The 113452-nt window shown below is 66.6% G+C and carries 109 protein-coding genes and 2 tRNA genes (1 of these 111 cut by a window edge); 61 read left to right on the top strand and 50 right to left on the bottom strand.

All coding sequences use genetic code 11. The features are described from left to right. The first annotated feature begins 275 nt into the window (after positions 1-275). Positions 276-1478, top strand: a complete 1203-nt coding sequence (locus JT720_RS02805) for a serine hydrolase domain-containing protein (protein WP_205479211.1) — start codon at positions 276-278, stop codon at positions 1476-1478. Here JT720_RS02805 and JT720_RS02800 read toward each other — a convergent pair. Then, entirely contained in the window at positions 1475-3130 is a 1656-nt protein-coding gene (locus JT720_RS02800; protein WP_205479210.1) for an MFS transporter, read from the bottom strand. The two genes, JT720_RS02805 and JT720_RS02800, sit on opposite strands and share 4 nt — an antisense overlap. 431 nt (positions 3131-3561) lie before the next feature. Between JT720_RS02800 and JT720_RS02795 the strand changes: the two genes are divergently transcribed. The 5 genes from JT720_RS02795 to JT720_RS02775 are packed head-to-tail and all read left to right on the top strand — an operon-like array spanning position 3562 to position 7288. Further along, the gene (locus tag JT720_RS02795; RefSeq protein ID WP_205479209.1) at positions 3562-5433 is read left to right on the top strand and encodes a ribonucleoside-diphosphate reductase subunit alpha; all 1872 of its coding nucleotides are present in this window, start codon (positions 3562-3564) and stop codon (positions 5431-5433) included. Further along, entirely contained in the window at positions 5433-5825 is a 393-nt protein-coding gene (locus JT720_RS02790; protein WP_205479207.1) for a PepSY domain-containing protein, read from the top strand. Before JT720_RS02795 ends, JT720_RS02790 begins: the two co-directional genes overlap by 1 nt. Then, positions 5822-6004, top strand: coding sequence for a hypothetical protein (locus JT720_RS02785; protein ID WP_205479205.1), 183 nt, complete (start codon positions 5822-5824; stop codon positions 6002-6004). The genes JT720_RS02790 and JT720_RS02785 overlap by 4 nt, the downstream gene beginning before the upstream one ends. Before the next feature lies 1 nt (position 6005). Continuing rightward, a complete protein-coding gene (locus JT720_RS02780; protein ID WP_205479203.1) occupies positions 6006-6230 on the top strand; it encodes a hypothetical protein in 225 nt (74 codons plus the stop codon). Then, positions 6230-7288 carry a ribonucleotide-diphosphate reductase subunit beta gene (locus JT720_RS02775; protein ID WP_205479202.1) on the top strand — a complete coding sequence of 353 codons (1059 nt, stop codon included), beginning with the start codon at positions 6230-6232 and terminating at the stop codon, positions 7286-7288. Before JT720_RS02780 ends, JT720_RS02775 begins: the two co-directional genes overlap by 1 nt. Before the next feature lie 93 nt (positions 7289-7381). Here the strand turns inward: JT720_RS02775 and JT720_RS02770 are convergent. Continuing rightward, positions 7382-7455, bottom strand: a tRNA-Gln gene (locus JT720_RS02770). A gap of 169 nt (positions 7456-7624) precedes the next feature. Here JT720_RS02770 and JT720_RS02765 point away from each other — a divergent pair. Genes JT720_RS02765 through JT720_RS02755 form a run of 3 tightly spaced genes read left to right on the top strand, consistent with a single transcriptional unit; the run spans position 7625 to position 10149 of the window. Next, positions 7625-8674, top strand: a complete 1050-nt coding sequence (locus JT720_RS02765) for a Ppx/GppA phosphatase family protein (protein WP_205479201.1) — start codon at positions 7625-7627, stop codon at positions 8672-8674. Beyond that, complete coding sequence (locus JT720_RS02760; RefSeq protein ID WP_205479200.1) at positions 8671-9333, top strand: SAM-dependent methyltransferase; 663 nt, start codon at positions 8671-8673, stop codon at positions 9331-9333. Before JT720_RS02765 ends, JT720_RS02760 begins: the two co-directional genes overlap by 4 nt. 18 nt (positions 9334-9351) lie before the next feature. After that, positions 9352-10149, top strand: coding sequence for an aspartyl/asparaginyl beta-hydroxylase domain-containing protein (locus JT720_RS02755; protein WP_205479199.1), 798 nt, complete (start codon positions 9352-9354; stop codon positions 10147-10149). Between the two features lie 18 nt (positions 10150-10167). Here the strand turns inward: JT720_RS02755 and JT720_RS02750 are convergent, their stop codons facing one another. Next, on the bottom strand, positions 10168-10314 hold the full coding sequence (locus JT720_RS02750) for a hypothetical protein (protein WP_205479198.1): 147 nt from the start codon (positions 10312-10314) through the stop codon (positions 10168-10170). A gap of 338 nt (positions 10315-10652) precedes the next feature. Here JT720_RS02750 and creD point away from each other — a divergent pair, with 338 nt between their 5' ends. Together creD and JT720_RS02740 are read left to right on the top strand one after the other, a co-directional pair. Next, positions 10653-12029: a cell envelope integrity protein CreD gene (gene creD / locus JT720_RS02745; RefSeq protein ID WP_205479197.1), complete on the top strand. Its 1377-nt coding sequence runs from the start codon at positions 10653-10655 to the stop codon at positions 12027-12029. Between the two features lie 34 nt (positions 12030-12063). After that, positions 12064-12945, top strand: coding sequence for an LOG family protein (locus JT720_RS02740; RefSeq protein ID WP_205479196.1), 882 nt, complete (start codon positions 12064-12066; stop codon positions 12943-12945). Between the two features lie 12 nt (positions 12946-12957). Here the strand turns inward: JT720_RS02740 and JT720_RS02735 are convergent, their stop codons facing one another. The 4 genes from JT720_RS02735 to JT720_RS02720 form a co-directional block, all read right to left on the bottom strand. Continuing rightward, positions 12958-13401 carry a DUF1801 domain-containing protein gene (locus JT720_RS02735; protein WP_205479195.1) on the bottom strand — a complete coding sequence of 148 codons (444 nt, stop codon included), beginning with the start codon at positions 13399-13401 and terminating at the stop codon, positions 12958-12960. A 7-nt stretch (positions 13402-13408) separates the two neighbouring features. Then, complete coding sequence (locus JT720_RS02730) at positions 13409-14128, bottom strand: c-type cytochrome (RefSeq protein WP_205479193.1); 720 nt, start codon at positions 14126-14128, stop codon at positions 13409-13411. 61 nt (positions 14129-14189) lie between these two features. Further along, positions 14190-15038 (bottom strand): NAD(+) diphosphatase, encoded by an 849-nt coding sequence (gene nudC, locus JT720_RS02725; protein WP_237219621.1) that lies wholly within the window; start codon positions 15036-15038, stop codon positions 14190-14192. Then, the gene (locus JT720_RS02720) at positions 15028-16017 is read right to left on the bottom strand and encodes an A/G-specific adenine glycosylase (protein ID WP_205479190.1); all 990 of its coding nucleotides are present in this window, start codon (positions 16015-16017) and stop codon (positions 15028-15030) included. The genes nudC and JT720_RS02720 overlap by 11 nt, the downstream gene beginning before the upstream one ends. A 27-nt stretch (positions 16018-16044) precedes the next feature. Here JT720_RS02720 and JT720_RS02715 point away from each other — a divergent pair, with 27 nt between their 5' ends. From JT720_RS02715 to JT720_RS02700, 4 genes are all read left to right on the top strand, one after another. Next, complete coding sequence (locus JT720_RS02715; RefSeq protein WP_205479189.1) at positions 16045-16593, top strand: DUF721 domain-containing protein; 549 nt, start codon at positions 16045-16047, stop codon at positions 16591-16593. A 4-nt stretch (positions 16594-16597) separates the two neighbouring features. Continuing rightward, positions 16598-17341: a thioredoxin domain-containing protein gene (locus JT720_RS02710; protein WP_205479188.1), complete on the top strand. Its 744-nt coding sequence runs from the start codon at positions 16598-16600 to the stop codon at positions 17339-17341. Between the two features lie 25 nt (positions 17342-17366). After that, entirely contained in the window at positions 17367-20777 is a 3411-nt protein-coding gene (gene smc, locus JT720_RS02705) for a chromosome segregation protein SMC (protein WP_205479187.1), read from the top strand. Between the two features lie 121 nt (positions 20778-20898). Next, entirely contained in the window at positions 20899-23058 is a 2160-nt protein-coding gene (locus JT720_RS02700; protein WP_336511927.1) for a TonB-dependent receptor, read from the top strand. A gap of 3 nt (positions 23059-23061) precedes the next feature. Here the strand turns inward: JT720_RS02700 and JT720_RS02695 are convergent, their stop codons facing one another. The 4 genes from JT720_RS02695 to JT720_RS02680 form a co-directional block, all read right to left on the bottom strand. Further along, positions 23062-24516 carry a UdgX family uracil-DNA binding protein gene (locus tag JT720_RS02695; RefSeq protein ID WP_205479186.1) on the bottom strand — a complete coding sequence of 485 codons (1455 nt, stop codon included), beginning with the start codon at positions 24514-24516 and terminating at the stop codon, positions 23062-23064. 37 nt (positions 24517-24553) lie between these two features. Then, positions 24554-25207 (bottom strand): OmpW/AlkL family protein, encoded by a 654-nt coding sequence (locus JT720_RS02690; protein WP_205479185.1) that lies wholly within the window; start codon positions 25205-25207, stop codon positions 24554-24556. 87 nt (positions 25208-25294) lie between these two features. Further along, positions 25295-26539 carry a putative DNA modification/repair radical SAM protein gene (locus tag JT720_RS02685; RefSeq protein ID WP_205479184.1) on the bottom strand — a complete coding sequence of 415 codons (1245 nt, stop codon included), beginning with the start codon at positions 26537-26539 and terminating at the stop codon, positions 25295-25297. Positions 26540-26601: 62 nt separating this feature from the next. Continuing rightward, on the bottom strand, positions 26602-27402 hold the full coding sequence (locus JT720_RS02680) for a DUF1206 domain-containing protein (RefSeq protein WP_205479183.1): 801 nt from the start codon (positions 27400-27402) through the stop codon (positions 26602-26604). 113 nt (positions 27403-27515) lie between these two features. Here JT720_RS02680 and JT720_RS02675 point away from each other — a divergent pair, with 113 nt between their 5' ends. Continuing rightward, positions 27516-28373, top strand: a complete 858-nt coding sequence (locus tag JT720_RS02675; protein ID WP_205479181.1) for an MBL fold metallo-hydrolase — start codon at positions 27516-27518, stop codon at positions 28371-28373. 76 nt (positions 28374-28449) lie between these two features. Beyond that, complete coding sequence (locus JT720_RS02670) at positions 28450-30201, top strand: DUF885 domain-containing protein (protein WP_205479180.1); 1752 nt, start codon at positions 28450-28452, stop codon at positions 30199-30201. A 56-nt stretch (positions 30202-30257) separates the two neighbouring features. On the opposite strand, the gene JT720_RS02665 is transcribed toward JT720_RS02670, so the two are convergent. From JT720_RS02665 to JT720_RS02630, 8 genes are read right to left on the bottom strand one after another with little or no spacing between them, the layout of a single operon-like run. Next, positions 30258-30668, bottom strand: a complete 411-nt coding sequence (locus JT720_RS02665; protein WP_205479179.1) for a hypothetical protein — start codon at positions 30666-30668, stop codon at positions 30258-30260. Positions 30669-30719: 51 nt separating this feature from the next. Next, a complete protein-coding gene (locus JT720_RS02660; protein WP_205479178.1) occupies positions 30720-31283 on the bottom strand; it encodes a demethoxyubiquinone hydroxylase family protein in 564 nt (187 codons plus the stop codon). Then, positions 31259-31750, bottom strand: coding sequence for a disulfide bond formation protein B (locus tag JT720_RS02655; RefSeq protein WP_205479177.1), 492 nt, complete (start codon positions 31748-31750; stop codon positions 31259-31261). The genes JT720_RS02660 and JT720_RS02655 overlap by 25 nt, the downstream gene beginning before the upstream one ends. 4 nt (positions 31751-31754) lie before the next feature. After that, positions 31755-33092: a S41 family peptidase gene (locus JT720_RS02650; protein WP_205479176.1), complete on the bottom strand. Its 1338-nt coding sequence runs from the start codon at positions 33090-33092 to the stop codon at positions 31755-31757. A gap of 30 nt (positions 33093-33122) precedes the next feature. After that, the gene (locus tag JT720_RS02645; protein WP_205479175.1) at positions 33123-34268 is read right to left on the bottom strand and encodes a murein hydrolase activator EnvC family protein; all 1146 of its coding nucleotides are present in this window, start codon (positions 34266-34268) and stop codon (positions 33123-33125) included. Positions 34269-34272: 4 nt separating this feature from the next. Next, positions 34273-34695: a 23S rRNA (pseudouridine(1915)-N(3))-methyltransferase RlmH gene (locus tag JT720_RS02640; protein WP_205479174.1), complete on the bottom strand. Its 423-nt coding sequence runs from the start codon at positions 34693-34695 to the stop codon at positions 34273-34275. 1 nt (position 34696) lies between these two features. Next, a complete protein-coding gene (rsfS, locus tag JT720_RS02635) occupies positions 34697-35098 on the bottom strand; it encodes a ribosome silencing factor (RefSeq protein ID WP_237219620.1) in 402 nt (133 codons plus the stop codon). Next, a complete protein-coding gene (locus tag JT720_RS02630; protein WP_205479173.1) occupies positions 35082-35735 on the bottom strand; it encodes a nicotinate-nucleotide adenylyltransferase in 654 nt (217 codons plus the stop codon). Before JT720_RS02630 ends, rsfS begins: the two co-directional genes overlap by 17 nt. Before the next feature lie 58 nt (positions 35736-35793). Here JT720_RS02630 and JT720_RS02625 point away from each other — a divergent pair, with 58 nt between their 5' ends. After that, a complete protein-coding gene (locus tag JT720_RS02625) occupies positions 35794-36846 on the top strand; it encodes a DUF3667 domain-containing protein (protein WP_205479171.1) in 1053 nt (350 codons plus the stop codon). A gap of 1 nt (position 36847) precedes the next feature. Here JT720_RS02625 and JT720_RS02620 read toward each other — a convergent pair whose 3' ends face one another. The 3 genes from JT720_RS02620 to ftsH form a co-directional block, all read right to left on the bottom strand. After that, the gene (locus JT720_RS02620; protein ID WP_205479170.1) at positions 36848-37228 is read right to left on the bottom strand and encodes a hypothetical protein; all 381 of its coding nucleotides are present in this window, start codon (positions 37226-37228) and stop codon (positions 36848-36850) included. A 65-nt stretch (positions 37229-37293) separates the two neighbouring features. Then, entirely contained in the window at positions 37294-37674 is a 381-nt protein-coding gene (locus JT720_RS02615) for a hypothetical protein (RefSeq protein ID WP_205479168.1), read from the bottom strand. A 1-nt stretch (position 37675) separates the two neighbouring features. Further along, positions 37676-39634: an ATP-dependent zinc metalloprotease FtsH gene (gene ftsH / locus JT720_RS02610; protein WP_205479166.1), complete on the bottom strand. Its 1959-nt coding sequence runs from the start codon at positions 39632-39634 to the stop codon at positions 37676-37678. A 258-nt stretch (positions 39635-39892) separates the two neighbouring features. Here ftsH and JT720_RS02605 point away from each other — a divergent pair, with 258 nt between their 5' ends. After that, positions 39893-40741 (top strand): serine hydrolase, encoded by an 849-nt coding sequence (locus tag JT720_RS02605; RefSeq protein ID WP_237219619.1) that lies wholly within the window; start codon positions 39893-39895, stop codon positions 40739-40741. On the opposite strand, the gene tilS is transcribed toward JT720_RS02605, so the two are convergent. From tilS to ptsP, 4 genes are all read right to left on the bottom strand, one after another. Next, entirely contained in the window at positions 40738-41676 is a 939-nt protein-coding gene (gene tilS, locus JT720_RS02600) for a tRNA lysidine(34) synthetase TilS (RefSeq protein WP_205479165.1), read from the bottom strand. The two genes, JT720_RS02605 and tilS, sit on opposite strands and share 4 nt — an antisense overlap. 50 nt (positions 41677-41726) lie before the next feature. Further along, positions 41727-42641 (bottom strand): tetratricopeptide repeat protein, encoded by a 915-nt coding sequence (locus JT720_RS02595; protein ID WP_205479164.1) that lies wholly within the window; start codon positions 42639-42641, stop codon positions 41727-41729. A gap of 62 nt (positions 42642-42703) precedes the next feature. Then, positions 42704-43507, bottom strand: a complete 804-nt coding sequence (locus JT720_RS02590; protein ID WP_205479163.1) for a helix-turn-helix domain-containing protein — start codon at positions 43505-43507, stop codon at positions 42704-42706. 88 nt (positions 43508-43595) lie between these two features. After that, on the bottom strand, positions 43596-45866 hold the full coding sequence (ptsP, locus tag JT720_RS02585) for a phosphoenolpyruvate--protein phosphotransferase (protein WP_205479162.1): 2271 nt from the start codon (positions 45864-45866) through the stop codon (positions 43596-43598). Between the two features lie 140 nt (positions 45867-46006). Between ptsP and JT720_RS02580 the strand changes: the two genes are divergently transcribed. Beyond that, positions 46007-47161 (top strand): glycosyltransferase family 61 protein, encoded by a 1155-nt coding sequence (locus JT720_RS02580; RefSeq protein WP_205479161.1) that lies wholly within the window; start codon positions 46007-46009, stop codon positions 47159-47161. Here JT720_RS02580 and JT720_RS02575 read toward each other — a convergent pair. From JT720_RS02575 to JT720_RS02565, 3 genes are read right to left on the bottom strand one after another with little or no spacing between them, the layout of a single operon-like run. After that, entirely contained in the window at positions 47053-47442 is a 390-nt protein-coding gene (locus JT720_RS02575; protein ID WP_205479160.1) for a VOC family protein, read from the bottom strand. The two genes, JT720_RS02580 and JT720_RS02575, sit on opposite strands and share 109 nt — an antisense overlap. A 43-nt stretch (positions 47443-47485) precedes the next feature. Then, a complete protein-coding gene (locus tag JT720_RS02570) occupies positions 47486-48469 on the bottom strand; it encodes an NAD(P)H-dependent flavin oxidoreductase (protein ID WP_205480130.1) in 984 nt (327 codons plus the stop codon). A 59-nt stretch (positions 48470-48528) separates the two neighbouring features. Continuing rightward, complete coding sequence (locus tag JT720_RS02565; protein WP_205479158.1) at positions 48529-49764, bottom strand: aspartate kinase; 1236 nt, start codon at positions 49762-49764, stop codon at positions 48529-48531. 198 nt (positions 49765-49962) lie between these two features. Between JT720_RS02565 and ubiG the strand changes: the two genes are divergently transcribed. Then, a complete protein-coding gene (gene ubiG / locus JT720_RS02560) occupies positions 49963-50682 on the top strand; it encodes a bifunctional 2-polyprenyl-6-hydroxyphenol methylase/3-demethylubiquinol 3-O-methyltransferase UbiG (RefSeq protein WP_205479157.1) in 720 nt (239 codons plus the stop codon). Here ubiG and JT720_RS02555 read toward each other — a convergent pair. The 7 genes from JT720_RS02555 to JT720_RS02525 form a co-directional block, all read right to left on the bottom strand. Further along, complete coding sequence (locus JT720_RS02555; protein ID WP_237219618.1) at positions 50679-51401, bottom strand: hypothetical protein; 723 nt, start codon at positions 51399-51401, stop codon at positions 50679-50681. The genes ubiG and JT720_RS02555 overlap by 4 nt on opposite strands. Positions 51402-51724: 323 nt before the next feature. Continuing rightward, positions 51725-52069, bottom strand: a complete 345-nt coding sequence (locus tag JT720_RS02550) for a hypothetical protein (RefSeq protein ID WP_205479156.1) — start codon at positions 52067-52069, stop codon at positions 51725-51727. A gap of 192 nt (positions 52070-52261) precedes the next feature. Then, positions 52262-52798: a hypothetical protein gene (locus tag JT720_RS02545; protein WP_205479155.1), complete on the bottom strand. Its 537-nt coding sequence runs from the start codon at positions 52796-52798 to the stop codon at positions 52262-52264. 562 nt (positions 52799-53360) lie between these two features. Further along, entirely contained in the window at positions 53361-54032 is a 672-nt protein-coding gene (locus JT720_RS02540) for a glutathione S-transferase family protein (protein ID WP_205479154.1), read from the bottom strand. 139 nt (positions 54033-54171) lie between these two features. Then, a complete protein-coding gene (locus tag JT720_RS02535) occupies positions 54172-54588 on the bottom strand; it encodes a hypothetical protein (protein WP_205479153.1) in 417 nt (138 codons plus the stop codon). Positions 54589-54659: 71 nt separating this feature from the next. Beyond that, positions 54660-55460, bottom strand: coding sequence for an undecaprenyl-diphosphate phosphatase (locus JT720_RS02530; RefSeq protein WP_205479152.1), 801 nt, complete (start codon positions 55458-55460; stop codon positions 54660-54662). Between the two features lie 6 nt (positions 55461-55466). After that, positions 55467-56432 carry a complex I NDUFA9 subunit family protein gene (locus JT720_RS02525; RefSeq protein WP_205479150.1) on the bottom strand — a complete coding sequence of 322 codons (966 nt, stop codon included), beginning with the start codon at positions 56430-56432 and terminating at the stop codon, positions 55467-55469. A 127-nt stretch (positions 56433-56559) separates the two neighbouring features. On the opposite strand from JT720_RS02525, the gene JT720_RS02520 reads away from it, so the two are divergent. Continuing rightward, a tRNA-Leu gene (locus JT720_RS02520) sits at positions 56560-56646 on the top strand. Between the two features lie 109 nt (positions 56647-56755). On the opposite strand, the gene JT720_RS02515 is transcribed toward JT720_RS02520, so the two are convergent. Beyond that, positions 56756-57670, bottom strand: a complete 915-nt coding sequence (locus JT720_RS02515) for an AAA family ATPase (protein ID WP_205479148.1) — start codon at positions 57668-57670, stop codon at positions 56756-56758. A 34-nt stretch (positions 57671-57704) separates the two neighbouring features. Next, positions 57705-57971, bottom strand: coding sequence for a hypothetical protein (locus JT720_RS02510; protein ID WP_205479147.1), 267 nt, complete (start codon positions 57969-57971; stop codon positions 57705-57707). Here JT720_RS02510 and JT720_RS02505 point away from each other — a divergent pair. Beyond that, entirely contained in the window at positions 57958-58095 is a 138-nt protein-coding gene (locus tag JT720_RS02505; RefSeq protein WP_205479146.1) for a hypothetical protein, read from the top strand. The genes JT720_RS02510 and JT720_RS02505 overlap by 14 nt on opposite strands. Before the next feature lie 121 nt (positions 58096-58216). On the opposite strand, the gene JT720_RS02500 is transcribed toward JT720_RS02505, so the two are convergent. After that, complete coding sequence (locus tag JT720_RS02500) at positions 58217-59485, bottom strand: cation:proton antiporter domain-containing protein (RefSeq protein ID WP_205479145.1); 1269 nt, start codon at positions 59483-59485, stop codon at positions 58217-58219. 297 nt (positions 59486-59782) lie between these two features. Beyond that, the gene (locus JT720_RS02495) at positions 59783-60181 is read right to left on the bottom strand and encodes a JAB domain-containing protein (protein WP_205479144.1); all 399 of its coding nucleotides are present in this window, start codon (positions 60179-60181) and stop codon (positions 59783-59785) included. Positions 60182-60307: 126 nt separating this feature from the next. On the opposite strand from JT720_RS02495, the gene JT720_RS02490 reads away from it, so the two are divergent. From JT720_RS02490 to JT720_RS02480, 3 genes are all read left to right on the top strand, one after another. Then, a complete protein-coding gene (locus JT720_RS02490; protein WP_205479143.1) occupies positions 60308-61102 on the top strand; it encodes a thymidylate synthase in 795 nt (264 codons plus the stop codon). 95 nt (positions 61103-61197) lie between these two features. Beyond that, entirely contained in the window at positions 61198-61326 is a 129-nt protein-coding gene (locus tag JT720_RS02485; protein ID WP_205479142.1) for an entericidin EcnA/B family protein, read from the top strand. 61 nt (positions 61327-61387) lie between these two features. Next, positions 61388-61528, top strand: coding sequence for an entericidin EcnA/B family protein (locus JT720_RS02480; protein ID WP_192585613.1), 141 nt, complete (start codon positions 61388-61390; stop codon positions 61526-61528). 126 nt (positions 61529-61654) lie between these two features. On the opposite strand, the gene rpoC is transcribed toward JT720_RS02480, so the two are convergent. After that, positions 61655-65920, bottom strand: a complete 4266-nt coding sequence (gene rpoC / locus JT720_RS02475; protein WP_205479141.1) for a DNA-directed RNA polymerase subunit beta' — start codon at positions 65918-65920, stop codon at positions 61655-61657. Positions 65921-66011: 91 nt separating this feature from the next. Then, the gene (gene rpoB / locus JT720_RS02470; protein WP_205479140.1) at positions 66012-70184 is read right to left on the bottom strand and encodes a DNA-directed RNA polymerase subunit beta; all 4173 of its coding nucleotides are present in this window, start codon (positions 70182-70184) and stop codon (positions 66012-66014) included. A 276-nt stretch (positions 70185-70460) separates the two neighbouring features. Between rpoB and JT720_RS02465 the strand changes: the two genes are divergently transcribed. Next, positions 70461-70862: a hypothetical protein gene (locus JT720_RS02465; protein ID WP_205479139.1), complete on the top strand. Its 402-nt coding sequence runs from the start codon at positions 70461-70463 to the stop codon at positions 70860-70862. A gap of 67 nt (positions 70863-70929) precedes the next feature. Here the strand turns inward: JT720_RS02465 and rplL are convergent, their stop codons facing one another. Then, on the bottom strand, positions 70930-71301 hold the full coding sequence (gene rplL / locus JT720_RS02460; RefSeq protein WP_205479138.1) for a 50S ribosomal protein L7/L12: 372 nt from the start codon (positions 71299-71301) through the stop codon (positions 70930-70932). 57 nt (positions 71302-71358) lie between these two features. After that, positions 71359-71871: a 50S ribosomal protein L10 gene (gene rplJ / locus JT720_RS02455; RefSeq protein ID WP_205479135.1), complete on the bottom strand. Its 513-nt coding sequence runs from the start codon at positions 71869-71871 to the stop codon at positions 71359-71361. A gap of 405 nt (positions 71872-72276) precedes the next feature. On the opposite strand from rplJ, the gene JT720_RS02450 reads away from it, so the two are divergent. Further along, the gene (locus JT720_RS02450) at positions 72277-73068 is read left to right on the top strand and encodes a hypothetical protein (protein ID WP_205479132.1); all 792 of its coding nucleotides are present in this window, start codon (positions 72277-72279) and stop codon (positions 73066-73068) included. A gap of 221 nt (positions 73069-73289) precedes the next feature. Continuing rightward, a complete protein-coding gene (locus tag JT720_RS02445) occupies positions 73290-73946 on the top strand; it encodes an Npun_F0296 family exosortase-dependent surface protein (protein WP_205479130.1) in 657 nt (218 codons plus the stop codon). An 84-nt stretch (positions 73947-74030) separates the two neighbouring features. Here JT720_RS02445 and JT720_RS02440 read toward each other — a convergent pair whose 3' ends face one another. Continuing rightward, a complete protein-coding gene (locus tag JT720_RS02440) occupies positions 74031-74312 on the bottom strand; it encodes a protein usg (protein WP_205479128.1) in 282 nt (93 codons plus the stop codon). Between the two features lie 110 nt (positions 74313-74422). Between JT720_RS02440 and JT720_RS02435 the strand changes: the two genes are divergently transcribed. The 6 genes from JT720_RS02435 (at position 74423) to JT720_RS02410 (ending at position 79824) form a co-directional block, all read left to right on the top strand. Then, on the top strand, positions 74423-74860 hold the full coding sequence (locus JT720_RS02435) for a hypothetical protein (protein ID WP_205479127.1): 438 nt from the start codon (positions 74423-74425) through the stop codon (positions 74858-74860). Positions 74861-74885: 25 nt separating this feature from the next. Continuing rightward, the gene (panB, locus tag JT720_RS02430) at positions 74886-75755 is read left to right on the top strand and encodes a 3-methyl-2-oxobutanoate hydroxymethyltransferase (RefSeq protein ID WP_205479125.1); all 870 of its coding nucleotides are present in this window, start codon (positions 74886-74888) and stop codon (positions 75753-75755) included. 132 nt (positions 75756-75887) lie between these two features. Continuing rightward, positions 75888-76592, top strand: a complete 705-nt coding sequence (locus tag JT720_RS02425; RefSeq protein WP_205479124.1) for a tetratricopeptide repeat protein — start codon at positions 75888-75890, stop codon at positions 76590-76592. Between the two features lie 22 nt (positions 76593-76614). Further along, positions 76615-77934 (top strand): outer membrane protein assembly factor BamB family protein, encoded by a 1320-nt coding sequence (locus JT720_RS02420; protein ID WP_205479122.1) that lies wholly within the window; start codon positions 76615-76617, stop codon positions 77932-77934. A gap of 42 nt (positions 77935-77976) precedes the next feature. Beyond that, positions 77977-79329: a ribosome biogenesis GTPase Der gene (gene der / locus JT720_RS02415; protein WP_205479120.1), complete on the top strand. Its 1353-nt coding sequence runs from the start codon at positions 77977-77979 to the stop codon at positions 79327-79329. 54 nt (positions 79330-79383) lie between these two features. Continuing rightward, complete coding sequence (locus JT720_RS02410; protein WP_419555379.1) at positions 79384-79824, top strand: Hpt domain-containing protein; 441 nt, start codon at positions 79384-79386, stop codon at positions 79822-79824. Here JT720_RS02410 and JT720_RS13995 read toward each other — a convergent pair. From JT720_RS13995 to JT720_RS02385, 5 genes are all read right to left on the bottom strand, one after another. Continuing rightward, positions 79821-81086 (bottom strand): DUF418 domain-containing protein, encoded by a 1266-nt coding sequence (locus JT720_RS13995; RefSeq protein WP_272873153.1) that lies wholly within the window; start codon positions 81084-81086, stop codon positions 79821-79823. The two genes, JT720_RS02410 and JT720_RS13995, sit on opposite strands and share 4 nt — an antisense overlap. Positions 81087-81113: 27 nt before the next feature. Continuing rightward, a complete protein-coding gene (gene bfr, locus JT720_RS02400; RefSeq protein WP_205479119.1) occupies positions 81114-81593 on the bottom strand; it encodes a bacterioferritin in 480 nt (159 codons plus the stop codon). An 80-nt stretch (positions 81594-81673) separates the two neighbouring features. Then, a complete protein-coding gene (locus JT720_RS02395) occupies positions 81674-81868 on the bottom strand; it encodes a (2Fe-2S)-binding protein (protein ID WP_205479117.1) in 195 nt (64 codons plus the stop codon). Positions 81869-82043: 175 nt separating this feature from the next. Then, positions 82044-84299 carry a phosphoribosylformylglycinamidine synthase subunit PurL gene (purL, locus tag JT720_RS02390; RefSeq protein ID WP_205479116.1) on the bottom strand — a complete coding sequence of 752 codons (2256 nt, stop codon included), beginning with the start codon at positions 84297-84299 and terminating at the stop codon, positions 82044-82046. A 79-nt stretch (positions 84300-84378) separates the two neighbouring features. Beyond that, the gene (locus JT720_RS02385) at positions 84379-84777 is read right to left on the bottom strand and encodes a hypothetical protein (protein ID WP_205479115.1); all 399 of its coding nucleotides are present in this window, start codon (positions 84775-84777) and stop codon (positions 84379-84381) included. 124 nt (positions 84778-84901) lie between these two features. On the opposite strand from JT720_RS02385, the gene JT720_RS02380 reads away from it, so the two are divergent. From JT720_RS02380 to JT720_RS02255, 26 genes are all read left to right on the top strand, one after another. Further along, positions 84902-85108, top strand: coding sequence for a hypothetical protein (locus tag JT720_RS02380; protein ID WP_205479114.1), 207 nt, complete (start codon positions 84902-84904; stop codon positions 85106-85108). Beyond that, positions 85105-85812, top strand: a complete 708-nt coding sequence (locus JT720_RS02375; RefSeq protein WP_205479113.1) for a Gldg family protein — start codon at positions 85105-85107, stop codon at positions 85810-85812. The genes JT720_RS02380 and JT720_RS02375 overlap by 4 nt, the downstream gene beginning before the upstream one ends. Before the next feature lie 402 nt (positions 85813-86214). Then, positions 86215-86640 (top strand): division/cell wall cluster transcriptional repressor MraZ, encoded by a 426-nt coding sequence (locus JT720_RS02370; RefSeq protein ID WP_205479112.1) that lies wholly within the window; start codon positions 86215-86217, stop codon positions 86638-86640. After that, positions 86637-87614: a 16S rRNA (cytosine(1402)-N(4))-methyltransferase RsmH gene (rsmH, locus tag JT720_RS02365; protein WP_205479111.1), complete on the top strand. Its 978-nt coding sequence runs from the start codon at positions 86637-86639 to the stop codon at positions 87612-87614. Before JT720_RS02370 ends, rsmH begins: the two co-directional genes overlap by 4 nt. Continuing rightward, the gene (locus JT720_RS02360; protein WP_205479110.1) at positions 87611-88414 is read left to right on the top strand and encodes a hypothetical protein; all 804 of its coding nucleotides are present in this window, start codon (positions 87611-87613) and stop codon (positions 88412-88414) included. The genes rsmH and JT720_RS02360 overlap by 4 nt, the downstream gene beginning before the upstream one ends. Continuing rightward, positions 88411-90114, top strand: a complete 1704-nt coding sequence (locus JT720_RS02355; RefSeq protein ID WP_205479109.1) for a peptidoglycan D,D-transpeptidase FtsI family protein — start codon at positions 88411-88413, stop codon at positions 90112-90114. Before JT720_RS02360 ends, JT720_RS02355 begins: the two co-directional genes overlap by 4 nt. Before the next feature lie 4 nt (positions 90115-90118). Beyond that, complete coding sequence (locus tag JT720_RS02350) at positions 90119-91537, top strand: UDP-N-acetylmuramoyl-L-alanyl-D-glutamate--2,6-diaminopimelate ligase (protein WP_205479107.1); 1419 nt, start codon at positions 90119-90121, stop codon at positions 91535-91537. Next, entirely contained in the window at positions 91534-92925 is a 1392-nt protein-coding gene (locus JT720_RS02345) for a UDP-N-acetylmuramoyl-tripeptide--D-alanyl-D-alanine ligase (RefSeq protein WP_205479105.1), read from the top strand. The genes JT720_RS02350 and JT720_RS02345 overlap by 4 nt, the downstream gene beginning before the upstream one ends. Further along, positions 92913-93983 (top strand): phospho-N-acetylmuramoyl-pentapeptide-transferase, encoded by a 1071-nt coding sequence (mraY, locus tag JT720_RS02340; protein ID WP_205479103.1) that lies wholly within the window; start codon positions 92913-92915, stop codon positions 93981-93983. The genes JT720_RS02345 and mraY overlap by 13 nt, the downstream gene beginning before the upstream one ends. Further along, positions 93980-95284 (top strand): UDP-N-acetylmuramoyl-L-alanine--D-glutamate ligase, encoded by a 1305-nt coding sequence (gene murD / locus JT720_RS02335; RefSeq protein WP_205479101.1) that lies wholly within the window; start codon positions 93980-93982, stop codon positions 95282-95284. The genes mraY and murD overlap by 4 nt, the downstream gene beginning before the upstream one ends. Then, the gene (locus JT720_RS02330; RefSeq protein ID WP_205479099.1) at positions 95281-96501 is read left to right on the top strand and encodes an FtsW/RodA/SpoVE family cell cycle protein; all 1221 of its coding nucleotides are present in this window, start codon (positions 95281-95283) and stop codon (positions 96499-96501) included. Before murD ends, JT720_RS02330 begins: the two co-directional genes overlap by 4 nt. Further along, positions 96498-97664 carry an undecaprenyldiphospho-muramoylpentapeptide beta-N-acetylglucosaminyltransferase gene (murG, locus tag JT720_RS02325; RefSeq protein WP_205479097.1) on the top strand — a complete coding sequence of 389 codons (1167 nt, stop codon included), beginning with the start codon at positions 96498-96500 and terminating at the stop codon, positions 97662-97664. The genes JT720_RS02330 and murG overlap by 4 nt, the downstream gene beginning before the upstream one ends. Continuing rightward, positions 97661-99073, top strand: a complete 1413-nt coding sequence (gene murC, locus JT720_RS02320) for a UDP-N-acetylmuramate--L-alanine ligase (protein WP_205479096.1) — start codon at positions 97661-97663, stop codon at positions 99071-99073. The genes murG and murC overlap by 4 nt, the downstream gene beginning before the upstream one ends. After that, positions 99070-99966, top strand: a complete 897-nt coding sequence (gene murB / locus JT720_RS02315; protein WP_205479094.1) for a UDP-N-acetylmuramate dehydrogenase — start codon at positions 99070-99072, stop codon at positions 99964-99966. The genes murC and murB overlap by 4 nt, the downstream gene beginning before the upstream one ends. A gap of 103 nt (positions 99967-100069) precedes the next feature. Then, a complete protein-coding gene (locus tag JT720_RS02310) occupies positions 100070-101008 on the top strand; it encodes a D-alanine--D-alanine ligase (RefSeq protein WP_205479093.1) in 939 nt (312 codons plus the stop codon). Further along, the gene (locus JT720_RS02305) at positions 101005-101919 is read left to right on the top strand and encodes a cell division protein FtsQ/DivIB (RefSeq protein WP_205479092.1); all 915 of its coding nucleotides are present in this window, start codon (positions 101005-101007) and stop codon (positions 101917-101919) included. The genes JT720_RS02310 and JT720_RS02305 overlap by 4 nt, the downstream gene beginning before the upstream one ends. Further along, the gene (gene ftsA, locus JT720_RS02300) at positions 101919-103187 is read left to right on the top strand and encodes a cell division protein FtsA (RefSeq protein WP_205479091.1); all 1269 of its coding nucleotides are present in this window, start codon (positions 101919-101921) and stop codon (positions 103185-103187) included. The genes JT720_RS02305 and ftsA overlap by 1 nt, the downstream gene beginning before the upstream one ends. Positions 103188-103372: 185 nt before the next feature. Then, positions 103373-104770, top strand: a complete 1398-nt coding sequence (gene ftsZ / locus JT720_RS02295) for a cell division protein FtsZ (protein WP_205479090.1) — start codon at positions 103373-103375, stop codon at positions 104768-104770. A 160-nt stretch (positions 104771-104930) separates the two neighbouring features. Next, complete coding sequence (locus JT720_RS02290; protein ID WP_205479089.1) at positions 104931-106175, top strand: tetratricopeptide repeat protein; 1245 nt, start codon at positions 104931-104933, stop codon at positions 106173-106175. 2 nt (positions 106176-106177) lie between these two features. Next, positions 106178-107341 carry a deoxyguanosinetriphosphate triphosphohydrolase gene (locus JT720_RS02285; RefSeq protein WP_205479088.1) on the top strand — a complete coding sequence of 388 codons (1164 nt, stop codon included), beginning with the start codon at positions 106178-106180 and terminating at the stop codon, positions 107339-107341. 323 nt (positions 107342-107664) lie between these two features. Then, positions 107665-108666 (top strand): sugar-transfer associated ATP-grasp domain-containing protein, encoded by a 1002-nt coding sequence (locus JT720_RS02280; protein WP_336511926.1) that lies wholly within the window; start codon positions 107665-107667, stop codon positions 108664-108666. A gap of 18 nt (positions 108667-108684) precedes the next feature. Continuing rightward, on the top strand, positions 108685-109515 hold the full coding sequence (locus JT720_RS02275; protein ID WP_205479086.1) for a putative 2OG-Fe(II) oxygenase: 831 nt from the start codon (positions 108685-108687) through the stop codon (positions 109513-109515). A gap of 56 nt (positions 109516-109571) precedes the next feature. Then, positions 109572-111305, top strand: coding sequence for an arginine--tRNA ligase (gene argS / locus JT720_RS02270; RefSeq protein WP_205479085.1), 1734 nt, complete (start codon positions 109572-109574; stop codon positions 111303-111305). Between the two features lie 114 nt (positions 111306-111419). After that, on the top strand, positions 111420-112127 hold the full coding sequence (locus JT720_RS02265) for an SPOR domain-containing protein (RefSeq protein WP_205479083.1): 708 nt from the start codon (positions 111420-111422) through the stop codon (positions 112125-112127). Further along, positions 112127-113134 (top strand): beta-N-acetylhexosaminidase, encoded by a 1008-nt coding sequence (nagZ, locus tag JT720_RS02260; protein WP_205479081.1) that lies wholly within the window; start codon positions 112127-112129, stop codon positions 113132-113134. Before JT720_RS02265 ends, nagZ begins: the two co-directional genes overlap by 1 nt. Before the next feature lie 40 nt (positions 113135-113174). Next, positions 113175-113452: the start of a segregation/condensation protein A gene (locus tag JT720_RS02255; protein WP_205479079.1), read on the top strand. Its footprint extends 466 nt past the window's final position; 278 of the gene's 744 nt are visible here — the first part of the coding sequence; the start codon lies at positions 113175-113177; its stop codon lies off the right edge, out of view.

Raw genomic sequence — 113452 nt, 5'->3', positions numbered from 1 at the left:
TCCTCTTCATGACCATTGCGATCAATCGGAGGTTCCACGCTGTGCAGTGCCAGGAAGGCGGGTAAGCCGGGCCACGCGCACATCGGAAACTTCCGATGCGGTCCGACATCACGCAAGCGCCTGAAAAGCTCAGTGCGCCCGCGTCAGAGGGGCCCGGTCCGCCCACTCTGAATAAGACGGATGCGGTCCGACTTCAAGAGGCGGCAGATACGGACGTTCGGACGTGACCGGGCGAGGCTTGCCAGCGGCGAGCCTCGAGCGGATGCTGCGGGCCGATGTCTCGCTTGTTTCTCGCATCCGCGCTGCTCGCGCTCACCTCCTGCGCCACTGTTGCCGGGACCCAGGATGATACTGGTGCCGAGGTCGGCGTGGCGTTCGACCGAGCGGGAGATCAAGGTTTCTATGCCGAGGGGCTGGCCGACCCTGCTGCGCGGCGCGGTGTGTCCCCCGACGATCCGGTTCGGGTCGCCTCCGTCAGCAAGCTGGTGGTCGCCATCGGCGTCATGAAGCTGGTGGAGCAGGGCCGGCTGTCCCTCGACGAGGACGTTTCCCGTCATCTGGGCTGGTCGCTCCGCAACCCGGCTTTTCCGCAGCGCCCTGTGAGCCTGCGCATGCTGCTGTCGCATACGTCCAGCATCCGCGACCACGACGACCAATATGCCATTCCACTCGGCGGATCGGTGCGGGAGGTGATGGCGGACCCACGCAGCTGGGACAGTCGTCACGGTCCCGGCGAGGGCTGGTTCACCTATTCGAACATGAACTTCCCAGTCGTGGGCTCCGTCGTCGAACGGGTCACCGGGGAGCGGTTCGATCGCTGGATGCGGCGCGAATTGCTCGAACCGATGCGCATCGATGGCTGCTTCAATTGGCCCACCTGCAGCGACGAAGCCCTTGCCCGGGCCGTCGTGCTGACCCAGGGTGGCGAGCCGGTCCGTGACGACCTCGGCGGCAAGCGACCCTCCTGTCCGGTGTTCGTGCGGGAAGGCCAGCCCTGTGAGTTCGACGCATGGAGACCGGGCGAGAACGGGGCTCTGTTCGCGCCGCAAGGCGGCCTGCGCGTCTCGGCGCGGGGTCTCGCGCGCATCGGGCGCATGCTGCTCAACCAGGGCGAGCTAGACGGAGCCCGCATCCTCTCTCCCGCGAGCGTTGCCGAGCTGCTGCGCCCGCAATGGCGGTTCGATGGGCGCAACGGCGATCCGGAAGGCTTCTATTGCAGCTACGGACTGGCCGCCCAGCAGATCGGGACCCGCGCCCGGGGCTGCGATGACGATGCGGCGGGGGACGGCGTGATCCGGGTGGGGCACGCCGGTGAGGCGTATGGCCTCCGCTCGGGCCTCTGGATCGATCCGGAGAGGGGTACGGGCATCGCTTACTTCCGGACCGGCCTCGCCGACGACACGCCCGCCGGGCGCACCGGATTCCGGGCCGCGGAAGAACGCGCTTTCCGTCGAGCGCTCGCGCTGCTCCCCCGCTAGGGCGTCGTCACGCGGTCAAGGCGCGCGAGCACATCGTCGAAGTCCCCAGTGGCAGCGGAAGGCTCGTCGAACGCGTTGCGCAGCAGAAAGCCCATCGCTTCGCGCGCGCTGCTGCGGAATGGGTCGCTTGGATCGATGACACGTTCGGTCAGCCGCCGCCGCTGGCGAGCATCGATCAGGTCCGCCGCCGGGAAGTTCACCGCCACGAGCAGCCCCGCCACGGAGGATGCGTTGCGGAGCGCGCGCTGCGCCGAGCTCCACGCCAGCTGCACCAGTTCCTTGGGGCGCACGGTGCCCGGCTCGCTGACGGACGACAGTCGGTGAAGCGTGTACAAGCCCATGACGGCCGAGAGCAGGAAGAAGAACTCCCAGTGGGTGAAGGACAGGCCGATGAGCTCGTCCACGCCTTGCGGGCTGGCCCAGCTCAGCTCCAGGCTTAGGCTGCGGCGCGCGAAGAAGTCCGCCGCCCAGCCGCCGATCACCGGTGCGACCCCGGCGGCCAGGGCGCCGATGAGTGCATTCGTGGCCATGTAGCTGGTCGATTGTTCGCTGGGGCTGAGCTTCATGACGATGTTGCCCGACGCGATGCCGACACCCGCGCCCGCCGCACCCATTACGATGTGCAACAGGAAGAGGTAGGCGCCGCGCGTTGCCGAGCCGCTCAGTTCCCCGGCGAAGGCCATGCCGACGATGCACAGGATGTAGAGCGGGGTCGCTGCCGACAGCACCGTCTTGTTGGTGAAGCGGTCGGATACCTGGCCCCACAGCCGCACGACCGCGATGTTGGCGACCTGGCTGGCCAGCGTCAGCAGCAGCACGAAGCTGACGTCGAACCCGAGTTCCCGCACGATGTAGACGGTAATGAACGGAGTCGCGAGGTTCACCGCGAACTGCCAGCTGGCGAGATAGCGCAGCAGGCTGCGGAAGTTGCGGTCCTTCAATGGCTGCACCAGCAGGCGCATTAGCGGGGCCGTACCGTCGCGGGGCGGCATGGCCAGCTCCGGCACGCGGGCCAGCGCAACCGTGCTGACCACACCGCATAGGAAGCCGAACAGGTAGAGCCCGCTGAAGATGAGGTCGGCCGCCTGCTCGCTGCCTTGCGCCTGATTCAGCGCAATTGCGGCGCCCAGGGTCGCAACCGCGCTGACCGCGGTCCCGACCAGGGTGCGCCGGCTGGTGAACCGGCCCAGGCCCTCGGTGGGGATCAGGTCCTTGATCCAGCTGTTCCAGCTGCAGGCCGAAACCGCATTGAAGCCATAATGGACCAGCGCCGCCCCGAGCAGCACGCTGACGGCGACCGTGCGGTCCGCAATAAACGGCACCACCGCGTAGACCGGCAGCGCCAGGCGGGCGATCACCAGGGCTGCAACCGAGATCAGCCGGCGCCGGCGCAGGGCTTCGACCAGCTTCACGGCGGGCGCCTGCAGCACCTGGGTGATCAGCGGGATAGCGGCGAGCAGGCCGACCTGCATGGTGGACGCACCGATGTGCAGCGCCAGCGCCAGCAGGACCACGCCGCTGTTGAGCGCGCCGATTGCGGTCGCGGCGGCGGCGTCGATCAGCAGGTTGCGCACGGCTCCTGCGCGGTCGGCGGAGCTGATGTGGCTTCGGGGCGCAAGCAGGCGCGGCGCGGGAAACGTTGAAGCGGTCATGAGCGTGGAAACTGGCTCTCGCCGAATAGGAGGGGAGGCTGGCCGCGCAGTCGTGCCGGCCGAATGTTGCGCGCGTATGTGGGGCCCCTCGTTGCATCCGCAACCCCTGGGAGAGCGCATGGCCCGAGTGCTGCGCGCCGGCCACTACTTTCCACAAAAAAGACGGTTGATCCGAAATTAGCGGCTTGCGTCGGTGGGCGGTTCAAAGCACAACATCTGGTAGCGCATCGGGGGGACCAACGCACAAGCTTGTGGTTGGCGCTGGGGATAACCTATCCCCGGCGAAGGAGAGGTGCGTCCCTGTGGATAGCGGGGACAAGCCCTCTGGAGTCGTCCGGAGCGCGGCAAACCGGCTGTTGCGGCGGCAGCAACCGGAGTAGAACGGAACAGGAACAAGGCGGCTTCCGAGTCGTCACAGGAGGATGCGCAACATGGACTTCTCGAGCGGCACCGATGTCGGATCCGAGGATGTGGTCGCCAGCACGGGCACCGGCAGCAAGAGCGTGCATGAGCGCCGTTTTCCCGTCGAAACGGACCCGAGCCGGGATGCGCTCCTGACCGATTTCGGCAAGGAGACCCTGCGCGACCGCTACCTGCTGCCGGGCGAGTCCTACCAGGACCTGTTCGCGCGCGTCGCCGCGGCCTACGCCGACGATGCAGCCCACGCTCAGCGCATCTACGACTACATCTCGAAGCTGTGGTTCATGCCGGCCACCCCGGTGCTGTCCAACGGCGGCACCGGGCGCGGCCTTCCGATCAGCTGCTACCTCAACAGCGTGTCAGACAGCCTCGACGGCATCGTGAACACCTGGAACGAGAACGTCTGGCTCGCGTCCAAGGGCGGCGGCATCGGCACTTACTGGGGCGCGGTCCGCGGCATCGGCGAGCCGGTCGGCCTCAATGGCAAGACCAGCGGCATCATCCCGTTCGTCCGCGTGATGGACTCGCTGACCCTCGCCATCAGCCAGGGGTCGCTGCGGCGCGGGTCGGCGGCCTGCTACCTCGACATCTCCCACCCGGAGATCGAGGAGTTTCTTGAAATCCGGAAGCCGTCGGGCGACTTCAACCGCAAGGCGCTGAACCTCCACCACGGCGTGCTGATCACCGACGAGTTCATGGAAGCGGTGCGCGAAGGGTCCGAGTTCACCCTGCGCAGCCCCAAGGATGGGTCGGAGCGCGGCAAGGTCGACGCCCGTTCGCTGTTCCAGAAGCTGGTCGAGACCCGTCTGGCGACGGGCGAACCCTACATCATCTTCATCGACCAGGTGAACCGGTCGATGCCCAAGCATCACCGCGATCTCGGCCTCAAGGTGTCGACGTCCAACCTCTGCTCGGAAATCACCCTGCCGACCGGCAAGGATCACCTGGGCGCGGATCGCACGGCCGTCTGCTGCCTGTCGTCGATGAACCTCGAAACCTGGGACGAGTGGAACGGCGACAAGAAGTTCGTCGAGGACGTGATGCGTTTCCTCGACAACGTGCTCAGCGACTACATCGCCCGCGCGCCGGACGAGATGGCCCGCGCCAAGTATAGCGCGGAGCGGGAGCGCTCTGTCGGGCTCGGCGTCATGGGCTTCCACTCCTTCCTCCAGGCGCGCGGGCTGCCGTTCGAAGGCGCCATGGCCAAGTCGTGGAACCTGCGCATCTTCAAGCACATCAAGGCGCAGGTCGACGAAGCCTCGATGATGCTGGCGCAGGAGCGGGGTGCATGCCCGGACGCGCAGGACATGGGCGTGATGGAGCGCTTCAGCTGCAAGATGGCGATCGCGCCGACCGCGTCGATCAGCATCATCTGCGGCGGCACCTCGGCCTGCATCGAGCCGATCCCGGCCAACATCTACACCCACAAGACGCTCTCGGGCTCCTTCTCGATCCGCAACCCGCACCTCGAAAAGCTGCTGATCGAAAAGTCGAAGAACAGCGAGCAGGTCTGGAATTCGATCCTGGAGCAGGGCGGCTCGGTCCAGCACCTCGACTTCCTGACCCAGGACGAGAAGGACACGTTCAAGACCAGCTTCGAGATCGACCAGCGCTGGCTGCTGGAGCTCGCCGCCGACCGCACGCCCTACATCGACCAGGCTCAGTCGCTGAACCTGTTCATCCCGGCCGACGTCGACAAGTGGGACCTGATGATGCTCCACTTCCGCGCATGGGAACTGGGCATCAAGTCGCTCTACTATCTCCGCTCCAAGTCCGTTCAGCGCGCCGGCTTCGCGGGCGGCGTGGAGGCTGACAACACTTCGGAAGCGCCGAAGTACGAGCTGGCGACCACCGACTACGACGAATGCCTGGCCTGCCAGTAATGCGTAGGTACCACCGCTGGCTGTCCGTCCTGTTCGGCCTGTTCATCTTCTGGATCGCGGTCACGGGCGTGCTCAGCCAGGTCGGCAGCCTGGTGAACGACGCCCGTGCGGCCGCCGCCCCGAAGCCGGCTGCACCTGCGGGCTTCGTCTGCCCGGAGACGATGAACTGCCGGCCTAAGCCGCAGCCGGGCGGCTGGAACGTCGGCCTGCTGCACCACCTGCATTCGGGCGAAACGTTCGGCCCCGTCGGCGTCGCCATCTCCATCCTGTCCGGGCTGGCGCTGATCTTCTTCGCCTTCTCCGGGCTGTGGCTCTACGTCCAGATGTTCCGCGGCCGCCTGATCCGGGTCGCCAACGGCAGCCGTCCGCGCGGCGGCAGGATCTTCTGGTGAGGAACACGTCGCTCATCCAGTGGCTCGCCGCGGCCCTGCTCGCCCTCGCCGGGCTGATACAGATCGCGCGCGCGCGCCGGCTGGAGGAACCGCTCAAGGCCAAGAACAGTCGCACCGCCGGTGCGTTGTTCCTGCTCTCGAGCGCGGTGTTCGCGCTCCTTGCAGCGGACATCATCTGACATGAACATCCTCTTCATCATCGTCGGTGGCCTCGCCATCCTTCTCGGAGCCGGAATGCTGATCACCGCCCTGCGCGGCCGCGTCGGCGAGTCTCGCAAGAGCACCGGCCTGCTGATCGCCGGCATGATGGCGCTCGCCTTCGGCCTCGTCCTCACCGGCTTCGCCATCGCTTACGCGACGACCGAGCCGTACGACTTCAACACCTCAGCCTCGGGAGCCAACTGATGCCCCTCCTCCAAGCCAACAAAGCCTACAAGCCGTTCGAATACCCGTGGGCGTTCGAGTTCTGGAAGCGTCAGCAGCAGATCCACTGGATGCCGGAGGAAGTGCCGCTGGGCGAGGACTGCCGCGACTGGGCGCAGAAGCTCACCCCGCACGAGCGCAACCTGCTCACCCAGATCTTCCGCTTCTTCACCCAGGCAGACGTGGAGGTGCAGGACTGCTACCACGAGAAATACGGCCGCGTGTTCAAGCCGACCGAGATCAAGATGATGCTGACCGCCTTCTCCAACATGGAGACGGTGCACATCGCGGCCTACAGCCACCTGCTCGACACCATCGGCATGCCCGAGAGCGAGTACAGCGCCTTCCTCCAGTACAAGGAGATGAAGGACAAGCACGACTACCTCAACACCTTCGGCGTCGACACGGACGAGGACATCGCCAAGACGCTGGCCATGTTCGGCGGCTTCACCGAGGGGCTGCAGCTGTTCGCCAGCTTCGCCATGCTGATGAACTTCCCGCGCTTCAACAAGATGAAGGGCATGGGCCAGATCGTCAGCTGGTCGGTCCGCGACGAGAGCCTCCACTGCGAGGGCATCATCCGCCTGTTCCACGCCTTCGTGAAGGAGCGCGACTGCCTGACCGCCGACGTCAAGGACTCGATCATCGAGACCTGCCAGAAGACGGTGCGGCTGGAGGACGCGTTCATCGACCTGGCGTTCGAGCAGGGCCCGGTCGAGGGCATGACCCCCAAGGCGATCAAGAAGTACATCCGCTACATCGCCGACTGGCGCCTCGGCCAGCTGGGCTTCGCGCCCATCTACATGGTGGACGAGCACCCGCTCCCCTGGCTTGCCCCGCTATTGAACGGCGTCGAGCACGCCAACTTCTTCGAAACCCGCGCGACGGAGTACTCCAAGGCCGCGACGCGCGGGAACTGGAACGAAGTCTGGGACAACTTCGATCGCCGCATGAAAGCCAAGGCGGGCGCCGGCGAAGCGGCGAACGAGGGCGGTGACGAGGGTGGTCTGTTCGAGGCGGCCGGGGTGGCAGCGGAGTAGGTGTGGCCGAAGCACGCGCGCTACGGCTAACTTCGTTGTTGATGTGACTGTTCGCCTATGTGCCGCGGAACTGGCCTTTGACGGTGGCGGCGGTGGATGCCCGACGTGGATTCGAACCACGATTGACGGAGTCAGAGTCCGTAGTCTTACCATTAGACGATCGGGCAGCGCCGAAGTGGCGCGCACGCATCGCGCCGCGGGCTGCCACCTAGGAAGTGCGCTCGACCCTGTCAACCGACGCCGCCGCTTGCCGGAGGGGTCAACTTCCGCTTAAAACCCCGGTCAAGTCAGCCGTCCGGATCCCTCCGCGACGGTGAAGGAAAGAACGGGCGAGACATGGCGCAAGAGGCCGCCAGTGCGCCGCGGGGCTTGGTGGCCGGGTCCGCGGCCGATGCGAAACTGCCCTTCCGGGGGTCCAGTCGGCACACCTACGGCGCAATCGATTTGGGAACCAACAACTGCCGGCTGCTGGTCGCGCGGCCATGCGAGGGCGGCTTCACGGTGGTGGACGCCTTCTCGCGCATCGTTCGGCTTGGCGAGGGCCTGGCGCAGACCGGCCGGCTGAGCGACCGCGCGATGGACCGGGCAGTGGAGGCGCTGGGGGTCTGCGCCGACAAGCTCCGCCGCCGTCGGGTGAGCCTCGCCCGTTCGGTCGCGACCGAAGCTTGCCGCCGCGCCGCGAATGGCCGCGAGTTTGCCGAACGGGTGCGGCGGGAAACTGGGGTGGTGCTGGAGATCATCCCTCCCCAAGAGGAGGCGCGGTTGGCCGTGCTCGGCTGCCACAAGCTGCTTGGACCGGGGGATGGGCCGGCTCTGATCTTCGACATTGGCGGAGGCTCGACCGAACTGGTGCTCGTCGAGCCCGGGGAGGATGACGAAACGCCCCGAATCAAAGCGTGGTGGAGCGCACCATGGGGTGTGGTGTCGCTGACCGAGAGCGAGGGGCGGGAGGCGATTGAGGGCGACGAACGGGTCTCCGCTTATGCCCGCATGCGCGAACGGGCGCGAAGGGCATTTGCGCGCTTTGCTGAACTGCTGCCGAAGGACGCGAAGGACATCCGCCTGCTGGGGACTAGCGGGACGGTGACGACCCTGGCGTCCGTGCACCTGGCGCTGCCCAGCTATGACCGGCGCGCTGTCGACGGGCTTCACGTGCCCATCGAAGCCATGCGGGAGATCAGCCGCACCATCTCCGAAATGGACCTCGAGGCGCGCTCGAGCCTGCCGTGCATCGGCGCAGAGCGTGCGGACTTGGTCGTGGCCGGTTGCGCGATCCTGGAAGCGATCCTCGATATCTGGCCCGCGCAGCAGCTGGGCGTGGCGGACCGCGGGATTCGCGAGGGCATTCTGCGGAGCCTGATGGCCCGCGACGGCTACGTGCTGTGAAGCGGATCAAGACGGCCAGAGGCCGCAAGGTCGGCTCGACCCGCTGGCTGGAGCGGCAGCTCAACGATCCGTACGTGAAGCGCGCCAAGGCTGAGGGCTATCGCAGCCGCGCCGCGTACAAGCTGCTCGAGTTGGACGAGAAGTTTGGGCTGCTCAAGGGCGTGAAGAGCGTCGTGGACCTGGGCATCGCGCCGGGCGGCTGGAGCCAGGTCGTTCGCAAGAAGGCGCCCACCGCGAAGATCGCGGGTATCGACCTGCTGCCGACCGACCCGATCGAGGGAGTGGCGATCCTCCAGATGGACTTTAATGCCGACGATGCGGAGGAGCGCCTAAAGGCGGCGCTCGGCGGCCCCGCTGACCTGGTGCTGTCCGACATGGCGGCGAACACGGTCGGCCACCCGCAAACCGACCATCTACGGACCATGGGGCTGGTCGAGCTCGGGCTCGAGTTCGCAAAGGACGTGCTTCGGCCGGGCGGCGCTTTTGTCGCGAAGGTGCTGGCCGGGGGCACGGACAATCAGCTGCTCGCTGAACTGAAGATGCATTTTGCCACCGTTAAACATGCCAAGCCGCCCGCGAGTCGCAAGGACTCGAGCGAGTGGTATGTGGTCGCCCAGGGCTTCAAAGGCACAAGCGAGGTTCGTACGGGTTCTTCCTGAGCAATCGAGGAGTCGAGGGTGCCCCTACCGAGAGCCGTCCATCCCTGGTGCTGGCCTAGCGCCGCCCTGCGACTCCATCTCGTCGAGCGCCTCGACGTAAGCTTCGATCTTGCCGCCTTGCGGCGGGAACTCGGGGAGGTAGAGCGCCAGCACGGAGCCACGATCCAGACCGGGCCGCATCACAACGGCAAGTGGAGTCGCATCGGGCTTGTCGGACCCGGCGGCGATCCGGAACGCTCCTATGCGGCGTCAGGCGAAGAGCCGCGGGAAACGCCGGTGCTCGCGCTGATGCCCACCCTGCGCCGATGGATTTCCAACATGGACGGCCAGGTCCACCGTGCGATCATCTCTCGAATGGAGCCTGGTGCCTATGTCCGCTGGCATCGTGATCCGGGGGAGTCGGCCGATCGGTCGGTGATGCGGCTGCACTTACCGGTCCTCACCAGTGCCGACTGCATCATGGAGCTCGCGCACCATCGCGTGCAACTGCGGCCCGGCATCCTGTGGTACAGCGACTTTACCTTCCCCCACCGGGTGTTCAACAGCAGCAACGCACCGCGCGTGCACATCATGATTGACCTTGCAGCTACCGATCGGACCCGAGCGGTGCTTCCGTCACGCTATTGGCAGGAGAGGGGCCGCCGGCGGATCGCGCGCAGGTTGGCGACCGCCATGTTCGACGCTTCGGAGCGGCTCCACGAAGAAGGACGCTACGCCGCGGACTTCCGCCGCAAGCGCCAGCAATCGCTCGCCCGTGGAGAGGCCTTCGTGCCAGAACAAGTAGGAATGAAGTCCGCCGGGCACCGGACCGGCTGAGGTCGCAGCGAAGACGTTCTACTCGCTCGGTTCCACAAGCCAGCCGGGAGCGGCGGTGCCATCTTCCCTGACCGGCTGCGGAGCCTTGGCCGAGTGCACCTGGCCCGGGTAGGCGGCGACCATGATGGCAACGGCCAGCACGGCAAGAGCGAACATCAGTAGCATGAAAGGAACTATGCCGAGGAAAGGGCGTGCTCTCGAGGCTGCTTCGGGCCGCTCGCCAATGTCCTTGCGCGGCGCGGACCGCCGGCGACGCCGATTGGGGAGATAGTCCTCCGCACGGGTCCAGGTCCTCCGCTCCCGCCGAGGGGGCGGCGGAGGCGCCAGATGATCATGCTTGCTCATGCCCACGTCCCGACTACCAGCTTGATCATGGCCAACGCATGAACTCCAAACCGGAGCCGTTCGCGACCTCGTCATTCGCCCGTGTCCCGCACGCACTTGACGACGAACCGTGCATTTCTGTAGACGAGCGGAGTTGCTGCTGTTGAGGAGACGTGCGCGTGACTGAGCCTACCCCCAGCCGCAAGCTGTTCCGCGCCCTGCTCATCGGCGTCCTCCTTTCAGTCCCGATCTTCGTCACCTGGTTGCTGGTCTATGACCGCCAGTCACAGTCGGAGCAGGCCCGCGCCAGCATCGCGGAGGGCTGGGGCGGTCCGCAGGTGATCGCCGGACCAGAGCTCAGCATCCCGTTCAAGGCCACGGTGCCGGCCACGATCAGCAACGGTCAGACGGTAACCCAGGCGACCACCGTCGAGCGGCGACTCACCTTGGCGCCCGTCGGCGTGGATGCGGGGACCAAGATCATGCCGGAACGCCGTTCCCGCTCCATCTACGAAGTGGTGATCTACCGCGCGGAGACCAGTGGTCGGGCGACGTTCGCAATCCCCGAGGATCTCGGCAAATATGGCGTGGACGCAAGCACCTTGGAACTGGGCCGGGCCGAACTGCGGTTCGGGGTCGCGGATGCGCGCGGCCTGACCGCCAACCCCGTGGTGCGGATCGGACAACGGGTGCTGCCGCTCGGCCCCGGCAACGGGACGAGCCTGATCACGAGCGGCTTCTACGCTCCGGTCGATCTTACCGCGCAGCCGGCCCGCTTCTCCGTGGATTTCGCTTTCGCGCTTCGGGGCAACCAGTCGATCGCGCTCGCTCCGCGGGCGGGTGACACGCGGTGGAAAGTGGGCTCCACCTGGCCGAACCCGAGCTTCACGGGCGGCTTTCTGCCCGAGCGGCGGAGCGTCACCAATGACGGGTTCGATGCGGAATATCGCATTGGGAACCTGGCCCTCGGACGGGCGCTGGTCTTCCTCGATGGTGCCGGGGGACCGCAGGTGGACACGGGCGGCACTCCGCCCCCGCCCGTCATCGCGGGGCAGCGTTCCGCCTCGGCCGTGGCCGGCGTCGACCTGATGGAGCCTGTCGACCTCTATTCCCAGGTCGACCGTGCGACCAAGTACGGGTTCCTGTTTATCGGCTTCACTTTCCTGGCCTACCTGCTCTTCGACATCATCGGAGGCGTGAGGGTCGCGGCCATCGAATATCTGCTGGCCGGCGCCGCGCTGGTGCTGTTTTTCGTGCTGCTACTGGCTTTGGCCGAGGTGATCGGCTTCACGCCGGCCTATGTGCTGGCGGCCGGCGCCATCGCGGGACTGAACACCGCCTATTCCGCGGCCGTGCTCAAGAGCTGGCGGCGGGGGGCGGTGATCGGCGCCATCCTGTTGGGCCTTTATGCGATGCTCTACATCCTGCTGAGCCTCGAGGCCTACTCGCTGCTGATCGGGTCGCTACTGCTGTTCGCCGCGCTGGCGGGGACGATGTACGTGACCCGGCGGCTGGACTGGACCGGTGGGGCAAGAACAGACCCGGCAGCGCTTTGACGTCTGGTGAAAGAGCGCCTAGGCCGCGCCGCTTATGGCTGACGTAGTACCCCCCAAGCGCATATTCCCCGACGCCAAGGTCGACGCGAAGGCGGCCGAGCATGTTCCGTCCTCGCCGCAGACGGAGCATCCGGCCTACAAGCTCGCATTCCAGGACAACGAGTTCCTGCTCCGGCAGGATCTGCGGCCCGTCCGGTTCCAGCTGGAGCTGCTGAAGCCCGAACTGCTGCTCGACGAGCAGGATATCGGCTCGACCTTTGTCTTCTATGGCTCAGCCCGAGTGCCGGAGCCGGCCAAGGCGGACGCCGTGATTGCTGCGGCGCAGACCGACCGGCAGCGTGAGATCGCCGAGCGGTTGAAGGCGAAGTCTCGCTACTACGACGTGGCGCGGGAACTCGCGCGCCTGGCGAGCCGGGCGGGCGTAGACGAGGAGGGCAAGCGTCAGCTGGTGGTCTGCTCGGGCGGTGGACCGTCCTTCATGGAGGCGGCGAACCGTGGGGCGGCGGACGTCGGCGCCGAGTCCATCGGCCTCAACATCGTGCTTCCGCACGAGCAACTCCCGAACCCCTATGTCACGCCCTCACTGAGCTTCCAGTTCCACTATTTCGCGCTGCGTAAGATGCACTTCCTGCTGCGCGCCCGGGCAGTGGCGGTGTTCCCGGGCGGCTTCGGCACGTTCGACGAGATGTTCGAGCTGCTGACCCTTGTCCAGACAGGCAAGGTCCGCCGGCTGCCGATCCTGCTGTATGGGCGAGAGTTCTGGAACCGGGTCGTGAACTTCGAGGCGCTGGTCGATGAAGGCGTGATCTCGGAACGGGATCTCGACCTCCTGACCTGGTGCGAGACAGCCGAGGAGGGCTGGGCCACGGTCTGCGAGCATTACGCCGACAGCCAGGAGTGGCGCGCCGCGTCCTGACGGCTCAGGCCCTCAGCCCCGGTCGGATCGGTAGCGAGCCGCAAAGTCCTCGGCAGAGGTCGAGGCAATCTCTGCGGTGATCGCCTCCTCGGGGAGATCGGCCGCGTGGCGGAAGCGCAGGCAACTCTTGCCCATGTCGAACTTCTTGCCATCCTCCTCGAACGCGGCGCGCAGGCGCTCCCCGCGTTCGTCCGAAGCATCGCAGCAGTTCAGGTAAAGCGCGTTGTAGTTCTTCTGGGCGGCTAGGGACACATAGACCAGAGGCTGTCCGTTGTACGTGGGTCCGCTCAGTTCCAGCGGGACCTCCCAGCAGATCATCCCCCAGGCCATGCGCTCGACGAAGCCGGGCTGAAGGGCCTGGTTCACGAGGGTGCGGACACGCCGGATGTCCTCCGCGCGAGCGGGATCGAGTTCGGCGATGTAGGCGTCGGGAGTGGCGGCGGAGCTGCGCGCCACGCCCGGCTTACTTCTTTTCGGGGACCGTGGTGCCCGGAGCCGTGACCGCCGGAGCGCCTTCGCCGCGAACGTTGGCGATGCCGCCCTTGGCCGCTTGCTGCTCGTTGAGCACGGGCTCGTTCTCGGCCTTCTGGGCTCCGGCGTCGTCGGCCTCGGCCGCCGCCTTGTCGCCAGCCGCGCCCGGGGTCGAGGCGACACCTTCGGCCGGAGCCGCCGGGAGCGGCAGCGGAGCTGGGCTCTTGCTGTTCAGGAACGCGATCACGTTGGCGCGATCCTGCGGGTTCGAGAGGCCGGCAAAGGTCATCTTGGTCCCCGGCGCATACTTCTTGGGGTTCGCCAGCCACTCGCTCATGCTCTTCCAGTCCCAAACGCCAGGAACGCTCTTCAGCGCATCCGAATAAGCGAAGCCCGGGACGTGGCCGTGCGGCTTCCCCATGGCAGCCCACAGGTTCGGGCCGAGCCCGTTCGGGCCACCCTGGTCGACGGTATGGCAAGCCTGGCACTTCTTGAAGACGTCCGCACCCTTCGCCGCGTCGGCGGTGGCGAGATAGAACTCGATCGGCTTCTCCGCCTCGGCGCCGGCCTCTGCCGCGACGCCCTCGATCGGATAGCCCATCGTTTCCGGGCGCTCGCCCTTGAACACCTCACCCGCGACCAGCGAGCCGCCCAGCGCGACGATGCCGGCGAACAATACCCAGCCGGCTATGGTGTTGTTGCGATCGTTCATGGATGATGGTGTCCGAAGGTGAGAGAATTGCGCGCTCCTTTAGAGGCACCCCTGCGCTTCTTCAAGCGTCCAGCCACCACTCGAGCAGGGTGCGCGCGATGGCGAATGGCGGCGGCGGGAGGAAGGCTGCATCCGGCTCCCCGGCGAGCGCGGATGCGACCTCTTCGCGGGAGAACCAGCGGGCATCGTCCAGCTCCGTGGTGTCGATCGTCAGCCGGTCGTCAATCGCCTCTGCCCAGCAACCGATCATCAGCGAGGATGGGAACGGCCAAGGCTGGCTGGCAAGGTAGCGGACATCACGGACGGTGATGCCGGCTTCCTCGTGGAACTCACGCGCGACGGCCGCTTCGATGTTTTCGCCGACTTCGACGAAGCCGGCCAGGGCGGAATATCGGCCGGGAGGATATTGCGGCTGGCGGCCGAGGAGCAGGCGACCGTCATGCTCGGCAAGCATGATGACAACCGGATCGACTCGCGGGAAATGTTCGGCGCTGCAGGCTTGGCAACGGCGGGACCACCCGCCGCGCACCAATCGGCTGGGCTGGCCACAATTGGCGCAGAAGCGATGCCGGCGATGCCACTGGGCCAGGCTGAGCGCGGCGGCGCAGGTGGCAGCCTCGGCTCGGTCGAGGATGCTGAGCGCGCCGAACTGCGCGCGGTAATCGAAGGCGCCGCTGCCGACCGCCGAGAAGCGAGGGGAGCCGTCGGGAGCAAGGCCCAGGAACAACTCGGGTGACTGGATCGGACCCCATCCGAGCCGACCGTGATCGTCGAGCCGCGGAAGGGCGCCGTTCCACAGCAATTCGCGGGCGTCGCTGCGGGCCGCCAGGTCCGCGAGCGTGGCTTCGTCGGCCCGGAGGAGGTCGGCGCGGTCGAGACCGCTGCCGGAGAAGAATGGATCAAGCGGCAAGGCGCGGCTCCCGTTCTGCGGCAAGCGCGGCGTCGACGGCCTTTCGGTAGAGGGACGGCAGTCCGACTTTGGCCAACTCGGCCAGGGGCTGCCACCAGCCTTCGTCATGATCGGCTGGCACAATCAGAAGGTCCAGGGTGAAATGAGTGAACTCGTGCCGCACGATCGCGATCGGATTGGCGGCAGGCTGCTCGCTGCACCACTCCGGTCCGGGAAGCGCTGCCATTCCGCCGAGCATCCCTTTGGGAGGACGGCGGACGAGGCGGACGGCTTCGCCATGACGTGACCACCATGCGACGCCGAACCTGTGCGGCTTCGCCTTCTTCGCGGCTTTGGCGGGGAATGCCTCTGGGGTCCCTAGCGCCGCAGCCTTGCAGTCGGGCAGGAGCGGGCAGGCGGAGCAGGCGGACGACTTGGGCCGGCAGATGGTTGCGCCCAGATCCATCAAGGCCTGCGCGAAATCGCCACTATGCTCAGGAGGCCAGAAGGCTTCGGCGGCGGCGCGCACGTCTGTCTTTGCGGTGAGGGCAAACAGCCGCGCAACGACCCGCTCGACATTGGTGTCGATTACCACGGCCTGCTGCCTGAAGGCGATCGCTGCAACCGCTGCCGCAGTGTAGGCACCGAGCCCCGGCAGCTTGCGCAGTTCTTCCTCGGTCTCAGGGAAGCCGCCACGAACGGCGACGGCGCGAGCGCATGCGATGAGGTTGCGGGCACGGGCGTAGTAGCCGAGACCGGCCCATTCGCCGAGTATGTCCTCGTCCGCAGCCCCCGCGAGCGCCTCGACGGTCGGCCAACGCTCGACGAAGCGGAGGAAGCGCGGGGTTACCGCTGCCACCGTCGTTTGTTGCAGCATCACCTCCGACAGCCACACGCGATACGGGTCTGGAGCAGGCTCGCCCGGCCGCGCGCGCCAGGGCAGGTCGCGGGCGGTTGCACGATAATGGTGGAGAAGGCGATTTGCCGCATTGGCGTGCATGGCTCGCCTATGGCATGACCGCCCGCAATGTCGAAGCAAAAGCCCACGCCGAACGATGCTCCGCGTCAGAACCGCGCCCGTAAGGCAGGAGACATGGTTGGCGACATCGGCGGCATGGCGTTCAAGCGCTTCGGCTTCGTCCAGGGCTCGATCGTGAGCCGGTGGCCGGAGATCGTGGGCGAGCGTTATGCCGGGGTGTCCACGCCCGAATCAATCCGCTTTCCCGCGGGACGGAAAGCGGGCGGAACGCTGACCTTGCTGATCGAAGGCGCGCACGGGCCGCTGATCCAGCACCTGACGCCGATGATCATCGAGCGGGTGAACCGGTTCTTCGGCTACGAGGCCGTGGCCAAGGTAGCTTTCCGTCGCGGTGCGCCCGTCAAGCCGGCTCCAAAGCCGGAGCGGGTCCAGCCCGCCGCTGTGCCGCGCGAGCTTGGCGAGGGTCTGCGCGCCATTGCCGACGATGAGCTTCGGACGGTCCTCGAATCCCTTGCGGGCCGGATCGCGGCGACCAACGGCGCCCCTCGCGTCGTGCCGCAACCGCGCCTGCCCAACCCCATCAACAATCCGGAGTGAACTCTTGATCAAGAAGCTCAGCCTGCTTGCCGCCGCGGCGGCCCTTTCGGCCTGCGGGGGCGGAGATGGCAACACGTTGAATGCCACAAATGACGCTCCAATCACGCCGGTTGCGGCGCCAAATGGCGGCGATTGGACCCAAATGGTCACGCAGACGCCCGAAGGCGGGATGCTGATGGGCAATCCGGATGCCAAGGTGAAGGTAATCGAGTTCGCGTCGATGACCTGCCCGCATTGCGCCGAATTCTCCGCCAAGGGCGAGCCGCAGCTGGTCGACAAATATGTGAAGACCGGACAGGTGTCCTACGAGTTCCGCAACTTCGTGCGCGATCCGCTCGACCTCACCATGTCGCTGGTTGCGCGCTGCGCGGGTCCGAACCCGACCTTCTTCAAGCTGACGTCGCAGCTGTTCGCCGACCAGAAGGCGGTGTTCGAGCGAGTCCAGGCGATCCCGGCGGACCAGCAGCAGGCGCTGCAGACACTGCCGGCCGGGCAGCAGTTCCAGAAGATGGCGGAGTTCGCAGGGCTCCCGGCTTGGGCGGCGCAGCGGGGGCTGCCGTCCGCCAAGACGTCCGCCTGCCTGTCGGACCAGGCTACGGTGGACCGGCTGGTGCAGATGACCAGCGACGGCACCAGCCAGTATAACCTGACCGGAACGCCGTCCTTCGTCATCAATGGCCAGCTCGCCGAGCAGACGGCCACTTGGGAAACGCTGGAGCCGGCGATCCGGGAGGCGCTCGGCGGCTAAGGCTATGTGATCGGGGGGTTAACGCTTGCGCATTCGCCGGCTGAAACTCAGCGGCTTCAAGAGCTTCGTCGAGCCGGCGGAGCTTCGCATCGAGCCCGGGCTGACCGGCGTGGTCGGCCCGAACGGCTGCGGAAAGTCGAACCTGCTCGAGGCCATCCGCTGGGTGATGGGCGAGGGCAGCCCCAAGTCCCTACGCGGCGGCGGGATGGAGGACGTGATCTTCGCCGGCACCGCGACCCGGCCCCCGCGCGATTTCGCCGAAGTGTCGATGCTGGTCGAGCGGGACGGAGGCGAGGGCGGCGAGAGCGAGGTGACCCGGCGGATCGAGCGGGGTGCGGGCTCGGCATATCGGCTGGACGGGCGCGATGTCCGGCAGAAGGACGTCGCCCTGCTGTTCGCGGATGCGGCGACGGGAGCGCACTCGCCCGCGCTGGTCAGCCAGGGGCGGATCGGCGCGGTGATCGCCGCGAAGCCGACGGAGCGGCGGCAGATGCTGGAGGAAGCGGCGGGCATCGCCGGCCTCCACGCGCGGCGCAAGGATGCCGAGCAGAAGTTGCGGGCGACGGAGGCGAACCTCTCGCGTCTCGACGAGATCCTGTCCGATCAGGAGGCCCGCGCGTCCGCGCTGCGGCGGCAGGCGCGGGTGGCGGAGCGCTATCGGGCGCTGACCGAGCGCATCCGCCTGTCGGAAGGGCGGCTGATCTATGCGCGCTGGGCCGAAGCCGACCGGGCGGCACAGGCCGCCAGCGCGGAAGCCAAGGCTGCGGGCGCCGAGGTAGCGGCGCTGCAGGGCAAGCTGGCCGAGGCGCAGGAGGCGCAGGGCAGGGCGGCGCTGCTGGTTACCGAGCGGCGCGCTGCGGCGTCCGCGGCACGGGAGCGGGGGCAGTCGCTGGCGCACCAGCTCGCGACCGCCCGGGCGCGGCTCGACACCGTCCGGCGGCGGCTGGTCGAGTTGGAGCGGCTGTCCGAGCAGCTGGAAGCGGAGCGGGCGCGTGAACTGGCATTGCGGGAGGATGCGCAGGCGGCCGGACGGGCGCTGGTTCAGGAGCGCTCCGCGATCGATACGCGCCTCGCCAGCGGGGAGAAGGATGCGGCCCGGATCGCATCGGAGCTGACGGCGGCCGAAGCCCTGTCGCGCGAGGCCGAGGCGGCGCTCGCCGGATTGCTCGCGCGCGAGGCAGCAATGAAGGCCGAACGCAGCGTAGCCGAAGCTGCGCTGACGGCAGCGCGGGCCCAGCTTGCGCGGACCGAGCAGGAAGAGGCGCGGCTCGCGGCGCAGCAGGCGGCGTTGGGTGACGGGGCCGCCGAGCAGCGAGCTCGGGAGGATGCGGCGCGGCGGCGCGCATCGGCGGCGGAGCAGCAGGCGAGGTCGGAGCAGGAACTCGCCGTGGCGGAGCAGGCGCGGACCGCGGCAGCGGAAACACGGGACTCCGCCGAGACCACGCTCGCTTCGGCGAAAGCGGCGCTTGCGGCGGCGGAAGCGGAGCGGCGGGCGCTGGACCAGGCCCTGCAACGTGGCGGCGGGGCGGCGGTTCTGGCGAGCGTTCGGGTGGCGCCCGGCCTTGAACGCGCGCTTGCCGCAGCGCTGGGCGATGACCTCGACGCGCCCGTGGGCGAAGAGGGAAGCCGATTTTGGGGAGGAGCGGCGAGCCGCGAAACGGACCCCGCCCTGCCCAGCGATCTGGTCCCCTTGTCGGACCATGTGCAGGCTCCGAGGGAGCTGATCCGGCGGCTGCGGCAGGTCGGGGTTGCCGAGACGGATAGCGGACAGGTTCTTGCGGTCGGGCAGCGGCTCGTCACTCGCGACGGCCGGATGCGGCGATGGGATGGCTTTGTCGCGACCGGCGGAGGTGCGGCGGCGGCCGAGCGGCTGGTCCGCCAGAATCGCCTGGCGGAGCTGGACGGGGTGCTTCCGGATCTGCGCAGCGACGTGGAATCGGCCGAGGAGGTTCGGCGCGATGCCATGGAGGCGATCGACTCGGCTCGCCGGGCCGCCGACGGTGCTCGTCAGCAGATTGCTGCCGCTGAGCGGGACGCTCGTGAGGCCGCACGGGCGGAGGATGCCGCCCGTGCTGCGCTAGAACGTCTGGAGGGGCAGCGGACCGTGCTCGCGGAGCGGCGGGTCGAGTTGGAGCCGGTCCGAGACGCAGCGGCAGGAGCCGTCGCGCAGGCCGAAGCCGCGCTGGCGGCGCTCCCTCAAGCAAGCCTCCTCGCCGACGAGATCGTCGCGGCCCGGGCGCTGGCTTCGCGGCACGGAGCAGCGGTCGCCGACAAACGGGCCGAGGCGGCGACCCGGGCGCGCACGGCGGCGGCGGACCGTGAGCGCCATGCAGCGGCGGGCAAGGAACAGCTGGCGTGGGAGCAGCGGGCCCAGGCCGCGGACCAGCGCATCACGGACACGGCGGCGCGGGCCGATGCCCTGGCCGAGGAGCAAAATGCCCTTGCCGACGAACCGGATCGCCTGAGCGAGGAGATCGACTCGTTGGAGCGGCAGGCGCGTGACGGCGAAGGGCAGATCTCGGCGACACTCGCCGCGGAGCGCGAAGCAGAGGCGGCGCTGGCGGAACTCGGGCGCGCGTTCGGCGCGGCGAACGAGGCCATGGCGGGCGCCCGGGAACGACGCGCGGCAGCGGACGCCCGGGCCGAAGGGCAGGTCGCGCGGCGGATCGAATATGGTCGGGTGAGCGGCGAGAAGTTCGAATGCCCGCCACCTTTGCTTCCGGGCAAGCTCGGCTTCGACGCGGCCGACCTCGCCGACCCGGCGGACGAGAGCGCCACGCTTGAGAAATTGACCGCGGACCGGGAGCGGTTGGGGCCGGTCAACCTGGTAGCGGAGCAGGAACTCGCCGAGCTCGACGAGTCGCGGGTGAAGGGCGCGGCGGAGCGGGACGAACTGCAGGAGGCGATCCATCGGCTGCGGGGCTCGATCGGCAACCTCAACCGCGAAGGTCGCATTCGCCTGCTGGAGGCCTATGAGCAGGTGGACCGGCACTTCCGGAGCCTGTTCACCACCTTGTTCGACGGCGGCCAGGCGCATCTGCAGCTGGTCGAGTCCGACGATCCGCTGGAGGCGGGGCTGGAGATCATGGCCCAGCCGCCGGGCAAGCGGCTGACCGCGCTGACCCTGCTGTCCGGCGGCGAGCAGGCGTTGACGGCAGTGGCGCTGATCTTCGCCTTGTTCCTGACCAACCCCGCGCCGATTTGCGTTCTCGACGAGGTCGATGCGCCGCTGGACGATGCCAATGTCGAACGCTTCTGCGACCTGCTCGCGCGAATGAGCGCGGAGACGGACACCCGCTATCTGATCGTCACGCACAACGCCGTGACTATGAGCCGGATGCACCGGCTCTACGGTGTGACCATGATCGAGAAGGGCATCAGCCGGCTTGTCTCCGTCGATCTCGGCGCGGCGGAGACCCTGCTCGCGGCGGAATAATCGATTGAAGCCCATGAACTGATAATGATTCTCGATTGCGGCCGCTACGTGATTGCGAACGACTCTCATTAGCGATAATCGGGCGGACACGAAACGAACCACGTTCGAAGGGGAAAGTACCGTGTCCGTCGCTGTTCGCGCCTTGCTTGGCGCCACGTCCTTGCTCGTCCTGTCCTCGGCGGCTCATGCCACCGACACCGGCACCACGGCTGCTTCCACCAGCGTGGACGCGGCCGACATGGCGAATGTCGATCCGATCGTCGTGACCGGTCAGCGCGAGGAATATGGCGTCAAGTCGACCAGCACCGCAACGAGGACCGAGACCCAGATCAAGGACATTCCCCAAGCACTTACGGTCATCTCCGAGAGCCAGATCGAGGATCAGCAGCTCCGCTCCGTCGCGGACCTGCTGCTGTTCGTGCCGGGAGCGACGCCCGGGACCGGGGAGGCCAATCGCGACCAGCTGACGCTGCGCGGTAACAACACGACGGCCGACTTCTTCCGCGACGGCCTGCGGGACGACGTCCAGTATTTCCGCGACTTCTACAACGTGGACCGGGTGGAGGTCCTGCGCGGGCCCAACGCGATGGTCTTCGGCCGGGGCGGCGGCGGCGGGATCATCAACCGTGTCACCAAGCGCGCGAGCCTCGGTGCCCACTATGAGGCGATCGGATCGGTCGACAGCGAGGGTGGCTATCGCCTGAGCACGGACATCGACCATCCTCTCGGCGAGAACGTCGGCGGACGGCTGAACGCAGTCTACGAGAATGGCGAGAGCTTCCGCCGGCATGTCGAGCTGGAGCGCTACGGCATCAACCCGACGGTGGGCCTGCTGGTCACGCCCGACACCCGGATCGACCTTGGCTACGAGTATTTCCACGATCGGCGGACCACCGATCGCGGCGTGCCATCGCTGAACGGCGAGCCGCTGGAGGGCTTCGACCGCACCTTCTTCGGCGATCCGGACCTCAGTTTCTCCAGGGCCGACGTGAACATCGCCACCTTCGCGATCAGTCACGATTTCGGCGGCGGGCTCAGCATCCGCAACCGCACGCTGCTCGGCGACTACGACAAGTTCTACCAGAACGTGTACCCGTCGAGCACGGTGCTTGCCGCGCAGACCACGCCGGTCCCACTGCCGGAAGGCGTGACGCTGGGCGCATACAACAGCCGCAACGACCGGAAGAACCTGATCAGCCAGACGGACCTTGTCTATGAAGGGTCGCTGGGCGGGATCGACCAGACGCTGCTCGTAGGGTTCGAGGTGGGCTGGCAGAAGAGCCGCAATCAGCGCCTGTCGGGCACGATTTCCGGCCTGCCGGGGAACCGCGCCCCGCTCAGCGACCCTACGGTGGACGTGGACGTCACCTTCGCGCCCTCGCCTGCGGGCACGGATGCCGACAACCGGACCCGGGCCGAGGTGGCCGCGGTCTACGTGCAGGAACAGCTTCGTCCTACGGAATGGCTGGAGATCCTGGCCGGCTTGCGCTTCGATCACTTCCGTCTGGAGGTGGCGGACTTCCGCCCGACCGCGGCTCGGCCCGAGTTCGTCCGGACGGACAAGCTGGTCTCGCCGCGCCTGGGCGTGATCCTGAAGCCGCTCGAGAACCTGTCGATCTACGCGAGCTATAGCCGTTCCTACCTGCCGCAATCGGGCGACCAGTTCAGCGGGCTCGACCTCACGACCGAGGCGCTCAAGCCGGAGCGGTTCGACAATCTCGAGCTTGGCGCCAAGTGGGAGCCGGTCCGGGGCCTGCTCGCGACGGCCGCGATCTATCGCCTCGACCGAAGCAACACGCGGGCCACCGACCCGGCCGATCCGACCCGCATCGTGCTGACCGGCGAGCAGCGGACGCGCGGCCTGGAACTGGGGCTGGAGCGCAGCATCAGCGACGATTGGCAGGTCTCGGCAGGATATGCCTGGCAGGACGCGGAGATCACGCGGACCACGACGGCCGCTCCCGCCGGCCGGAAGGTCGCGCTGGTCCCGAAGCACAGTGCCTCGCTCTGGACGCGCTACCAGGTGTCGAAGCCGCTCGGGGTGGGCGTGGGCGTGATCGCGCGGTCGAAGTCCTATGCGTCAATCAGCAACCAGGTGGTGCTGCCGAGCTTTGCGCGGGTCGATGCGGCGGCCTTTTACCGCATCGCGAATGGGGTGAATGCGCAGCTCAATGTGGAGAACCTGCTTGGCGCGGATTATTTCGCGACCGCGCACAACGACAACAACATCGCACCGGGCGCGCACCGGACCGCGCGGGCGACACTGAAGCTGGACTTCTAGGCGTCACGATCCGGCAAGTTCCTCGCTTCGGAGGCGGATTCGTTTGAGGTCCTCGACGAAGCGGGCGCGTTCTTCGGCTCGGCGGTCCTCTTCCGGGATGCGGAGGAGGAAGCTGGGGTGCACGGTGATCCAGCATTCGCTGCCGTCGGCGAGTGTCAGCGGCGCCTCGCGTGCGCGGCTGATGGTCACCGTCTTGCCGGTTAGCGAGCGGGCCGCCGTTGCGCCCAGGGCGACGGTCAGCGGCGGGCGGATGAGCGCGCGCTCCTGCTCCTGCCACCAGCGGCAGGCTTCGATTTCGCCGGCGTCAGGCTTGGAATGGATGCGCCGTTTGCCGCGTTGTTCGAACTTGAAGTGCTTGACCGCGTTGGTGACGTAGGTCTGCGTGCGGTCGATACCCGCGGCCTGGAGCGAGGCGTCGAACAGCTGGCCGGCGGGGCCGACGAACGGACGGCCGGCAAGGTCTTCCTGGTCCCCCGGCTGCTCCCCGACGAACAGGATGCGGGCATTGAGCGGCCCCTCGCCGAACACCGTCTGGGTGCCGCATTTGTAGAGGTCGCAGCGCGTGCATGAGCGAGCTTCGGCCAGCAGCGCTTCCCAGCTGGCGCGGAGGTTGCCGCCGGGCTCGATGCGGCGTTCGGCCTCCAGCGCACTGGCGAGCCCGTCCTTAGCGGCTGCGCGGTCGATCATCTCCAGCTCCCTGGCGCGGGCACCCGCGATCAGCGGGGCAACGAGCGAGGTCTCCGGCATGTTGCGCCAGTATTTCTTTGGCATTTCCTTCAGCATCGCCTTCACCTTGAGGCGCGCCGGGTTGAAGATGCTGGCGTAATAGGTCTTCCACGTCTCCTCGAGCGGATCGCCACCCGGCGCATCGGCTTGCGTGGCGCCCGGCCCCTCGGTCAGGTTCTCGCCGTCCCAGTGGATCGACAGCTCGGGGGTCAGGATCGACCAGCGCATGTTGGCGAAGCGCCGGACGAAGAAGCCGGCCTCGCGCCGGACGATGTGGTGGTCCGGTTCGAACCACGCGACGAAGCGGGTCTGCCCATCGGCTTCCGTCAGTTCACGGAAGCGGACAAAGGCATGCATCTTGTGCGCGTCGCGGCGCACCTCCTTGGCGAGGCGCTCCAGCCGATCGGTCAGCGGGTCGGCCCGGTCCTCCAGTGCCTTCCGGTTCGCCTTGAGCTTCCACAGCATGGCGTAGAGCAGGCCGAAGCGCTCCGGGTCGGAGTGGCAGACGACTGCCTTGGCGAGGTCCACGAACTGGCGGGGGACGGAGAAGCTCGCACCCTCGGACGCCCCCGCCCGGGACGCCTCGCGGCCGAACAGCTCCGCCTCCCCGCCTTCGACGGTCCACACGACCTCCGGTGGCCGAAGTCCGGCCGTGAGGAGGTCGCGCGCGGCGTCACGCCACCCGTCGAAATCGTCCGGCTCCTTCAGGGTGACCCGAACGGGGCCGGTCATGCTCCTCTCCCCTGCGTGAGGGGAGGAGGGCTCGCACCTAGAACTTCGTCCCGATTCCGATGCCGAACACCAGCGGATCGATGCTCACCTTTACCCGCTGCGTGCCCGCAGCCGCCGTCGCCAGCCGCGCATCCGTGTCGATGTCGATGTACTTGGCATCGAGGTTCAGGAAGACCCGGTCCGTAATTGCCACGTCCAGCCCGACCTGCGCCGCAAGGCCGAAGCTGCTGTCCAGTTTCACGTCGGTGTTTCCAACCGCCGCCTCCAGCCCGTCGCTCGCCTTCTCCGAGTAGAACAGGGTGTAGTTCACGCCCACGCCGACGTAAGGCCGGACCTTGCCCTTGGGGTTGAAGTGGTACTGGGCGGTGAGCGTCGGCGGCAGCACCCAGGTCGACGCCAGCTTGCCGATGGAGCCGGTCGTTCCGGTCTTGCCCGACACCTTGTGCTTGGTCGTGGCGGCGATCAGCTCGAACCCGATGTTGTCCGTCGCCATGTAGGTGATGTCGACCTCCGGCGCGAAGCTGGTGGAGACCTTCACCTCCTCGCTCGAGAAGGCTGGCGTTATGCCGCTCGAATCCTCCTGCGGCGCGACGGCAATGGCGCGTGCACGCAGCAGGATGTCGCCCGCTTCCGCATGGGCCGGCGCTGCGACGCCGATGGCTGCAACGGCAAGGAAAAACCCGGTCTTCATGATCGCTCCCAGTGGCTGTTCTCGTTGTCGAAGCGAGCCTTAGGAGCGGGGAAAGCGAGGTGAGTTGATCTGCCTCAAAGCAGCGGTTCACGCCGCGAACAGCTCCAGCTGTTCGCGCTTGGGCGTCACGAGGGACTTCAAGTCGGCCCGATCGGTGAGCAGGGTCGGGCGCCAGTCACTGGTGACGATGAACGGCCGCAGCTTGGCGATGCTGACGGTCAGGCGCGCCACGTCGTCGAGGGTGAAGGTGCGGAACCGGCGCGACTTGAGGATGCGGTCCACGGCCTTGGTGCCGAGGCCCGGCACGCGCAGCAACTGCTCGCGACTGGCGCGGTTCACATCGACGGGAAAGTGCTCGCGGAACTTGAGCGCCCAGGCGAGCTTCGGGTCGATGTCGAGCGGGAGCATGCCGCTGGGCTCCGCTGCTTGCACCACCTCGGCCGGCTTGAAGCCGTAGAAGCGCATTAGCCAGTCCGACTGGTAGAGCCGGTGTTCCCGCATCAATGGCGGGCGCTGCAATGGGAGAACCGCACTGGCGTCGGGGATCGGCGAAAAGGCTGAGTAGTAGACGCGCCGGAGTGAGAAGCGGTCGTAGAGTGTCGACGCCTTTTGCACGATGTCTGTGTCTGTGGCGGCGTCCGCCCCGACGATCATCTGCGTGGATTGGCCGGCGGGCGCGAACTTGGGCGCGCTCTTGTACTTGGAGCGCGCATCCTTCGTGTCCTCGATCGCGCCCTTCATGTCGCGCATCGCCCCTTCGATCTGCGGCGCACTCTTTTCTGGAGCAAGACGGGCGAGGCCGGGCTCCGTCGGCAGCTCGACGTTGATCGACACACGGTCGGCATGAAGTCCCGCCTGCCGCACCAGCTCCGGGTCGGCATCGGGAATGGTCTTGAGGTGGATGTAGCCGCGGAAGTCGTGGTCCTCGCGCAGGGAGCGGGCGACCTCCACCAGCTGCTCCATCGTATAGTTGGACGAGCGGATGATTCCGGAGGAAAGAAACAGCCCCTCGATATAGTTGCGCTTGTAGAAGGCGAGGGTGAGGTTCACGACCTCTTGGGCGGTGAACCGCGCGCGGCGCACGTTCGAGCTCTTGCGGTTAATGCAATAATGGCAGTCGAAGATGCAGCTGTTGGTCAGCAGGATCTTGAGCAGGCTGATGCAGCGCCCGTCCGGCGCATAGGCGTGGCAAATGCCCATCCCTTCCGACGAGCCGACGCCCTTGCCGCCGCGACTGTCGCGCTTGGTCGTGCCGGACGACGCGCAACTCGCATCATATTTCGCCGCGTCCGCGAGGATCGCCAGCTTCTCGCGGGTGTCGAGCTGCGCCATCTGTTCGATATATGTTCACGCGCTCGCTCGCGCAAGCTTTCGTTGCTTTTCCGGCGTTTAGGTCAGACGGACAGCTTGGACCGGGCCTGCTGGCCGAGCGCCCCCGCGGACGGGTTGTGGATGATCCGGTAGCGGGCCTCGACCAGGCTGAAGATCCCGAAGGCGGCGAGGCCGATGGCGATGATCATGTCCCATGGGCTGGTCAGCCAGGACAGTGCCTGCTCCATCCCGCCGGCTTCGCTCGCCTGCGCCTCCGTTCCCGCGCGAGACAGGAAGAAGCCGCTGATGAGGAACACGATGCCCCGGGCCGCATAGCCGAGGCGTCCCGCCCATTTCACCCATGGCTCGTGCGCAACGCTTGGGTCGAGATTGTCGCAGAAGCTCGCCTTTGCGGCCTTCACCAGCTGGAAGAACCCGACGCCGATCAGGACCAGGCCGGCAAGCAGCAGCATCAGCGTTCCGCCGGGTAGGCTGAGCGCGGACTGTGCGCCTTCCTGGGTCCCGTTGCCGCTGCTGGAACGGGCGGCTCCGCGGATGAGAGAGATTGCTTGCCAGGCGAGGAACAGGTGGATGAGGCCACTCCCAGCCGCACCCGCCCGCTGCGCCATCCCCTGCTTGTCGTCGTCATGGCGCTCGACGTTGAAGGCGGCATCGCTGAGGCGCCACAGGCCGTAGCCGATTAGGCCAGCGGCCATGACGATCAGCAGGAGTCTGCCGCCACCCTCGCCGAGGTAGCGGAGCGCGCCGCTGACATCCTCGGTTCGACCGGTGCGGATAATCAGATAGGCGATGACGAGGTAGAGCAGCCCGCGGGCAGCAAAGCCGAGGCGGGTGAGGGTGGTCAGCCGTGCGCTGGCGTCCATGAACGATCCTCCTGTTGAGTGGCGAACGGCTGGACCCCGGCTCCGTTCCGCGCGCGCAACGGCTGGTCCCGCGTGGGCAGGGCAGGCGTTGGCGGGCACAGGAGTCTTGGCCGATGCGCATCCATCATCTGAACTGTGGAACCTGTTGTCCCTGGGGCGGACGGGTGTTCGACGGATCGAGCCACGGCCTGCTGCACGGGCATATCGTCTGCCATTGCATGCTGATCGAGACGGATGCCGGCCTGGTGCTGGTCGACACCGGCTTCGGCCGGAAGGACATTGCTCGGCGCTCGCGGCTGAGTGGCTTTTTTCGCTTCCTCAACCAGCCGCAGTTCCGCGAAGGGGAGACCGCCGCTCACCAGGTGCGCGCACTCGGTTTCGACCCGGCCGACGTTCGGCACATCCTGGTCAGCCATCTCGACTTCGATCACGCCGGGGGGCTCGAGGACTTTCCGAATGCGACCGTGCACATCACCGCGCGGGAGAAGGAAGTCGCCGACGAACAGCGCGGCGGCGCCTTCGTCGGGACGCGCCGCTACCGTCCCCAGCAATGGGACGAGGTGAAGGAGTGGAAGCTCTACCCAATGGGCCGGGGCGAGCCGTGGATGGGCTTCGATGCCGTTCGCCAGCTCGACGGCCTTCCGCCCGAGATCCTGCTGGTCCCGCTGGCGGGTCACACCTGGGGCCATAGCGGAGTGGCGGTGGATACTGGGAACGGCTGGCTGTTCTACGCGGCCGACGCCTACTTCTTTCACGGCGAGGTCGGGCACACGGAGCGGCGCTGCCCGCCCGGAATGCGCTTCTATCAGCGGATGATGGAGGTGGATCGGCAGGCGCGGCTGACCAACCAGGAAAAGCTGCGGGCGCTGTCCGTGGAGCGTCGGGGCGAGGTCACCTTGTTCTGTGCCCATGACCGGGTCGAGTTCGAACGGTTCGCGCCGCGGGAGCCGATTGGCCGGACCTTCGCCTGAGCTCTCGTCGGCGCGGGCTTGACCCGGGGTTCGCCTTCTCCTCTCCTGTTCGCGCAACCGGGTGAGGGAGGAATGAATGCGCCGTTGGACTCTTGCGCTTGCCGCCAGCGTGCTGGCTCTCGGCGCGCCTGCCGTCGCGGGCCCGACGGAAGACTTCGCGAAGCTGCAGGACGACGTTTGGGCGGCGGCGCTGAAGACTTACCCGATCTTTGCGACGCAGGTCGGCGTGTCGACCTACGACCGGGAATTGGCGCCGCTCAGCCTCGCCGAGATGGACCGGCAGGCGGCGGAAGCCGGCGCGTTCCTGAAGCGACTGCAAGCCATCCCAACGAGTGCGCTCAGCCCGGCGGACCAGACCAACCATGCGATCCTTCGCACCATGCTGTCGGACCAGGTCGAGGCGAACCGCTTCGGGCACCGGCAGATGCTCTATTCGACGCTCGGGTCGTACCACGACAATCTGGCGGGGCTCGGCGAGACCCTGCCGTTCCGCACCAAGGCGGATTACGACAACTACCTTGCGCGCCTTGCTCTCGTGCCGTCGCGGATGAAGGCTTATGGCGAGATCAGCCGGAAGGCGGCGCGGGAGGGCTTCGTCCAGCCGTGCGTGACGCTGACCCGCATGCCCGACACCATCACCGGGCAGATCGCGGACGACCCCGCCAAGTCGCGCTTCTACGCGCCGTTCGCCGGGCAGCGGCCGGGCGGAGTGGCAGCGGCGGACTGGGCGGCGTTGCAGGCGCGCGCGCAGGAGGTGATCCGGAGCCAGGTGAACCCGGCCTATCGTGAGTTCGCGCAGCTTTATGCCAGGGAGCTTGCCGGCAGGTGCCGTCAGAACATCAGCATCTCGTCCACGCCGCAGGGCCGTGAATATTACGCCTTCCTGGTTCGCCAGCACACCACGACGAACCTGACGCCCGAGCAGATCCACGAGATTGGCCTGAAGGAAGTAGCCCGGATCCGCGCCGAGATGGACCAGGTGGCGAGCAAGGCCGGGTTCCCGAGCCGGACGGCCATGATCCAGGACATGCGGACCAACGCCAAATGGTTCGCCAGGACGCCGGAGGAATTGCTGGAGAAGACGGCTCTCCAGGCCAAGGTCATCGATGGGAAGATGCCGAGCCTGATTGGGCGGCTGGCGCGCCTGCCCTATGGCATCCGGCCGATGAATCTCGCCACCGCGCCGGGCGATACCACCGCGCGCTATCAGCCCGGCAGCGTCGAGACCGGGCTCGCGGGCTTCTATCTCGTGAACACCACCAAGCTCGACCAACGGCCGTTCTGGGAGATCCCGGCGCTGACGGTCCACGAGGCCGTTCCCGGTCACCATCAGCAGATCGCCCTGCAGCAGGAACTGGCCATGCCGCCGTGGCGCAAGAACCTCGCGTTCTTCACCGCATTCGTGGAGGGCTGGGGCCTCTATTCCGAGCGGCTCGGGATCGAGATGGGCATCTACGACACGCCGCAGAAGGATATGGGCCGGCTTGGCTACGAGATGTGGCGGGCCATCCGGCTGGTGGTGGACACGGGCATCCACTCCAAGGGCTGGAGCAAGGAACAGGCGGTCCAGTACTTCCGCGACAACGGCACGCTGACCGAAGCGAACATCGACGCCGAGGTGAACCGCTACATCAGCGATCCGGGACAGGCGCTCGCCTACAAGCTGGGCGAACTGAAGATCCGCGAACTGCGCACGCAGGCGGAACGGGAGCTAGGCGACCGCTTCGACCTGCGTCGCTTCCATGACGCGGTGCTGGGGCAAGGGTCGGTGCCGCTCGATGTGCTCGAGGCGCAAGTGAAGGGGTGGATTGCGGCGGAGCGGGGTTAGACCTCGTGACTCGGTAGTAAGGCGGACCCCGGCTCAAGGCCGGGGTAACAACGTCCTTATTGCTCCGGGGGAGTGCCTTCGACCGCCGCCTCGGCGCTCTCCGCGCGGGCCTGGTCGATGATCTGCTGGAGGCAGCCGGTGTGCCCGCCCGGACCGACGGCCGAGCAGCTGTTGATGCCGGTGCGGCCGACCGTCTCGAAGCTGCGGGCACGCGCCGCCCAGCTTTCACGGGTCTGGCGGGCGCCGCCGGTGCGGAGGTTTTCAGGGATACGATAGCGCTCGCTCTCCGGCTTGCGGGCGCAGACCACGACTTCGTCATCGGTCGAGCGCGGGCACGGGTCGGTGCCGTAGACGATGATCTCGCTGATATTGCCGCTGGCATTCTGGGCCGCGGCGGGTGCGCCGGCGGCCGCGACGGTGAGGGCAGTTCCGGCGAGGCCGGCGGCCGCGAGAGCAAACTTCAACATGACGCTTCCTTTCTGTCGCCGAGAACGGATGAAGGCTCCCGGCGTATCCCCTTAGATTCTCTTCGAAAGTCCGATCGCGACCCGGCAGATGCCGCGAATGGCGGTGGTCAGGACCGGATAGGCCGGAGCATCCATCGCGCCGGCTTCCCGTGCAACGTCCCGATGCTCCAGCTCTTCGGCCTGAAAGTCGCGGATATCCGCCGCAAGCTCGGGATCGCTATCACCGAGGTCGCGCAATTGCTCGGCATAGTGGCGGTCGATCTCCGTTTCGACCGCGTCCGTGCAGGCCATGGCCGCCTTCTCGCCGATCAGCGCGGTGACCGCTCCCAATGCGAAGCCCCCAGCATTCCACAAGGGCTGAAGCAGGGTCGGGCGGACCCGCCGCTCTGCCATCAGCTGGTTGAAGCGCTTGAGGTGCCGCTCCTCCTGCGCAGCCATGCGGGCGACGAGGTGCGCGGCGGGCGACCCGGACGCAAGCACGGCCAGCTGACCGGCATAGATGCGGGTCGCGCCATATTCGCCCGCCTGGTCGACGCGGATCATCGACGCCGTGTCCGGCACGCGATCACCGGGGCGCCAGCGCGCCTCGCTCAGCGGCGCTTGAGGCTCAGCCATGCGATCGCTCCGGCAGCGGAAAGGGAGATGATGGCGTTCCAGCCTGCCATGGAGACGCCGAGGAACTCGAACTGGACCTGGTCGCAGCGGACGAGCGGTGAGGCCATGATTTCCTCGAGAGTCCGCGCGCCGGTGGCGGTGCATTCCGTGAGGCCCTGCCACCACTTGAGCTCGACCCCGGCATGAAAGACGCCGATCGCACCCGACACGGCGACCGCAAGCGCGGCCAGCAGAGTCAGGGGGCGTGCGCCCCGGGGGAGGAAGAAGCTCAAGCCGCCCAGCGCCAGCGCGGCCCAGTGCGGATAACGCTGCCAGTAGCACATCTCGCACGGGTTCAAGCCGCCGAGATGCTGCGAGCCCAATGCTCCGGCGAGGAGCCCGAACGGCACCAGTACCGACAGCCATTGTGCCCGGCGAAGGCTGCTGTCCGCTGCCCTCACGCCGATGCTGCCCCGTCGAGCGTCCATCGGTTTAACGCGACTTGGCTGCCGCCCCGCCGGCCGCGGTGCGCAGCGCCGGGTTCAGGCGCTTCAGGGTCTTGATCGCATAATCCAGCTGGAAGTCCTTCACGCCCTTCTTCTCCAGCTCCGCGGCGGTCATCGCGAAGCGCGGATCGGTCGTGTCGTCCTTTTCGAGCAGCGCGTCGTCCACCTTGTTCTGCGCGACGAGGTGCCGGCGAAGGTCGGCTTCGCGGACTGTCGGCCGGTCCTTGTAGTCGGGATCACTCAGCTGCGGCACGGCGATGTCCGGATCGATTCCGCCCGCCTGCACCGACCGGCCCGAAGGCGTGAAGTAGCGCGCCGTGGTCAGGCGGAGCGCGCTGTCCTGGTCCAGCTGAATGACGGTCTGGACAGAGCCCTTGCCGAAGCTGCGCTCGCCCATGACGATCGCGCGGCGCTGATCCTGCAGTGCGCCGGCGACGATCTCCGCGGCCGAGGCGGAACCCGCATCGACCAGCACAATGATCGGCCGCCCGCCGGTCAGGTCGCCCGGCGTGGCATAGAAGCGCTCGATGTCATCCTTCTCCCGGCCGCGCTCCGAGACGATCTCACCCCGCTCCAGGAAGGCGTCCGACACTTCGATCGCTTGGTCGAGGAGGCCACCCGGGTTGGAGCGCAGGTCGACGACGTAGCCGATGGGCTTGCCGCCCGCCGCCTTGTCGATCGCCTTCAGCGCCGCTTCGGTGGCGGCACCCACGTTCGCCGAGAAGCTGTTGATGTTGACGATGCCGATCCCGTCCTTGATCTCCCACTTCACCGGGCGAAGCTCGATGCGCTCCCGGTTGAGCGCAACGTCAAACGGCTTGTCACGACCCGGACGGACGATGGTCAGCTTGATGCCGCTGCCGGGAGGGCCGCGCATCTTTTCGACCGCCTCGTCGAGGTCGAGGCCATAAAGCAGCTCGCCATTGATGTGGGTGATGTAGTCGCCGGCCTTGATCCCGGCGCGGTCGGCGGGAGTGTCCTCGGTCGGGGATATCACCTTGACGGTGCCGTCCTCCATGGTGACCGAAAGGCCGAGGCCCCCGTAATTGCCTTCGGTCGTCGTGCGCATCTGCTGGAAGTCCGATGCTTCCAGGTAGCTGCTGTGCGGGTCGAGGCTGGCGAGCATGCCGTCGATGGCGCCCTTGATCAGCGTGTGATCATCCACCTTGTCGACGTAATTGGCCCGGACGCGCTCGAACACGCCCATGAAGGTCTCGAGCTCCTTGTAGGTGTCCACATCCGCCGCCGCGAGCGAAGAGGTGGTGACCGGAACCAGCGCCAGGGCGCCGACGAGAGCGAGCGGGGGAAGCAGCTTGCGGATCATACGCGAATCCTTGCGGTCAGATGGGACCATCTAGCCTGTCTTGCCGGTCTTTGACAGCAAGGGAGATGAACGCGCGATGAGGGCCGAAGGCTGCGGCGTGCCGTTTCGGCTCAATTCCACGGTAATGTCGCCCAGCGCCCGGCCGATCGGCACGCCTTTCGAGACCGCAGAGCCGACCGGCAACGTCGTTCTTACCTCGGTCATCAGCGTCATCCAGCCGTTGCCATGGTCGAGGATCACCACGCCCTCACGGCGGCGGAATGGACCGGCGAAGGCGACCCGACCGTCGGCGGGAGCGAGCACGGGCGCGCCCCGGTAGGCATCGACCGTGACCCCGCGTGAACGCACGCCATGCTCGGACACTTCGGACAGGCCGGTGAGCACGCGCGCCTGGATCGGCATCTGCCAGTCGAGGGCGGGAGGGGCCGGACCGCCCTCCGGCGGGAAGGGGCGGGCGGCAGCGGGTGGCAGCCGGCCGAGGTCGGCCGCGAGCCGTGCGGCGCTGCGCTGCTGAACCGCCTCGCGCTCCAGCATCGCCGCCTGCTCGCCGGCGCCAAGTGCCACGTCACCCGCCGCGATGGCCTGACCGCCGAGCCGCGTCGCACGCCCGATCGCCGCGCGCTCGAGAGCGGCGAAACGCTGCTGCGCCTCACGGAGCGTTATCCTCTCGCGTGCGAGTTCGGCGGCATTGGCGCGGGCCTGTTCCGCGAGCCGCTGGACCTTTGCCAGCTCGGTACTGAGAGCAGCGGTTCGCACCCGGATAACGGGGACGGTGGTGTCGAGCAGCGCCCGGATCGTGACGAAGTCGCGGATCGAGCCGCGGTCGGCAAGCGCGAGCAACGGCGGACGACGGCCCATCTGGGCCACGCCGGCGAGCAGCATGGCCGCGGGCCGTTGCTCCGCGGCGAGCTTCGCCTTGCGCTCTGCGAGTTGACGCTGGAGCGCGGCGCTGCGCAGTTCGGCGGCGCTGATCCGGCTTTCCGCCGCCACGATGGACGCGGCTGCGGCGGCCTGCTCGGCGCGCAACTTCTCCGCCTCGGTCCGCGCGTCCCGGGCAGCCTGCTCCAGCCGCTGGACCTCGCGACCCGCCGCCGCGGCATCGGCGCGCGCCTGGCTCGCCGGATCGGTGGCCGACACGAGCAAAGGCGCGAGCAGAAGAAGGGCCAGACGGCGCATGCCGCTATCCTTCGCGATGATAGGGGTGTCCTGCAAGGAAGGATGTGGCCCGGAACAATTGTTCGGCGAGCATTGCCCGGACCAATAGGTGCGGCCATGTCGCCGGCCCGAAGCTCAGCAGCAGGTCGGCCGAGGCGCGGCTCTCCTCGCCATGGCCATCCGCCCCGCCGATCAGAAAGCGCGCCTCGCGTTTTCCCGAGTCCCTCCAAAGCTCCAGCTTTCGCGCCAGGTCGACGGAGGAGAGCGCCGCTCCACGCTCGTCCAGCGCAATGGTGATGCTGTTGGTGGGGAGCGGGGGAACGGTGCCACCTCGATCGGGCAGTTCCGTCAGTCTGGTCGGCCAGGTGATGCGCTTCAGGTAGCGGTCGACCAGCTCGGCTTCGGGCGAGCGACCAATCTTCCCGCGGGCGGTGATGTGGAGGAGCAAGTCAGGCCGGGGAAGCGCCCGCCGCCTGCTTCACCGGCTCGTCCCCGAACGCCCACATGCGCTCGAGATTGTAGAAGGTGCGGACCTCCGGACGGAACAGGTGGACGATGACGTCGTCGGCGTCGATCAGGACCCAGTCGGCAGCCGGCAGCCCTTCGACCCGGACATTCTTCCCGAACTCCTTCTTCAGGCGGTCGGCGAGCTTGGTGGCCATGGACGCCACCTGCCGCGTCGAGCGGCCCGAGGCGATGACCATGTGATCGGCAATGCTCGACTTGCCCGCCAGCGGGATGGAAACGACTTCGACGGCCTGGTCGTCATCCAGCGACTGGAGCACGCTTCGGTGAAGCTCTTCCACCGTGGCGACAGCGGGAGCGCCAGCTTCTTTAGGGTCGTCGGCCAAGTTCTCTCCTGTTGTTGTCGGGGTCAACGCGCGAAGGCCCGCTCATGTTGCAGGCGAAACGGTTGTGCCAATCGGGGTCGAGCGCGCGGAGGGCGGTGGCGGAGGTCCGGTCGGGCGGAAGCCTCAGGAAGATAATCGCCGGTGCACTCCAACGCGTCCAGTCTCTTGCCTGGCCCCGGGGTCGGACGAAGCGCCGGAGCCAGCCCATCGCGCGAGCCGCGCGGGCGTCGTCATCATACCCGGGCCGGGAAAGCACGGCAATCGGGACCATTCGCGCCAAGTCACGCCAGCGCCGCCACTGATGGAATTGCGCCACAGTGTCCTCCCCCATCAGCCAGACGAAGCGGTGCCGGGGATGGCGGGCGAGCAACTTGTGAAGGGTGTCCACCGTGTAGCGGGTCCCCACCCGCGCCTCGAAGTCACTGACCTTGATCGGCGCTCGCCGTGCCTGCAGCCGGGCGGAGGCAAGGCGGGCAGCGAAGGGCGCCATGCCGGTAGCGGACTTCAGCGGATTGCCGGGCGAGACCAGCCACCAGACCTCGTCAAGGCCAAGCGCCTCCATCGCCGCCAGGCTCATCCGCCGGTGCGCGCGATGGGCCGGATTGAAGCTGCCCCCCAGAAGCCCGATGCGCCGCACAATGGGAGGACTAGCAGCACACGACGGATTGAGCCACTGTCGGCTCAGGGGAACAGGAATGACCGCAGTCGAGCCGATCGCAGATGCAGTCACGGGCGGCGTTCTCGGGGCAGCGGTTGAACCGCGAACCGGGGCACCGGTCGGCGCGGACGGCCATACGCAGGAACGGTCCTGCCTCAACTGCGGCACGGGCCTCGTCGGGGATTATTGCCATGCCTGCGGGCAGCGGGCGCACGTGCACCGCTCGCTTCATGCCTTCGGCCATGACCTGCTGCACGGCGTGTTCCACTTCGAGGGAAAGATCTGGCGCACCCTGCCGATGCTCGCGTGGCGCCCGGGCGAGCTGACCCGGCGCTACATCGAGGGGCAGCGCGCCAGCTTCGTCTCGCCAATCGCGCTGTTTCTGTTCTGCGTGTTCCTGATGTTTGCGGTGCTGGGACTGACCGGAACGCTGAACATGGCGTCAGGAGACCAGCTCCGGGAAGGGATCGAGAATAGCGCCAACCAGCAGCGCGAACTCGTCCGCCGGTTGGAAGCGGAACGCGCCGCCGCAGTGGCCCAGCAGCGTCCCACCGCGGACATCGACCGGAAACTGCAGGCGGCGCGCGACGACCTGCAGGTCACCGAGGCATTTCGCGACCAGCGGGTGCTGAAGCTCGATACGGCGGAAGAGCGGGCCTCGATTCCCCCGTGGCTGCGCGAGCCGATCGAAAAGGTCGCCAGGAACCCGGACCTGCTTTTCTTCAAGCTCAAGACCAACGCGTACAAGTTCAGCTGGATGCTCATTCCGCTGAGCGTCCCATTCATGTGGCTGCTCTTCCCGTTCAGCCGGCGCTTCCGGCTATACGACCACACGATCTTCGTGACTTATTCGCTCTGCTTCATGACGTTGTTGGCGGTTGTGGCAGCGGTGATGATCCGCCTCGGCCTGGCCAATATGTCAGGCCTGCTCTGGCTTATCCCGCCGTTCCATATGTATCGCCAACTGAAGGGCGCTTATCAGCTCAGCAGGGTTGGAGCGCTGTGGCGCACGATCGCTCTGGTGTTCGTCGTCGCGGTCACCACGACGCTGTTTCTGCTGGTTCTGCTGACGCTTGGTATCTTCGACTAGCCTAGCCGCGGCACGGGTACTTGGCCGCGAGGATGCGCAAGGTCGCCTCGCTCATGTCGATCTTGCGCCGCTCGGCTTCGGGGATGGCGGAAAGCCGCTTCATGAATTCGGTGCTGTCCATGCTCTGCTTGCCTTCGGGCGGACAGAAACGGGCCTTGGTGCCCGACTTGGCCGCGGCAAGGCGGTGTTCGCGGGCCTTGAGCCCGGCGGCCTGCCCTTCGGTCATCAACGCCTTGATCTCGCCGCGGGAAAAAATGGCCATCGCGCCCTTCTTCTTGAGCGCGGTTGCCCTCTCATGAAACAGCTGTGCGTTCATGTTCTGAGCGGTGGCGACCGACGGCGTGGCAGCCAGCACGGCCGCGACAAGAATGGCAAGACGCAAGAAGAACCTCCCCGACGTGATGAACGCCAGAAGAGGGTCCACCGGCTGAACGCGCGTTTAACGGCTTACCGCCGGCAGGGATACTTTTTCTGGAGGATCCTCAGCATGGCCGCGCGCAGGCTGACCCGGGCGCGTTCGGCGGGTGGAATGGCCTCGAGGCCGCGGAGGAACTCGGTCTGCCCCAGCTCCGCCCGCGGTTTGGGCGAGCAGTAGAGGATTGGCCGACCGGTTCGTTCGGCGGCTTCCCGCTCCAGGCGAATGGACGTGCCCGCAGCGGTCGCCTCATCCTTGAGGCGGCGATAATCGCTGTCGAACAAGGCGAGGGGACCCTTGGCCTTCAGCCGATTGGCACGATCGAGGAAGTTCTGTGCCGATCCGGCAGGAGCGGCCTGGGCGGGGAGCGCGGCCAGCAGCAACGCGGCTGCCAGGAACGCTCCCCGGACCACGTCAGGCCCCGGCCGGAGCCGCCCCGCCAAAGCCTGCCTTAGGCTTGCGGCTCTTGGGAATGGACGAGCCGGCGGCGGGGATGACCGGCTTGGTGGAATGCCCACGATCCACGGTGCCGCCGTCGAGGATAGTCTTGATCTCCTCGCCGGACAGCGTCTCATATTCGAGCAGCGCCTTGGCCAGGCTGTGCAGCTGCTCCTCATGCTCGGTCAAAAGCGTCCGGGCACGCTCGTAGCCGCCATCGACGATCCGCCGGATCTCCTTGTCGATCAGCTGCGCCGTCTCGTTCGACATGTGGCGCTGGCGGTTCATCGAATAGCCGAGGAACACCTCCTCGTCGGCATCCGCATATTGCAGCGGGCCGAGCGCATCCGACATGCCCCAGCGGGTCACCATGTCCCGGGCCAGGCCGGTTGCATACTGAATGTCCGACGACGCGCCGGAGCTCACCTTGTCGTAGCCGAAGATGATCTCCTCGGCGACGCGGCCGCCCATGGCGACGGCCAAGTTCGCGTGCATCTTGTCCCGGTGGTAGCTGTAATTATCCCGCTCCGGCAGGCGCATCACCATGCCCAGTGCGCGGCCGCGCGGGATGATGGTGGCCTTGTGTATCGGGTCGGACGCGGGCTCGTGCAGCGCGACGATGGCGTGACCAGCCTCGTGGTAGGCGGTCATGCGCTTCTCGTCCTCGGTCATGACCATGGACTTGCGCTCGGTGCCCATCAGCACCTTGTCCTTGGCCTCCTCGAACTCCTGCATGGCGACCAGCCGCTTGCCCTTGCGGGCGGCGAGCAGGGCCGCTTCGTTGACGAGGTTGGCGAGGTCCGCGCCGGAGAAGCCCGGAGTGCCACGGGCGATGACGCGCGCGTCCACGTCGGGGGCCAGCGGCACCTTCTTCATGTGGACGCCCAGGATCTGCTCGCGGCCCTCGATGTCGGGCCGCGGCACGACGACCTGGCGGTCGAAGCGACCCGGGCGCAGCAGGGCGGGATCGAGCACGTCCGGACGGTTGGTCGCGGCGATGATGATGATCCCCTCGTTCGCCTCGAAGCCGTCCATTTCGACGAGCAGCTGGTTCAGCGTCTGCTCGCGCTCGTCATTGCCGTTGCCGAGGCCTGCGCCGCGGTGACGGCCCACGGCGTCGATTTCGTCGATGAAGACGATGCACGGTGCCGACTTCTTGGCTTGCTCGAACATGTCGCGGACGCGGCTCGCGCCGACGCCGACGAACATCTCCACGAAGTCCGAGCCTGAAATAGTGAAGAAGGGCACGCCCGCCTCACCCGCAATGGCGCGGGCGAGCAGGGTCTTGCCGGTGCCCGGCGAGCCGACGAGCAGCGCGCCCTTCGGGATCTTGCCGCCCAGGCGGGCGAAGCGGCCCGGGTCCTTCAGGAACTCGACAATCTCCTGCAGTTCCTCACGAGCCTCGTCGATGCCGGCGACGTCCGCGAAGGTCACGCGGCCCTCCTTCTGGGTCAGCATGCGCGCGCGGCTCTTGCCGAAGCCCATGGCGCCGGAGCCCGCGTTCTTCTGCATCTGGCGCATGATGAAGAAGGACACGCCCAGGATCAGGATGAACGGCAGCGACTGGTAGAGCAGGATCAGCCAGAAGCTCGACTGCTCGGCTTCCTTGGCCTGAACCTGCACGCCCTTCTGGATCAGCCGCTCGGTGACCTGTGCGTCGGCAGGGGCCGTGGTGCGGAAGGACTGACCATTGCCAAGCTTGCCGCTGATGGTCTGCGTGCCGGTCGCGGCGGCCGCAACGGTGACGCTGCGGACATTGCCCTCGTCCACCTGACGGACGAAGTCGGAATAGGCGATCGGATCGCCCGCGGCCGTGCGGCTTCCACCCTCGATCATCTGGGCGAACAGCACCAATCCGAACAGCACGCCAACCCAGATCAGCAGGCTCTTGGTCCAGGGATTGCCGGGCTTCTTGTCCTTGTTCTTGTCGTCCATGCGTCTTCGTCGCTCCGCGAGTCTTGCCGCTCAAGATAGGCGAGCAGGCCTTAATAACAATGGAGCCCGACGGGTGTGCCGCCAGAAACACAGGGCAGGGACGTCGCGGTGAGGAGGTTCAGGAGAGCGACAGTCCGAATCCCCTACGGGCTGCCATGCTTCGCTTGTTCCGGCATGACACGACCGGACAACGTTAAGGAACCGGTTGGGTTTTTGGTGCGATAGTGCACCGGAACCACCGGGATCGCGGGAGACGAGATGCGCGTTCTTGCCCTGTTCTGCTGGCTTTCCGCCCTTTTCGCCACGCAGCCTGCGCTGGCGGCCACCAGTGCGACCCTTCAGCCACTGGAGCAGCAGCTGGCCTACCTGCTGGCCTCGCGCCCGGGCGACTATGGCGTGTCGGCCCTCGATCTCGACACGGGTGAAGCGATCAGCATCAACGGCGACAAGGCCTATCCCATGGCGAGCACGGTCAAGGTCGCCGTGGCTGCCGCTTACCTCGCGCAGGTGGATCACGGGCGGCGATCGCTCGACGATCAGATCGGCGGGCAGACGGCGCGGCAGCTGATGGAAGCGATGCTGATCCGCAGCAGCAATCCGGCGACGGACGCCCTCATTCGCAATCTCGGCGGACCGTCCAGCGTCCAGACCTGGCTGAGCTTCAATGGGTTGAGCAACATCCGCGTGGATCGCACGATCGCCCGGCTGCTGGCGGACAAGCGCGATCTGTGGGACGTCCGCGACAGCAGCACGCCCAACGCGATGGTGCAGCTGCTGAAGAAGCTCGATCGCGGCAAGGTGCTCTCGCCGTACAGCCGGCAATATCTCCTCAGTGTCATGGCGCGGTGCCAGACGGGCAAGAACCGGATGCGCGGCCTCCTCTCGCCCCTCACCCCCGTCGCCCATAAGACCGGAACGCTCAACAACTACACCAGCGACGTCGGGTTCATCACCTTGCCGGACGGGCGCCGCTTGGCGGTGGCGTTCTTCGCGCGCGGAGGAACGGACCGGCCGCGCGCGATCGCGGAAGCCGCGCGGGCGATCTACGACGGGTTCGTGTCGATGGTGCGCCGGCCGTTCATGGCCAGTCCGCTGGGCGCCAACTAGGCTCGTCTCGGCGGCGCCGGGGACAGGCGCCAGGTCTGTCCGCCCTCCAGCTTCAAGCCGCTCAGGGTGCAGGTGCCCCCTTGCGCCAGCACGCCGAGCGCGCGGTCGAGATCGGGTCCGCGCGGGGTCGGGCCATCCAGTCGCGTGATGGCGGCCAGCAACAACCTCCGCTGCAGCTCCCGCGGTAGGTCCGCGGCGTCTAGCCGGCACCGCCGGTCCGCGAACTCCAGCCGCTCGGCAGCAAGCCTAGTCGTGACCGCCTGGAGCGCTTCTTCGGCGTCCTCCAGATGCGCGGCGCTTCGGGCGATCAGGGCCGGGTCGAGCCAGGGAACGGCGGCGAGCAGCTGACGTGCCTGGGTCCGGTCGTGCCGCTTATCCTGGTTGGACGGGTCCTCGAGCGGTTCAAGTCCCGCGTCCGCCACGATCGCCTCCAGCTCCCGCTTGCGCCAGCCGAGGAGCGGGCGGATTAGCTGCACTTCACCCAAGAGGCGTGATGCGCGGACACCCGCCAGACCGCCGAGCCCTGCACCCCTGCTCAACCGCATGAGCAAGGTTTCCGCCTGGTCGTCCGCGTGATGCGCGGTGGCGATGGCGTGGAGGTGGCGCGACCTCGCCCAGTCCTCGAGCGCGGCATAGCGAGCGGACCGTGCCTGGGCTTGTAGGCTCGCTCCAGCCGGAACCGACACGGCAAGCACCGCGTGGGAAACGTTCAACCTCGCGCAGACCTCCGCCACCATGCCCGCTTCGGCGCCGCTTTCCGGTCGCAACTGGTGATCGACCGTCGCAGCCTCCACGGCTCCGGGCCGAGCGGCCGCGGTCAGCAGCAGGAGCGCAAGGCTGTCCGGTCCTCCGGACACGGCGACACCGATCGGCCCCGAACCCATTAGGGCGTCGAGATCGGCCCGGAAGCGCTGCAGGCTGGAGTCACTCACCATCGCGCGCGGTGTGGAGCAATCCGGTCCCGCGGCAAAGGGTGGCGTGGCGCCTATCGGCAGCCGGCCTTCTGCTTGGCGTCGGGCAGCAGCTCCCGTAGGGCCGGGCGCATGGTGCTGCCGTAGACGTCCTCCAGCTCGGCATAAGCCTTGCAGGCCTGACCGGGCTGCTTCAGCGCCATCAGCGACTGACCGAGATAGAAGAGGCTGTCCGGTGCCCGCTCGCCCTTGGGATTGCTGCGGTAATTGGCCAGCAGTGCCTCGGCCGCCGCGCGCGGCTCCCCCTTGTCGAGAAGGGCGCGGCCGGCAAGGTTGTTGGCCCAGCTGACCCGGCGATGACCGGGGAAGGAGGACGCCATTGCGCGCAGGGCCGCGATCGCCTCGTTGTACTTCTTCTGCTCCCATAGGCGGAAGCCCACGTCATAGGCAGCTTCGCCGTCGGCGGCGAAGGAGCCCGTCGCCGGTGTTGCCGGAACGGTGGCAGCCGTAGCGGAGGGCCGCGTGGTCGCGGGTGTCTCCACCTTCGGCTGCGGGCGGGGCGGCGGGCTTTCGCTCGTCGCAGGTGCTTCCGTGGGTGCATTCGAGCCAGTCCCCGATGCCGTGGCGGCTCCGGTCTCCAGGGCGCGCAAACGGGTTTCTTGGTCTGCCCGAAGCCGAGCCAGCTCCGCTTCGAGCGTAGCGACCCGGTTGCCGCTTTCCTCCGCCAGCCGTGTCACGTCCGCCAATTGGCGTTCGAGGTTGTCGATCCGCGCGGAGAGGGCAACGACGACCGTTTGCGAGGCGGCCGGATCGTCGCTGAATCCGGCGGTGTCGGCCGGCTGGCCCCGGGGGAAGACCTGCCGCTGAACCTGCCGGAGCTGCCGTTCCACCCTGTCGATGCGCTGTTCGGGCGTAGGCTGCCGTTGCGCCGCGGCGGGAGCGGCGAAGAGCGTGAGAGCGGTGCTGGCGATCAGAAGGCTGCGCATCATGGGTCTCGATCAGGGGTGCGGATGGTTGATGGCTGCAGGCACCGGGCTTGCTCCACGCTGAATCAGCGCTGGGCGCCAGCCGCCGGGTTCGCCGGCGTTGCACCGCCGCTACGCATCAGGTCCGCGGCGAGCAGGCTCACGTCACGCACGGTGGTCGCAGCCGGGCCGACCGGCGGCGCATCGGCCGTACCGACAGAAATGCGCAGGGCCTCCGGCTTGCCGGTGCGCAGCAGCGGCGCCTTGGCATCGGTCGGCACCTGGAAGCTCTGACCGGCGCGCAGTTCGCCTTCGAACAGTCGGGGCCCGGCGCGCTCCGTCACTTGGATCCACACCGGCTCGTTGGCCGTGATCACCACCGGACCGGACGGCGCCGCCGTGGATGGCGTGGCGGTCGCGGCGGGGTTCTGCGCGCCTGAGACAGCCACCGGCGATTCCACGGCAGCGGCCGGAGTTTCCCCTGGTTCCGACAGCTCGCGCTGCCGCAGGAACAGGAGCGCCGCGACGACCGCCACCACCCCGACGATCGCCGCAATCACCAGCCACTTGGGCATGACCCGCGCCGGATCGGCGGGCTCGTACACCTCGTGAACCGCGGCGGCCCTGCGAGTGCCGCCCATTTCCTCGCGCAGCCTGTCGCCGATCTCGGTCCGGTCGAGCCCAACGGCGCTTGCGTAGCTCTTCGCGAACCCGAGCGAGTAGGTGGGGGCCGGAAGGCGGTCCCATTCGCCCGCTTCGAGGCTCTCCAGGTGGCGCGTAGGAATTCGGGTCCGAGCGGCGATGTCCTCTAGGCTGAGGCCCTGCGATTCGCGCGCGGCACGCAGTCGCTCGCCCACCGTCGCTTCGGTACCCGCTTCGATTTCGGCCATCCGTGTTCCGTTTCCCGCCCGGTATTTGCGCGCGTCTTGTTGAGGGTGCACCTGTCCCTGTCAACGCCTCTTGGCGCGGCATGTCTCACTAACCAATCACGACACCTTGCTTGCGGGCCCAATCGGTCAGCGCCTTGCGCATGTCGCGCGGCGGCTTGGCGAGAAGCTGCTCCATGCGTGCGCGAATGGCGGAGGCATCGAGCGAACGGATCATCGCCTTGACCGGTCCGACCGCTGCCGGCGTGATGGAGAAGTTCTCGATGCCGAGGCCGATGAGCGCCATGGCTTCCAGCGGGCGACCGCCCATCTCCCCGCAGACCCGGACCGGAACGTGGGCCGCGGTCGCCTCCCGGGCGACGCGGCGAAGGAACCGCAGGATAGCTGGCGACAGCCAGTCGTAGCGAACCGCCAGGCGCGGATCGGCGCGGTCCGCCGCAAACAGGAACTGGGTGAGGTCGTTGGTGCCGATCGAGAGGAAGTCGAGGCGCGGCAGGATGCAGTCGAGCATCTCCGCGAGGCTCGGAACCTCCAGCATCGCGCCGAACTCCACCCGGCTCGGCAACGGCTTACGGTTGGTCCGCGCCCATTCGAGCTGATCCTCGAACAAGGCTCGCGCTTCTTCATATTCCCATGGCTCGGAGACCATCGGGAACATGACGCGGAGCACTCTTCGGTCGGCCGCCTCGATCAACGCGCGCGCCTGCGCCTTCATCAGGGTCGAGCGCGACAGGCTGAGCCGGAGCGCACGCCAGCCCATGGCCGGGTTCTCCGATTCGTCCTTCTCCTCGTCGGCGAGGTAGGGCAGGGCCTTGTCCCCGCCGATGTCCACCGTCCGGAAGACGACGGGCTTGTCGCCGGCCGCATCCAGCACCTGCTTGTAGAGCCGCTGCTGGCTTTCACGCCCCGGCAAAGTGGCGGAGATCAGGAACTGGAACTCGGTGCGGAACAGGCCGATACCGTCCGCGCCGGCGATCTCCAGCGTCGCCGCATCCTCGGCCAGACCGGCGTTCACCATCAGCTCGCACCGCCGCCCGTCCTTGGTGATCGGCGGGAACGGGCGAATGGCCGCGAACTCGGCGCGACGCTTCTGGCTCATCGCCATGCGTGAATCGAACGCGGCGGTGGTCTGGCCGGTCGGGCGGACGACGAGACTGCCCTGGTCGCCATCGACCAGGATCGTATCGCCCTCGTTCGCGATGTGGCGGATATCGTGGACCCGGCCGATGACGGGCACCCCCATCGCCCGCGCCACGATCGTCATGTGCGCGGTCAGCGACCCTTCTTCCAGCACCACAGCGCGCAGTCGGCGCCGGTCATATTCGAGCAGCTCCGCCGGACCCAGGTTGCGGGCGATCAACACCGCGTCCCGGTTGAGGCCGGTCTGGGCAGCCGTGCCGAGCCGCCCCGACACGATGCGCATCAGCCGGTTGGACAGGTCCTCCAGGTCGTGCATCCGCTCCTTGAGGAGCGGATCGTCGATCTCCTGCATCCGGGCGCGGGTACGCTGCTGGACCCGTTCGATCGCGGCTTCGGCGGTCAGGCCGCTGTCGATCGCCTCGTTGATGCGCCGCGACCAGCCTTCGTCATAGGCGAACATCTTGTAGGTCTCGAGGATCTCCTGATGCTCGCCGGCCGTCCCGAACTCCGCCTCCCGGGTCATGTTCTCGATCTGCTCGCGCATTCGGCGGAAGGCCGCATAGACGCGGGCGCGTTCCAGCTCCGTGTCCTCGGCGACCGTATGCTCGACCACCACCCGTGGCTGGTGGAAGACGGCAGTGCCCTTGGCCATGCCTGCGACCAGCTTCAGCCCCGCCAGCCGGACCATCCCCCGATCACGGCTGCCGCCCCGCTGCGCGCCGTCGGTCAGCCGTGCACCGGCGATCAGTTCCGCAAGCACCATGGCGACCGTCTGCAGGGCCTCGATCTCCACATCTTCGTACCGTCGCGGTTCGGCATGCTGGACGGCGAGAACGCCGATCGCGCTTTCGCGGCGAATGATCGGCACACCCGCGAAGCTGTGGAAGCTCTCCTCGCCAGTCTCCGGACGATACACGAAGGCGGGATGGCTGGATGCCTCGGCAAGGTTGAGGATACGGCCTTCCGCAGCGATCGTGCCGACCAGGCCTTGGCCCATCGAAAGCCGGGTGACGTGCACCGCTTCCTTGCGCAGGCCATGCGTGGCGAACAGCTCCAGGCTGTTGTCGCGGAGCAGGTAGATCGAGCAGACTTCGCTTTGCAGCGCCTCCGCGATAATATCGACGACGTGGTCGAGCTTGGCCTGCGCCGAGCCGCGCCTCGCCATGACGTCGTGGAGACCGGTAAGGATCTCTCTGGCGGCGGCGGCGGCGGAGGTGGGCATCGACGCACCGCTAACAGGTTTGCGCGGGAACTGTCAGCCCCGTGGGTGCGGGAACCATACAGCGCGTCGCGTCATTCAGCACCGAAGCGGTGTTGATCGCCGCGGATGTGATGCGTCGTGACCTTTGCCTGGAGCACGCCATGCTGAGCATCCGACCCGTGACCAGTCGCCTGTTCGCGCGGCTCGGGAAGCGGCATCTGGTGGATGCCGCTGTGGAGCGCCGCGTCATCGCGCCTCCCGTGGAGCGGCCCTCGAAGCCGCTGATTTCACTCCCCGATGAAGCAGACCGCACTCGCGGCCATCACCCCGACTCGACGCCTTCGACGAACCTCGCCCGATTGCGATGCGAGCCGGTACGGCAAGGGGAGAGCTTCGCGCTGAGACTTCGCGATGTGATCATCGCAGATGGAACGGTGATGGCACGCACAGCCTTATCGGTCGTGGCCGAACGGCGGAGGCGCATGTTGCTCCGGTCGCCCGTCGAGCAGCTCGACGAAGGCACCTTTTGCAGCACTTACGTGACGGAACGATACTTCGGACATTGGCTGAAGGACGGCCTCAGCCACGAGCTATGGGCCCGTGACCAGGGCTCGCAGCCGCTGGTTCTGACTAGTCCTCCCGGCCGCGTCCATGAGCCCGGCTACCGTCAACTCTCCGGGCTTGCCGCGCGGCATGTGGACACGGCGAGAGTGGGTGAGCTTTGGTATCTGCACGACCACGAGTTGAGCGACGACCGGGTCGCGCGGCTACAGCGCATCCGGGCACGCATCCGCGCCGCCGTTCCAGCGGACGGGCCCAGCCATGTGTTCATGTCGCGCGGCTCGTCCGGCGCCGGACGGACGCTTGCCAACGAAGCCGAGGTGGAAGCCATGCTGACGGGCCTGGGCTTTGCCATCCTGAAGCCCGAGACGAGCACGCCGTGGGAGATTGCGCGCACGCTTTCCTCCGCGAGGGTGGTGATTTCGCCCGAGGGCTCGGCACTTTCCCACGCCGTCATGACGGCGCCGCAGGGGACGACCCTGGTGGTTCTACAGCCCCCGTTCCACCTTAACATGATCTACAAGACGTTCGCTGACGCCCTCGATTTCCATTTCGCCTACGCGGTCGGCGATCCGGTCAGCGAAGATGCGTTCGTGCAGCCGCTCGACCGTCTGCGGCGCCTGCTCGACATCGTCGACCGGTTGGCTCAGCGGTTCGGAGTTTCCGATAGGCTCAGGACATTGCCGTCCGGGTCGGTGAACCAGGCCAGCCTAGTCTCGCCGTCCGGCGAGTTCCAGATGCCGAGTTCGTCCTGACCCATGTCGTCGTAGACGGTGAAGGTCACGCCCTTCTCACGCAGCTCCTGGGCGGCAGCGCGGATGTCGGGCACGTCCCAGCCGAGCACTGGATGCTCCCCAGCCTTGAAGTCAGGCAACACGGTGACGCGCACCAGTGCGGACCCGCTGCTGAGGAACGCCCCATAATCGTCGCGGCCGTGCGCGGGCAGGCCGATCACCCCCTGATACCAGGCAAGGCATCGGTCCACGTCGGTGGTGTAAAGGAATGCCGTGACGGTTCCGTCGCTCACCAGTGCCATGTCCGTTCCCTTTCTCGCGGCCGGCGGTGTGTGGCTCGCTTCTCTACGCGCGCGCCTCCAGCGCCGACGCGGCCTCTTCCATCAGGGTGTGGAGGATGTCGACGACCGGCTCCTCCTTGGTCACCATGCCGACCGACTGTCCGGCCATGACGCTGCCCGTCTCCACATCGCCGTCGATCACCGCTCGCCGGAGTGCCCCGGCCCAGTAATGCTCGATCTGGAGCTGGGCCTCGGCCATCTCCAGCTCCTTGCCGTCGAGCTGGGCCGCGATCTCGCGCTGCTTGGCGGCGAAGCGCTCGGTTTCCTTGTTCTTGAGCGCGCGCACGGGGATGACCGGCAGCCGCGGGTCGATCTGCACGCTCGGCACCGCATCGCGGGCCGATGCGCGGATGAAGGCACGCTTGAAGTTCGGGTGCGCGATGCACTCCGTCGCGCAGACGAACCGCGTCCCCAGCTGCACGCCGGCCGCGCCCATCTCCAGGTAGCCGGCGATCGCCTCCCCCCGGCCAATGCCACCTGCGACGAACACCGGGATGTCGTTGCAGATGTGCGGCAGGATCTCCTGGGCGAGCACGCTAGTCGAGACCGGGCCGATGTGCCCGCCGGCCTCCATCCCTTCGATCACGATCGCATCCACGCCCGAGCGCATCAGCTTTTTCGCGAGGCTCAGCGCCGGAGCAAAGGCGATCAGCTTGGCCCCATGCCCCTTGATCCGCTCGATGGCGCCGCCCGGCGGCAAGCCCCCCGCCAGCACTACGTGGCTGACGTTGTGCTTCGCACAAATGTTGATGAGGTCGAACAATTGCGGGTGCATCGTGATGAGGTTGACGCCGAACGGCCGATCCGTCCGGGCCCTCGTCTCTGCGATTTCCGTATCCAGGAGCTCGGGCGTCATCGCTCCGCAGGCGATCACCCCGAAGCCGCCGGCGTTCGAAATGGCGGAGACGAGGTTGCGCTCCGACACCCAGCTCATGGCGCCGCCCATCACCGCGACCTCGCAGCCGAGGAAATCGCAGCCCCGCTTCATCAGATCGCGCAGGCGCTGGTGGCCGATGCTGTCGGCGGGCATGGGGCTTGTCTGAAGGTTCACGCGGAGACTCCCGGGGCGGCGTCGAGGCCGAAGGCGCTGTGCAGGACGCGGACGGCCAATTCCAGCTCGTCCTCGGCGATGAGGGCGCTCACCTTGATCTCCGAGGCGGAGACGGCGAGCAGGTTGATGCCGCGCTCGGCCAGCGTGTCGAACATGGTCGCGGCCAACGCGGGGTTGGAGCGGATGCCCACCCCCACGATAGAGACCTTCGCCACCCGATCGTCGGTAATCATCTCGGCATAACCGATCGCGTCCTTGCGCTGCTCGATCACGCTCATTGCCTGGGCGAGGCCCGCACGCGGCAGCGTGAAGGTGAGGTCGGACGACCCGGTGTTCGGCGTCGCCGCATGGACGATCATGTCCACGCTGATCCCCGCCTCGCTCAGCGGATGGATCACGTTGGCGACGGTGCCGGGCCGGTCGGCGATGCCGGTCAGCGTGACCCGTGCCTCGTTGCGGTCGGCGGCGATACCCGCGATGGCGTTTCTTTCCATGCTTGCGTCCAATCGTTCGACGATCTCGGTTCCCGGCCTGTCTTCGAACGCGGACAGGACCCTGAGCGGCAGCTTCTCACGCATGGCGAGCCCAACGGAGCGCACCTGCAGCACCTTGGAGCCCACACCCGCCAATTCCAGCATCTCCTCGAACGTGATCTGCTGGAGCTTGCGTGCGCGCGGCACGATCCGCGGGTCGGTCGTGTAGACCCCGTCCACGTCCGTGTAGATGTCGCAGCGGTCCGCCTTCACCCCGGCCGCGATCGCAACGGCGCTGGTGTCGGACCCGCCCCGCCCGAGCGTGGCGATGCGCCGGTCCTCGCTGACGCCCTGGAAGCCCGGGATCACGCACACGATGCCGGCCTTCAGCGCCTCGTCCAGCACGGCGCTCTCGACCGCCTCCACCCGCGCATTGCCGTGAGCGCCCGTCGCCTGCACCAGCTGCCAACCCATGAAGCTGCGCGCATTCAGCCCCGCGGCCTGCAGCGTCATGGCCAGCAGCCCGGCCGTGACCTGCTCACCGCTGGCGACCACCACGTCATATTCGCGCGGATCGTGGAGCGGCGCGGCCTCCTTGCAGAACTGCACCAGCCGGTCGGTCTCGCCCGCCATGGCGGAGACGACCACCAGCACCTCGTTGCCGGCGTCAGCCTCGCGCCTGACGCGCTCGGCCACGCTGCGGATGCGCTCGATCCCCGCCATGGAGGTGCCGCCGAACTTCATCACGATGCGAGCCATGGCGCGCCTGTAAGTGGAGAGGCCTACGCTCGCAACTGCGCTCACTTTAGAGCCATTGCACGCGCTCTCCCTTAGGCCATCCTTTGCGCTCACCCTGACCCCTCAACCGCGCTCACCCTGAGCTTGTCGAAGGGTGTATTTCCGCCAGGCATCGGCCTAAGCACGCTTCGACAGGCTCAGCGTGAGCGCGAGGAAGAGATGTCCGAGACGAGTATCGTAGCCCGCGAGGCCGAGCACTTCGGCGCGTTGGCGGGCGACTGGTGGGACCCGAAGGGCAAGTCCGCCATGCTGCACCGCCTGAATCCCGTGCGGCTCGGCTACATCCGCGACTGGATCGACCAGCACTGGCATCTCGACGAACGCACGCTGAGGCCGCTGTCGGGCAAGAGCGCGCTCGACGTCGGCTGCGGCGCAGGCCTGCTGTGCGAGCCGCTTGCCCGCCTGGGCGCCGAGGTCACCGGCGTCGATGCGGCGCCCGAACTGATTGCCGCCGCGCGGGAGCATGCCGCAGGGCAGGGGCTCGCCATCACCTACCGCGCCTGCGGGGTCGAAGAGGTCGAGGGCCAATTCGACCTCGTCACCGCCATGGAAGTGATCGAGCATGTCGCCTCGCCGATCGCCTTCCTCCGCTCGCTGGCGGAGCGCCTCGCCCCCGACGGCCTGCTGCTCCTCTCCACGCCTAACCGCACGGCGTGGGCGCGGCTGCTCACCATCACGCTGGCCGAGGGCTTCGGTCAGATCCCGCGCGGCACCCACGATTATGACATGTTCATCTCGCCCGAGGGCATGACGAAGCTGATGGGCGACGCGGGGCTGAAGGTGCTGGACATGGAAGGGATCGCCTGGAGCCCGACCCGCGGCCTGCACCTCAGCGAGGACATGCGGCTCAACTATCTGGTGGCCGCCGCCCGGGCCTAGGCTCGCAAACCGCGATACTCGATCCGGATGCGGACCCACTCGCCGATCATCGGCTTGCCGTTCTTGCGCGGCGGCCGCACCCGGAACTGCCACGCCGCCTGCCGCACTGCACTGGCCAGCCGGGAGCCGGGCGGATCGTTGCCCAGCTCCACGCAGTCGTCCACGCGGTTTCCCGGCACCGTCTTGCACGCGATCATGCCCCAGCCGCTCGGCGCGTTCGGGGGCAGGTAGCCGGCCAGCTCCGCATTGGTCGGCTCGCGCGCCCATTCGGCCGCATAGAGCACCTCGCCCCGCGGGCCACGACCGACGGCCTCCGAGTCATCGCGCGCCAGCGCTGGACCGTCCGCGGGTTTCTGGAAGTTGCGCAGGTCCGCTGCCGCCATGTCCGCCCGGGACATGGGCACATAAAGCAGCTCGTTCGGGGGGAGGACGACCTTGGGTTCCGGGACCTTGGGTACGGCAGGCTCCGGTTCGCGCTCCGCTTGCCGGGGCTGTTCCTTGCGCGCAGCCTTCGGAGCGGCGGCAACGGGTTCAGGCGAATCGCTGATGAAGTCGATCACCACCGCGCCGGACCGCTTCATCGGCACGGGCTCGATCACTCCCGCCTCGAGCAGCACCAGCAAAGCGAGCAGGTTCAGCCCGACCGCCAGCCCAAAGCCGGACACCCGCTGCCGGAGCGGACTTTGTTCCTGCGCGGACCGAAGGCGATAGGAGCTCAAGCGGGTCTTCTACTGACGTCTGCGTGCGTCGCTAAGGGCGTTTAGCTGAACGGTGCATGGGAGGGGAGGGGCCGCAGGTAAGCCCGGTCATCGCTGCCAGTCCGTGCCAGGCAAACCCGCCGCCACCTAAACCCGTCACTCCCGCGAAGGCGGGAGCCCATCTCGTGCTCTCTCCTGTCCGAGTGCTCCCTATCCTCGACTTGGAGCCCATCCGAACAGCCGGTCGACCGTCCCCTCAGGAGATGGATGCCGCCTCCGCGGCTACCACGCTTATGTCTGCTTACGACCCAAATCGGACATAGCGGTCTGGCAGAACGCTCGAACTAGAACTTGGGCTCTCTTGGCTGAGAAAGGGTGCACGTGCCCTTACGGGTCATCAACGTCTTGGTCCTAACGGAGAGAGTTTCCACATATCCCAATGTGCTGCGGTCGATCGTGAAGCGACTGTGCAGGAGGTCATCGACTTTCTCCCAACGCACTGCTTCCGGCGTGAACGTCGCGGGCAGGCCTTCAAGGGAATAGCCGGTTTCCTGGAAGTAGATGGCAGCGGTTCCCGCGTCTTCATTGAGGGTCAGCGCCACGTTCACAGCACTTTTGCCTTTCTCGTCTTTCACCGGGCACTGGAGATAAGATGTGGCGGAAAAGGCCGGTGCAGCATTGAACAGCATGATGGGCGTGAGCAGCCATAAGATACGCATTTACATTCCTCGAGAGATTGGCCGTTGAGCCTTGCAGGCATGCTCCAACCACAGTCAGATGAAATGAATGTTAAAGATGACGCCTGTGCGTTCCGGTGCCGCCGCCAACGTCCGAGTTCCACCCGTTGCGGACGTTCGACACGGCGGCCCACAACGGCTGCTTTACTCCGCGCTGCTGCCGCTCAACGAACACTCACGTAGCTTCATGATTGCTTCTGAGGCATTCGGTTTAACGCTTGTAAGCAAAGTGCCACCTAAAGTGAGCCCCATGACTTGGCTTCCACCGAAATCACGAAGAAACTTTTCAGCTTCCTGCGGGTCCTTGAAAGCGCGAGTGAACATATAATCATTGCCGACTTTTTCGTAGCGAAGCTTACTGCTTCCCCAAGACGCATCGACAGAAGTGCCGTCCTTTCCGAAAACAAGCCCTAGATCCAGTTCGCCTTTCGTAGGCAGATACGTCATCCAGTTGTTGGACCAAATCAGCAAGACGCCCCCTTTGTCGGCAGCATAGAGAATTGTCAGGCCGTCAACCTTCTTCCCATCCTTGCCACCGAAGAAGCCCTGCATGATGCATCGCGGTGGCTCCGCCGAAATCTCCCACCCACCGACTTTCGCGTAAGTCGTGCTTGCGGCCTCGGCTTGCGCCGCGAATGACGACAGCAGCGCACTCCCACCGATCCACAATAATCTCATCATCTTACCCCTTCGGCTGTTGGGGCGCGCTGTGCATCTGCGGAGGTAAATAAACCTTCTCAGCAATTCGCAATGTGGAAGAGCGGGAAGTCCGCTTTCCACCCGTTGCGGACGTTCCCACCCGCACCTAAGCTTCGTAGATGGCGAGCGACCTCTTAGCCGAAATCTTCTCGTGGTTTGTGCTGGATTGGCCGACCCGCAAAAAGCGAACTGATCCGCCGCCTCCAGCCTTACCGCAGCGGATGACAAGGCGGGAGGCTCGTCGAGCACGGCGAGAGGGGAAGCAAGGCAAGGGCAAGCAAGTCGGCTAACGTCCGCTTTCCACCCATAACGGACATTCACGCGATCCTTGAACAATAGGATCGCGCCTGCTCCAACCTGCTTCGCGGCCTTGCCGCGGGCTCTTTCCAATCGTCGATCCGCGCTCCCACCCATACGGCGGAGAAAGCGCGAAAACAGCCTTCACCAGGGAAACTTCGCAAACTTCGTAGGATCCCGCAAAGCGCCGGGCGTCCACGACCACGAACATTGTGAACATTCACGCGCGGCTGCGCGAACTCCCCGCCTAGAAGTCCACCTTGTCGTAATGCTGCGGCGGCACGATCACCTCCATCCGCTCGCCGAGCAAAGGCCGGAAGGCGGGGCGGCTCTTCATGACTGAATACCAGTCCTTGGTCTGCTTGTGCCCGCGCCAGTCGACCGCGCCCAGATAGTCGATCACGCTCAGGTGCGCCGCGGCGGTGAAATCGGCCAGGCTCAAGCCCGATCCCGCCAGCCAGCGGCGATGGTCCAGCAGATAATCCAGGTAATCGAGGTGGTTGTTCCCGATCCGCATGGCATCGCGCAGGACCCGCGTATCCGGGCTCGCCTTGTTGACCAGCCGCTTGCGCATCCGTTCGACCATCAGCGGCTCGACCACCTCGCGGAACAGCTTCTCGTCGAACCATTCCACCAGTCGCCGGATCTCCGCCCGCATCACGGCATTGCCGTGGATGAGCGGCATCTTTTCCACGGTTTCTTCGAAGTATTCGGCGATCGGCTGGCTGCCGATGAGGGTGATGCCCTGGTCCGGCTCGACCAGCACCGGCGTCTCGCCAGCCGGGTTCACGTCGATGAACTCGTCGCGCCGCTCCCACGGGTTCTCCCGCACCAGCTCCACCGGCACGCCCTTCTCGGCCATCACCAGCCGGACCTTGCGGGAAAAGGGGCACAGGGGAAATTGCAGGAGCTGCCACATGGGTCGCTGCTTTAGCGCGGTGGCGAGTTCCGTCCAGCGTCATCCCCGCGCAGGCGGGGATCCATCTCCCGAAGCTCGCACAACGAAACCGGGCAGGAGATGGACTCCCGCCTTCGCGGGAGTGACGGCAAGGGTGCAGCTACTGCTTCGGGTAAACCGGCGAAGGCATGTTCGCGATCGCCCGGCCGATCTGCTCGCCCGCCTCGTTCAGCGCGCGGGTGATCACCGGGAGGGAGCGGACCATCGCCTGCGTGCCCGCCTTGGCGACTTCGGTGCCCTGCCGGATGTCCTGCTGCAGCTCGCGCTCGTCCATGCCGCTGATCGAGCGGACGGTCTTGCCCCGATCCTGCGCCGTGACCGGCCGGTTCTCGATCGCCGCCTGCACTTCACCGACCGGCAGGTCGAGCAGCGCCCGGGCGAGCGCTCCGGCCACGTTGCCGAGCTGGTCGGCAATGCGCCCGTCGGTGATCTCCGGCGGCAGCTGCGGGGCCGGCGCCTGCTGGGCAGCGGCAGGGGTGGCGAGGAGGAGCGGCGCAAGGGCCAGCGTCATGCGCATGGACGTGTTCCCGAGTCGTCTTTGGTTCGGCACGCAGGCTATGCGCACAGCCCTTGCCGCGCCATGAACGTTTATCCCCAGTTCAGCCAAACCAGCGCGGCGGCTCCGGCGATGATCCGGTACCAGGCGAACGGCCCAAAACCGTAGCGGGTGACGAAGCCCACGAACAGCTTCACGACCACCAACGCCACGACGAAGCTCACCAGCGAGCCGATCGCGATATTGCCGTACATCTCCGGCGCGATCCGATCATGGTGCTTGGCAAGATAGTAGACCGTCGCGCCGCCGAGCGTCGGCATGGCCAGGAAGAAGCTGAACTCCGCCGCCGTCTTGCGGTCCACGCCGAATGCCATCGCGCCGAGGATGGTCGCGCCCGAGCGGCTGACGCCTGGGATCATGGCAAGGCACTGGACGAGGCCGATCATCGCTGACTGGCGCAGGCTGAGGTTCTGGACGCCGTTGCACTGGACCGGCTTCACCGTCCGCTCCAGGATCAGGATGGCCACCCCGCCGATGATCAGCGCCCAGGCGACGATCGTCGCGCTGCCGAGCATCGCCTCGATATAGTCGCCGAACAGCAGCGCCAACACGACCGCTGGGATGCAGGCGATCACAAGGTTGCGCACGAACCGGAACGCGGCGTCCTCCCTCCGGAAGAGTCCGAGGAACACGTCCCAGAAGGTCCGCCAGTAAAGCACGATGATCGCCAGGATCGCGCCCGGCTGAATAGCGACGTTGAACGCCTCCCATTCCTCTGCCTTGAAGCCCAGCAGTTCGGTCGCGAGGATCAGGTGCCCGGTCGACGAGACCGGCAGATATTCGGTGAGGCCCTCGACGATGCCGAGGATGATGACCAGCCAGAGGATCGGCACGCGTGATCAGCCGGCGGTGGACTGGCTGCGGGTGTGGTGCCCCTGGAAGCGGCCGCCCTTGCGAAAACGTCCCAGCCATTCGGGGGCCACCGCCGCAAGTGGGGTCGGCTGGACTCCGAACGCCTCGAGGCCTTGACCGCTCGCGACATTGTCCTTCTGCAGCATCAGCCACTGGTCACGGGTGAGCGGCGCGCCCGGAAGGAAGCCGAGATAGCTCATCGCGTTGCCGACGAAGTCCGGCAGTTCGACGATGTCCGGCTTCTGGCAGGCAGCCTCGGCGATCGTCGCGTTCAGCTCCCGCATGGTCATGACTTCCGGGCCGCCGAGCTCGAAGGTCTTGCCGCCATGGTCGGCAGGGTTGGTCGCCGCGATCGCGATCGCCTGGGCAAGGTCGCGCACATAGATGGGCTGGAACTTCGTCCGGCCGCCCAGCACCGGAAGGATCGGCAGTCGCGACATCGACCCGAAGCGGTTGGTCAGCTGGTCTTCCTGTCCGAAGACCAGGCTCGGCCGGATGATCGTGGCGCCGGGAAAGGCCGCGCGCACCGCCAGCTCGCCGCGGCCCTTGGTCGAGCCATAGACGCTCGGCGCCTCGGGATCCGCGTTGATGGCGGAGATATGGACGAAGCTCTGCGCGCCGGTCTTTGCCGCCAGTTCCGCGGCGCGGCCGGCACTCTCAACATGGATGCGCTCGAGGTCGCCGCCGAACACCCCGACGAGGTTGATGACGCCCCACGAACCCTCGATTACCCGCTCCAGCGACTCCGGCCGAAGCATATTGACGGCAACCAGGTCGAGCTGGCCCACGGCGGCAAGCGGCTGCAGGAAGTGAGCAGCGCGGGGCTCACGCTGGGCTGCGCGAACGCGAACCCCCGTCTTGAACAGCTCCTCGCACACGTAGCGGCCGATGAAGCCGCCCCCGCCCAGCACCGTGATGATGCGCTCGCGCCAGTTGATCTTGGGGTCCTTCATGGCGGCGGTCCATGCCGACAACCCGTCGCAAAGACAAGCAGTCGCCGGGATTTGCACAAGACACCGTTGACAGCCGCCCGCCCCCCCTTCTAAGCGCCGCCGCCTACCAGCTGAAACAAGCTCCTGTGCCCAGGTGGCGGAATTGGTAGACGCACCAGCTTCAGGTGCTGGCGCTCGCAAGGGCGTGGAGGTTCGAGTCCTCTCCTGGGCACCATTTCCTCACCATGGGTCGGCGGCCTGCGCGCTCTCTGCCCACCCGGTGCCCGGAGGCCGGCGCAGACGCTGCCCAGCTAAAGTTCGCTCGCACTCAAGCCGTGCCCCGCTCACTCCTTGAACGGGGGGGTGGCCTTCAGTTCGCAGGCGATCTCCAGCGCGCGTTGCGGCTCCACGGAACGGTCGGGGTATGCGTCGAGGATGATCCCGGGAAGCAGGCGCTGGGTCAGGTCGGAGTAGGTGAACCCGGGCCCGCCATCGCGCGGTCCGGTTGCCGCGACCACCGCTTCGATCTGCGACACGGAAAAGCCGAACTCAGCAAGGCGCGGCTGCAGCAGAAGGCGGCGCTGTTCCTCCCCCGGCCGACCGAACAGCAGGATCTCCGCCGCCCGCCGGCGGACCGCAGGGTCGATGGCCTCGTAGCGGTTGGTGCACATGACCACTGCGGCCGGCAGACGCGCGTTGGCGAGCCGGTCGATGCCGCGGATGAAGGCGTTCACGCCGCTGACATTCTCATGGTGCATGTCGACCCCCTCGCGCGATTGTGCCAGCGCGTCGGCTTCGTCGACCAGAAGGATGACCGCGCCCTCGGCCTTGCCCTTTGACGCGAGCGAGGAGGCTTCCTTCACCGTATAGTCGAACGCGGCGGAGATGAGCTGCGTCATCTCGCCCACCTTGCCTTGGCCGCGGGCGGACAAGCTCAGCGGCAGCAGGACGACTTCGATCCCCTCCTGCCGCGCAACCGCGTCACCAATCGTTTCGGCAAGCTCCGTCTTGCCCGAACCGACATCGCCCGCAAGGATTACGAGGCGGGGCCGATGCAGGACCGCGTCCAGCAACAAGCCGGCCCTTGGATGGTGCTGATCACGCCAACGTTTCAGTCCGTTCGGATTGACGAGGAGGGCAAGCACCTTGGTCAAGGTCTGCTTCTGTCTGTCCAGTCCGACCAGGCGGTTCAGCCGCTCCCGCGCGGCGGGCTGGGGAAAGGCCGTCTTCTGTTCGAACAGCGCGGCGATATCGATCATCTGGGCACCCCCGCTCCACCTGGTTTCCCACACGTTATGAGTGCGCGGCGGCAAAGGCCAGTTCCGGCGCGGTCCGCAGATCCGGCTGTGCAGGATCGGGACCCTTCTTCCACCAACGTGGCACGGGCCAAGCGAGCTTCTTCAGGAACTCACCTGCCGTTTCGGCATTGTAACGGTTGCGTGGGTTCTCGGGAGGAGCCTGCGGATAGGGGAGAGATGAAGCGCAGCAGAACACGCCGCTGAGCCTGAGCCCAGTCAGCCCGCTCTCGGATGGCTTCAGCTTGCCAATGGCTTTCGACATCTCGATGAGCCTGCGGCGGGCCGATCGAGAGCTTCGCCGTGAGGTCGAGCAGGCGCTGGAGAAGCGCTCGGCCGACATCCGTGCGGTGCTGGTGAGCTATGGCGTGCCACTGCTCGACCCTTAACGTCAGAAGATGTCGTTGAGCGTCGCCAAGATGGTCACGATGCAGCCGATCACGACCGCGACGCCGGCCCAGATCGTCCACCTGGGGTTGCTCACCCGCTGCTCCTCCACGTTCGTCTCCTTCAATCCGCGCCGCGCGGCGGCAGGGTGGGGCCGGTCTGATGCTCGCCTGTTACGCGTTCCACGGCAAGGCCGGCTGTCAGTCCGTGCACGATGGTCGACAGCAGGATGGTGAACGCGATGGTCGCCCACAGCTGCTCCTCGTCGACCAGTTCGACATGGTGTCCGGCGTAAGCGAGATAGTAGATGGAGCCGATGCCCCGGACGCCATAGAAGGCTACGATCAGCCGCTCGCGCCGGCGCAGGGCACTGCCGATGAGCGAAAGCCAGCCAGTCAGTGGCCGAATGACGAAGATCAGCGCGACGGCGATCAGCACCTGCGGCCAGCCGAGATACGGCCACAGGATCGGGAGCACGGCCCCGAGCGCTACCAGCAGGATGGAGGTCAGCGCATGCTCCAGCGATTCCGAGAAGTCGTGGAGCCGGCGGTGGAACTGGTGTTCGGACTCGGATCGGCGCAGCGTCAGTCCGGACACGAACGCCGCGATGAAGCCGTATCCCTCGGCCAGCTCGGTGGCACCGTAAGCGATCAGGACGCCGGCCAGCGCAATCACGCCGGAACCGGTCTTCGATAACGCGTTCTCCCGTGGCCAGTCGAACAGCAGCTTGCCGAGTACCCAGCCCACGGCGATGCCCATCAGCACTCCGATCACGACGCGATACAGGACGTCGCGCAGGATCCACTCGCCGCCAAGCTCGAGGCTGAGGCCGCCAGCGGTTGCGACCAGGATGCCGAGGTGCACGAAGGGGAAGGCGAGCCCGTCGTTCAGCCCCGCTTCCTTGGTCAACGTGTAGCGGACCGGATGCTCGCCTCCCTCCAGCGGCGGACCGACCTGCACGTCGCCGGCCAGCACCGGGTCGGTCGGGGCGAGGATCGCGCCCAGGAGAATGCCGCCCGCCAGCGTCATGCCGGCCGCCGCCCAGCCGAACAGGGCCACGGCGGCGATGGTCAGGGGCATGGCGATGGCCAGCAGCCGGATGGTAGGTTGCCACTGCTTGCGATCGGCGAGGCGGTCGATCCGGAGGCCGGTCCCGAACAGGCCGATGATCACGCACAGCTCCGCCAGGACCTCCCAGACCCGCGGGAAGCGGGTGGGGTCCAGGAAGTCGCGGACTCCCGGGATTAGCGAGAGCAGGGCGACGCCCATGACGATGAGCAGCGCGGACGCGGCCGGCTCCCGCCCGGACAGGAAGCGCGGCAGCCAGTAGGACAGCACGATCGCCGCGCCGAGGCCGCCGAGCAGCAGGTGATACTCGTCGAACTCGTACACCGTGACCCAAGCTCCTCGCGCTGCCGCGCGGAGCGGCGTCTTCGCGCGCAGATGAGCATCGCGCCGCAAACGGCGATCAGCGGTCTTCCCGCGCCGCCGGTTAGCGCTTCGCTTCCAAACGGGTTCCGCCAGTGGCGAGCAACAACTCCACCCACGGCAGGTAAGCCCAAGCGGAAACGCTGCAAACGAGAAACCCTGAAGCGGGGTGTCGCAAGGAAAGGGACCCCTCCGGCAAGCAGCGGGACGTCCTTGCCGTCGCGGCGCTCCTCGAAACGCGCCGTCTTCCGCGCGGTGCGACTAGAGCAGCCCCACGCCCCTCAGGCTGACGCAATGGCCGCCCGTGAAGAGCAGATGGTCCACCACCGTCACGTCGACCGATTCCGCCACACGGGCCAGTTCTCGGGTCAGCCGGCCGCGCGTTGCCAGTTCCGACTGCGACGACGACGGGCTGGCCAGTACCAGTCCAGCGCTCCCCAGCCGAACCGCATCGCCTAGGATCGCTCCGGCCGGCAGCGCATCGTCCGCCCCCATGGGTTCGGACGGATAGCGGGCGAGGTGGATGCACCGGACCTGTTCGTCCACGTGGGCGACCCACCAGCCGCCGGACCGATCCCCGATGACGGAGGGAGCGAGGAACGCCCGAGCGGCGTCCTTGCCCTTGAGTGTCACAGGAAAATTGGCCCGCTGGAACGACATTCCTATCCTGTAGGACGGCCCGGGCGGACTGGCGCGGCAGATCGGGTCCGAAGCGGAGGCGAGACCATGTGAAAAGGTCCAACCCGGCCTCTTCCTGCCGTGCAGGGTCCGGGCTACCACCGCGGCATGCAAGCTTATCACGACCTCATGGCGCGCGTGCTCGCGGAAGGGGTGCCGCAACAGGATCGCACCGGAACCGGCACCCTCTCTCTGTTCGGGGCGCAGATGCGTTTCGACCTGCGCGATGGGTTTCCACTGGTCACCACCAAGAAGTTGCACCTGCGCTCGATCATCATTGAATTGCTCTGGTTCCTGCGCGGCGACACGAACGTGCGCTGGTTGCAGGACCGCAAGGTCAGCATCTGGGACGAGTGGGCCGACGAGCAAGGCGATCTCGGACCGGTCTACGGCAAGCAATGGCGCGACTGGGAGAGCGCCGACGGACGCCATATCGATCAGATCCGCGAGCTGGTCGCGCTGATCCGACGAGATCCCGCGTCACGGCGCCAGATCGTCACGGCGTGGAACCCGGGGGAGATCGGCCGGATGGCGCTCGCCCCGTGCCACTGCCTGTTCCAGACGCAAGTGGCCGCAGGCCGGCTGAACCTCCAGCTTTACCAGCGCAGTGCCGACCTCTTCCTTGGCGTCCCGTTCAACATCGCATCCTATGCGCTGCTGACGCACATGCTGGCGCGAGAATGCGGGCTGGAGCCGGGCACGTTCGTGTGGACCGGCGGCGACGTGCATCTCTACTCCAATCACCTCGACCAGGCACGGCTGCAGCTCACCCGCGACCCGCGGCCCTTGCCCCGGCTGGAGATTCGCGACCGCGGGCAGGACCTGTTCGGTTACGAGTTCGAGGACTTCCAGATCAGCGGCTACGATCCGCACCCGCATATCGCCGCACCCGTCGCAGTGTAGCCGGCGGGCCTCGTTCAATCGGAAAATAACGGGTCCGTCATGGACCCGGTTCGGGCTGTCGGCGTTTGTTCAGCCGCTAGACAGGAGATTGGACCATGATTCGCAAGGTAATGACCCTGGTTCTGATTGGCGGAAGCCTCGCGGTGGCCGCCTGTAATACCGTCCGTGGCGCGGCCGAAGACGTGAACTCGGCAGCAAACGCGACGGAAAACGCGATCAACTAAGCGCTCGACAACAGGTTGGCGCCGAGGCCATGGTCATTTCGGTTTGGTAATGGAGATGATCATGGTTCGGAAGTTCGTGACTTTGGCGCTGATCGGCGGATCGCTGGCTCTGGCCGCCTGCAACACCGTTCGCGGTGCGGCGCAGGACATCAACTCCGCTGCCAATTGCACGGAGAACACGATCAACGGCGGTCGCTGCTAAGCACCAACGTTCACAAGAAAGAAGCCCCGCTGGAGAGGTCCTCCGGCGGGGCTTTTTCGTTTCTGGAGCTTCCGCGAAACAAGCAGCTAGGGGCCCCTCCTCCTGGAAGAGGAGGGGCGAAGTCGCCTAGCTCTGCAGGTAATCGCCCGCGTCAGCGTCCGTGCCGTGACCCGAGGGCATTACGTCCGCCAGCGGATCGGCATTGATGGCCGCTTCCGGACCCTGGGCCAGCTCGGCCGCATGCTCTTCCTCGGCAGTATCCGGGAGGTACAGGCTCTCCTGGATCTTGCGCTGCGTCGCCCGGAGCGCCGCATCGCGCGACGACGCCGCGACCCGAAGGCGGTTCATGCCCGCGCCGGTACCCGCCGGGATGAGGCGGCCGACGATGACATTCTCCTTGAGGCCGTTGAGCGTGTCGATCTTGCCCTGCACCGATGCCTCGGTGAGCACCCGGGTGGTCTCCTGGAAGGAGGCCGCCGAGATGAACGACCGCGTCTGCAGCGAGGCCTTGGTGATGCCCAGCAGCACCGGCTTGCCCTGGGCAGGACGCTCGTTCTTGCCCAGCTTGCCGTTGATCTCGTCCATCTCCTCGCGATCGACCTGCTCGCCCGCCAGCAGCGTGGTATCGCCGCCGTCGGTGATCTCGACCTTCTGCAGCATCTGGCGAACAATCACCTCGATGTGCTTGTCGTTGATCTTCACGCCCTGCAGTCGATAGACCTCCTGGATCTCGCTGACGAGATATTCGGCCAGCGCCACAACGCCGAGCACTTCCAGGATGTCGTGCGGATCGGGTGAACCGCCGACCAGGTTGTCGCCACGCTTGACGTAGTCGCCTTCCTGGACGTCGATCACCTTGGACTTGGGCACCAGATACTCGACCGGATCCGACCCATCGTCGGGCACGATCGCGACCTTACGCTTGGCCTTGTAGTCCTTCATGAAGGTGACCTTGCCGGACACCTTGGCGATGATCGCATTCTCCTTCGGCTTGCGGGCCTCGAACAGCTCGGCGACCCGCGGCAGACCACCGGTGATGTCACGCGTACGCGCGGCTTCCCGCGGCATGCGCGCCAGCACTTCGCCGGCCTCGACCTGCTGGCCGTCCTCGGCGGCAACGATCGCTCCCGGTGCCAGGCGGTACACGCCTGCCTCGCTCGCGCCTTCGCCCAGCAGGGTCAGGCGCGGACGCAGGTCGTCCTTCTTGGAGCGGCCGGTGTCGTCGGTCACCACGCGCTGGGAGATGCCGGTCGATTCGTCCGTCACCTCGGTCATCGTGCGGTTCTCGATGAGGTCCTGGTACTTCACCGTGCCCGCGCGCTCCGTGATCACCGGGCTGAAGCTCGGATCCCACTCGGCGATGCGGTCGCCCTTGCTGACGATGTGCCCGCTCTCGCAGAGCAGGTGAGCACCGTATGGAACGCGGTGCGTCGACAGCTCGCGCCCGTCCATGTCGAGGATCGCGATCTCGCCCGAACGCGACAGCGAGATGTGCCGTCCGCGCGGGTCGGTGATCGTCGGCATGTCGCGCAGCTCGATGGTGCCGTCGACCGGCGCCTCGAGGTTCGACTGCTCGTTGAGCTGGGCCGCGCCGCCGATGTGGAAGGTCCGCATCGTCAGCTGGGTGCCCGGCTCGCCGATCGACTGGGCGGCGATGACGCCGACCGCTTCACCGATGTTCACCGGCGTACCGCGGGCGAGGTCACGCCCATAGCACTTGCCGCAGACACCCTGGCGGCTGGCGCAGACCAGCGGCGAGCGGATCTTGATGCCCTGCAGGCCGGCGGCCTCCAGCTTCGCGACCATTGCCTCGTCCAGCAGCACGCCTTCCTCGACCAGCGTCTCGCCGGTCTTCGGATCGACAACGTCCTCGGCGGTCGTGCGACCCAGGATGCGGTCGCCGAGTGAGGCGATCACCGCGCCGCCCTGGACGATGGCGCGCATCTCCAGCGCCTGGTCGGTGCCGCAATCCTCCTCGACGATGACGGCGTCCTGCGACACGTCGACCAGGCGGCGGGTCAGGTAACCCGAGTTCGCCGTCTTGAGCGCCGTGTCGGCCAGACCCTTGCGGGCGCCGTGGGTCGAGTTGAAGTATTCAAGGACGGTCAGGCCCTCCTTGAAGTTCGAGATGATCGGCGTTTCGATGATCTCGCCCGACGGCTTGGCCATCAGGCCGCGCATGCCCGCAAGCTGCTTGATCTGGGCCTGCGAACCACGGGCACCGGAGTGGGCCATCATGTAGATGGAGTTCACCGGCTTCTCGCGGCCGTCCTCGCCCTTCGGCGTGGCCTGGATTTCCTTCATCATCTCCTGGGCGACCCGGTCGCCGCAGCGCGACCAGGCGTCGATCACCTTGTTGTACTTTTCCTGCTGGGTGATCAGGCCGTCCTGATACTGCTGCTCATAGTCCTTCACGAGGGCGCGGGTTTCCTCGACGAGGGGCTCCTTCGCCTGCGGGATGACCATGTCGTCCTTGCCGAAGCTGATGCCGGCCTTGAACGCATGGCGGAAGCCGAGCTGCATGATCGCGTCCGCGAACAGCACGGTCTCCTTCTGACCCGTGTGACGATAGACCTCGTCGATGACGTCCCCGATGTCCTTCTTGGTGAGAAGGCGGTTGACGGTCTCGAACGGCACCCGATGGCTCTTCGGGAGCGTCTCGGCGAGCAGCATGCGGCCCGGCGTCGTCTCGAAGCGCTTCATGTAGGTGTTGCCGGCCTCGTCCGTCTGGGGAACGCGGCTGACGATCTTGGAGTGCAGGGTCACCGCACCGGCGGCGATGGCCTGGTGGACCTCCGCCATGTCGGCCAGCAGCATGCCCTGGCCCGGCTCTCCATCCTTCTCCATCGAGAGGTAGTAGAGACCCAGCACCATGTCCTGCGACGGAACGATGATCGGCTTGCCGTTCGCGGGGCTGAGGATGTTGTTGGTGGACATCATCAGCACGCGGGCTTCCAGCTGCGCCTCCAGGCTCAGTGGCACGTGCACGGCCATCTGGTCGCCGTCGAAGTCGGCGTTGAACGCCGCGCAGACCAGCGGGTGAAGCTGGATCGCCTTGCCCTCGATCAGCACCGGCTCGAACGCCTGAATGCCGAGGCGGTGGAGCGTCGGGGCGCGGTTCAGCAGCACCGGATGCTCGCGGATCACCTCGTCCAGGATGTCCCAGACTTCCTTGCGCTCCTTCTCCACCCACTTCTTCGCCTGCTTGAGGGTCATGGACAGACCCTTGGCGTCGAGGCGCGAGTAGATGAACGGCTTGAACAGCTCGAGCGCCATCTTCTTCGGCAGGCCGCACTGGTGCAGCTTCAGCTCCGGACCGGTCACGATGACCGAGCGGCCCGAATAGTCGACGCGCTTGCCGAGCAGGTTCTGGCGGAACCGGCCCTGCTTGCCCTTGAGCATGTCGGACAGCGACTTCAGCGGACGCTTGTTGGCGCCCGTGATCGTCCGGCCGCGGCGGCCGTTGTCGAACAGCGCGTCAACCGCTTCCTGCAGCATGCGCTTTTCGTTGCGCACGATGATGTCCGGCGCGCGCAGCTCCATCAGCCGCTTCAGGCGGTTGTTACGGTTGATCACGCGGCGATAGAGGTCGTTCAGGTCCGACGTCGCGAACCGGCCGCCGTCCAGCGGAACCAGCGGGCGAAGCTCCGGCGGGATCACTGGAATGACTTCCAGGATCATCCACTCGGGCCGATTGCCCGACTCCAGGAAGCTCTCGACGACCTTCAGCCGCTTGATGATCTTCTTGGGCTTGAGCTCGGACTTGGTGACCGCCAGCTCTTCGAGCAGCTGCTTGCGCTCACCCTCGAGGTCGAGGTCCATCAGCATGGTGCGGACCGCTTCGGCACCGATGCCGGCCGAGAAGGCGTCTTCGCCATACTCGTCCTGCGCGCTGAGCAGCTCGTCTTCGGTGAGCAACTGGTATTTCTCGAGCGGGGTCAGGCCCGGCTCGATCACGACATAGCTCTCGAAGTAGAGGATGCGCTCGAGCTGCTTGAGCTGCATGTCGAGCAGCAGACCGATGCGGCTCGGCAGCGACTTCAGGAACCAGATGTGCGCAACCGGCGCGGCCAACTCGATGTGGCCCATGCGCTCGCGGCGGACCTTCGAGACGGTCACTTCCACGCCGCACTTTTCGCAGACGATGCCCTTGTACTTCATGCGCTTGTACTTGCCGCACAGGCACTCGTAGTCCTTGATCGGACCGAAGATGCGCGCGCAGAACAGGCCGTCACGCTCCGGCTTGAACGTGCGGTAGTTGATGGTCTCCGGCTTCTTGATCTCGCCGAAGGACCAGGAGCGGATCTTGTCGGGCGACGCGATGCCGATCTTGATCTGGTCGAACGTCTCGGGCTTCGCCACCGGGTTCGCGAAATTGGTCAGTTCGTTCATGTCTTAACTCCACTCCCCTCAGCGAGGGGCAGGGTAGGAATGTTCTCTCGGGACGGTGCCCCTTCCCGTGAACGGGAAGGGGCCTCCAGCATCACTCCGCAGCCAGGGCCGGCGGCTCGTCGTCCAGGTTGTCGATGCTATCCAGCTCGACGTTCAGGCCCAGCGAGCGCATTTCCTTCACCAGCACGTTGAAGCTCTCCGGAATGCCGGCCTCGAACGTGTCGTCGCCCTTGACGATCGCCTCGTAGACCTTGGTGCGGCCGATCACGTCGTCCGACTTCACCGTCAGCATCTCCTGCAGCGTGTAGGCGGCGCCGTAGGCCTGCAGCGCCCAGACCTCCATCTCGCCGAAGCGCTGGCCGCCGAACTGCGCCTTGCCGCCCAGCGGCTGCTGGGTGACGAGGCTATAGGGGCCGATGGACCGGGCGTGGATCTTGTCGTCCACCAGGTGGTGCAGCTTCAGCATGTAGATGTAGCCCACCGTCACCTTGCGATCGAACGGCTCGCCAGTGCGGCCATCGTACAGGGTAACCTGGCCCGACGCGTCGAGACCTGCCTTCTCCAGCATGGTGGCCACATCCGGCTCACGCGCGCCGTCGAACACCGGAGTGCCCATGGGCAGGCCGCCCGTCAGGTTCTGCGCCAGCTCCATCACGCCGCCGTCATCACGGGCATCGATCGCCTCGTGATACTGCTCGCCGTACATGTCCTTGAGCTTGGCGCGGACCTGCTCGACGTCCTTGCCCGTGAACTCTGCGCCGCGATGGTGCATGTCCTCGAGCATCTCCTGGATTTGCTTGCCGAGGCCGCGCGCGGCCCAGCCCAGGTGCGTCTCGAAGATCTGCCCGACGTTCATGCGTGACGGCACGCCCAGCGGGTTGAGCACGATGTCGGCATGCGTCCCATCTTCGAGGAACGGCATGTCCTCGATCGGCAGGATGCGGCTGATCACGCCCTTGTTGCCGTGACGGCCGGCCATCTTGTCGCCCGGCTGAAGCTTGCGCTTCACCGCCACGAAGACCTTGACCATCTTGAGCACGCCCGGGGCGAGCTCGTCGCCGGCCTCGACCTTCTGGACGCGATCCTCGAACTTGCGGGTGATCACGCCAACGGCTTCGTCATACTGGCCCTTGAGCGCCTCGATGTCGGCTTGGCGGGCGTCGTCCTTGACGGCGATCTTCCACCAGTCGTGCTTCTCGATGCTCTCCAGCGTCTCGTCGTCGAGGGTCGCGCCCTTCTTGAGACCCTTCGGCGCAGCCGTGGCGACCTGGCCGAGCAGCATCTCCCGCAGACGGGCGAAGGTGGCGCGGTTCAGGATCGCCCGTTCGGAGTCGGCGTCCAGCTTCAGCCGGTCCTTCTCCTCTGCCTGGATGGCGCGGGTCCGGTCGTCGATGTCGATGCCGTGGCGGTTGAAGACGCGCACGTCCACGATCGTTCCGGTGACGCCAGGCGGCAGGCGCAGCGACGTGTCGCGCACGTCCGACGCCTTCTCACCGAAGATGGCGCGGAGAAGCTTCTCTTCCGGCGTCATCGGGCTTTCGCCCTTCGGCGTGATCTTGCCGACCAGGATGTCGCCCGGCTCCACTTCGGCGCCGATGTAGACGATGCCCGCCTCGTCGAGGTTGCGCAGCGCTTCCTCGCCGACGTTCGGGATGTCGCGGGTGATGTCCTCCGGCCCGAGCTTGGTGTCGCGGGCCATGACCTCGAACTCCTCGATGTGGATCGAGGTGAAGACGTCGTCCTTCACGATCCGCTCAGAGATCAGGATCGAGTCCTCATAGTTGTAGCCGTTCCACGGCATGAACGCGACGAGCACGTTCCGGCCGAGCGCCAGCTCACCGAACTGAGTGGACGGGCCGTCCGCGATGATCTCGCCCTGCGCGACCGTGTCACCGACCTTCACCAGCGGACGCTGGTTGATGCAGGTGGACTGGTTGGAGCGCTGGAACTTCATCAGCGTGTAGATGTCGACGCCCGACTCGCCCGGACGAAGCTCGCCGGTCACGCGGATGACGATACGGGTCGCATCGACCTGGTCGACGACGCCTGAACGGCGGGCAGCGATCGCCGCGCCGGAATCCCGGGCGACGGTCTCTTCCATGCCGGTGCCGACCAGCGGCGCATCCGCCTGGATCAGCGGAACCGCCTGGCGCTGCATGTTCGAACCCATCAGCGCGCGGTTGGCGTCGTCGTTCTCCAGGAACGGGATCAGCGACGCGGCCACCGACACGAGCTGCTTGGGGCTGACGTCCATAAGCGTGATCTGGTCGCGCGGCGCCATCAGGAAGTCGCCGGCACGCCGCGAGGAGATGATGTCCTCCGCAAAGCTGCCGTCCTCGTTCAGCTCGGCGTTGGCCTGCGCGATCGTGTGCTTGGCCTCTTCCATCGCCGACAGGTAGACGACCTCGTCAGTCACCTTGTGGTCGACCACGCGGCGGTACGGCGTCTCGATGAAGCCGTACTTGTTCACGCGGCTGAAGCTCGCAAGGCTGTTGATCAGACCGATGTTCGGGCCTTCCGGCGTCTCGATCGGACAGATACGGCCATAGTGCGTCGGATGGACGTCGCGGACCTCGAAGCCCGCGCGCTCACGCGTCAGGCCGCCCGGCCCGAGAGCCGAGACACGACGCTTGTGCGTGACTTCGGACAGCGGGTTGGTCTGGTCCATGAACTGGGACAGCTGCGAGGATCCGAAGAACTCGCGCACCGCAGCCACCGCCGGCTTGGCGTTGATGAGGTCGTTCGGCATGACGGTGGACACGTCCACGCTGCTCATGCGCTCCTTCACCGCGCGCTCCATGCGGAGCAGGCCGACGCGATACTGGTTCTCCAGCAGCTCGCCGACCGAACGCACGCGCCGGTTGGCAAGGTTGTCGATGTCGTCGATGTCGCCCTTGCCGTCCTTGAGGTTCACCAGCTCCTTGACGACCGCCAGGATGTCCTCGCGGCGCAAGGTGGTGACCGTGTCCTCGGCGTCGAGGCCGAGGCGCATGTTCAGCTTCACGCGGCCCACGGCCGACAGGTCGTAGCGCTCCGGATCGAAGAACAGGCCGTAGAACAGCGCATCCGCCGTCTCCCGTGTCGGCGGCTCGCCGGGGCGCATGACGCGGTAGATGTCCGACAGTGCCTGGTCGCCATCCTCGGCCTTGTCGGCCTTCAGCGTGTTGCGGATCCAGGGACCGGTGTTGACATAGTCGATGTCGAGCAGCTCGAGCCGGTCGACGCCGGCCTTGTCGAGCTTCTCCAGGTTCTCGCCGGTGACTTCGTCGCCGGCCTCGATGTAAATCTCGCCCGTCGCCTCGTTGATGAGGTCGAACGCCGAGAAGCGGCCGAAGATTTCCTCGGTCGGGATGATGAGGTTGGCGAGGCCTTCCTTGCCAGCCTGGTTGGCGCGGCGGGGCGTGATCTTCTCGCCGGCCTTGAACACGACCTCGCCGGTGTCGGCGTTGACCACGTCATGGGTCGGCTTCTGGCCGCGCCATTGCTCGGCGACGTACGGGATCTGCCAGCCGTTCGGGCCGCGCACGTAGCTGACCGTGTTGTAGAACTCGTTGAGGATCTCTTCCGAACTCAGGCCCAGCGCGTGCAGCAGCGCCGTCACCGGCAGCTTGCGCTTGCGGTCGATGCGGACGTTGACGATGTCCTTGGCGTCGAACTCGAAGTCCAGCCAGCTGCCGCGATAAGGGATGACGCGCGCGGCGAACAGATACTTGCCCGAGGCATGGGTCTTGCCGCGGTCATGGTCGAACAGAACGCCCGGCGAACGGTGCATCTGCGACACGATGACACGCTCGGTGCCGTTGATGATGAAGGTGCCGTTCTGCGTCATGAGCGGCATGTCGCCCATGTAGACGTCTTGCTCCTTGATATCGATGACCGACTTGGCCTCGGTATCCGGATCAATCTCGAACGAGGTCAGGCGCAGCGTCACACGCATCGGCGCGGCGTAGGTCAGCCCGCGCTGGCGGCACTCGTCCGTGTCGAACTTGGGGTCCTCGAGCACGTAATGGTCGAAGTCGAGGTGCGCGGTGCCGGCGAAATCCTGGATCGGGAACACCGAGCGCAGCGTCTTCTCGAGGCCAGAGACATAGCCGGTGGCCGGGTCGGAACGCAGGAACTGCTCGTAGGATTCGCGCTGAACCTCAATGAGGTTCGGCATCTCGCTGATCTCGTGGATGTTGCCGAAGATCTTGCGGATGCGGCGCTGGTTGGTCCCGGCTCCGCTGGAGGTGTTCCGGGGTGCGTCGATCGCCTTGGTCGCCATGTGATTCCCTGCGCTCCGGGCACACGAACGGGTCGCGGGCCCTTGTTCAAGTCCGGCGCGGTTCCTGTGAGCTCCCCGCCATACGTGCAGGCCGATGCGCGGTTCCGGCCCGTGTCCCGGCGGGGACAGGAAAAGCCCCGGGCGCACGACAGCGTGCGGCGGAGCCGATATGTGTTGGATAGGGCTGCATATACGCTCTCCTTCGCGAATTGGAAGAGGGAAGAAACCAAAAACCTCGCTGTCGGTTGGCGGGCTGACCAGCCTTCAGGAGTTCCCATGCGCCTCGCCCTGCTCGCACCCGCCACCCTGCTCATCGCCGCCTGCGGGCAGACCACCGGCGAGTCGGCGCAGGAAGATCCCGCCGAGGCGCTGCGGAACGCGGCCAACCAGTCCGATCCGGCGGCCGCTCAGGTCCTGAACGACCAGGCCAACCGGATGGAAGCCAGCGGGTCGGACAACTACGCCGCCGCTCAGCAGGCCTTGCAGCAAGGCGGCGTCGCCCAGGTCGCGAACGACCAGGCCACCGGGACCCGCCCGCCATCCGGAACGGTCCAGGCGAGGCCGAACCTCCCCGGCAGCCCCAACCGCAAGGACGGCACGCAGCCGCCCGACAAGATGATCTCCAACGGTCAGCAGACGGGGGTCGCCGGTTCCCAGAACCTCCCGCAGGACCGCTAGGCACAACGAAAAAGGGCGGCTCCGCGCGGGAGCCGCCCTTTCCTGTCTCGACCGAAGTCGAAGAAGCTTACTTGAGCTCGACGGTGCCGCCGGCTTCCTCGATCTGCTTCTTGATCTTCTCGGCCTCGTCCTTGCCGATGCCTTCCTTGAGCGCCTTCGGAGCGCCCTCGACCAGCGCCTTGGCTTCGCCCAGGCCCAGGCCGGTGATGGCGCGGACTTCCTTGATTACGTTGATCTTCTTGCCACCGTCGCCGGTGAGGATCACGTCGAACTCGGTCTTCTCTTCGGCAGCCGGAGCGGCAGCAGCGGCAGCGGCCGGAGCGGCAACCGCGGCGGCGGCGGAAACGCCCCACTTCTCTTCGAGAGCCTTGGCCAGCTCGGCGGCCTCGAGGACGGTGAGCGCCGACAGCTGGTCGACGATGTTCTGAATGTCAGCCATTTTCTACTCCAAGTGCGGGGCAGCGCCCCAATCGTGCGTTGATAATCGTGTGTGCGCTCAGGCGGCTTCCGCCGCGTAAGCACCGAAGACCCGTGCCAGCATCGCGCCCGGCTCGTTGATGGTCCGTGCAATCTTGCTCGCCGGCGCCTGAACGAGGCCGATGAGGGTTGCACGAAGCTCGTCGAGGCTCGGGAGCTCGGCCAGCGCCTTGATCCCATTCACGTCGAGAACGGTATCGCCCATCGCTCCGCCGACGATCTCGAGCTTGTCGGTCGTCTTGGCGAAGTCCACTGCGACCTTGGCGGCCGCAACGGGGTCGGTCGAGGTGGCCAGGGCCGTGGGGCCCTTGAGCAGCTCGCCGATGGGCTGATAGCGCGTGCCATCGAGCGCGATGAGGGCAAGGCGGTTCTTCGCAACCTTGAACTGCGCACCGGCGTCGCGCATCCGCAGGCGAAGATCGGTGGACTGGGCCACCGACAGGCCGAGATTGCGGGTGATCACCACCACGCTGGTCTCGGCGAACACCTGCTTCAGCTCGGCAACCAGATCCGCTTTTTGCGAACGATCCATGCCAACTCCAAAGGTTTCGCCCGAAGCCGAGGCTCCGAACGAGGTTCAACCAACTTCGACACCGGCCGAAAACCGGCGCGAAGCACTCTAGTCCGTGGGGTTGGGAGGGTGTGCGCCGAAAAGCCAACGCACGACGGACCCGCTTGCGCGGCGCCCGGAAAATCTCTCTTCCCCGTCTAGGCCGGAAATTAAGGGCGAGCCCACCAGCTGTCTCGGACGGTGTCCCAGCCGAAGCCGGACTGCGCGGGCCCCTACGCGGATTTCCCCGGCCGATCAACCCCATGCCGGCTGCGGCGAGTGACGAACCGCATGCGGCGGGAAGCGAAGCCAACCGTGCCACTCGCGCGTTTTGCCAGGCGTTGGTTCCCGGAAGGGAAGCGGCTTCATGCAGGAGGAGAATGCAAGATGGCAGGCTATCGTGGCGATGGCTACGGCGCATATGGCGACCATGGCGACGACGACTTCTACGCGGACATGCGTCGCGGCCGGGATGACGATCGCCGGGTCCACCGGGGCGAGCGGCATCCGGACGAGCGGCGCGAGTTCATGTTCGGCGACCGCGACCGCAGCGATGATCGCGGTGACTGGCGCAGCCGCGACGACGATCACGGCATGATCGAACGCGCCGGCGAGCGGATGCGCTCGTGGCTCGGTGATGATGACGAGGCGCCTCGTTCCAGGCGCTTCGAAGGCCGCGGCGATCGCGACGAATATCGGGGTCAGGGCTTCCTCGAACGCTCCGGCCATCAGCCGCAGCATGGGGCGCGAGGCGATGACCACCAAGAGCGCAGCCGGGGAATGCGTCCGCCCATGGGGCTGAGCGGCTCGTCGCGTCAGGGCGGCGGGCTCGGCATGGAGCGGGGCGGGCAGGACAGCTCGCGCAACGACCCTCATGCGCATTACCGCAGCTGGCGCGACCGCCAGATCGCCGAACTCGACCGCGACTATGAGGAATATTGCCGCGAGAACGAGCGGAGATTCTCCAGCGAGTTCGAGAGCTGGCGACAGAATCGCCGTCAGCAGGGAAGCGCTTCCGCCGGGCCGGGGCCGGATGCTGGCGGGCCGGCAATGTCCAGCCCGACCTCGGGTGCTTCGGGCGCCGGTGAAGACCTTTCGGACCCCAACGCTGGGTCGGAGTCCGACGGCATGGGCACCGACGCTTCAAGCGATAGCCGGTCGGGCAGGTCCAAGCGCTAAGCTTGAGATGACCCCTCGCCGAACCCTTGCCCGGTCAGGCTGGGCGAGGGTTCGCTTTAACCAAGTTTCTTCAATGAAGATCTGACCGGCCGAGCCAAGAACCGGCGGAATTGTGCCGAAACGGGATGACGTTCCTTACGCGAAACCTTTATTTTTTGTTAATTTGGGGTATAACGGCTGCAGCTTTCGATTCGTAAAAGTTAACAGAGGGACCCGCCCACATGAAGAAGCTCGGCCTTTCCATCCTGGGTTGCGCTGCAACTCTCGCCATCGCTGCTCCTGCTCATGCAGCCGCCACCTTCGACTATGTTCCGGGTGCCGGCGGCCTTGGTTCCGGCGAAGTTTCCTATGCCGACTTCGACACGACCACCGGGTCGCCGAGCGGTTCGGGCTTCCTGTACCTCAGCCCGCCGAGCAGCAACCAGGGCGCCGAGCCGGCGACTGGGGACCAGGGCGACATCTTCTTCAGCGTGCTTGGTGGCGGCGACGCGACCTTCACCTTCGCCGATCCGCTGAGCCAAGTCGGCTTCGACTACGGTTCGGCCGACGATTACAACACGTTCGTCGTCTATCTCGCCAGCGGCGGCACCGAGACCTGGACCGGCCAGGACATCCTGAACACCATTCCGGCTGCAGCGAATGGCGATCGGTCTTCGATGGTGACCAACGGCCGCCTGACCTTCACCGCCTCGGCGGGCGACGCGATCACCGGCATCCGCCTGCTGTCCTCGCGCAATTCGCTCGAGATCGACAACATCGGCGTTGTCTCGGCCGTGCCGGAGCCCGGCACCTGGGCGATGATGCTGCTCGGCTTCGGCGCCATTGGCTTCACGATGCGCCGCCGCCAGGCGAAGGGCACGCTGGCCCAGCTCGCGTAACGGCACCCAGTTCAACAAAAGGGCCGTGTGCACCTCGGTGCATGCGGCCCTTTTTTTATGCCTGCGATTGCTTGCAGGGAGCGCTCAGTTGATGAGCCATTCCCGGTCGACCGTCCGCCACTCGTTCGGACCGATCAGCTGCTGGTGCGCCAGCCGGATGGACTGGATCGTCGCCTCGATCTCGCGCCGCCAGTGATCGAGGAAATGGTGGAGCGCCGGGTAACGCGGCGCCACGTCATATTGCTGGAACGAGAATTGCTGCAGAAGGCTCGGGTGATCGGGCATGAAGTAGTGAACCTCGACGAGGCTCAGGCCATAGCCCTCAAGCTGCAGTTCGAACTCGCGAGTGACCAGACGCTGGGTCATACCTCCACTCCTGTTCCACCTCCATACTACGCCAATGGTTGCGAATGCGTTCCCAGCGTCAAGTCCCCGCGTTATGACCGTGAGGAAATCACTCCAGGAAGGGTTCGAGCATGGATGACCTGACGGATCGCAGCCCACGTCCTCTGGCGGGATGGTTCCGCCCGGCGGCCATCCTGTCGGTCCTGTTCATGCTGGTGGGGGCCGTCAGTTACCTGCTCTACGTCTACAGCGATCCGGCAACCATGCCGCTCGACCAGCGCGCCCTGTATGAAGCGGAGCCGTGGTGGATGACCGGCGGCTACGGCCTGGCCGTCTGGGCAGGCCTGGCCGGGACCGTACTGCTGCTGCTGCGCAAGGCGCTGTCCGTTCCGGTCCTGCTCGTGTCGCTGCTCGGGACGATCATCTGGTTCGCGGCCTTCTTCATCGTGCCGGAGCTTCGCGCCAACGTCTCGTCGAGCGAGCTCACGGTGCCGGTGATCGTGCTCGTCCTCACCTGGACAATCTTCTGGTTCGCCCGGCACAGCAAGCAGCGGGGCTGGCTGGCCTGAACGCCGCCCGCTAGAAGCGACGCCCATGTCGACCTTCACTCTAGATACGGCGACCAGTCGGGCCACTCCGACCCCGGTGCCGATGAAGCGCATGACCGTGCCAGCCCTCCGCGGCCGCAAGGTCGATGGCGTCACGCAGCAGCCGATCGTGATGCTGACCGCCTACACGATGCGGATGGCGCAGCTGCTCGACCCTCATTGCGACCTGCTTCTCGTCGGCGACAGCCTCGGCCAGGTCATCTACGGCCTGCCGTCCACGGTCCCCGTGACGCTCGACATGATGTGCGCTCACGGCGCGGCGGTGGTCCGCGGCAGCTGGCATGCGCTGGTCGCGGTCGACATGCCGTTCGGCTCGTACGAGGCCGGTCCCGAGCAGGCCTTCGCCTCCGCTGCCCGCATCCTGAAGGAGAGCGGCTGCGCGGCCGTGAAGCTCGAGGGCGGAGAGGCGATGGCGCCCACCATCGCCTTCCTCAGCGAGCGCGGCATCCCCGTGATCGGCCACGTCGGCCTGACGCCGCAGGCGGTGAACATGCTTGGGGGCTATGGTGCGCGCGGCCGTGACCAGGCGGAAGCCGCCAAGATCCTCGCGGATGCCAAGGCGGTTGCGGATGCCGGAGCCTTTGCGATCGTCGTCGAAGGCGTGCTGGAAGACATTGCGGCAGAGGTCACGCGGGCGGTCGCACCGCCGATCATCGGCATCGGCGCGTCGCCCGATTGCGACGGCCAAGTCCTGGTGACTGAGGACATGCTCGGCCTGTTCGAGCGGACCCCACGCTTCGTGAAGCGCTACGACGATCTGGCCAGCCGGATCGGGTCCGCCGTCGAGACCTACGCGGCCGAAGTGAGGTCACGCGCCTTCCCGACGTCCGATCAGACCTACCGGCCCAAGCCTTGAGGTTGGTTCCGGGCGGCTTTGCCACGGCCGCAAACTGCGGCTAGACCGCGCAGCGCCAAGCTTCTGTTCATGTCCGACCGGGGATGTGGGCCCGCAGCTGGCGCGACGTTGACGAAGAGATAGAGACACACCTTGGCCCTTGCTCCAGGCGAAAGCAGCGAAACTTTCATCCGCGAAGTCGACGAGAACCTCCGCCGCAGCCAGGCGGAGGACTTCTTCAAGCGTTGGGGCGGCCTCATCATTGGCGGCGTCCTGCTGCTGCTGATCGCCGCCGCTGCCCTCCTGTGGTGGCGCCAGCACCAGGCGGACGAGGCGCGGCGCCACAGCGAGGAGCTGAGCGCGATCATTGCCGACATCGGCACCGGCAAAACCAAGGACGTTCCGCAGCGGCTCGACGCTATCGCGAAAGACGGCAACGACGTCTACCGCGCGTCGGCCCTGCTGACCAAGGCCGCGCTTTCGCTGCAGGGCGGCAACCGCACCGCCGCCATCGCCGAATATCGCCGGGTCCAGCAGGATGGCGGCCTTCCCGAGCAATATCGCAACGCCGCGCTTGTCCGCCTCACCGCGTTGGAGTTCGACGCGCTGAAACCGGAGGACGTGGTCAGCCGCCTGCAGCCGTTGGCCAAGCCCGGCAACCCCTGGTTCGGCACGGCGGGAGAGCTGACTGCCATGGCGCTCCTCAAGCAGAATCGCCGCGGCGACGCCGGGCGCATGTTCGCCTCCATCGCTGCCGACAAGCAGGTGCCCCAGTCGACCCGCACTCGGGCCGTTCAGATCGCGGGCACCTTGGGAATCGACGCCACGGCACAACTGCCGATGGCGGAGCAGCAATAGTCTTTCAGGGACACACAAAAGCATGAACAACAAGGTCGTCGGGATTGTGGTCGCCGCCGTGCTGGTCGCGGGGTGCAATCCGTTCAACAAGTCGCGGCCCAAGACCCCAGTGGTGGGCGATCGGGTGTCCGTGCTGAACACGGAGCTCGAGATCGCCGTTGATCCCGCAACTGCAGCCTTGCCCTTCACGCTCCCTCCGGCAACCGCGAACACGGACTGGGGTCAGCCGGGTGGCAGTCCTTCAAAGGCCGCGGGCCACCTCGCGCTCGGAACCTCGCTCGGCACCGCCTTCTCGATCCAGGCGGGGCAGGGCAACACGCCCGACGCGCGACTGGCCTCGCCTCCGGTCGTCGCCGGCAACCGCGTTTTCACCATCGACACCTCCGCCACGGTTCGCGCCTTCAATGCGCAGACCGGGCAGCAGGTCTGGGCGACCCAGTTCGGCGCGGAGAAGGGCAACTCGGCCTCGCTTTACGGCGGCGGCGTGTCCGTGGCCGACGGCCGGGTCTTCGCGACAAACGGCCTCGGCTTCGTCGCGGCGCTGGACGCGACCAACGGCGGCATCGTCTGGCAGGTCCGTCCCGGCGGCCCCCTGCGCGGTGCGCCCAGCATCTCGGCCGACACGCTCTACGTGATGAGCCAGGACAACCAGCTCTACTCGCTCAAGACCAGTGACGGGACCACCAACTGGTCCGCCGCCGCCGCGCTGGAGATCGCGGGCGTGTTCGGCACGGGCGCCCCGGCCATCGGCCAGGGCACGGTGGTCGCCGGCTTCTCCAGCGGAGAGCTCAACGCCTACCGCTACGAGAATGGCCGCCTCGTGTGGCAGGACGCCCTCCAGCGCACCAGCATCCGGACCAGCGTCGCCAACCTGTCTGACATCGATGCCAGCCCGGTGATCGACAACGGCCAGGTCTTCGCCGTCGGCCAGGGCGGCCGCATGGTGGCGCTCGATCTCATCAGCGGCCAGCGTATCTGGGAACTCAACATCGCCGGCATTTCGACCCCATGGGTCGCGGGCCAGTGGGTGTTCGTGGTGACCGACGATGCCAAGCTCGTCGCGATCGAGCGGGACACGGGCAAGGTCCGCTGGATCAACCAGCTGCCCGCCTTCGAGAACCCGAAGGGCAAGCGCGGCCCGATCAGCTATGTCGGCCCGGTCCTGGCGGGTGACCGGCTGATCGTCGCCGGCTCGAACGGCGTGCTGATCAACGTCGATCCCAACACCGGGTCCTTCCAGTCGCAGACCAATGTCGGCGCCGGCGTCAGCCTCTCCCCGGCCGTCGCCAACTCGACCTTGTACATCCTCGACGACCGCGGCCGCCTGCACGCCTTCCGCTAAGCTCGCTCGCATTGGCGGCGTCCTCCTGATAGGGGCGCCGCCATGCCTCTTCCGACCGTCGCCATCGTGGGCCGCCCCAACGTGGGCAAGTCCACGCTGTTCAACCGCCTCGTTGGCAAGCGCCTCGCGCTGGTTGACGACCGCCCCGGCGTGACCCGCGACCGCCGGGAAGGGGATGGCAAGCTGCTCGGCCTCGAGTTCCGGGTGATGGACACCGCCGGCTTCGAGGACGAAGATCCCGCCAGCCTCCCCGGCCGCATGCGCAAGCAGACCGAGGCCGCGGTGCGGGAGGCGGACGTCGCGCTCTTCCTGATCGACGCCCGCGAAGGCGTGACGCCGCTCGACGAGGAGATCGCCCGCTGGCTCCGCGCCGAGGACACGCCGGTCATCGTCGCCGCCAACAAGGCCGAAGGCCGCCAGGGCGAGCAGGGCCGCCTGGAAGCCTTCTCGCTCGGCTTCGGCGAACCGCTGGCGATCAGCGCCGAACATGGCGAGGGGGTCGTCGACCTGTTCGAGTCCCTCCGCCCCTTCGTCGAACGGGACGAACTCGAGGAGGAAGCGGACGAGCCCGGCGAGGGCCCGCTCAAGCTCGCCATCGTCGGCCGCCCGAACGCCGGCAAGTCGACGCTGGTCAACCGCATGCTCGGCGAAGAGCGGATGATCACCGGTCCAGAGGCCGGCATCACCCGCGACAGCATCAGCCTCGAATGGGAATGGGAAGGCCGCCCGGTGCGGCTGGTCGACACGGCGGGCCTGCGCAAGCGCGCCAAGGTCGACGACAAGCTCGAATGGTTATCCACCCAGGATACCCGCCGCGCCATCGACTATGCCGAAGTCGTCGTTCTCCTGCTCGACGCCACCCGCGGCCTCGAATCCCAGGACCTGCGCATCGCCGACCAAGTCGTCGAGGAAGGCCGCGCGCTGGTGATCGCCCTCAACAAGTGGGACGTCGCGGAACACGCCTCCTCGCTCTTCAACGGGGTCAAGGCGGCGCTCGAAGAGGGTCTGTCGCAGCTCAAGGGCGTGCCCGTGCTGACGGTCTCGGCCATCACCGGCAAGGGCATCGACCAGCTGCTCGGCGCCGCCTTCGAGCTCCGCGACGCTTGGAGCCGCCGCGTGTCAACCGGCGAGCTCAACCGCTGGTTCGAACGCGCGGTCGAGGCCAACCCGCCGCCCGCACCTGGCGGCAAGCGCATCAAGCTGCGCTACATCACGCAGGTGAAATCCCGCCCGCCATCCTTCGTCGTCTTCGGGACCCGCGTGGACCAATTGCCCGAAAGCTACCGGCGCTACCTGCTCAACAGCATGCGTCGCGACCTGAAGCTGGGAGCCATTCCGCTGCGGATGACGATGCGCGCGCCGAAGAATCCCTTCCATTCCGACAGGGAAAAATAACCGCGTCTTTACCCTTTGCCTCGTACACCCGCCCGGCATGCATGACCGGAGGCAGTGACGTTGGAAGAGGGCGACGCGGATATCGTCGACTGGGTGCACTTCGAACGTGCACGGGCGGAGCTCGGACCGGGCTTCATCCGGATTCTCGGCTATTTCCGGGAGGATGGGACCAAGTCGGTCGCCCAGATCGAACAGGCCATGCGCGAAGAGAATACCGTCGCGCTGGTCATTCCCGCCCACACCATCAAGGGTGAAGCGCGGCAGTTCGGGGCGGAGCCGCTGGCCAAGGTCGCAGAGGTGATCGAATCGACCGCCCGCCTGTGCGTGGAGACCCGCCGCTTTCCCGACGAACTGGTACCGGAAGTCGTGCAGCTCCGCCGACTGTTCAGCCAGACGATCGAGCTGTTCGACCGCGCCACCAATCCGCTGCTCACGCGTCAGGCGCCGAGCGGTTTCGGGCGCCGGGCCGCCAACCAGGACTTCGGCCGGATCTAGGTCGATCCGGACGCGGCGGCCCGGCGCAACGGCTCCAGCCGCGCTCGCGACAGGCTCCGCCACAGCCACTCCAGCGGCCCGTAGCGATACCGGTCCAGCCACGGCTTCGACCACGTCACCATCAGCAGCCACACCAGTGGCGGCACGGCGTACAGCTGGGCGCGGCTCAGGCTCCCGAACAGCCCCAGACCCCAGCCGTAGAAGATGCCGGTCACGATCAGCGACGTTCCCAGATAGTTGCTGAACGCCGCGCGTCCGACCGCCCCCATGCGCTCCGTCAGCCAGCCTCCGGGACGAAGCAGGAGGATGATCAGCGCCGAATAGCCGGCCGCGCCCAGGACCCGGAACGGCACGGTCGCCACGATGGAGTCGAAGAACACCCAGCGCTGGTCGAAGCCGTGCCGCAGGCTGTTCAGCCCCAGCAGGACGTAAGCCGCAAAGGTGACCGCCAGCGCCCAGAGTGCGAACCGGCGGTAGCTCTCCCGCGACCACTCGCCCGTCAGGAAACCGGACCGGAACGCCGCCATGCCCAGCAGCATCGCCGCCAGCGTCTCGCTACCGACCGACTTCAGGAAGCTCCACTCGCTCTCCAGGTACGCCCAGCGCCACCGGACCTGGTCCCACCACTCGCCGCGCATGGCGAGCAGTTCGCTCTCCGTCCATTCTCGCGGCGGCACGCCGAAGGCCCAGGCGAAGTTGTTCCATGTCTCCACCTGCGCCGGGGTCGAGCGCGCTCCCGCCCACAGCAGCGTGCTCCACGTCAGGGCATTCCAGGCGAGCGTCGCCCCGAGCGCGACCAGCCCCGCGGCAAGCAGCTGCCGCGCATCCAGCCGGGTGAAGAGGTAGGCGATGGCCCCGACCAGCGCATAGTGAGCCAGGATGTCGCCCCACCAGACGAAGTAGCGGTGGGCAAGGCCGATCAGCAGCAGAACCGCCATCCGCGAAAAGTGAACTGCCGCTCCGCTTCTGCCCGCTGCCTCCGCCCGCTCGACGACCAGCAGCATGGAGGCCCCGAACAGGAAGGTGAACAGGCCGCGCATTTTGCCCTCGATCAGGACAAAGGTCGCAAACCAGGCGGTCAGGTCGGCCTGGCCGGTACCGCCCGAGGCCAGCGGGCTGAAGTAGGCGGGGGCGGGCAGGGCGAAGCCCGGCATGTTCGCGACCAGGATGCCCATCACCGCCACTCCCCGGATCACGTCGAGCGAGGCGATGCGGTTCTGGTCAGCGTCGATGATCGATCCTTCCCGTGCCGCGCAAGGCAAGCCGGAGTCTGCCCTGCGGCCGTTCGGTCAGGCCTCAGCCGCCTTGCTGTGCAGCTGGATATAATTGGGCAGCCCCATGCGCTCGATCATCTCGAACTGGGTCTCGAGGAAATCGACATGCCCTTCCTCGTCCCGCAGGACTTCGGCGAACAGGTCACGGCTGACATAGTCGCGGACGCTCTCGCAATATTGCACCGCGTCCCGGTACATCTTGCACGCTTCGTATTCGGCTTCCAGATCGGCGCGCAGGATCTCCTCGACCGTCTCGCCGACCCGCAGCCGGCCGAGCGCCTGGAAGTTCGGCAGGCCATCGAGAAACAGGATACGCTCCGCAAAGCGGTCCGCATGCTTCATCTCGTCGATGGACTCGTGCCGCTCATAGTCGGCGAGCTTGTGGACGCCCCAATGCTCCAGCATCCGGTAGTGCAGCCAGTATTGGTTGATCGCGGTCAGCTCGGCCTTGAGCGCCTCGTTCAGAAGCTCGATGACCTTGGGGTCGCCCTTCATGTGCGTTCCTTTCGTTGCCGCGCTTCTATCGCAGCGGCGCGCCGGAACGAAGCGCTAACAACTCGCAAGAAGGGCAGAAATCAGGCTGCGGCGGAGGTCGCTTCGGACAGCGCTTCCAGCTCCTCGTCGATGATCTGGCGCGCGAACGGCAGGCACGATCCACACTTGGCCTTGCAGCCCAGCTGAGCATAGGCGCGTCCCGGGCTAGTCGCTCCCTTGCGCGCCTCCCGCCGGAGGTCTTCCTCGCGAATCGCATTGCAGACACAAACGATCATGGAGATCGGTGTAGTCGATAATGCGAGGCGTTCGCAAGTAGGGGGATGTGCGTAGGCCGGACAACCATGAAGGTCACCGTCACTCCCGCGCAGGCGGGAGTCCATCCCCTGACCTACCGAAGCGCCAACAGGTCACGGAGTGGATCCCCGCCTACGCGGGGACGACGGTGAAGGATCAGGCGACCGGGTGCTCGCCGCCCATCAGTCTAGGGAAGAACCCCTCATGCGCAGCGCGGAGGTCGGTGAGGCTCACGGCGCCGAATTGCGGTTCATTGTAGTCGCCAATCGCCACGTTATCGCCACCGCATATCCCGAGCCAGACGAATTCAATGCCGCGTCGCTCAGCCTCTTCCATGACCCGGTGGTCGTTGCCGTCCGCAACTGTGATCACAAAACGGCTTTGTTCTTCGCCAAACATGGCGGCGGTGACAGGGGAGCCTAATGACCAGTCGGGATCTACCACGGCGCCGATATTCCCGGCCAAGGCCATCTCAGCGATCGTCACGAGAAATCCGCCGTCAGAAACGTCGTGCACAGCGGTTACAAGATCGTTCCTGATTGCCCAGTGGACGAGCTCCGCGGCCGCTCGCTCGCGCTCTAGATCGACGACGGGCGGTTCACCGCTGTCTAACCCGCGTACCTCACGTAACCACAATGATTGACCGAGGTGACCTCGATCTTTGCGTCCCCCCAGAAGCCAGATGTGCTCACCCTCAGCCTTGAACCCAATCGTCGCGCTCTTCCGCCAGTCCTTCAGCAGCCCCACCCCGCCGATCGCCGGCGTCGGCAGGATCGCGCTTCCGCCGCCCGTGGCCTTGCTCTCGTTGTAAAGGCTGACGTTCCCGCTCACGATAGGGAAATCGAGCGCCCGGCAGGCGTCCGCCATTCCCTCCAGGCAGCCGACGATCTGCGCCATGATCTCCGGCCGTTGGGGGTTGCCGAAATTCAGGCAGTTGGTGATTGCCAGCGGCGTCGCGCCCACCGCACACAGATTGCGGTAGACTTCGGCGACGGCCTGCTTTCCGCCGTCGTACGGGTCGGCATAGCAATAGCGCGGCGTGCAGTCGGTCGCCATCGCCAGCGCCTTGTCGGTCCCATGCACCCGCATTACCGCCGCGTCGCCGCCGGGGCGCTGCACCGTGTCGCCGCCGACCTGCTGGTCATATTGCTCGTAGATCCACCGCCGGCTGGCGAGGTGCGGCGAGCCCATCAGCTTCAGGAGGTCCGCGGCGATGTCCGTGCTTTCCGGCACCTCGCCGAGCGGCTTAACCTGCGCCCACGCCTTATACTCCTCACGGCTCATGTGCGGCCGGTCGTAGAGCGGGGCTTCGTCCGCCAGGGGCCCCAGCGGAATGTCGGCGACCTTCTCGCCCTTCCACATCAGCTCCATGCGCCCGGTGTCGGTCACCTCGCCGATCACCGCGAAGTCCAGCTCCCACTTGCGGAAGATCGCCTCGGCCTCGGCCTCGCGGCCGGGCTTCAGGACCATCAGCATGCGCTCCTGGCTCTCGGAGAGCATCATCTCGTAGGGTGTCATGCCCTCCTCGCGGCAGGGCACCTGGTCCATGATCAGCTTGATGCCCACGCCGCCCTTGCTCGCCATCTCTACCGAGGAGGAGGTGAGGCCCGCCGCGCCCATGTCCTGGATGGCGACGATCGCGTCCGACGCCATCAACTCAAGGCAGGCCTCGATCAGCAGCTTTTCGGTGAATGGATCGCCGACCTGGACGGTAGGCCGCTTCTCCTCGCTGTCCTCGCCGAAGTCCGCGCTCGCCATGGTCGCGCCATGGATGCCGTCGCGGCCGGTCTTGGAGCCGACATAGACCACCGGGTTCCCGACACCCGCTGCCGCCGAGTAGAAGATCTTGTCGGTCTTCGCGACGCCGACCGTCATCGCGTTGACCAGGATGTTGCCGTTGTAGGCCGGATCGAAGTTCACCTCGCCGCCGACGGTCGGCACGCCCACGCAATTGCCGTAGCCGCCGATGCCCGCGACCACGCCGCTGATCAGGTGCCGCATCTTGGGGTGCTCGGGGTCGCCGAAGCGCAGCGCATTCAGGTTCGCGACCGGCCGCGCGCCCATGGTGAACACGTCGCGCAGGATGCCGCCGACGCCGGTCGCCGCACCCTGGTACGGCTCGATGTAGCTCGGGTGGTTGTGGCTCTCCATCTTGAAGATGGCCGCGTCGCCGTCGCCTATGTCGATCACGCCCGCATTCTCGCCAGGCCCGCAGATCACCCACGGCGCCTGCGTCGGCAGCTTCTTCAGGTGAATGCGGCTGCTCTTGTACGAGCAATGCTCCGACCACATGACCGAGAAGATGCCGAGCTCCACCAGGTTCGGCTCCCGCCCCAGCGCGTGCAGCAGGCGTTGGTATTCGTCTTCGGAGAGGCCGTGGTCGGCGACGATCTGCGGGGTGATCTCGGACATGCGCGCGCACTAGCCGCGCGGGGGGCATAAAAAAACCCCCGGCCGAAACCGGGGGTTGGTGAAGTCGAAAGGTGGAAGCTCAGGCCTTGCAGCTCTGCGCGCCCTTGCCCGGCCGGGTCAGCTCGACCGTGGACGCCGCCTTGTCGCCCGACAGGCTGTAGCCCTCGGCGGTGAACGGCGCCGCGCCATCCGCGCCCGGCTTGAGCGAGGTCGGCGTTCCCGTCCGCTCGGACCGGAAGTTGGCGCCCGCGGGCTGGCCGTTCTTCTCCAGCCAGTCGATGTAGACCAGGCTGTTGTCCTTGCAGCGATACGTCTTGGAAGCCGCGATGGAGGGAGGGAGCTCGACCGGCGGCGCGGCCGCGAGCTCGTTCGCCATGGTGTCCTTGGGACCCTTCTGGACGATGGTGTGGTCGCCTTGGTCGCAGCCGGCAAGAGCGGCAGCCGCGACGAGCGTGAGCAGGGGGAGGGTGCGGTTCATGGAAAGGCCCCTTTGCGAGTGCGGAGCGAGCCGTCAATGGTTTCTCGACGAACCTCATTGCAATGCTCGCCCATCGGGGTAGGCTTAGGCGCTCACGGGGGTGGGAAACGAACGCTTGAACTCCATGCAGCGCATCCGGATCGGACTGACGGGCCTCGCCTTCGTCTTCCTCTTCGTGATGCTGTTCGCCGCGATCAGCCGCAACGGAGACCCCGCTCCCAGCAACGAAGCCGTGAACGCCGCCGAGCCGAACGAGCCGCTGGCGGAGCTGGGGGTCGCGCCCGGACAGAGCGAAAACGAGGCGGAGCCGGCAGGCAAGAGCACCCCGTGAAGTCGCTCGTCGCGGCGCTCGTCGCGCTGCTGGTCCTCGGATGCCGGGAAGAACCTGCCCGCACGCCGCCCAGCGATACCACCAAGGCCGACCTGGCACTCCTCACCTCCCTCCCGCTCGCCTTGGCCGAGGGCTTCCGCCTCGACGCCCCGCCGCACCCCGCGATGCAGCGGCTCGAGCGCGATTACCGCGTGACGCTGGTGGACGGACCGGAGCAGCTTGCTCCCGGCGGCCTCCTGCTCGCCATCCAGCCGCAGGCGCTGACCGCCGAGCGCCTGGTCGCGCTCGATCAGTGGATCCGCTCCGGCGGACGCCTGCTGCTGCTCGCCGACCCTCGCCTCAGCTGGGAAAGCAGCCTCTCCCTCGGCGATCGCCGCCGGCCTCCCTTTGAGTTTCCCGACACCGGCCTCCTTGATCATTGGGGCCTGACGCTCAACGGGCCGGAGCCCGACGGACCGGTCGAGCGCACCCTTGGTGGCACCAACATTCTCGCCGCCTCGCCCGGCACCCTGTCGGCGGAGCAGGGGTCCCCCTGCACGATCAGCGAGGACCGGTTCGTCGCCCGCTGCCGTCTAGGGGAGGGGCGGGCAGTGATCGTCGCCGACGCCGACCTCGTCCAGGTGGACGTGCCCGGCGGTCTCGACGGTCCGACCGATGCCAACCTCGATGCCCTCGCCGCGGAGTTGAAGGCGCTTCGGGACTAACCGACCCGCTCGGTACGGAATCGGATGCCACCGCGTGCCACTAGCCCCCGAGTCTTGGCCACGATAAGCTGCAAACAGGGTTATCCACAACTTAACGGTCGCGAACGGAGGAAGAACAAAGCCGTATTCCTGTGTTCTAGAAGCCGCAGAAATCCGTCATTTCCCATGAAATCCCATGCAGTGGCATCAAATCCCGTTGTATCCCATGGCAGCCCGCGTTACACACATCGGGTAGCGCGGGGCTGACCCAGATTCAGGTGAACAGCGTCGGAGTGCGGGCGATCCCGCGCATCCGGCGAACGGGGAAGTCTTGCCGCGCGACGGGAGTGGTTCGCGGTGGCACTGGAGCATCTGTTTCAAGGCAGTGCTTTGAACGCGGTGGACGCGAAGGGTCGCGTTTCCGTGCCCGCTTTCCTGCGCACCGTGATCGAGCGCCGCGGGGACTCCCGCACCATCGTCCTCGCCAAGCACACCCAGTTCACCTGCCTCGACGCCTATGACCCCGCCTACGCGGCGTTGAAGCATGCCAAGCTCGAGCGACTGCTCGAAAAGGAAGAGACCGACGCCGATGCGCAGCTGATCTACCAGCAGCGCAACCTGATGGCCTTCGCCGCGACCGAAGAGGTGCCCTACGACAGCTCCGGCCGCGTCGTCCTGCCGCCCATGATGCGCCGCAAGGGCGGCATCGGCGACCTCGCCCTGTTCCTGGGCACTGGCGAGACGTTTCAGATCTGGAATCCCACCACCTTCCTCGCGGACCCCAACATCCCCGAGGACATGAAGGATATCGCCCGCTACCGGCTGGAAGAGCGGGGGGTCAGCGCGTGAGCGCCGTCCCCACCCCCCGTGCCCCCCACCAGCCGGTACTGGTCGATGAGGTCGTCGCGGCGCTCGCCATTGTCCCTGGCGAGACGCATGTCGACGGCACGTTCGGAGCAGGCGGCTACACGCGCGCCATGCTCGGGGCGGGGGCGGGACGAGTGATCGGCTTCGACCGCGATCCGGATGCGATCGCCAACGGGCCCTCACTCGTCCCGGACGCCCTCAAGGAAGGGGGCCAACTGACCCTCGTCCACGAACGCTTCAGCAACATGGACCGTGCGCTCCAGGACCTGGACGCCCTGCCGGTGGACGGCGTCGCGCTCGATATCGGCGTTTCCTCCATGCAGCTCGACCAGGCGGATCGCGGTTTCTCGTTTCAGAACGACGGTCCGCTCGACATGCGGATGAGCCAGGCGGGAACCAGCGCCGCCGACTTCCTCAACCACGCCGACGAGGCGGAGATCGCCCGCGTGATCCGCGACTATGGCGAGGAGCCGCGTGCCCGCACCGTCGCGCGCGCCATCGTCAAAGCCCGTCCCCTGACCCGAACAGCCGAACTCGCTGCCGTGGTCCGCAAGGCGCTCGGTCACCACGCCGGCATGAAGACCGATCCCGCGACCCGCACCTTCCAGGCCATCCGCATCCACCTGAATGCGGAACTGGAGGAGCTGGAGCAGGGTCTCCGCGCTGCCGAGCGCAGCCTTCGTCCTGGCGGCCGCCTGGCCGTCGTCACCTTCCACAGTCTGGAAGATCGTATTGTGAAGCGTTTCCTGCGTGACCGCAGCGGGGCGGCACCGGCCGGCTCGCGGCATCTGCCTGTTGCCGCGGCCGGCCCTCGCCCGACCTTTCGGGATGTCCCGAAGCCCATCGCGCCCAGTGAAGCGGAGGTTGCGGCGAACCCGCGTGCGCGCTCGGCCAGGCTGCGCACCGCGATCCGGACCGATGCCCCCGCGTGGGAGTCCAGGGAGATGGTGGCATGAGCGCGCGCGGTTTCGCTTCCGTCGGTTGGGTGGCGGGCGTCGCCGCTACGGCGCTCGGCTGCTACATGGTCAGCCTGCAGGTCGCGTCGACCCGCGCGTCGCTGGAAGACGTGGAGACGCAGATTGTCGTCGCCCAGCGCGACATTCGCGTGCTCCAGACGGAGATCGGCACTCGCGGCCGCCTCGCCCAGCTCGAGCAATGGAACGTCAAGGTGCTGGCCCTGTCGGCGCCCCAGGCCAATCAGTTCCTCGATGGCGAGTTCCAGCTCGCCACCATGGTCACGCCGAAGAAGACCGTCGATCCGGCCGCGCCGGTGGTGCTGGCATCCGCTCCGGCGCCATCGCCGTCCGCTCGTCCCCTGCTGTCCAGCGACGCCGATGTTGCCAATCCGGCTGAGCCTGCCGGAACCGACGCGAAGAGCATGATGCACATCGCCAGCTTCAAGCGCGATCTGCCTGCCCCCGAGCAGCGCCAGATGGTCGTGAAGCCGGTACCCGCTCCCGCGAAGGCCGCTCCGGCGAAAGCAGCCGCCGATGCGAAGTCCAAGGCTGCGGACAAGAAGACGGCCGCTCGGCCGCCCGCAGCGAAGACAGCGGACAACAAGAGCGCCGTATCATCCGCGCCGTCCAAGTCGCCGGCGAAGCCTGCGGCCAAGAAAGTTGTGGATAAGCCGATCGTGGTGAAGACCGCGGCTGCTGACACTTCGGCCAAGGCTGCTAAGCCTAAGACCTCGCAGCCGAAAGTTGATCCGCTCGCGCCCAAGCCGGCCAAGTCCAGGGAAGCCAAGCCGAAGCAATGAACGCGCCAACTCCCGCTCTCGTCGCCCGGCCCGATCGCCTCCGGCTGGTCGGCCAGCGGCGGCAGATCCTGGCGGTCATGCATCAGCGGCTCATGTTCGGGCTCATCGTCTTCGCGGCGGTGGTCACGCTGATCGTCGGGCGCCTGCTGTTCCTGGCAGCTTTCGGCGATCACGCGGGCCGCAAGCAGTCCCTCACCAGCTTCGTCCCGCCACGCGGCGACATCGTGGATCGCGACGGCCACCCGCTCGCCCGGACCATCGACGCGTGGACCATCGGCCTGCACCCGGCCAAGGTGCTCGGCAACAAGGCCGAGCTGGCGGTCCGGCTGGCCAAGCTCATGCCGGAACGCGATGAGGTCCAGTGGCTTCAGCTGCTGCGGTCCAACAAGCGCTTCATCTACCTTCGCCGCCGTGCTGCCCCATCGCTGGTACAGGCGATCAACGCCCTCGGTGAACCCGGCCTCGCGCTGGAGCGGGAGCCCGACCGCCTCTACCCGCAGACCGACCTCGCCGCGCACGTGCTCGGCTTTACCGACATCGACGGCCACGGCGCCGCCGGCATGGAGCGCGCCTTCGACGAGCGCCTGTCCGACCCCGCCACCCGCGGCCAACCGCTGGTGCTCTCGATCAACAGCCGCGTGCAGCAGGCGCTGGAGCACGAGCTGCTCGACGCCAAGACCAAGTTCTCCGCCATCGGTGCCGCGGGCGTGATCCTCGACATCCACACGGGCGAGATCATGGCAATGACCTCGCTCCCGCAGCTCAATCCCAACATCGCCGGCAATATGGATCCCGAGGCCCGTTTTAATCGCGCTACCCTCGGTGTCTGGGAGCTCGGCTCGACCTTCAAGCCGTTCACGGTCGCCATGGCGATGGATCACGGCAACGTGAAATCCATGGGGCAGATCTACAACTGTCCCAAGCAGCTGAAGGTCTACGGCCGCGCGATCAACGACACCCACCCGTTCGGCCGCGCTTGCTCGGTCGCCGAGATCATGAAGGAAAGCTCCAACATCGGCACCGCGCAGATCGCTGCCGAGACGGGCGCTGCGGCGCAGAAGCAGTTCCTCAAGCTCATGGGCTTCCTTGATCCGATCGAGGTTGAGCTGAAGGAGAAGGGCCGCACCCTGGCGCCCCGCGACTGGAGCCCTCTGGCCACGATGACAGTGGGCTACGGCCACGGCATTGCCGTCACCCCGCTGCACCTGGCAAACGGATACGCGACCCTCTTCAACGGCGGGATCTACCGGCCCACCACTTTGCTGAAGGTCGGCCCGGGCCACGCTGTCGCCAAGGGCCGGCGCGCTTTCAGCGAAGAGACCAGCTACAAGATGCGCTCGCTTCTCCGCTTGGTGGTGACGCACGGGACCGGCAAGAAGGCTGACGCCCCGGGCTACCGCGTCGGCGGCAAGACCGGCACCGCCGAAAAGCTCATCGGTGGCCGCTATTCCAAGACGGTGGTGGTCACCAGCTTCGCGGGCGTTTTCCCGATGGACGAGCCGCGTTATGCGATGGTCGTCATGCTCGATGAACCCAAGGGCACAGCGGAGACCTTCGGCTTCCGCACCGCCGGCTGGAACGCCGCGCCGACCTTCGGCAAGGTGGTGAGCCGGATCGCTCCGATGCTCGGCGTCCGGCCGGACATGCGTCGCGAACCCAACATGGCGGAAGTGCTGCCTTACGTCCGCGAGGAGAAGTAAGCCGATGCGCCTGGTGGAGCTCACGGGCATCGGCGGCGATTCCGAAGTGACCGGCTTTGCGATCGACCACCGCAAGGTCGCTCCCGGCACCGTGTTCGGCGCCTTTCAGGGCAGCCGCTTCAATGGCGAGGACTTCATCCCCGAAGCCGTGAAGCACGGCGCCGTTGCCGTCGTGGCTCGTCCCGAGGCCAAGGTCGAAGGCGCGGCTCACCTCGCCGACCCGCAACCCCGCCGCCTCTTCGCCCAGCTCGCCGCCAAGTATTTCGCGCCCTATCCCGAAGTGGTGGTCGCCGTCACCGGCACAAACGGCAAGACCTCCACTGTCGAGATGGCCCGCCAGATGTGGCGCATGGCCGGCCACCGCTCCGGATCCGTCGGCACCCTCGGCGTCACAACCGCGGACGACCAGGTTCGGACGGGCCTCACGACCCCGGACATCGTCACCTTCCTCCAGAACATGGCGGGCATGGAGCGCATGGGCATCAGCCATGTCGCCTACGAAGCTTCCAGCCACGGCCTCGATCAGTATCGCAGTGAAGGGCTGCCGGTCCGCGCCGCCGCTTTCACGAACTTTTCGCGCGATCATCTCGATTATCACGGCACAATGGACGCGTATTTCGACGCAAAGATGCGTCTTTTCGACGAGGTTGTGTCACTCAACGGGTCGGCCGTCGTCTGGACCGGGGACCCGCGCAGCGCCTCCGTGATCGACCGAGTCCGCCAGCGCGACCTCGCTCTGCTGACCGTCGGCCCGGGCGGCGGCACCATCGATCTCCTCGACCAGGTCCCGAGCGCGCTCGGACAAACGCTGACCCTCCGCCACGAAGGCGGCAAGGAACAGAAGCTCGTCCTCCCTCTCATCGGCGCGTACCAGGCCGCCAACGTCCTCGTCGCCGCAGGGCTGGTGCTCGCGACCGGCGGAACATGGGACTCGACCTTCCAGGCCATGGGCCGCGTTTCCCCCGTCCGCGGACGGCTGGAAAGGGCGGTAATCACCCGTTCCGGCGCTCCGATCTACGTCGATTACGCGCACACCCCCGACGCGCTAGAGGCGGCCATCGCGGCCCTTCGTCCTCACGTGGAAGGCAAGCTCATCACCATCTTCGGCGCTGGCGGCGACCGCGACCAGGGCAAGCGCCCGGAGATGGGGCAGGTCGCGGTCCAGCTCAGCGACGTGGTGATCGTCACCGACGACAACCCGCGCAGCGAAGATCCGGCTGCAATCCGCTCCGAAGTCCTCGCCGGCGCACCCGGAGCGATCGAGATCGACGGCCGCCGCGAGGCCATCGCCCATGCGATCGCCATGGCGCAGGCGGGCGACATCATCCTGCTCGCGGGCAAGGGTCACGAGACCGGGCAGGAGATCGCCGGCCGCATCCTCCCGTTCGACGACGTGCAGGTCGCGCGGGAGTGCGCCACATGAGCGCTCCCCTGTGGACCTCCGCCGAGATCGAACAGGCGACGGGCGGCCGCGCTTCGGAGCCGTTCGAGGTCTTGAGCGTGACCTTCGACAGCCGTGAGGTGGAGCCCGGCTCGCTCTTCGTAGCGATGCCCGGCACCGTCGCCGACGGTCACCAATTCGTCACCAAGGCGTTCGCCGCCGGTGCAGCCGGGGCGATCGTCAGCCGGCATGTCGACGGTCCCCACGTCCTCGTGGAGGATACTGCCGCCGCCCTGACGGCGCTTGCTCTCGCCGCCCGCAACCGGGTCGACGCGACGATTCTTGGCGTCACCGGCTCCGTCGGAAAGACCAGCACGAAGGAAGCGCTCGCCGCCGCACTCGAGCGCCGCCATCGCGGCAAGGTCCATCGATCGGTCAAGAGCTACAACAATCACACGGGCGTTCCGCTGAGCCTTGCCCGCATGCCCCGCGACACGGTGTTTGGCGTGTTCGAGATGGGCATGAACCACGCCAACGAGATCCGGCAACTGACCGCGCTGGTCGGGCCGCACATCGCCCTGATCACCGCCATTGCGCCCGCCCATATTGAGAACCTCGGCTCCATGGAGGCGATCGCGGATGCCAAGGCCGAGATCTTCGAAGGTCTTCAGCCGGGCGGAACCGCGATCCTGCCGAACGACACGCCCCATCGCGACCGCCTGCTTCGCGCGGCGCGGCGTCATGCTGCCCAAATCGTGACCTTCGGAATCGGCGACGCCGACGTGACCGCCGTCCATGCGGTTCGAGCGGAGAATGGTGGAAGCCTGGTCACCGCCCGCCTGCTGGACAGCGAATTGACCTACAACATCGCGCAGCCGGGCGAGCATTGGGTGTCGAACTCCCTTGCCGTTCTCGCCTGCGTGGAGGCCGCGGGAGCCGACCTGGCGGCCGCCGGCCTCGCCCTTGGAGACATGGGCGGACTGAAGGGTCGGGGCGAGCGCCTGCGCATTCCCCTGGAAGGGGGTGAGGCGCTGCTGATCGACGAAAGCTACAACGCCAATCCCGCCAGCATGGCGGCGACGCTCAAGAACCTCGCCGCCGAGCCGGTACAAGGCCGGCGGATCGCGGTTCTCGGCACGATGCGCGAGCTGGGAGAGCACAGCGACGAGGCGCATGCGGGCCTTGCCCCGCACATCCTGGCGGCGAACGTCGAGCAGTTGATCCTGGTCGGGGACGAAACCCGCCCCCTGGAGGACGCATTGGCCGGTCGGATTTCCATCTCACGCGTCGGAACGGCAGAGGACGCCACCGACCGCCTGCTCGGGACGATCCGTGCGGGAGATGCGGTGCTGGTCAAGGCATCGAATGGCGTCGGGCTTGCCCGATTGGTGGAGCGAGTGGCAGGGGGCGCCGCGACATGCTCTACCTGATCGCAGAACAGCTTGGGTTCCCCGGGCTCCTCAACCTTGTGCGCTACATCAGCTTCCGCGCCGGCGCCGCAACGGCCACCGCGCTCGCGATCGGCCTGCTGCTCGGCCCCTGGTTCATCAACTACCTCCGGGTGCGGCAGGGCAAGGGACAGCCGATCCGCGTGGACGGTCCGCAAACCCACCTGGCGAAGCGCGGCACGCCGACCATGGGCGGCCTGCTCATCCTAGTATCGCTGACCATCGCCGTGCTGCTGTGGATGGACCTCACCAATTCCTACGTCTGGGCCTGCTTGCTGGTCACCATCGGCTTCGGGGTTATCGGGTTCCTCGACGATTACGACAAGGTCAAGAAGGCGCACCACGCGGGGATCCCCGGCAAGCTGCGGCTGCTGCTCGAATTCGTGATCGCCGGCGCGGCAACCTGGCTGATGGTGCGTGTTTCCGGGACCAACCTTTACCTGCCGTTCGTCCAAGGCGCGGTGCTGGACATCGGCTGGCTGTATATCGCTTTCGGAGCGTTCGTGATCGTGGCGTTCGGCAATGCCGTGAACCTGACCGACGGGCTCGACGGTCTTGCGACCATGCCCGTCGTTATCGCGGCGCTGGCCTTCGTGCTGATCGCCTACCTTGTCGGGAACGCCCGCTTCGCGACCTACCTCGGCATCCCGCATGTGCCGGGCGTCGGCGACCTCACGGTCCTTCTGCTAGCGGTGGTTGGTGCCTGCCTCGCCTTCTTGTGGTTCAACGCGCCCCCGGCTGCCGTGTTCATGGGGGACACGGGTAGCCTGGCGCTGGGCGGAGCGCTGGGAGCCGTGGCGGTCGCGACGCACCACGAATTCGTGCTGGCGGTGATCGGCGGCCTGTTCGTGGTGGAGGCCTTGAGCGTCATCATCCAGGTGTTCGTCTACAAGCGCACCGGCAAGCGTGTCTTCCTGATGGCGCCGATCCACCACCATTTCGAGCACAAGGGCTGGAGCGAGCCGACGGTCGTGATCCGCTTCTGGATCATTGCCTTCGTGCTGGCGCTCGCGGGCCTCAGCACCCTCAAGCTGCGGTGATCACGGCCAAGGCCTGGGCGGGCAAGCATTACGCGGTCTACGGTCTGGCGCGCTCCGGGTTGGCAACAGTGCGTGCCCTGCTGGCGAGCGGGGCCAGGGTGACGGCTTGGGATGAGCGGGAGGAGGCGAGGGCGCAAGCGGGCGGTGCTGAGCTGCTGGACCTGAACACCGCCGACTTTAGCCTCTTCGACTCCCTCGTCGTCTCCCCCGGCGTTCCCCTCAACACTCACCCGCTCGCCGCCCGCGCCCGCGCCGCCAGCCTCGAGATCATCGGCGACATCGAGCTGTTCGCCCGCGCCCGGCCTGAGCTTCCGCCGCACAAGGTGGTCGGGATCACCGGCACCAATGGGAAGAGCACCACAACCGCGCTGGTCCACCACATCCTCCGCACCGCGGGCGTGCCGACGACCATGGGCGGCAACATCGGCCTGCCGATCCTCGCTCAGGACCCGCTGCCGGAGGGCGGCGTCTATGTGCTGGAGCTGTCAAGCTTCCAGATCGACTTGACCCAGAGCCTCGACTGCGACGTCGCGGTGCTGCTCAACATCACGCCGGATCACCTCGACCGGTACGAGAGCTTCGAGGCGTATGCGGCGTCGAAGGCGCGGCTGTTGCAGATGCAATCTCCCCGGAGTTTGGCGTTGTACCCGTGGGAGTTGGCTTACAGCGGCCTGCTTCCTGACCCCTATCGACAAGGCGGTGGACACCTGAAGGCCATCCAAGAACTTGAGCGAAATTCGGGGCGGGATTGGCCCGCTTTGCAGGGTCCACACAATCGCCAGAATGCAGCCGCCGCCTGGGACGTCGTGAAGATACTCAGTGGGCGGTTCAATCTGCCGATTAACGACACGTTGGCCTTCTTTGAAGGCTGCCGCACCTACCCCGGCCTCCCGCACCGCATGGAGCGCGTGCGCGAGCACGACGGCGTCGTCTTCATCAACGACAGCAAGGCCACCAACCCCGAAGCCGCCGCGCCTGCACTGGCGGCTTACCCGCGGGTGCGGTGGATCGTCGGCGGGCAGGCGAAGACCAAGGACCTCGGCGACACGGCCAAGCACCTCGACCATGTGGACCACGCCTACACCATCGGCGAGGCGGGCCCGATGTTTGCGCAACTGCTCCGCGCAGCCGACGTGCACGTTACCGAATGCGAAACGCTTGAAAATGCGGTGAAACGTGCCGCGGCGGATTCACAGGCGGGGGATGTTGTTCTACTCTCCCCGGCCTGCGCTTCGTTCGACCAATTCCGCGACTTCGAAGCACGGGGGGACGCCTTCAAGGCGTTGGTGGGGGACCTATGAGCACGATCCTGTCGGGCAAGCTGAAAGCCGCGCCGTTCATGGACCCGAGCCGCTACGGCCGCTCGGACCGCTCGGCGCTGGGCCGCTGGTTCTGGGAGATCGACCGCGTTCTCCTGCTGATGGTGACCGTGCTGATCGGCATTGGCCTCGTCGCCGTTGCCGCCGCATCGCCGGCTGCGGCAGAGCGCTATTCCGGCGGCAACGTCACCTTTGCGCCGCTTCATTATTTCTATCGCCAGATCGTCTGGATCGCCCTCTCGGTCCCGGTCATGATCGCCATCTCCATGCTCCCGCGGGAGCGGGTGCAGCGCATCGGCCTCATCGGCACCGCCATCTTTCTCGCTGCCTTGATGTTCGTGCCCGTGATCGGGCCCGAAGTGAACGGCGCCCGGCGCTGGATCGGGGTCGGTTTCACCCAGTTCCAGCCCTCCGAGTTCCTGAAGCCCTTCTTCGTCGTCGCCATGGCCTGGCTGCTTTCGCTGCGGGAGAAGGACAGGGCGCTTCCGGTCTTCCCGCTCTCCGCGGGGCTGGTCGGCTTCGTTGCGGTGTTGCTGATGCTGCAGCCGGACTTTGGTTCGACCATCATCTTCGGCGCCGTGTGGATCGCGATGATGGCGCTGGCCGGCATCTCCTTCCGGACGCTTGGCATCCTGGCCGGCGGCGCGGTCCTGGGAGTGATCCTCGCTTACTTCTTCTACCCCGTGGCCACCGTCCGCATTGACGGCTTCCTGTTCGGGGAAGGCGACAACTTCCAGGTCGAGAATGCCATGCGCACGCTGACCGCGGGCGGCCTGTTCGGGATGGGTCCGGGCGGCGGTACCCGCAAGTTCGGCCTGCCGGAACCGCACACCGACTACATTTTTTCCGTGATCGGCGAGGAGTTCGGCCTGATCGCCTGCATCGCCATTGCCTGCCTTTACCTCGGCATCGTCGCCCGAGTGCTGGTGAAGCTGCTCGACGAGGAGAGCAGCTTCGCCATTCTGGCCGCCGCCGGCCTCGCGATCCAGTTTGGGTTGCAGGCCCTGATCAACATGGCGGTGAACGTGCAGATCGCCCCGTCCAAGGGCATGACCCTGCCGTTCATATCCTATGGCGGCTCGTCGATGCTGGCCCTGTCGATCGCCATGGGCCTGCTGCTCGCCTTGACGCGCAGAAACCCGTATCTGAAGCGCTCGCCCTATGTCGTGAAATGGAGCGGGGAGCCTTCGGCCAAATGAACTTCGTCCTCGCCGCCGGGGGTACCGGTGGCCACATGATCCCGGCCCATGCGCTCGCCGCAGAGCTCCGCAGCCGCGGTCACGGCGTGCTGCTGATCACCGACGAGCGGGGTGCGCGCATCCCGGGCCTGTTCGAGAACGTGCCGGTTCACGTGCTTCCGGCTGGGCGGCTTGGCGGAGGGCCGCTCGGCTGGTTGCGTGCCGGGCGGAGCGTGCTCGCCGGTCGGCGGGACGCACGGAACTTGTATCGCCAACACCGGCCGGACGCGGTCGTTGGTTTCGGCGGCTATCCGGCGTTTCCGTCGCTAATCGCCGCCAGCGCGTCCAAGATCCCGACCGTGCTCCACGAGCAGAATGCGGTGCTCGGCCGAGTGAACCGCTTGGTTGCCCGCGAGGCCCATGCCATCGCCACGGCTTACGAGCGGGTAGAGCGCCTGAAGCCCGCCTTCGAATCGAAGACGGTGCTGGTCGGCAATCCCGTGCGCGAGGCGGTGGTCCGTCTTGGCGAGATGCCGTTCCCCGCCTTTGACGATACGGCTCCGCTGAAGATCCTGGTGACCGGGGGAAGTCAGGGCGCCTCGATCCTCGGCCAGATCGTTCCTGCCGGCCTCGGCGAGCTCAAGCCATCCTTGCGCCACCGTCTCCAGGTCGTGCAGCAGTGCCGACCCGACGATATCGAACAGGTCCGCGACGCCTACCGCTTGCTCGAGATTCCCGCCGAGCTGATGACCTATATCGAGGACATGCCCGCCAAGCTGGCCGAGGCGCATCTGATCATCGCGCGTGCGGGCGCTTCCACGATTGCGGAACTGACGACGGCGGGGCGTCCCGCCATCCTGATCCCGCTGCCCAGTGCCACCGACGATCACCAGACCGCCAACGCCAGGGAGATGGCGCGTGCCGGCGGTGCCAGGATGATCGCGCAGGATCAGTTCACGCCGGAACGGCTCGCCCGGCAGATCGAGGCGCTGGCCGCGGACCCTCAGGCGCTCGCCAATGCCGCGGGCCGAGCATTGTCGGTGGGCCGCCCGCATGCTGCCCGCGACCTCGCGGACCTGGTCGAGCGCGTCGCCAACAAGCAGGCGCCATTGCTGGTCGGTCGTGCCTCGGTCGAAAGCCGTGAGCAGGGCATCGGCTTCGCTCCCGCAGGGGCAGCGGCGTGAAGGCATTCGGGCGCGATATCGGCACTATCCACTTCATCGGCATCGGCGGCATCGGCATGTCGGGGATCGCGGAAGTGATGCACCAGCTCGGCTACAAGGTGCAGGGCTCGGATCAGGTGGAAAGCTACGTCACCGAAGGACTGCGCAAGGCCGGCATTCCGGTGATGATCGGACAGAGCGCCGACAATTTGGGCGATGCGGCGGTGGTCGTCACCTCGACCGCCATCCGCCCCGACAACCCCGAACTGCAGGCCGCGACCGAGCGCCGCATTCCCCGTGTCCGCCGGGCCGAGATGCTGGCCGAGCTGATGCGGATGCAGAACACCATCGCGGTCGCAGGCACGCACGGGAAGACCACGACCACCTCGATGGTCGCGGCGCTGCTCGACGCAGGCGGCATGGACCCGACCGTGATCAACGGCGGGATCATCAACAGCTACGGCTCCAACGCTCGGCTGGGCAAGAGCGACTGGATGGTGGTCGAAGCGGACGAAAGCGACGGGAGCTTTCTGCGCCTGGACGGCACCATCGCAGTCGTGACCAACATCGATCCCGAGCACCTCGAACATTACGGCGATTTCGATCGCGCCAAGGACGCCTACGTCGAGTTCATCGAAAACGTGCCCTTCTATGGCCTAGCGGTCATGTGCGTCGACCATCCCGAGGTGCAGAATATCTTGTCCCGCATCCGTGATCGTCGGATCGTGACCTACGGCTTCTCGGCCCTCGCCGATTTGCGGGCGGAGAATGTCGTTGCGGCGGACGGGGGATCCCGCTTCGACGCACGGGTGCTGGACCGCTCGGGCGAGCGGCGGATGATTGAAGGCGTGCGCCTGCCCATGCCTGGACGTCACAACGTTCAGAACGCGCTCGCGGCGATCGCTGTCGGCATGGAGTTGGGCCTTGATGACGCGACGATCGCTCGCGGGTTCGAGCGCTTCAAGGGCGTGAAGCGCCGCTTCACCCGCGTCGGAGAAGTCGACGGCGCGGTCATCATCGACGATTATGCGCATCACCCCGTCGAAATACGTGCCGTGCTGTCGGCGGCCCGGGACAGTGCGGAGGGGCGGGTGATCGCCGTCGTCCAGCCGCATCGCTTCACCCGGCTGCGCGATTTGATGGAGGACTTCACCAACGCGTTCAACGATGCCGACGTGGTCCTCGTCGCACCGGTCTACGCGGCCGGGGAGCAGCCGATCGAAGGAGTCGATGCAACCGCTCTTGCCGAGGGCATCCGCGCGCACGGCCACCGCATGGTTCGCACGGTGAGCGATCTCGATGACCTTTGCCACGCCTTGCGGGACCTGGCAGCCGAGGGCGACCTGGTCATCTGCATGGGCGCTGGAGACATCACCAAGTGGGCGGCCAGGCTGGCGGACGGGATCTGCGACGCGAGGACCCACAAGTGAGCGTCGCCACTCTTCCGGCGGTCCGCGGCAAGCTCAAGGCGCACGCGCCGCTCGCCCCGCTAGTATGGTTCAAGTCGGGCGGAGCGGCGCAGTCGCTGTTCGAGCCGGCGGACCATGATGACCTCGTGAGCTTCCTCCGCAACCTGGACCCCACTGTGCCGGTGATGGCGCTGGGGCTCGGGTCCAACCTCATCATCCGGGACGGCGGAGTGCCGGGCGTGGTGGTGAGGCTCGGGAAGGCGTTCGCGAAGGTCGAGCAGCTCGATCCGGTGACGCTTCGGTGCGGAGGAGGGGCCTCGGGCATCCTCGTTTCGTCCACCGCGCGAGATGCGGGGATTGGGGGAGTGGAGTTCCTTCGCTCGATTCCCGGCACCGTGGGCGGCTTCGTCCGAATGAACGGCGGCGCCTACGGGCGTGAGGTCAAGGACATCCTGGTCGAGGCGGAGGTCGTCCTCCGCTCGGGCGAGGTTCGGACCTTGTCCAACGCTGACCTTGGCTACACCTACCGGCACTCCGAGCTGCCGGAGCAGGCCATTGTCGTCAGCGCAACGTTCCGCGGGAAGCCTGGTGATCCGGCGGATATCCAGGCTGAGATGGATCGTATCGCCGCCAGTCGCGAGGAAAGCCAGCCACTGCGCAGTCGTACGGGTGGCTCGACCTTCAAGAATCCGCTGCCGCAGAAAGCATGGCAGGCGATCGACGCGGCCGGATGCCGGGGGCTGACGCTCGGCGGCGCCCAAGTCTCGGAAAAGCATTGCAACTTCCTGCTCAATCTCGGTACCGCCAGCAGTGCCGACATTGAGGCGTTGGGCGAGGAGGTCCGCCGCCGCGTTCGGGAGCACAGCGGTGTCGAGCTCGAGTGGGAAATCCAACGCGTGGGAGTGGAAAAGTGATTCCTCGGTCAGTCATTCCCGCGAAAGCGCGAATCCTTCTCCCAACCTCTGGACGGGTTGGGGGCGACCGGAGCTGGACCCCCGCCTGCGCGGGGCTGACGAAATGCTGAACCGAGATCTTCACGTCGCCGTCCTAATGGGTGGCTGGTCCTCCGAGCGCGAGGTCTCCCTGATGAGCGGGCGCGGAGTCGCCGCCGCCCTTCGGGAGCGGGGCTGGGCCCGGGTGACCGAGGTCGACATGGACCGGAACGTCGCTCACGTGCTTGACGAGCTTCGACCGGACATCGTCTTCAACGCGCTTCATGGATCGCCCGGCGAAGATGGCACCGTGCAGGGCATGCTGGAGCTGATGCAGATCCCCTACACCCACTCGGGGGTCACCACGTCGGCCATCGCCATCGATAAGGAACTGACCAAGCTGCTGCTTGTCCCCGCCGGCGTCCGGATGCCGAGGGGCACCATGGTACGCAGCGAGGCCCTCTACCAGCGTGACCCGCTGCCCCGGCCCTATGTCCTGAAGCCGGTCAACGAAGGCTCGTCCGTAGGGGTCGCGATCGTCACGGCCGATGGCAACACTGGCAATCCGATCGGGCGTGACGTGGAAGGCCCCTGGCAGCAGTTCGAAGAGTTACTCGCCGAGCCGTTCATCGCCGGGCACGAACTCACCGTGGCGGTGCTGGGCGACGAGGCGCTGTGTGTCACCGAACTCAAGCCCAAGGTCGGCTTCTACGACTTCGACAGCAAGTATACGGATGGACTGACGGAGCATATCTGCCCGGCCCAGATTCCCGACGACATTGCCCAGGCCATGCTCGACATGGCCGCCACCGCTCACCGGGTTCTCGGTTGCAAGGGTGCGTCTCGATCGGATTTCCGATGGGACGACAGGCAGGGAGTGGAAGGCATTTACCTGCTGGAGGTCAATACCCAGCCTGGCATGACACCGCTCAGCCTGGTGCCGGAGCAGGCGCGGCAGAAGGGCATCAGCTACGGTGAGCTCGTGGAGCGCATCATCGCCGAAGCACTGGAGGGCCGCGGATGAACGCACAGACCGTCCGCCGGGGGAGCGGAGCGGGATCACGGCCGCGCAAGGCGCCGGCACGCGCGTCGAAGTCGATCGCGAGGACCCTTCCGGTCAACCAGAAGAGCGCGAGCCGTGTCGCGGGATGGGCTTTCGGCCTATTCGTCGTAGCCTTGGCGCTGGTGGCAATCATCGCGCTGGATGTGCCGGCCAAAGCCGGGCGCGCTGCCGGCACCGCCATGGGCGATGCAGGGTTCGAGGTGGACGGCTACCAGATCGTCGGCCTCAAGCGCATGCAGCGCAAGAAAGTCGATGCCGTGGTCACGGCTGAACTGTGCCGTGCCGCTGCCGCTGCGGGTAAGGACGACTGCAAGCCTCCCCAGGCGCTGGTCGATGCGGACCAGATGCGTGAACAGCTGATGGGTTATGGTTGGGTCAAGGACGCGCGCGTGTCGCGCCGACTGCCCGACATGCTGGTCATCGACATTGTGGAACGGACGCCCGCCGCCCTTTGGCAGAACAAACAGCAGCTCTCGCTGGTGGACGCCGACGGCGTGGTGCTCGACCGCGTGCCCGTCGACCGGATGCCGGACCTGCCGCTTCTCGTCGGGGCTGGTGCCAACCGCCGGGCGGATCAACTCAACCGGATCATGGCCAAAGTGCCGACGCTCAAGCCGCAGCTCGCTTCCGCCACCTGGATCGGCAATCGCCGCTGGGATGTCGCCTTCCAGACGGGAGAGACCGTTGCCCTGCCGGAGGGGGAGAAGGCCGCGACGGACGCGCTGGTGAAGTTTGCGAAGATGGATCGCAGCGCGGGCCTGCTCGGCCGTGACATAAAGCGCTTCGATCTGCGAATCCCGGGCAAGATGATCGTCCGTCTTCCCCGTGCTCCTGGCGAGACCATCACCGAGACGCAGGAAGTTCCGAGCTGATGGCGGTTGGAGGGTTGAAGAACGGCGCCGATCGCCCGCTGATCGGCGCGCTGGACATCGGGTCGTCCAAGGTCTCGGCATTGATCGTCACCCGTGACGACGATGGGCGTCTCCGCGTGCTGGGGACCGGCCAGCGCGAGAGCCGCGGCGTGAAACGCGGCTACATCACCGACATGGAGGCGAGCGAAGTGGCGGTTCGCGAAGCTGTCGAACAGGCCGAGCGCATGTCGGGCCTGACCATCGATGACGTCTGGGCAAGCTATGGCGCGGGTGGTCTCGTCAGCGACATCGCAAATGTCGAGGCGGAGCTCGGCGGTCATCAGATCGAACAGTCCGACGTAGCGGAACTGCTCGCCGCCGGAACGGGGGCTATCGACCGACCGGGCCAGGTCGTGCTCCACGCCCATCCCGCGCTCTACACCCTGGATGGAGTCGAGGGCGTGGTGCAGCCGGTGGGGCTCCACGCCGACCGGCTCGGTGTCGACATTCACGTCATCGCGGCCGATCCGGCCCCCTTGCGCAACATCGACCTCACCATTCGCCAAGCGCATCTTGGCGTGAAGGCGATCGTAGCCGCGCCGATAGCGTCGGCCCTGGCCTGTCTGACCCAGGAAGAGCGCGACCTCGGCGTGGCGCTGGTGGAACTTGGGGCCGAGGTCACCAACGTGTCGCTTCACGCCGGCGGTATGCTGGTCGGTCTCCGCTCCATTCCGCTGGGAGCGAAGGACATCACGGACGACATCGCCTGCGCTTTCGGAGTGCGACGTCGGGATGCCGAGCGCATGAAGTGCTTCCATGGCTCGGCCATGACCAGCCCGCGCGACAATCACGAAATGATTGAGGCCACGGGGATCGGCTCGGACGAGGGGGGTGAGCCGCTGCGGATCAGCCGTGCACAGCTGATGACGGTCATTCGCCAGCGGGTGGAGGAGATTACCAACCAGGTCGACGCCGCGCTGAAGAGCCTTGGGTTCACGGGACCGGTCGGACGGCAGGTCGTCCTGACCGGCGGCGGCGCGGAATTGAAGAACATCGCTGACTTCATGCAGGGGGTACTCGGCCGAGCGGTCCGCGTGGGGCGGCCCAAGGCGATCACCGGCCTGCCGGATGCTCACAGCGGACCGGGGTTCGCGACCCTCGTCGGCCTCGCCATGCTGGCGGGGAGCGGCACCGGCGATATTCGCGATCTGGCGCTCGGCGCGGTCAAGGAGAAGAAGGCGCCGACCGGTCTGATCGGGCGGCTCGTCGCCGCCATGCGGGGCGCTTGATGGTTAACGCGCGGCGGAGTGCTCCCTCTTCTGTCCCACTCTGAATCACATGAGTCCGAAGTGACACATTCCGCCGTGTTTTTGCCTCCATCGTTAACTTTTTCGCTTGTGCCGCGGAGTCCGGCGATTCATAGATTCATCTTGAGGGTTCAACGCGCTAGTCGCTCGAGGGGGAGCTTGCATCCATGAGCATCGATTTCATCCGTCCGGCGGTCGACGAATTGCGGCCGCGGATCAGCGTTATCGGTGTGGGCGGCGCTGGTGGGAACGCCATTGCCAACATGATCCGCCGGGACGTGCAGGGCGTCGACTTCCTTGTCGCCAACACGGATGCGCAGGCGCTGAACCAGTCGCTTGCCGACCGTCGTGTCCAGCTCGGTCCGAAGATCACCCAGGGGCTCGGCGCGGGTTCGCGTCCGGAGATCGGTCGGGCCGCTGCCGAAGAGACGCTCGAGGAACTCGAGCGCACCTTGGACGGCGCGCACATGTGCTTCATCGCCGCCGGAATGGGCGGCGGCACTGGAACGGGTGCTGCTCCCGTGATCGCCAAGGCCGCGCGTGACCGCGGCATCCTGACGGTCGGTGTGGTCACCAAGCCGTTCGCCTTCGAAGGCGCTCGCCGCTCCCGCGCTGCCGAGGCCGGCATCGAAGAGCTGCAGCAGCACGTTGACACGCTGATCGTCATCCCGAACCAGAACCTGTTCCGGCTCGCCAACTCGGAGACGACCTTCAAGGAAGCTTTCGAGATGGCCGACGAGGTCCTGCAGCAGGGCGTCCGCGGCATCACCGACCTGATGGTCATGCCCGGCCTCATCAACCTCGACTTCGCCGACGTCCGCTCGGTGATGAGCGAGATGGGCAAGGCGATGATGGGCACCGGCGAGGCGTCCGGCGACAATCGGGCCATTGAGGCGGCCGAGAAGGCGATCAGCAATCCGCTGCTCGACGGCGTGTCGATGCGGGGCGCGAAGGGTGTCATCATCTCGATCACCGGCGGCGAGGACATGCGCCTCATGGAGGTCGACGAGGCGGCCAGCCACATCAAGGAACTGGTCGACCCTGACGCGAACATCATCTGGGGTTCGGCTTTCAACAACGATCTCGATGGCCGCATCCGCGTCTCCGTTGTCGCAACCGGCATCGAGGCTGAAGCGTCGCACCAGCCGGCGTCCACCAGCAGCAAGGTGTACAGCTTCCCGGGTCGCACGAGCGCCGCGACGGCGGCGCCTGTCGCGAGCGCACCCACTTCGGCTCCGACGTCGACCATGGCTCCAAAGCCCGTCGTTGCGGAGACGAAGGTCGAAGCTCCGCTCGATCTCGGATCGGACGAGGGCTCGGACGAGTTGCTTCTCGACAGCGACGATATCCTGACCTCGCCGGTCGGGGTTCCTCCGATCGCCCCGCCCAAGTCGGAGGAGGACGAAGCTCCTCGTTCCAAGTTCGCCCGCGAGAGCGGCACCTTGTTCGAGCGGATGTCGAACATCGCCCGCGGCGCGGCCAAGGTCGAAGACGAGCCGACCCCGACCATCCGTCGCGAGCCGCTGGACATCCCTCGCTTCCTGAACCGCCAGAACAATCAGTAGTGGCCCGCCGGCAGCGCCGGTGAGAGTGCTTACTGGAAACGGAGAGCCCCGGCCTGACCGCCGGGGTTTTTCGCACCGCTCACCCGCTCTTGAACACGCCTTGCCGCTCGCCTGCTTCCAGCAAGCTCCCGGCAAGGTAGGACCCGCTACGGGGATGGGAATGGTTCGCACCACATTGCTGGCGCTTCTTGCGGCTGCGGCACTGCCGGGGTCGGCTGCGGGGCAGTACATCGGCGGGGGAGCGCCTCCCCCTCCACCACCGCCTGCCGCTGGAACGCCGGAGACACCGGAAGCGGCGCTCGCCCGCAACATCCGCATTCTGGCGGGCAGCCCGCGCAACTATGACGCGCTGGTCGGGGCCGGTCAGGCCGCGCTCGACCTTGGCGATGCGCAGGCGGCGGCAGGCTTCTTCGGGCGGGCGGAAGAGGTTCATCCGACCAGTTGGGTGCCGAAGATCGGGCAGGGCGCAGCGCTCGTCCACCTGCTCGAACCTCAGGCCGCATTACGGGCGTTCGAGCAGGCGCAACGGCTCGGTGCCACCCAGGCGAGTGTCGCGCTCGAGCGGGGGCTGGCATTCGATCTTCTCGGCGACCAAGCCCGCGCGCAATCCGATTATCGCGTCGCGTTGAACGGCATCGATGGTGCGGAGGCGCGTCGCCGGCTTGCCCTGAGCCTCGGCATTAGCGGCCGGAAGGCTGAAGCGCTGGCGATCCTAGATCCGCTGCTGGCCCGTCGCGATCCTGGTGCAATCCGCACTCGCGCATTGGTGCTGGCGCTGAGTGGGGATGCGGCCGGCGCCAGAACGGCCGTGACAGTGGTAGCGCCCGGCATGGCTGCCAGCATGGACCCATTCTTTCGCCAGTTGCCGAGCTTGAGGCCGAACGAGAAGGCAGCGGCCGTGCACTTCGGCCAGCTCCCCGGTGACGACCAGTCATCTCCCGCCTACGGTAGCTATGCGTCGACGGTGCCGGTCGGACCACGGCCGGACCGCATGGCGGAAATCGAGCAATTGCTGAAAGCGTCCCCGTCCGTGTCGACGTCTTCAGCTGCAACGCCCGCCATAACGCAGCCTGTTCCACCTCCGCCGGCAGCACAATTGGCCATCGCGCAGCCGGTTGTTGCCCGGGCCGCTCCCGCACCGCGTCGCTACTGGGTCCAGTTGGCGAGCGGGCAGAGTGCTGCCGCGCTTGCGGATCAATTTCGCCGAATCAAGTCCCGCAACAGTGAGCTTCTTGATGGGATCAGCGGCTATGTCGCGGAGGAACCGAGCAAGGCACGGCTGCTGATCGGCCCCTTCCGCGATGCGGACGACGCCCGGATTTTCGCCGACGACCTCGAAACGGCTCGGGTCGACGCCTTCCCGTGGACCAGCGCCCAAGGGCAGGCTGTCCGGAAACTGCCATAGGGATGGGCCTGCCCACCGAGCTTGCCGCTCATCCGTCCGGCTCGCGCGGCCGCGCTTTTCCCGAAGGCCAGTCCGGGCCCCGCGGACCGCGCGACGCCTTCCAGCGCGACCGTGACCGGATCGTCCACTGCGTGTCCTTCCGCCGGCTCAGGCAAAAGACCCAGGTGTTCGTTGCGCCGGACGGTGACCACTATCGCGTACGCCTGACCCACTCCATCGAGGTTGCCCAGATCGGCCGCACCATCGCGCGGGTCCTCGGGCTCAATGAGGACCTGACCGAAGCACTGTGCCTCGCCCATGACCTCGGTCACCCTCCGTTCGGTCACGCGGGCGAAGACGCGCTCGATGCAGCGCTCGCGCAATGGGGCGGGTTCGACCACAATGGCCATACGCTGCGCCTGGTCAGCCGTCTTGAGACGCCTTATCCCGACTTCGACGGCCTTAATCTGACATGGGAGGCGCTGGAGGGCCTGGCCAAACACAACGGCCCCGTTGCTAGGCCTGCCTGGGCGCTGGCGGAAGCCGATCACCAATTCAGCCTCGAACTGACAACCTGGCCCAGCCTTGAGGCGCAGGTTGCCGCTCTGGCCGACGACATTGCCTACGACAACCACGATATCGACGACGGCCTGCGCTCAGGCGTGATCGATCTCGAAGCGCTGCTGGAGGTTCCACTGGTGGCGCGGCACTGGGCTCTGGTCGACGCTCGACATCCCGGCATCTCGCTCGACCGCAAGTTGCGCGCCGTAGTCCGCGACCAGATCGGAACAATGGTCGGCGACCTGATCTCTGAGACTGAGCGGCGGGTCGCCGACAGCGGGGTTCGGTCGCTCGATGAGGTCCGTCATGCCGGTCAGGCTCTGGTCGGCTTTTCGCACGCGATGGCGGCCGAGGAGCGACGGCTGAAGCAGTTCCTTTATCGGAACCTCTATAACGCGCCTCAGCTCCAGCCCGTCCGCCGCGAGGCGCAACGGGTGGTCTCCAACCTCGCGCAGGCGTACCTCGGTGACCCATCGCTGCTCCCAGAGCGCTGGATTCACGTCACGAAAGACGAGGTTCAGCGGGCCCGGACCGTGGCAGACTACATTGCTGGGATGACCGACCCATTCGCCATTCGCCGGCATGAGGAACTGGTGGGGCCTGTGGAATTGCCCGATCGCTTCTGAGGTTCCGGTCCAATGCGGCGAAGTAAAACATTTGCTGTAAAGATTTTGTTCAACGCTCTCGATTTACCTGTAAGTCTTCGCGGTATATCCAGCGGCAGTCGCAGGGAGCTGATCGAGCGTTGTGTAGTATCGAGAGCGGTACAGTTGAGGCCACGCGACCTGCGAGCTCTTCCGATTACAGGCGTCGCCCTTTTGGAGCCGGCATCGGAGATTGGCTCGCCTTCATCCTGGAGGCGGTCCGTCATGATCCTTCCACCGCTCCCGCCATTATCGTTCGCGCGCTGAACGCTCGCCTACGCATCCGCATCCGTCCGGCGAACGCGGTGCAGAGCGGTCTTTGCTCGCGACCAACCAGTCAGGTCGTCGACTCGGTTCGCTATTGGGGCCAGCTCCATTCCGCCCTGCAGCGCCTCAACTGGGACTTGGATGGAGGCCGGCTGGTTGAGGACAAGCTGGTGACCTCGGATCGGTACGCTGAGCACGGCGTCGCCGCTGCGCCAATCGTGGCCGTGGTCGGTCGTGACGAGAGCAGGCACCCCCATGCGGGACGGCATACCGTGGTGCACGATTCCGCAACGCTGGCCCGGGTTCTCGACTCCGCTCCACCCGAGCTAATCGCCAAGCCGGCTGGCGGGAGCCGCGGCGGCAAGGTCCGCCTGTTGCAGCGGCATGGTTCCACCTGGATGGTGGACGGGGTCACCCTGTCGACGAGCCAGCTGTCCGACCGGCTACTGGCGGATGCCGACCCGATGGGCACGCTGATCCAGCCGCGCCTTCGATCCCACCCGGACCTGACACCCCTGGGTGGCCAGCTGGGGCTGTGCGGGCTCCGGATCACGACCGCGATGCTGAAGGGTGGCCCAATTCTCCTGTTCCACTTCCTCAAGCTGATGGGGCGGCCGGGAATCGTCGACAACTTCGGTGGCGGCCGAAATGGCAATATCCTTGCCTCGATCGACGAGCGCACCGGGGAGATCCTCAAGGCCTATGGCCGATCGCAGGGGCAGCGTTTTCTCCTCACCGAATATTCGCATCATCCGGTGACCGGTGCCCAGATTACCGGAACCAGGCTTCCGCTCTGGTTCGAGGCCTTGGACCTGGCTCTGCGCGCTGCGGCGGTCTGTCCCGAATGCCCGTTGGCGGGCGCAGACATCGCGCTGACGGAGCAGGGTCCGATGCTACTCGAGATCAACGCCGCCTGGGACGGCGACTATGCCGAACTCACGCGCGGAGTTGGTCTCAAGAGGATGCTGCGGCCGATATGGCCCGAACTTGCGGCAAGTGAGCAGGCGAAGCAGGATGCAGCAGAACTGCTGAAACTCTAGTGATGGGAACCCATAGGCATGGCCACGCTTGCGAACCGACCCACGGATCGAAGCTCGGCTAGCGCTGCCCCCGAGGAAGGTGGCCGGCGGCTCGACCTGTTTCCCGTTCCCGTGTTCATCTGGAAGTGGAACGAGGCCGAGCAACGCAAGTCGCAACTGCTCGAAACCATTCGCCACAGGCGCGCGTCGGAGCCGGGCATCGTGCGCACCAACCGGGACGGTTGGCACTCCGACACTGACCTGCCGGCATGGGAGGAACCCGGCTTCCTGGAACTGGTACGCTGGGCAACGGCTTGCGTTCGGCAGAGCAGTCTCATCTGGAGCGGAGATGCCGTCGCGAACTCCGAACTGCTCGGCAGCTGGCGCCTGAACGGCTGGGCGAATGTCAATCCGCCCGGTGGTCACAACATCAGCCACACCCATGCCCAGCGGAACTGGAATTGGTCCGCCTGCTATTACGTCGATCTGCCCGACATCGCCCGCGAAGAGGTCGGCGGTGCGCTGGTGCTCGAGGAGCGCGGGACCGGGCTGCGACCGAAGGGAGGTCAGCCGTCGCGCACCTTTCGGCATATCCCGGCAGAAGGGGAGATTATCATCTTCCCCGCGACGCTCTTCCATAGCGTCGAGCCGCACAACGGGCCCGGCGACCGGGTGAGTATCGCGCTCAACTTCCATCATCCCGCGCTCGAACTGGCTCGTCTGTGGGAGCATCGGCCACGCATCTGGTGGCGCAAGTTCCCCAAGCTCATGCGGCGCGTGGCCCAGTTGCGCGGGTCGCAGGACTGGTCGGCAGGAGCGGCTCCGCATGGGTATGACGTGGTGCCTTTAGAGGCGAGCGCCGAGGCGTGACGAAGAGCGGGCGCTGCGCTAGGAGCGCTCGCTTCTCCGCAACTCGGTGACTGACCTTGAGCCTTTACGCCCGCTATTCCGATCTCCTCGACCAGATTCTCGATGGCCTTGTGGCCGACGGATCGTTGCCCGGCGAGCTCAACCGCCGCGGAGTGGCCGTCGAACCGCCCCGAGACGCGAACCACGGAGACTTGGCCACGAACGCGGCGATGGTCCTGGCGAAGAGCGCCGGCACCAACCCGCGGGCGCTCGCCGGGCTGATCGCCTCCAGGCTTGAACAGGCGGCAGATGTGGTCGGCGTGGAGATCGCCGGTCCCGGGTTCATCAACGTGCGACTTGCCCCGGACAGCTGGCGGACGGAGCTCGCGACGATCCTTCGCGAGGGCGACTCCTATGGCCGGCGTGACGTGGGCAAGGGTGAGCGGGTCAACGTCGAATATGTTTCGGCCAATCCGACCGGTCCCATGCACATGGGTCACTGCCGCGGTGCGGTGGTTGGCGATGCGCTCGCCAGCCTCCTCGAAGCCGCGGGTTTTCGCGTCACGCGAGAGTATTACGTCAACGATGCGGGCAGCCAGGTCGACACGTTGGCCCGCTCCGCCCACCTCCGCTATCGTGAGGCGCTTGGTGAAGACATCGGCGAAATCCCGGAGGGTCTCTATCCCGGAGACTATCTGAAGCCGGTCGGGGTTCTCCTCGCCTCCGAGTTCGGCGATCTTTATGCCGGCTCGCCGGAGGCCGACTGGCTGCAGCTGTTCAAGCGCAAGACGGTCTCGGCCATGATGGACCTCATCCGCCACGATCTCGCGCTGCTGGGCATTCACCACGACAAGTTCGCGTCGGAGGCCGAACTGCAGGCGTCCGGTGCGCCCGAACGCGCGCTGGAGACGCTACGGGCCAAGGGGCTCGTCTATGAAGGCCAGCTTGAGCGACCCAAGAGCCTCGATGAGCATGACGAGTGGGAGCCGGTCGAACTGACCCTGTTCCGCTCGACCGAGTTCGGGGACGACCAGGACCGGCCAATGAGGAAGTCGGACGGGAGCTGGACCTATTTCGGGGCCGACGCCGCTTACCACCTGCAGAAGGCTGAAAGTGCCGATCACCTCGTCAACATCTGGGGGGCGGACCATTCCGGGACCGTCAAGCGCATCCAGGCGGCCGTGACGGCGCTGACGGATGGCCACGTCGACCTGGACGTCAAGCTGGTCCAGATGGTCCGGCTGTTCCGGGCAGGCGAGCCGGTGAAGATGTCGAAGCGGTCGGGCTCCTTCGTCACGCTGGCCGACGTCGTCCAGGAAGTCGGCAAGGACGTCGTGCGCTTCATGATGCTGACCAAGCGGACGGACAGCATGCTCGACTTCGACTTCGCCAAAGTCGTGGAGGCGTCGAAGGACAACCCGGTCTTCTACGTGCAGTACGCCCATGCGCGGATTTCCTCGCTCCAACGCAAGGCGGCGGCCGGCACATTGCCCGTGGCGGACACGGCCGACCTGTCGCTGCTGGACGAAGAGGAACTCGGGCTCGTCAAGCTCGCGGCCCAATTTCCGCGCGTGGTCGAGGGCGCCGCACTGTCCCATGAGCCACACCGCATCGCCTTTTACCTCTATGATCTGGCGGCAGCCTTCCACGCGCTCTGGAATAGGGGCAATGATGACCCGTCGCGTCGGTTCCTGCTGGAGGACCAGCCGGAACTCAGCCGGGCGCGGATCGAACTGGCTACCGCAGTCGCGCAGGTCGTTCGCTCCGGGCTCAAGTTGATGGGCGTCGAGGCAGCGGAGGAGATGCGCTGACACGCGAGCGAAGGTGATCCGGAGACGGGATCACACCCGCTTCGCAATTCCGGCGCGCTGGCATATGCCTGCGCATGACCGGGAGCAGGGCGGCTTGGAGTGAGTGGTCGATTGATGGACGTTCGTCAGGTGGTCCGGGGTGGCGATGAGGAGGCTCTCCCGTGGCTGGAAGCAGTCGAGGACGAGGATGAGCCGCAGGCGCTGTCGGCCAGGAAGATGCTCGCCGCCCTTGCGGTCGTTCTTCTCGGCGCGGCACTGGTGGCCGGCACCCTGTTCTGGCTTGGGCGCAGCACCGGCAATGGTGGCAGTGGACCACCCGAACTGATCAAGGCCGAGCCCGGTCCCTACAAGATGAAGCCGGAGAACCCGGGCGGCCTGGACGTGGCGGGAGACAGCGGCACGGCTTATGCGACCAGCGCTGGCGAGGAAACGGAGGCCCAGCTGGACCTCGGGGCAGTGCCCGAAACTCCGCTTGCCAAGCCGAAGCCCGCGCCCGCGGAAGAGACCTCTCCCAAGCGCCTCCCCAGCAATGAGGAGAAGGTGGCTGCTGACGAACCGGCCGCGCCGTCGGCGACTCCTGTGTCGTCGGGAAGTGCAGTCCAGTTGGGCGCCTACGACAGCCCCGCGCAGGCGGAGGCGGCCTGGAAAGCGCTCTCCAGCCGCTTCTCGGCCATTGGCGCGATGAACAAGATCGTCATTCCGTTTTCGACCAAGGGTCGCACCGGCTACCGTCTTCGTGCGGGCGCAACCTCGCCGGCCGAGGCGCAGCGAGCCTGCCAGCTGCTGAAGGTAGCGGGTGAAGACTGCTTCGTGGTGCGCTGATGCAGGCGGCGATCTATGGCCTTGCGGGGCCGGAACTCACACCGGACGAGCGCGATTTCTTCCGCGAGGCGGATCCCGCCGGCTACATTTTGTTCAGGCGTAATTGTTGCGATGCAGAACAATTGCGAAGCCTGACAGATGATCTCCGATCGCTCCATGGCAGGGCTGACCTGCCGATCCTGATCGATCAGGAAGGCGGCCGTGTCGCTCGCATGCAGCCGCCGGTTTGGCCCAGCTTCCCGCGCGGCGAGACCTTCAATCGGCTCTACCAGGTGGCGCCATCGTCAGCGATCGAGGCGGCGCGCATGAACGCGCGTGCCATCGCGCTGATGCTGAGTGCTGTCGGGATCAACGTGAATTGCCTCCCCATGCTGGACGTGCGCCAGCCCGGCGCGACCGATATCGTCGGTGATCGCGCCTATGGCGGTGAACCGATGCAGGTTGCGGCTCTCGGGCGGGCGGTGCTCGATGGCATGGCGTCCGCCGGGGTGATCGGGGTCCTCAAGCACATACCGGGCCACGGCCGGGCGCTGGTGGACAGCCATAAGGAACTACCGATCGTCACGGCAACCTCCGAGGAGCTGGACATCGATCTCGAGCCGTTCGAGCGGCTGGCTCACGCGCCCATGGGGATGGTCGCCCATATCGTCTACACCACTTGGGACGCCGATCACCCGTCCAGCCAATCGCCCACGATCATCGAAGAGATCATCCGCGGCCGGATCGGTTTTCACGGGTTCCTGATGACGGACGACATAGGCATGCAGGCGCTCAGTGGCAGTGCCGGCGAGCGCTCGGCCGCAGCCCTCAGGGCTGGCTGTGACGCTACCCTGCATTGCTCGGGCAAGTTCGACGAAATGCTCGATGTCGCCAAGCATGTCGGAGCAATGACGAACGAGGGGGAAGCCCGGCTCGCACGTGCCATGGCGGGAACCATGGTGGACGATGCCGGCCCGGACCTTGCGGAAGCATCGGCCAAGCGGGACGAGCTGCTCGCGCTCGTCTGACGGTCTTGCCGTGACATGAAGACTGTTTAGTCTCCGGCTCGTGACCGACGAACTGCCGCTCCGCCGCAATGACGAGCTGACGCTCAGTCTTGGCGCATGGGAGGGGCCGCTCGACCTGCTGCTGAGCCTCGCTCGGGCCCAGAAGGTCGATCTGGCGCGAATCTCCATCCTTCAGCTGGTCGAACAATATCTCGTGTTCATCGCCGACGCCCGAGCGCTGAAGCTGGAGATCGCCGCCGATTACCTGGTGATGGCGGCGTGGCTCGCCTATCTGAAATCCTGTCTGCTGCTGCCGAAGGATCCGGAGCAGGACCCCTC

Source organism: Sphingomonas arenae (assembly GCF_016924655.1).
Classification (GTDB): Bacteria; Pseudomonadota; Alphaproteobacteria; order Sphingomonadales; family Sphingomonadaceae; genus Sphingomicrobium; species Sphingomicrobium arenae.
The sequence above is the reverse complement of the archived record's forward strand: the minus strand, read 5'-3'. Positions and strand labels throughout refer to the sequence as shown.

Bases quoted from the DNA above. Each gene is read 5' to 3' on its own strand.
- JT720_RS02805 (WP_205479211.1), top strand. From the start codon at position 276: ATGTCTCGCTTGTTTCTCGCATCCGCGCTGCTCGCGCTCACCTCCTGC.
- JT720_RS02800 (WP_205479210.1), bottom strand. From the start codon at position 3,130: ATGACCGCTTCAACGTTTCCCGCGCCGCGCCTGCTTGCGCCCCGAAGC.
- JT720_RS02795 (WP_205479209.1), top strand. From the start codon at position 3,562: ATGGACTTCTCGAGCGGCACCGATGTCGGATCCGAGGATGTGGTCGCC.
- JT720_RS02790 (WP_205479207.1), top strand. From the start codon at position 5,433: ATGCGTAGGTACCACCGCTGGCTGTCCGTCCTGTTCGGCCTGTTCATC.
- JT720_RS02780 (WP_205479203.1), top strand. From the start codon at position 6,006: ATGAACATCCTCTTCATCATCGTCGGTGGCCTCGCCATCCTTCTCGGA.
- JT720_RS02775 (WP_205479202.1), top strand. From the start codon at position 6,230: ATGCCCCTCCTCCAAGCCAACAAAGCCTACAAGCCGTTCGAATACCCG.
- JT720_RS02765 (WP_205479201.1), top strand. From the start codon at position 7,625: ATGGCGCAAGAGGCCGCCAGTGCGCCGCGGGGCTTGGTGGCCGGGTCC.
- JT720_RS02750 (WP_205479198.1), bottom strand. From the start codon at position 10,314: ATGCTACTGATGTTCGCTCTTGCCGTGCTGGCCGTTGCCATCATGGTC.
- JT720_RS02740 (WP_205479196.1), top strand. From the start codon at position 12,064: ATGGCTGACGTAGTACCCCCCAAGCGCATATTCCCCGACGCCAAGGTC.
- JT720_RS02730 (WP_205479193.1), bottom strand. From the start codon at position 14,128: ATGAACGATCGCAACAACACCATAGCCGGCTGGGTATTGTTCGCCGGC.
- JT720_RS02720 (WP_205479190.1), bottom strand. From the start codon at position 16,017: ATGCACGCCAATGCGGCAAATCGCCTTCTCCACCATTATCGTGCAACC.
- JT720_RS02715 (WP_205479189.1), top strand. From the start codon at position 16,045: ATGTCGAAGCAAAAGCCCACGCCGAACGATGCTCCGCGTCAGAACCGC.
- JT720_RS02695 (WP_205479186.1), bottom strand. From the start codon at position 24,516: ATGACCGGCCCCGTTCGGGTCACCCTGAAGGAGCCGGACGATTTCGAC.
- JT720_RS02690 (WP_205479185.1), bottom strand. From the start codon at position 25,207: ATGAAGACCGGGTTTTTCCTTGCCGTTGCAGCCATCGGCGTCGCAGCG.
- JT720_RS02685 (WP_205479184.1), bottom strand. From the start codon at position 26,539: ATGGCGCAGCTCGACACCCGCGAGAAGCTGGCGATCCTCGCGGACGCG.
- JT720_RS02680 (WP_205479183.1), bottom strand. From the start codon at position 27,402: ATGGACGCCAGCGCACGGCTGACCACCCTCACCCGCCTCGGCTTTGCT.
- JT720_RS02675 (WP_205479181.1), top strand. From the start codon at position 27,516: ATGCGCATCCATCATCTGAACTGTGGAACCTGTTGTCCCTGGGGCGGA.
- JT720_RS02670 (WP_205479180.1), top strand. From the start codon at position 28,450: ATGCGCCGTTGGACTCTTGCGCTTGCCGCCAGCGTGCTGGCTCTCGGC.
- JT720_RS02665 (WP_205479179.1), bottom strand. From the start codon at position 30,668: ATGTTGAAGTTTGCTCTCGCGGCCGCCGGCCTCGCCGGAACTGCCCTC.
- JT720_RS02660 (WP_205479178.1), bottom strand. From the start codon at position 31,283: ATGGCTGAGCCTCAAGCGCCGCTGAGCGAGGCGCGCTGGCGCCCCGGT.
- JT720_RS02655 (WP_205479177.1), bottom strand. From the start codon at position 31,750: ATGGACGCTCGACGGGGCAGCATCGGCGTGAGGGCAGCGGACAGCAGC.
- JT720_RS02650 (WP_205479176.1), bottom strand. From the start codon at position 33,092: ATGATCCGCAAGCTGCTTCCCCCGCTCGCTCTCGTCGGCGCCCTGGCG.
- JT720_RS02645 (WP_205479175.1), bottom strand. From the start codon at position 34,268: ATGCGCCGTCTGGCCCTTCTTCTGCTCGCGCCTTTGCTCGTGTCGGCC.
- JT720_RS02625 (WP_205479171.1), top strand. From the start codon at position 35,794: ATGACCGCAGTCGAGCCGATCGCAGATGCAGTCACGGGCGGCGTTCTC.
- ftsH (WP_205479166.1), bottom strand. From the start codon at position 39,634: ATGGACGACAAGAACAAGGACAAGAAGCCCGGCAATCCCTGGACCAAG.
- JT720_RS02605 (WP_237219619.1), top strand. From the start codon at position 39,893: ATGCGCGTTCTTGCCCTGTTCTGCTGGCTTTCCGCCCTTTTCGCCACG.
- tilS (WP_205479165.1), bottom strand. From the start codon at position 41,676: ATGGTGAGTGACTCCAGCCTGCAGCGCTTCCGGGCCGATCTCGACGCC.
- JT720_RS02595 (WP_205479164.1), bottom strand. From the start codon at position 42,641: ATGATGCGCAGCCTTCTGATCGCCAGCACCGCTCTCACGCTCTTCGCC.
- JT720_RS02590 (WP_205479163.1), bottom strand. From the start codon at position 43,507: ATGGCCGAAATCGAAGCGGGTACCGAAGCGACGGTGGGCGAGCGACTG.
- ptsP (WP_205479162.1), bottom strand. From the start codon at position 45,866: ATGCCCACCTCCGCCGCCGCCGCCGCCAGAGAGATCCTTACCGGTCTC.
- JT720_RS02580 (WP_205479161.1), top strand. From the start codon at position 46,007: ATGCTGAGCATCCGACCCGTGACCAGTCGCCTGTTCGCGCGGCTCGGG.
- JT720_RS02575 (WP_205479160.1), bottom strand. From the start codon at position 47,442: ATGGCACTGGTGAGCGACGGAACCGTCACGGCATTCCTTTACACCACC.
- JT720_RS02570 (WP_205480130.1), bottom strand. From the start codon at position 48,469: ATGAAGCGGGGCTGCGATTTCCTCGGCTGCGAGGTCGCGGTGATGGGC.
- JT720_RS02565 (WP_205479158.1), bottom strand. From the start codon at position 49,764: ATGGCTCGCATCGTGATGAAGTTCGGCGGCACCTCCATGGCGGGGATC.
- ubiG (WP_205479157.1), top strand. From the start codon at position 49,963: ATGTCCGAGACGAGTATCGTAGCCCGCGAGGCCGAGCACTTCGGCGCG.
- JT720_RS02550 (WP_205479156.1), bottom strand. From the start codon at position 52,069: ATGCTGTTCAATGCTGCACCGGCCTTTTCCGCCACATCTTATCTCCAG.
- JT720_RS02545 (WP_205479155.1), bottom strand. From the start codon at position 52,798: ATGATGAGATTATTGTGGATCGGTGGGAGTGCGCTGCTGTCGTCATTC.
- JT720_RS02540 (WP_205479154.1), bottom strand. From the start codon at position 54,032: ATGTGGCAGCTCCTGCAATTTCCCCTGTGCCCCTTTTCCCGCAAGGTC.
- JT720_RS02535 (WP_205479153.1), bottom strand. From the start codon at position 54,588: ATGCGCATGACGCTGGCCCTTGCGCCGCTCCTCCTCGCCACCCCTGCC.
- JT720_RS02525 (WP_205479150.1), bottom strand. From the start codon at position 56,432: ATGAAGGACCCCAAGATCAACTGGCGCGAGCGCATCATCACGGTGCTG.
- JT720_RS02515 (WP_205479148.1), bottom strand. From the start codon at position 57,670: ATGATCGATATCGCCGCGCTGTTCGAACAGAAGACGGCCTTTCCCCAG.
- JT720_RS02505 (WP_205479146.1), top strand. From the start codon at position 57,958: ATGGCTTTCGACATCTCGATGAGCCTGCGGCGGGCCGATCGAGAGCTT.
- JT720_RS02510 (WP_205479147.1), bottom strand. From the start codon at position 57,971: ATGTCGAAAGCCATTGGCAAGCTGAAGCCATCCGAGAGCGGGCTGACT.
- JT720_RS02495 (WP_205479144.1), bottom strand. From the start codon at position 60,181: ATGTCGTTCCAGCGGGCCAATTTTCCTGTGACACTCAAGGGCAAGGAC.
- JT720_RS02490 (WP_205479143.1), top strand. From the start codon at position 60,308: ATGCAAGCTTATCACGACCTCATGGCGCGCGTGCTCGCGGAAGGGGTG.
- JT720_RS02485 (WP_205479142.1), top strand. From the start codon at position 61,198: ATGATTCGCAAGGTAATGACCCTGGTTCTGATTGGCGGAAGCCTCGCG.
- JT720_RS02480 (WP_192585613.1), top strand. From the start codon at position 61,388: ATGGTTCGGAAGTTCGTGACTTTGGCGCTGATCGGCGGATCGCTGGCT.
- rpoC (WP_205479141.1), bottom strand. From the start codon at position 65,920: ATGAACGAACTGACCAATTTCGCGAACCCGGTGGCGAAGCCCGAGACG.
- rpoB (WP_205479140.1), bottom strand. From the start codon at position 70,184: ATGGCGACCAAGGCGATCGACGCACCCCGGAACACCTCCAGCGGAGCC.
- JT720_RS02465 (WP_205479139.1), top strand. From the start codon at position 70,461: ATGCGCCTCGCCCTGCTCGCACCCGCCACCCTGCTCATCGCCGCCTGC.
- rplL (WP_205479138.1), bottom strand. From the start codon at position 71,301: ATGGCTGACATTCAGAACATCGTCGACCAGCTGTCGGCGCTCACCGTC.
- rplJ (WP_205479135.1), bottom strand. From the start codon at position 71,871: ATGGATCGTTCGCAAAAAGCGGATCTGGTTGCCGAGCTGAAGCAGGTG.
- JT720_RS02450 (WP_205479132.1), top strand. From the start codon at position 72,277: ATGGCAGGCTATCGTGGCGATGGCTACGGCGCATATGGCGACCATGGC.
- JT720_RS02445 (WP_205479130.1), top strand. From the start codon at position 73,290: ATGAAGAAGCTCGGCCTTTCCATCCTGGGTTGCGCTGCAACTCTCGCC.
- JT720_RS02440 (WP_205479128.1), bottom strand. From the start codon at position 74,312: ATGACCCAGCGTCTGGTCACTCGCGAGTTCGAACTGCAGCTTGAGGGC.
- JT720_RS02435 (WP_205479127.1), top strand. From the start codon at position 74,423: ATGGATGACCTGACGGATCGCAGCCCACGTCCTCTGGCGGGATGGTTC.
- panB (WP_205479125.1), top strand. From the start codon at position 74,886: ATGTCGACCTTCACTCTAGATACGGCGACCAGTCGGGCCACTCCGACC.
- JT720_RS02420 (WP_205479122.1), top strand. From the start codon at position 76,615: ATGAACAACAAGGTCGTCGGGATTGTGGTCGCCGCCGTGCTGGTCGCG.
- der (WP_205479120.1), top strand. From the start codon at position 77,977: ATGCCTCTTCCGACCGTCGCCATCGTGGGCCGCCCCAACGTGGGCAAG.
- bfr (WP_205479119.1), bottom strand. From the start codon at position 81,593: ATGAAGGGCGACCCCAAGGTCATCGAGCTTCTGAACGAGGCGCTCAAG.
- JT720_RS02395 (WP_205479117.1), bottom strand. From the start codon at position 81,868: ATGATCGTTTGTGTCTGCAATGCGATTCGCGAGGAAGACCTCCGGCGG.
- purL (WP_205479116.1), bottom strand. From the start codon at position 84,299: ATGTCCGAGATCACCCCGCAGATCGTCGCCGACCACGGCCTCTCCGAA.
- JT720_RS02385 (WP_205479115.1), bottom strand. From the start codon at position 84,777: ATGAACCGCACCCTCCCCCTGCTCACGCTCGTCGCGGCTGCCGCTCTT.
- JT720_RS02380 (WP_205479114.1), top strand. From the start codon at position 84,902: ATGCAGCGCATCCGGATCGGACTGACGGGCCTCGCCTTCGTCTTCCTC.
- JT720_RS02360 (WP_205479110.1), top strand. From the start codon at position 87,611: ATGAGCGCGCGCGGTTTCGCTTCCGTCGGTTGGGTGGCGGGCGTCGCC.
- JT720_RS02355 (WP_205479109.1), top strand. From the start codon at position 88,411: ATGAACGCGCCAACTCCCGCTCTCGTCGCCCGGCCCGATCGCCTCCGG.
- JT720_RS02350 (WP_205479107.1), top strand. From the start codon at position 90,119: ATGCGCCTGGTGGAGCTCACGGGCATCGGCGGCGATTCCGAAGTGACC.
- JT720_RS02345 (WP_205479105.1), top strand. From the start codon at position 91,534: ATGAGCGCTCCCCTGTGGACCTCCGCCGAGATCGAACAGGCGACGGGC.
- mraY (WP_205479103.1), top strand. From the start codon at position 92,913: ATGCTCTACCTGATCGCAGAACAGCTTGGGTTCCCCGGGCTCCTCAAC.
- JT720_RS02330 (WP_205479099.1), top strand. From the start codon at position 95,281: ATGAGCACGATCCTGTCGGGCAAGCTGAAAGCCGCGCCGTTCATGGAC.
- murG (WP_205479097.1), top strand. From the start codon at position 96,498: ATGAACTTCGTCCTCGCCGCCGGGGGTACCGGTGGCCACATGATCCCG.
- JT720_RS02310 (WP_205479093.1), top strand. From the start codon at position 100,070: ATGCTGAACCGAGATCTTCACGTCGCCGTCCTAATGGGTGGCTGGTCC.
- JT720_RS02305 (WP_205479092.1), top strand. From the start codon at position 101,005: ATGAACGCACAGACCGTCCGCCGGGGGAGCGGAGCGGGATCACGGCCG.
- ftsA (WP_205479091.1), top strand. From the start codon at position 101,919: ATGGCGGTTGGAGGGTTGAAGAACGGCGCCGATCGCCCGCTGATCGGC.
- ftsZ (WP_205479090.1), top strand. From the start codon at position 103,373: ATGAGCATCGATTTCATCCGTCCGGCGGTCGACGAATTGCGGCCGCGG.
- JT720_RS02290 (WP_205479089.1), top strand. From the start codon at position 104,931: ATGGTTCGCACCACATTGCTGGCGCTTCTTGCGGCTGCGGCACTGCCG.
- JT720_RS02285 (WP_205479088.1), top strand. From the start codon at position 106,178: ATGGGCCTGCCCACCGAGCTTGCCGCTCATCCGTCCGGCTCGCGCGGC.
- JT720_RS02275 (WP_205479086.1), top strand. From the start codon at position 108,685: ATGGCCACGCTTGCGAACCGACCCACGGATCGAAGCTCGGCTAGCGCT.
- JT720_RS02265 (WP_205479083.1), top strand. From the start codon at position 111,420: ATGGACGTTCGTCAGGTGGTCCGGGGTGGCGATGAGGAGGCTCTCCCG.
- nagZ (WP_205479081.1), top strand. From the start codon at position 112,127: ATGCAGGCGGCGATCTATGGCCTTGCGGGGCCGGAACTCACACCGGAC.